109 protein-coding genes (1 of these 109 running past the window's edge) are annotated in these 111,821 nt (G+C 65.2%); 46 read left to right on the top strand and 63 right to left on the bottom strand.

Annotated elements, in window-relative coordinates:
- From GA0061099_RS25120 to GA0061099_RS25090, 7 genes are all read right to left on the bottom strand, one after another.
- Positions 1–626, bottom strand: partial view of a carbohydrate kinase family protein gene (locus tag GA0061099_RS25120; protein WP_036026683.1) — the 5' portion only. Its footprint begins 337 nt before the window's first position; 626 of the gene's 963 nt are visible here — the first part of the coding sequence; its start codon is at positions 624–626; its stop codon lies off the left edge, out of view.
- Positions 627–658: 32 nt separating this feature from the next.
- Entirely contained in the window at positions 659–1,351 is a 693-nt protein-coding gene (locus GA0061099_RS25115) for an L-fuculose-phosphate aldolase (protein ID WP_036026684.1), read from the bottom strand.
- A 19-nt stretch (positions 1,352–1,370) separates the two neighbouring features.
- Positions 1,371–2,030: a hypothetical protein gene (locus GA0061099_RS25110; RefSeq protein WP_311735354.1), complete on the bottom strand. Its 660-nt coding sequence runs from the start codon at positions 2,028–2,030 to the stop codon at positions 1,371–1,373.
- A 126-nt stretch (positions 2,031–2,156) separates the two neighbouring features.
- Positions 2,157–2,726, bottom strand: a complete 570-nt coding sequence (locus GA0061099_RS25105) for a peroxidase-related enzyme (protein WP_036026687.1) — start codon at positions 2,724–2,726, stop codon at positions 2,157–2,159.
- A 14-nt stretch (positions 2,727–2,740) separates the two neighbouring features.
- Positions 2,741–5,050 carry a molybdopterin-dependent oxidoreductase gene (locus tag GA0061099_RS25100; protein WP_036026689.1) on the bottom strand — a complete coding sequence of 770 codons (2,310 nt, stop codon included), beginning with the start codon at positions 5,048–5,050 and terminating at the stop codon, positions 2,741–2,743.
- A complete protein-coding gene (locus GA0061099_RS25095; RefSeq protein WP_036026691.1) occupies positions 5,047–5,805 on the bottom strand; it encodes a CoA transferase in 759 nt (252 codons plus the stop codon). Before GA0061099_RS25095 ends, GA0061099_RS25100 begins: the two co-directional genes overlap by 4 nt.
- Complete coding sequence (locus GA0061099_RS25090) at positions 5,805–6,590, bottom strand: CoA transferase subunit A (RefSeq protein WP_244429353.1); 786 nt, start codon at positions 6,588–6,590, stop codon at positions 5,805–5,807. The genes GA0061099_RS25095 and GA0061099_RS25090 overlap by 1 nt, the downstream gene beginning before the upstream one ends.
- Positions 6,591–6,855: 265 nt before the next feature.
- Between GA0061099_RS25090 and GA0061099_RS25085 the strand changes: the two genes are divergently transcribed.
- The 4 genes from GA0061099_RS25085 (at position 6,856) to GA0061099_RS25070 (ending at position 11,853) form a co-directional block, all read left to right on the top strand.
- Positions 6,856–8,010 carry an ABC transporter ATP-binding protein gene (locus tag GA0061099_RS25085; protein ID WP_036026694.1) on the top strand — a complete coding sequence of 385 codons (1,155 nt, stop codon included), beginning with the start codon at positions 6,856–6,858 and terminating at the stop codon, positions 8,008–8,010.
- On the top strand, positions 8,007–9,797 hold the full coding sequence (locus tag GA0061099_RS25080; RefSeq protein ID WP_050995987.1) for an ABC transporter permease subunit: 1,791 nt from the start codon (positions 8,007–8,009) through the stop codon (positions 9,795–9,797). The genes GA0061099_RS25085 and GA0061099_RS25080 overlap by 4 nt, the downstream gene beginning before the upstream one ends.
- Positions 9,798–9,829: 32 nt before the next feature.
- Positions 9,830–10,924 carry an extracellular solute-binding protein gene (locus GA0061099_RS25075; protein ID WP_036011588.1) on the top strand — a complete coding sequence of 365 codons (1,095 nt, stop codon included), beginning with the start codon at positions 9,830–9,832 and terminating at the stop codon, positions 10,922–10,924.
- Between the two features lie 113 nt (positions 10,925–11,037).
- Entirely contained in the window at positions 11,038–11,853 is an 816-nt protein-coding gene (locus GA0061099_RS25070) for an IclR family transcriptional regulator (protein WP_036026695.1), read from the top strand.
- A gap of 114 nt (positions 11,854–11,967) precedes the next feature.
- Here GA0061099_RS25070 and GA0061099_RS41365 read toward each other — a convergent pair whose 3' ends face one another.
- Complete coding sequence (locus GA0061099_RS41365; protein WP_162130850.1) at positions 11,968–12,348, bottom strand: hypothetical protein; 381 nt, start codon at positions 12,346–12,348, stop codon at positions 11,968–11,970.
- Positions 12,349–12,713: 365 nt separating this feature from the next.
- Between GA0061099_RS41365 and GA0061099_RS42150 the strand changes: the two genes are divergently transcribed.
- Positions 12,714–13,025, top strand: a complete 312-nt coding sequence (locus GA0061099_RS42150) for a hypothetical protein (RefSeq protein WP_225114043.1) — start codon at positions 12,714–12,716, stop codon at positions 13,023–13,025.
- Positions 13,026–13,091: 66 nt separating this feature from the next.
- On the opposite strand, the gene GA0061099_RS25060 is transcribed toward GA0061099_RS42150, so the two are convergent.
- The 5 genes from GA0061099_RS25060 to GA0061099_RS25040 all read right to left on the bottom strand — a co-directional run bounded on the left by GA0061099_RS25060 (position 13,092) and on the right by GA0061099_RS25040 (position 20,716).
- Positions 13,092–14,363, bottom strand: coding sequence for an efflux RND transporter periplasmic adaptor subunit (locus GA0061099_RS25060; protein ID WP_036026697.1), 1,272 nt, complete (start codon positions 14,361–14,363; stop codon positions 13,092–13,094).
- Complete coding sequence (locus GA0061099_RS25055; protein ID WP_074448099.1) at positions 14,360–17,542, bottom strand: efflux RND transporter permease subunit; 3,183 nt, start codon at positions 17,540–17,542, stop codon at positions 14,360–14,362. Before GA0061099_RS25055 ends, GA0061099_RS25060 begins: the two co-directional genes overlap by 4 nt.
- Positions 17,543–17,623: 81 nt before the next feature.
- Positions 17,624–18,541 (bottom strand): RNA polymerase sigma factor RpoH, encoded by a 918-nt coding sequence (gene rpoH, locus GA0061099_RS25050; protein WP_036026699.1) that lies wholly within the window; start codon positions 18,539–18,541, stop codon positions 17,624–17,626.
- A 60-nt stretch (positions 18,542–18,601) separates the two neighbouring features.
- A complete protein-coding gene (locus GA0061099_RS25045; RefSeq protein ID WP_036026701.1) occupies positions 18,602–20,026 on the bottom strand; it encodes an ATP-binding protein in 1,425 nt (474 codons plus the stop codon).
- 12 nt (positions 20,027–20,038) lie between these two features.
- Positions 20,039–20,716, bottom strand: coding sequence for a response regulator transcription factor (locus GA0061099_RS25040; protein ID WP_036026703.1), 678 nt, complete (start codon positions 20,714–20,716; stop codon positions 20,039–20,041).
- A gap of 489 nt (positions 20,717–21,205) precedes the next feature.
- Between GA0061099_RS25040 and GA0061099_RS25035 the strand changes: the two genes are divergently transcribed.
- Complete coding sequence (locus GA0061099_RS25035; RefSeq protein WP_036026704.1) at positions 21,206–21,451, top strand: hypothetical protein; 246 nt, start codon at positions 21,206–21,208, stop codon at positions 21,449–21,451.
- A 256-nt stretch (positions 21,452–21,707) separates the two neighbouring features.
- Positions 21,708–22,100, top strand: coding sequence for a hypothetical protein (locus GA0061099_RS25030; protein ID WP_036026706.1), 393 nt, complete (start codon positions 21,708–21,710; stop codon positions 22,098–22,100).
- 1,547 nt (positions 22,101–23,647) lie between these two features.
- Here GA0061099_RS25030 and GA0061099_RS41360 read toward each other — a convergent pair.
- Together GA0061099_RS41360 and GA0061099_RS25020 are read right to left on the bottom strand one after the other, a co-directional pair.
- Positions 23,648–24,070: a hypothetical protein gene (locus GA0061099_RS41360; protein ID WP_036026707.1), complete on the bottom strand. Its 423-nt coding sequence runs from the start codon at positions 24,068–24,070 to the stop codon at positions 23,648–23,650.
- A gap of 156 nt (positions 24,071–24,226) precedes the next feature.
- The gene (locus GA0061099_RS25020) at positions 24,227–24,703 is read right to left on the bottom strand and encodes a DUF3833 family protein (protein WP_036026708.1); all 477 of its coding nucleotides are present in this window, start codon (positions 24,701–24,703) and stop codon (positions 24,227–24,229) included.
- 244 nt (positions 24,704–24,947) lie between these two features.
- Between GA0061099_RS25020 and GA0061099_RS25015 the strand changes: the two genes are divergently transcribed.
- The gene (locus tag GA0061099_RS25015) at positions 24,948–25,229 is read left to right on the top strand and encodes a hypothetical protein (RefSeq protein WP_036026709.1); all 282 of its coding nucleotides are present in this window, start codon (positions 24,948–24,950) and stop codon (positions 25,227–25,229) included.
- A 63-nt stretch (positions 25,230–25,292) separates the two neighbouring features.
- Here GA0061099_RS25015 and ku read toward each other — a convergent pair whose 3' ends face one another.
- Positions 25,293–26,234 (bottom strand): non-homologous end joining protein Ku, encoded by a 942-nt coding sequence (ku, locus tag GA0061099_RS25010; RefSeq protein ID WP_036026710.1) that lies wholly within the window; start codon positions 26,232–26,234, stop codon positions 25,293–25,295.
- A 120-nt stretch (positions 26,235–26,354) separates the two neighbouring features.
- Complete coding sequence (locus tag GA0061099_RS25005) at positions 26,355–27,287, bottom strand: LysR family transcriptional regulator (protein ID WP_063822474.1); 933 nt, start codon at positions 27,285–27,287, stop codon at positions 26,355–26,357.
- 81 nt (positions 27,288–27,368) lie between these two features.
- Here GA0061099_RS25005 and GA0061099_RS25000 point away from each other — a divergent pair, with 81 nt between their 5' ends.
- Positions 27,369–28,355 carry an MBL fold metallo-hydrolase gene (locus tag GA0061099_RS25000; RefSeq protein ID WP_370129345.1) on the top strand — a complete coding sequence of 329 codons (987 nt, stop codon included), beginning with the start codon at positions 27,369–27,371 and terminating at the stop codon, positions 28,353–28,355.
- Between the two features lie 80 nt (positions 28,356–28,435).
- On the opposite strand, the gene GA0061099_RS24995 is transcribed toward GA0061099_RS25000, so the two are convergent.
- From GA0061099_RS24995 to GA0061099_RS24980, 5 genes are all read right to left on the bottom strand, one after another.
- Positions 28,436–29,200, bottom strand: a complete 765-nt coding sequence (locus tag GA0061099_RS24995; RefSeq protein WP_036026712.1) for an alpha/beta hydrolase — start codon at positions 29,198–29,200, stop codon at positions 28,436–28,438.
- A 63-nt stretch (positions 29,201–29,263) separates the two neighbouring features.
- A complete protein-coding gene (locus GA0061099_RS42800; RefSeq protein WP_260345905.1) occupies positions 29,264–29,386 on the bottom strand; it encodes a hypothetical protein in 123 nt (40 codons plus the stop codon).
- Between the two features lie 199 nt (positions 29,387–29,585).
- Positions 29,586–30,035 carry a lipocalin-like domain-containing protein gene (locus tag GA0061099_RS24990; protein WP_244429354.1) on the bottom strand — a complete coding sequence of 150 codons (450 nt, stop codon included), beginning with the start codon at positions 30,033–30,035 and terminating at the stop codon, positions 29,586–29,588.
- Positions 30,036–30,151: 116 nt separating this feature from the next.
- Complete coding sequence (locus tag GA0061099_RS24985; RefSeq protein WP_036026717.1) at positions 30,152–31,108, bottom strand: oxidoreductase; 957 nt, start codon at positions 31,106–31,108, stop codon at positions 30,152–30,154.
- A 61-nt stretch (positions 31,109–31,169) separates the two neighbouring features.
- The gene (locus GA0061099_RS24980) at positions 31,170–31,601 is read right to left on the bottom strand and encodes a hypothetical protein (protein ID WP_036026718.1); all 432 of its coding nucleotides are present in this window, start codon (positions 31,599–31,601) and stop codon (positions 31,170–31,172) included.
- Between the two features lie 570 nt (positions 31,602–32,171).
- Between GA0061099_RS24980 and GA0061099_RS24970 the strand changes: the two genes are divergently transcribed.
- A complete protein-coding gene (locus GA0061099_RS24970; protein ID WP_225114033.1) occupies positions 32,172–32,720 on the top strand; it encodes a TetR/AcrR family transcriptional regulator in 549 nt (182 codons plus the stop codon).
- Between the two features lie 56 nt (positions 32,721–32,776).
- On the opposite strand, the gene GA0061099_RS24965 is transcribed toward GA0061099_RS24970, so the two are convergent.
- Complete coding sequence (locus GA0061099_RS24965) at positions 32,777–33,574, bottom strand: adenylate/guanylate cyclase domain-containing protein (RefSeq protein WP_036026722.1); 798 nt, start codon at positions 33,572–33,574, stop codon at positions 32,777–32,779.
- A gap of 176 nt (positions 33,575–33,750) precedes the next feature.
- Here GA0061099_RS24965 and GA0061099_RS24960 point away from each other — a divergent pair, with 176 nt between their 5' ends.
- The 3 genes from GA0061099_RS24960 to GA0061099_RS24950 all read left to right on the top strand — a co-directional run bounded on the left by GA0061099_RS24960 (position 33,751) and on the right by GA0061099_RS24950 (position 34,686).
- Positions 33,751–34,119 (top strand): rhodanese-like domain-containing protein, encoded by a 369-nt coding sequence (locus GA0061099_RS24960; protein ID WP_074448098.1) that lies wholly within the window; start codon positions 33,751–33,753, stop codon positions 34,117–34,119.
- 94 nt (positions 34,120–34,213) lie between these two features.
- Positions 34,214–34,420 (top strand): hypothetical protein, encoded by a 207-nt coding sequence (locus GA0061099_RS24955; protein WP_050995990.1) that lies wholly within the window; start codon positions 34,214–34,216, stop codon positions 34,418–34,420.
- A gap of 86 nt (positions 34,421–34,506) precedes the next feature.
- Positions 34,507–34,686 carry a hypothetical protein gene (locus tag GA0061099_RS24950; protein ID WP_036011671.1) on the top strand — a complete coding sequence of 60 codons (180 nt, stop codon included), beginning with the start codon at positions 34,507–34,509 and terminating at the stop codon, positions 34,684–34,686.
- 181 nt (positions 34,687–34,867) lie between these two features.
- Here GA0061099_RS24950 and GA0061099_RS41855 read toward each other — a convergent pair whose 3' ends face one another.
- The 5 genes from GA0061099_RS41855 to GA0061099_RS24925 form a co-directional block, all read right to left on the bottom strand.
- Positions 34,868–35,191, bottom strand: coding sequence for a hypothetical protein (locus GA0061099_RS41855; protein WP_036011673.1), 324 nt, complete (start codon positions 35,189–35,191; stop codon positions 34,868–34,870).
- 56 nt (positions 35,192–35,247) lie between these two features.
- Positions 35,248–36,453, bottom strand: a complete 1,206-nt coding sequence (locus tag GA0061099_RS24940; RefSeq protein WP_036011675.1) for an adenylate/guanylate cyclase domain-containing protein — start codon at positions 36,451–36,453, stop codon at positions 35,248–35,250.
- A gap of 101 nt (positions 36,454–36,554) precedes the next feature.
- Entirely contained in the window at positions 36,555–37,139 is a 585-nt protein-coding gene (locus tag GA0061099_RS24935; RefSeq protein ID WP_036026727.1) for a HutD/Ves family protein, read from the bottom strand.
- 9 nt (positions 37,140–37,148) lie between these two features.
- Positions 37,149–38,066, bottom strand: a complete 918-nt coding sequence (locus tag GA0061099_RS24930; protein ID WP_050995988.1) for an alpha/beta fold hydrolase — start codon at positions 38,064–38,066, stop codon at positions 37,149–37,151.
- Positions 38,067–38,244: 178 nt separating this feature from the next.
- Positions 38,245–40,335, bottom strand: a complete 2,091-nt coding sequence (locus GA0061099_RS24925; protein WP_036026730.1) for an adenylate/guanylate cyclase domain-containing protein — start codon at positions 40,333–40,335, stop codon at positions 38,245–38,247.
- Positions 40,336–40,643: 308 nt separating this feature from the next.
- Here GA0061099_RS24925 and GA0061099_RS24920 point away from each other — a divergent pair, with 308 nt between their 5' ends.
- From GA0061099_RS24920 to GA0061099_RS24905, 4 genes are read left to right on the top strand one after another with little or no spacing between them, the layout of a single operon-like run.
- Entirely contained in the window at positions 40,644–40,949 is a 306-nt protein-coding gene (locus GA0061099_RS24920; RefSeq protein WP_036026732.1) for a BufA1 family periplasmic bufferin-type metallophore, read from the top strand.
- 37 nt (positions 40,950–40,986) lie between these two features.
- A complete protein-coding gene (gene bufB, locus GA0061099_RS24915; protein ID WP_036026735.1) occupies positions 40,987–41,901 on the top strand; it encodes an MNIO family bufferin maturase in 915 nt (304 codons plus the stop codon).
- Positions 41,891–42,673: an HvfC/BufC N-terminal domain-containing protein gene (locus tag GA0061099_RS24910; protein WP_036026737.1), complete on the top strand. Its 783-nt coding sequence runs from the start codon at positions 41,891–41,893 to the stop codon at positions 42,671–42,673. Before bufB ends, GA0061099_RS24910 begins: the two co-directional genes overlap by 11 nt.
- The gene (locus GA0061099_RS24905; protein WP_036026738.1) at positions 42,670–43,209 is read left to right on the top strand and encodes a DoxX family protein; all 540 of its coding nucleotides are present in this window, start codon (positions 42,670–42,672) and stop codon (positions 43,207–43,209) included. The genes GA0061099_RS24910 and GA0061099_RS24905 overlap by 4 nt, the downstream gene beginning before the upstream one ends.
- Before the next feature lie 51 nt (positions 43,210–43,260).
- On the opposite strand, the gene GA0061099_RS24900 is transcribed toward GA0061099_RS24905, so the two are convergent.
- The 3 genes from GA0061099_RS24900 to GA0061099_RS24890 are packed head-to-tail and all read right to left on the bottom strand — an operon-like array spanning position 43,261 to position 45,344.
- Positions 43,261–44,106: an SDR family NAD(P)-dependent oxidoreductase gene (locus tag GA0061099_RS24900; protein WP_036026758.1), complete on the bottom strand. Its 846-nt coding sequence runs from the start codon at positions 44,104–44,106 to the stop codon at positions 43,261–43,263.
- 1 nt (position 44,107) lies between these two features.
- A complete protein-coding gene (locus GA0061099_RS24895) occupies positions 44,108–44,668 on the bottom strand; it encodes a carboxymuconolactone decarboxylase family protein (protein WP_036011690.1) in 561 nt (186 codons plus the stop codon).
- Positions 44,646–45,344, bottom strand: coding sequence for a TetR/AcrR family transcriptional regulator (locus GA0061099_RS24890; RefSeq protein ID WP_036026741.1), 699 nt, complete (start codon positions 45,342–45,344; stop codon positions 44,646–44,648). The genes GA0061099_RS24895 and GA0061099_RS24890 overlap by 23 nt, the downstream gene beginning before the upstream one ends.
- A gap of 99 nt (positions 45,345–45,443) precedes the next feature.
- On the opposite strand from GA0061099_RS24890, the gene GA0061099_RS24885 reads away from it, so the two are divergent.
- From GA0061099_RS24885 to GA0061099_RS24875, 3 genes are all read left to right on the top strand, one after another.
- Positions 45,444–46,448, top strand: a complete 1,005-nt coding sequence (locus tag GA0061099_RS24885) for a Bug family tripartite tricarboxylate transporter substrate binding protein (RefSeq protein WP_050995989.1) — start codon at positions 45,444–45,446, stop codon at positions 46,446–46,448.
- A 25-nt stretch (positions 46,449–46,473) separates the two neighbouring features.
- Positions 46,474–47,013, top strand: a complete 540-nt coding sequence (locus GA0061099_RS24880) for a VOC family protein (RefSeq protein ID WP_036026743.1) — start codon at positions 46,474–46,476, stop codon at positions 47,011–47,013.
- A gap of 89 nt (positions 47,014–47,102) precedes the next feature.
- Positions 47,103–47,915: a class I SAM-dependent methyltransferase gene (locus GA0061099_RS24875; RefSeq protein WP_036026746.1), complete on the top strand. Its 813-nt coding sequence runs from the start codon at positions 47,103–47,105 to the stop codon at positions 47,913–47,915.
- A 29-nt stretch (positions 47,916–47,944) separates the two neighbouring features.
- On the opposite strand, the gene GA0061099_RS24870 is transcribed toward GA0061099_RS24875, so the two are convergent.
- Positions 47,945–49,486: a L,D-transpeptidase gene (locus tag GA0061099_RS24870; protein ID WP_036026748.1), complete on the bottom strand. Its 1,542-nt coding sequence runs from the start codon at positions 49,484–49,486 to the stop codon at positions 47,945–47,947.
- A 262-nt stretch (positions 49,487–49,748) separates the two neighbouring features.
- Entirely contained in the window at positions 49,749–51,185 is a 1,437-nt protein-coding gene (locus tag GA0061099_RS24865) for a lipopolysaccharide biosynthesis protein (protein WP_074448096.1), read from the bottom strand.
- Positions 51,186–51,464: 279 nt separating this feature from the next.
- On the opposite strand from GA0061099_RS24865, the gene GA0061099_RS24860 reads away from it, so the two are divergent.
- Together GA0061099_RS24860 and GA0061099_RS24855 are read left to right on the top strand one after the other, a co-directional pair.
- Entirely contained in the window at positions 51,465–52,553 is a 1,089-nt protein-coding gene (locus tag GA0061099_RS24860; protein ID WP_036026767.1) for a glycosyltransferase, read from the top strand.
- On the top strand, positions 52,550–53,617 hold the full coding sequence (locus GA0061099_RS24855) for an endo-1,4-beta-xylanase (RefSeq protein WP_036011740.1): 1,068 nt from the start codon (positions 52,550–52,552) through the stop codon (positions 53,615–53,617). The genes GA0061099_RS24860 and GA0061099_RS24855 overlap by 4 nt, the downstream gene beginning before the upstream one ends.
- A gap of 104 nt (positions 53,618–53,721) precedes the next feature.
- On the opposite strand, the gene GA0061099_RS24850 is transcribed toward GA0061099_RS24855, so the two are convergent.
- The 3 genes from GA0061099_RS24850 to GA0061099_RS24840 form a co-directional block, all read right to left on the bottom strand.
- Positions 53,722–54,669, bottom strand: coding sequence for a DUF6492 family protein (locus tag GA0061099_RS24850; RefSeq protein WP_036026769.1), 948 nt, complete (start codon positions 54,667–54,669; stop codon positions 53,722–53,724).
- Positions 54,670–54,765: 96 nt separating this feature from the next.
- Entirely contained in the window at positions 54,766–55,560 is a 795-nt protein-coding gene (locus GA0061099_RS24845) for a protein-L-isoaspartate O-methyltransferase family protein (RefSeq protein ID WP_036011751.1), read from the bottom strand.
- Position 55,561: 1 nt separating this feature from the next.
- Positions 55,562–59,026 (bottom strand): ATP-binding protein, encoded by a 3,465-nt coding sequence (locus GA0061099_RS24840; protein ID WP_036026770.1) that lies wholly within the window; start codon positions 59,024–59,026, stop codon positions 55,562–55,564.
- Positions 59,027–59,162: 136 nt separating this feature from the next.
- On the opposite strand from GA0061099_RS24840, the gene GA0061099_RS24835 reads away from it, so the two are divergent.
- The 3 genes from GA0061099_RS24835 to GA0061099_RS24830 all read left to right on the top strand — a co-directional run bounded on the left by GA0061099_RS24835 (position 59,163) and on the right by GA0061099_RS24830 (position 66,870).
- Positions 59,163–65,606 carry a non-ribosomal peptide synthetase gene (locus GA0061099_RS24835; protein WP_074448095.1) on the top strand — a complete coding sequence of 2,148 codons (6,444 nt, stop codon included), beginning with the start codon at positions 59,163–59,165 and terminating at the stop codon, positions 65,604–65,606.
- Between the two features lie 140 nt (positions 65,607–65,746).
- Positions 65,747–65,917: a hypothetical protein gene (locus tag GA0061099_RS41355; RefSeq protein WP_167361674.1), complete on the top strand. Its 171-nt coding sequence runs from the start codon at positions 65,747–65,749 to the stop codon at positions 65,915–65,917.
- Between the two features lie 221 nt (positions 65,918–66,138).
- Positions 66,139–66,870 carry a 4'-phosphopantetheinyl transferase family protein gene (locus GA0061099_RS24830; protein WP_036026777.1) on the top strand — a complete coding sequence of 244 codons (732 nt, stop codon included), beginning with the start codon at positions 66,139–66,141 and terminating at the stop codon, positions 66,868–66,870.
- A gap of 26 nt (positions 66,871–66,896) precedes the next feature.
- On the opposite strand, the gene GA0061099_RS24825 is transcribed toward GA0061099_RS24830, so the two are convergent.
- The 3 genes from GA0061099_RS24825 to GA0061099_RS24815 form a co-directional block, all read right to left on the bottom strand.
- Positions 66,897–67,922, bottom strand: coding sequence for a histone deacetylase family protein (locus GA0061099_RS24825; RefSeq protein ID WP_036026779.1), 1,026 nt, complete (start codon positions 67,920–67,922; stop codon positions 66,897–66,899).
- A gap of 131 nt (positions 67,923–68,053) precedes the next feature.
- The gene (locus GA0061099_RS24820; protein WP_074448094.1) at positions 68,054–68,989 is read right to left on the bottom strand and encodes an SMP-30/gluconolactonase/LRE family protein; all 936 of its coding nucleotides are present in this window, start codon (positions 68,987–68,989) and stop codon (positions 68,054–68,056) included.
- Entirely contained in the window at positions 68,946–71,033 is a 2,088-nt protein-coding gene (locus GA0061099_RS24815; RefSeq protein WP_036026808.1) for a PQQ-dependent sugar dehydrogenase, read from the bottom strand. Before GA0061099_RS24815 ends, GA0061099_RS24820 begins: the two co-directional genes overlap by 44 nt.
- A gap of 199 nt (positions 71,034–71,232) precedes the next feature.
- On the opposite strand from GA0061099_RS24815, the gene GA0061099_RS24810 reads away from it, so the two are divergent.
- The 4 genes from GA0061099_RS24810 to GA0061099_RS41345 all read left to right on the top strand — a co-directional run bounded on the left by GA0061099_RS24810 (position 71,233) and on the right by GA0061099_RS41345 (position 74,143).
- The gene (locus GA0061099_RS24810) at positions 71,233–71,466 is read left to right on the top strand and encodes a DUF6894 family protein (RefSeq protein ID WP_036011788.1); all 234 of its coding nucleotides are present in this window, start codon (positions 71,233–71,235) and stop codon (positions 71,464–71,466) included.
- A 9-nt stretch (positions 71,467–71,475) separates the two neighbouring features.
- Positions 71,476–71,652, top strand: a complete 177-nt coding sequence (locus GA0061099_RS41350; RefSeq protein ID WP_167361673.1) for a hypothetical protein — start codon at positions 71,476–71,478, stop codon at positions 71,650–71,652.
- A gap of 534 nt (positions 71,653–72,186) precedes the next feature.
- Positions 72,187–73,776 carry a gamma-glutamyltransferase family protein gene (locus GA0061099_RS24805; protein WP_036026809.1) on the top strand — a complete coding sequence of 530 codons (1,590 nt, stop codon included), beginning with the start codon at positions 72,187–72,189 and terminating at the stop codon, positions 73,774–73,776.
- 148 nt (positions 73,777–73,924) lie between these two features.
- Positions 73,925–74,143 (top strand): hypothetical protein, encoded by a 219-nt coding sequence (locus GA0061099_RS41345; protein WP_081494583.1) that lies wholly within the window; start codon positions 73,925–73,927, stop codon positions 74,141–74,143.
- 52 nt (positions 74,144–74,195) lie between these two features.
- On the opposite strand, the gene GA0061099_RS24800 is transcribed toward GA0061099_RS41345, so the two are convergent.
- The 5 genes from GA0061099_RS24800 to GA0061099_RS41340 are packed head-to-tail and all read right to left on the bottom strand — an operon-like array spanning position 74,196 to position 77,950.
- Complete coding sequence (locus GA0061099_RS24800) at positions 74,196–75,479, bottom strand: NAD(P)/FAD-dependent oxidoreductase (protein ID WP_074448093.1); 1,284 nt, start codon at positions 75,477–75,479, stop codon at positions 74,196–74,198.
- Positions 75,480–75,490: 11 nt separating this feature from the next.
- Positions 75,491–76,222: an amino acid ABC transporter ATP-binding protein gene (locus GA0061099_RS24795; protein ID WP_036011798.1), complete on the bottom strand. Its 732-nt coding sequence runs from the start codon at positions 76,220–76,222 to the stop codon at positions 75,491–75,493.
- Complete coding sequence (locus tag GA0061099_RS24790; protein WP_024341720.1) at positions 76,219–76,872, bottom strand: amino acid ABC transporter permease; 654 nt, start codon at positions 76,870–76,872, stop codon at positions 76,219–76,221. The genes GA0061099_RS24795 and GA0061099_RS24790 overlap by 4 nt, the downstream gene beginning before the upstream one ends.
- Positions 76,873–76,900: 28 nt before the next feature.
- Complete coding sequence (locus tag GA0061099_RS24785; protein WP_036011803.1) at positions 76,901–77,659, bottom strand: ABC transporter substrate-binding protein; 759 nt, start codon at positions 77,657–77,659, stop codon at positions 76,901–76,903.
- 48 nt (positions 77,660–77,707) lie between these two features.
- Positions 77,708–77,950 carry a hypothetical protein gene (locus GA0061099_RS41340; RefSeq protein WP_162130851.1) on the bottom strand — a complete coding sequence of 81 codons (243 nt, stop codon included), beginning with the start codon at positions 77,948–77,950 and terminating at the stop codon, positions 77,708–77,710.
- Here GA0061099_RS41340 and GA0061099_RS24780 point away from each other — a divergent pair.
- The gene (locus GA0061099_RS24780; protein ID WP_036026786.1) at positions 77,838–78,494 is read left to right on the top strand and encodes a helix-turn-helix domain-containing protein; all 657 of its coding nucleotides are present in this window, start codon (positions 77,838–77,840) and stop codon (positions 78,492–78,494) included. The genes GA0061099_RS41340 and GA0061099_RS24780 overlap by 113 nt on opposite strands.
- A 153-nt stretch (positions 78,495–78,647) precedes the next feature.
- Here GA0061099_RS24780 and GA0061099_RS24775 read toward each other — a convergent pair whose 3' ends face one another.
- Positions 78,648–79,913, bottom strand: coding sequence for a D-amino acid dehydrogenase (locus GA0061099_RS24775; protein WP_074448092.1), 1,266 nt, complete (start codon positions 79,911–79,913; stop codon positions 78,648–78,650).
- A 66-nt stretch (positions 79,914–79,979) separates the two neighbouring features.
- A complete protein-coding gene (gene aptA / locus GA0061099_RS24770; protein ID WP_036026788.1) occupies positions 79,980–81,308 on the bottom strand; it encodes an omega-aminotransferase AptA in 1,329 nt (442 codons plus the stop codon).
- Between the two features lie 148 nt (positions 81,309–81,456).
- Here aptA and GA0061099_RS24765 point away from each other — a divergent pair, with 148 nt between their 5' ends.
- Positions 81,457–82,005 carry a cupin domain-containing protein gene (locus GA0061099_RS24765; protein ID WP_018646206.1) on the top strand — a complete coding sequence of 183 codons (549 nt, stop codon included), beginning with the start codon at positions 81,457–81,459 and terminating at the stop codon, positions 82,003–82,005.
- Positions 82,006–82,183: 178 nt separating this feature from the next.
- Here the strand turns inward: GA0061099_RS24765 and GA0061099_RS24760 are convergent, their stop codons facing one another.
- From GA0061099_RS24760 to GA0061099_RS24750, 3 genes are read right to left on the bottom strand one after another with little or no spacing between them, the layout of a single operon-like run.
- Positions 82,184–84,439, bottom strand: coding sequence for a xanthine dehydrogenase family protein molybdopterin-binding subunit (locus tag GA0061099_RS24760; RefSeq protein WP_074448091.1), 2,256 nt, complete (start codon positions 84,437–84,439; stop codon positions 82,184–82,186).
- Complete coding sequence (locus GA0061099_RS24755) at positions 84,432–85,487, bottom strand: FAD binding domain-containing protein (RefSeq protein ID WP_036026792.1); 1,056 nt, start codon at positions 85,485–85,487, stop codon at positions 84,432–84,434. Before GA0061099_RS24755 ends, GA0061099_RS24760 begins: the two co-directional genes overlap by 8 nt.
- Complete coding sequence (locus tag GA0061099_RS24750) at positions 85,484–85,981, bottom strand: (2Fe-2S)-binding protein (protein WP_036026794.1); 498 nt, start codon at positions 85,979–85,981, stop codon at positions 85,484–85,486. The genes GA0061099_RS24755 and GA0061099_RS24750 overlap by 4 nt, the downstream gene beginning before the upstream one ends.
- 252 nt (positions 85,982–86,233) lie before the next feature.
- On the opposite strand from GA0061099_RS24750, the gene GA0061099_RS24745 reads away from it, so the two are divergent.
- Positions 86,234–86,866, top strand: a complete 633-nt coding sequence (locus GA0061099_RS24745) for a TetR/AcrR family transcriptional regulator (protein WP_036026796.1) — start codon at positions 86,234–86,236, stop codon at positions 86,864–86,866.
- Positions 86,867–87,620: 754 nt separating this feature from the next.
- The gene (locus GA0061099_RS24740) at positions 87,621–87,836 is read left to right on the top strand and encodes a hypothetical protein (protein ID WP_036011828.1); all 216 of its coding nucleotides are present in this window, start codon (positions 87,621–87,623) and stop codon (positions 87,834–87,836) included.
- A 194-nt stretch (positions 87,837–88,030) separates the two neighbouring features.
- Here GA0061099_RS24740 and GA0061099_RS24735 read toward each other — a convergent pair whose 3' ends face one another.
- A complete protein-coding gene (locus tag GA0061099_RS24735) occupies positions 88,031–88,408 on the bottom strand; it encodes a PRC-barrel domain-containing protein (protein ID WP_074448090.1) in 378 nt (125 codons plus the stop codon).
- Positions 88,409–88,630: 222 nt separating this feature from the next.
- On the opposite strand from GA0061099_RS24735, the gene GA0061099_RS24730 reads away from it, so the two are divergent.
- Positions 88,631–89,038, top strand: a complete 408-nt coding sequence (locus GA0061099_RS24730) for a DUF4864 domain-containing protein (RefSeq protein ID WP_036026798.1) — start codon at positions 88,631–88,633, stop codon at positions 89,036–89,038.
- On the opposite strand, the gene GA0061099_RS24725 is transcribed toward GA0061099_RS24730, so the two are convergent.
- Entirely contained in the window at positions 89,035–90,300 is a 1,266-nt protein-coding gene (locus tag GA0061099_RS24725) for an MFS transporter (RefSeq protein ID WP_036026810.1), read from the bottom strand. The two genes, GA0061099_RS24730 and GA0061099_RS24725, sit on opposite strands and share 4 nt — an antisense overlap.
- Positions 90,254–90,499: a hypothetical protein gene (locus GA0061099_RS41335; RefSeq protein WP_162130852.1), complete on the bottom strand. Its 246-nt coding sequence runs from the start codon at positions 90,497–90,499 to the stop codon at positions 90,254–90,256. Before GA0061099_RS41335 ends, GA0061099_RS24725 begins: the two co-directional genes overlap by 47 nt.
- Here GA0061099_RS41335 and GA0061099_RS24720 point away from each other — a divergent pair.
- The 8 genes from GA0061099_RS24720 to GA0061099_RS24685 all read left to right on the top strand — a co-directional run bounded on the left by GA0061099_RS24720 (position 90,474) and on the right by GA0061099_RS24685 (position 97,830).
- Positions 90,474–90,896, top strand: coding sequence for a hypothetical protein (locus GA0061099_RS24720; RefSeq protein WP_225156479.1), 423 nt, complete (start codon positions 90,474–90,476; stop codon positions 90,894–90,896). The genes GA0061099_RS41335 and GA0061099_RS24720 overlap by 26 nt on opposite strands.
- 75 nt (positions 90,897–90,971) lie before the next feature.
- Entirely contained in the window at positions 90,972–91,247 is a 276-nt protein-coding gene (locus GA0061099_RS24715; RefSeq protein WP_036026801.1) for a hypothetical protein, read from the top strand.
- Positions 91,248–91,256: 9 nt separating this feature from the next.
- Positions 91,257–92,684, top strand: coding sequence for a TolC family protein (locus tag GA0061099_RS24710; RefSeq protein WP_036026803.1), 1,428 nt, complete (start codon positions 91,257–91,259; stop codon positions 92,682–92,684).
- Between the two features lie 13 nt (positions 92,685–92,697).
- Positions 92,698–94,032, top strand: a complete 1,335-nt coding sequence (locus GA0061099_RS24705; protein WP_036026811.1) for a multicopper oxidase family protein — start codon at positions 92,698–92,700, stop codon at positions 94,030–94,032.
- Positions 94,033–94,064: 32 nt separating this feature from the next.
- Positions 94,065–94,520, top strand: a complete 456-nt coding sequence (locus tag GA0061099_RS24700; protein WP_036026804.1) for a cupredoxin domain-containing protein — start codon at positions 94,065–94,067, stop codon at positions 94,518–94,520.
- Positions 94,521–94,537: 17 nt separating this feature from the next.
- On the top strand, positions 94,538–94,840 hold the full coding sequence (locus GA0061099_RS24695; RefSeq protein ID WP_036026805.1) for a copper-binding protein: 303 nt from the start codon (positions 94,538–94,540) through the stop codon (positions 94,838–94,840).
- A gap of 353 nt (positions 94,841–95,193) precedes the next feature.
- Positions 95,194–97,335, top strand: coding sequence for a flagellar biosynthesis protein FlhA (gene flhA / locus GA0061099_RS24690; protein WP_036026806.1), 2,142 nt, complete (start codon positions 95,194–95,196; stop codon positions 97,333–97,335).
- A 294-nt stretch (positions 97,336–97,629) separates the two neighbouring features.
- Positions 97,630–97,830 (top strand): hypothetical protein, encoded by a 201-nt coding sequence (locus GA0061099_RS24685; protein WP_036011854.1) that lies wholly within the window; start codon positions 97,630–97,632, stop codon positions 97,828–97,830.
- Between the two features lie 250 nt (positions 97,831–98,080).
- Here GA0061099_RS24685 and GA0061099_RS24680 read toward each other — a convergent pair whose 3' ends face one another.
- The 6 genes from GA0061099_RS24680 to fliI all read right to left on the bottom strand — a co-directional run bounded on the left by GA0061099_RS24680 (position 98,081) and on the right by fliI (position 104,216).
- The gene (locus tag GA0061099_RS24680; RefSeq protein WP_074448089.1) at positions 98,081–99,301 is read right to left on the bottom strand and encodes an NAD(P)/FAD-dependent oxidoreductase; all 1,221 of its coding nucleotides are present in this window, start codon (positions 99,299–99,301) and stop codon (positions 98,081–98,083) included.
- A 116-nt stretch (positions 99,302–99,417) separates the two neighbouring features.
- The gene (locus GA0061099_RS24675) at positions 99,418–100,377 is read right to left on the bottom strand and encodes a helix-turn-helix transcriptional regulator (RefSeq protein WP_036026814.1); all 960 of its coding nucleotides are present in this window, start codon (positions 100,375–100,377) and stop codon (positions 99,418–99,420) included.
- A 151-nt stretch (positions 100,378–100,528) separates the two neighbouring features.
- On the bottom strand, positions 100,529–101,590 hold the full coding sequence (locus GA0061099_RS24670) for an anti-sigma factor (protein WP_036026816.1): 1,062 nt from the start codon (positions 101,588–101,590) through the stop codon (positions 100,529–100,531).
- A gap of 37 nt (positions 101,591–101,627) precedes the next feature.
- Positions 101,628–102,173: a sigma-70 family RNA polymerase sigma factor gene (locus tag GA0061099_RS24665; RefSeq protein WP_036026817.1), complete on the bottom strand. Its 546-nt coding sequence runs from the start codon at positions 102,171–102,173 to the stop codon at positions 101,628–101,630.
- A 176-nt stretch (positions 102,174–102,349) separates the two neighbouring features.
- The gene (gene fliJ, locus GA0061099_RS24660) at positions 102,350–102,769 is read right to left on the bottom strand and encodes a flagellar export protein FliJ (RefSeq protein ID WP_025032035.1); all 420 of its coding nucleotides are present in this window, start codon (positions 102,767–102,769) and stop codon (positions 102,350–102,352) included.
- A gap of 121 nt (positions 102,770–102,890) precedes the next feature.
- Positions 102,891–104,216 (bottom strand): flagellar protein export ATPase FliI, encoded by a 1,326-nt coding sequence (fliI, locus tag GA0061099_RS24655; protein WP_036011877.1) that lies wholly within the window; start codon positions 104,214–104,216, stop codon positions 102,891–102,893.
- Between the two features lie 448 nt (positions 104,217–104,664).
- Between fliI and ctrA the strand changes: the two genes are divergently transcribed.
- The 4 genes from ctrA (at position 104,665) to GA0061099_RS24635 (ending at position 107,480) form a co-directional block, all read left to right on the top strand.
- Positions 104,665–105,366, top strand: a complete 702-nt coding sequence (ctrA, locus tag GA0061099_RS24650; RefSeq protein ID WP_016848562.1) for a response regulator transcription factor CtrA — start codon at positions 104,665–104,667, stop codon at positions 105,364–105,366.
- A gap of 163 nt (positions 105,367–105,529) precedes the next feature.
- A complete protein-coding gene (locus GA0061099_RS24645; RefSeq protein ID WP_036011880.1) occupies positions 105,530–105,934 on the top strand; it encodes a DUF350 domain-containing protein in 405 nt (134 codons plus the stop codon).
- A gap of 1 nt (position 105,935) precedes the next feature.
- Positions 105,936–106,316 (top strand): hypothetical protein, encoded by a 381-nt coding sequence (locus GA0061099_RS24640; RefSeq protein ID WP_074448088.1) that lies wholly within the window; start codon positions 105,936–105,938, stop codon positions 106,314–106,316.
- Positions 106,317–106,319: 3 nt separating this feature from the next.
- Positions 106,320–107,480, top strand: coding sequence for a glutathionylspermidine synthase family protein (locus GA0061099_RS24635; RefSeq protein WP_036026820.1), 1,161 nt, complete (start codon positions 106,320–106,322; stop codon positions 107,478–107,480).
- Positions 107,481–107,637: 157 nt separating this feature from the next.
- Here the strand turns inward: GA0061099_RS24635 and GA0061099_RS24630 are convergent, their stop codons facing one another.
- From GA0061099_RS24630 to GA0061099_RS24610, 5 genes are all read right to left on the bottom strand, one after another.
- Positions 107,638–108,510 (bottom strand): CheR family methyltransferase, encoded by an 873-nt coding sequence (locus tag GA0061099_RS24630; RefSeq protein WP_036026821.1) that lies wholly within the window; start codon positions 108,508–108,510, stop codon positions 107,638–107,640.
- A complete protein-coding gene (locus GA0061099_RS24625) occupies positions 108,507–109,694 on the bottom strand; it encodes a protein-glutamate methylesterase/protein-glutamine glutaminase (RefSeq protein ID WP_036026822.1) in 1,188 nt (395 codons plus the stop codon). Before GA0061099_RS24625 ends, GA0061099_RS24630 begins: the two co-directional genes overlap by 4 nt.
- Positions 109,695–109,769: 75 nt before the next feature.
- Positions 109,770–110,135 (bottom strand): response regulator, encoded by a 366-nt coding sequence (locus tag GA0061099_RS24620; RefSeq protein ID WP_007600538.1) that lies wholly within the window; start codon positions 110,133–110,135, stop codon positions 109,770–109,772.
- A gap of 74 nt (positions 110,136–110,209) precedes the next feature.
- Positions 110,210–110,680 (bottom strand): chemotaxis protein CheW, encoded by a 471-nt coding sequence (locus GA0061099_RS24615; protein WP_074448087.1) that lies wholly within the window; start codon positions 110,678–110,680, stop codon positions 110,210–110,212.
- A gap of 32 nt (positions 110,681–110,712) precedes the next feature.
- The coding region (locus GA0061099_RS24610) for a response regulator (protein WP_141697666.1) at positions 110,713–111,821 on the bottom strand (1,109 nt) is incomplete at its 5' end.

Genomic DNA, 111,821 nt, shown 5'->3' with positions numbered 1-111,821 from the left:
GCGGGATCGTCGGTTCCCACCATGGCACTGGTCTCGTCGATGCTCGGCATGAAGAAGTCAACGTAAGGCAGCAGAGGCTCGACCAGCGCCAGCGTCTCACGCCGCGCCTGGATGAGATCGAGCGTCGTCGTGCAACCAGCGGCTTTCGCGTCCTGAAGCAATGCGACGGAAGGCGCTCCATCCATCGCAAGCAGAGAGCCGACCCCGCCGAGATGGAGAATTTTGCTCCGGCATGCGGCTACTTGCGTTTCGGGCGCGATCCGCCATCGGGCTGAGGCGCCCCTCGCATGCATGACCGGACGCGAGCCGTCGGGCCGGATCGGCAAAATCGTTGCAGAGGTTGGAGCGCCGGTCATTCGCTCCATCAGAGCGATATCGATGCCTTCGCGCTCCAGCGCGTTCAGCATCCAATCAGCCTTCTCGTCGGAGCCGACGGCACCAACCGCGAGCGCCTTCAGACCGAGCCGCGCGCAAGGGACGACCGTTCCGCCGGCGGTGCCTGCGACCGCCAGCCGAATTTCTTCGATCAGCAGGCGGCCGCCACCGGGCGGAATCTCGGTCACCGGGACCCCCAGAATGTCTAGAATATAAGTACCGCAGACGCTGACGTCGTGAGAATGAGCCATGATTTCTCGCAGGACAGTGGTTTGATCGTGATCTAGCTCGACAGCTGGGTAATCTTGGGAGCGCCTTCGTTATCGCGCAGGCCGTAATGCCCCCATCGCTTCAGGATGCTGTCGATCTCCTCGTCCGGTAGCAGCGGAGGAGAGCCAAGTTGAAGACAGCCGTGATACTGCTTGGCGAGCACCTCGACCTCCACCGCGAGCCACAAGGCTTTGCGCAGGTTGGGACCGATGGCGATCAGCCCGTGATGTGCGAGGAGGCAGGCGCGGCGATAGCGAAGCGCGTTCAGGGCCGCCTGCGACAGTTCGGCCGTACCATATTGCGCATAGGGCGCGCAGGGGATGTCGTTGCCGCCGGCCGCGGCAATCATGTAGTGAATCGCAGGGATCGAGCGATTCATGATCGCGATGATGGTGCAAAAGACCGGATGGGCGTGAACGACGGCGCCAACCTCCGGCTTCGACTTGAGGATGTCGAGGTGAAAACGCCATTCGGTCGACGGAACATTGCCGGCCGATGCAGTCCATGAGCCGTCCCACTTCATGGCCACGATGTCTTCGGGCTTCATGCGGTCGTAGGGAAGACCGGACGGCGTCAGCAGGATGCCGTCGTCGGCTCGAACGCTGATGTTTCCGGACGTTCCCTGGTTGATGCCTTGCGCCGCCATCTCGCGGCACGCGTCGACGATGGATTGACGAAGTTCGAGCTCTGCTTCGCGGCCGGTCATACCTTGCTTCCACCCTGGTTCATGCACTTGCTCCGAGCTGGACCTGACGGTCGACCAACAGCCAGGTGGCTCGCGCGGTCGCCAGCACCTCCTGCTCGGCATCGAGCAAAGCACTCTCGGCAAACAACTTGCGGCCTTCCCGCCCGGTCGGCCACGCCACCACCGCACATCGATCTCCGGGACGCGGCCGGCGTTCGATCCGAGCGGCCATGCGTCCGAGCAGCGCCGTTTCGTCGCCCTTCAATCCCAGGTGACGGGCGCCAACGCTGCAATAGCCGGTCGGGCAATCGAGAGCGGCCCAGACGAATTCGGGCGCGACATGGCCGTCCGCACCGGACAGGCTCCGATGAGGTACCCAGGAGGCCGCGAACACGACGGGCTTGCCCGGGACAGCGCCCGCCTGCAGCGGGCCTGCGAAGATGCGAAGACCATCGCCGTGACCACGCGCGGGGCCACAGACAAAACAAGTCGGAAGGTTATGGGTCTGCTCTTCGTAGGGTGTTCGGCCGGCCGCCTCTTCGGCCGCCTCGTAGCTTACCCTGGGAACGTCCGGCACATCGATGTCTGTTGCACGCACCGTCGCGAGCAGCTTGTCTTTCTCGCGCAACTCGATCCCGCCGTCGGCCCCCGTCAGCACGTCGAGCGACCGCTCCAGCGGCGGTGGGGCGCGCAACGTCACTTCGGCGTCTCCACTGACGTGCCTTGCGAGACATCCGCATACATAACCGCCGTTGCCGGAGTTGGGTGGGCCCCGGAAGCGCCTGTCGATGACCAGCGATACCATTGCAGCTCTCGTTCGCGGCGTTTAGCGTCCCATCGCGAAGAACTCGTCGTTCGGACGCATGCTGGTGACGTTGGCGAGGCGGTTCGACATGCCGAAGAATGCAGCGATGGCTGCGATGTCCCAGACGTCCTCCTCGGTGAATCCATGTCCCTTGAGATCCACGAGGTCGGAATCGTCCACCTCATAGGCGCGCACCGAGACTTTCATCGCGAAATCGAGCATCGCCCTTTGCCGCGCGGTGATATCGGCCTTGCGGTAGTTGACGGCGACCTGGTCAGCAATCAGCGGATTCTTCGCGCGCACGCGCAGGATGGCGCCGTGCGCCACGACGCAATACTGGCATTGATTGGCGCTGCTGGTCGCGACGACGATCATCTCGCGCTCGGCCTTGGTGATCGGCCCGGGCTTGTCCATGAGAGCGTCGTGATAGGCGAAGAACGCCCGGAACTCGTCCGGACGGTGCGCGAGTGTCAGGAAGACGTTCGGGACGAATCCAGACTTCTCCTGAACGGCCTCGATCCGTGCGCGGATATCCTCCGGCAGCGTCGCGATATCGGGAACGGGAAAGCGGCTGATCGCGGTTGCAGACATGTTCCAAGCTCCTGTTAGACTGCCGCAAGCGCGACGAGCGTTTCCTGATAGGCCTCGAACGCATCGCGCCGATCGGCGGCGTAGGGCTCGACCCGCACCAGGCAGGTATGGGCCGAGCAGCCCTGGCCGAATTGAGACGTGCCGATGTCGAGCGTGAGCACGTTCGGATTGCCGGCGACCTCGAGGCCGCTATTGCCGGTCGGTGTGAACCAGGCGCCGGTCGGGAGCACAAGCACCCACCGGCGGACCTCGTCGCTGACCTCAGCAGTCGCAAGGCATTCCCCGCGGTCGTTCCAGATGCGGATCGTCTGGCCGTCGACGATGCCGAGAGCAGCCGCGTCGTCAGGATGAAGACGGGCCTGTTCACGGCCATTGCGTTTCATGACGCGGCTCGATGGGCCGGTTTCAAGCTGGCTGTGAAGACGACCAGCCGGCTGATGCGAGATGAGGTGCATTTGGCCAGCTTCTGCAGTGCCGAGCCATTCGGCGGGCTCGATCCAGGCAGGATGCGAGCGGCAGTCGGGATAGTCGAGCCTGGCAAGCGTCTCGCTGCCGAGCACGATCTTTCCGCTTTCGGTGTTGAGCGGGTGTTCCTCGGGCTCGTTGCGGAAGTCGGCCAGGAACGTGTGGTCTGCCTTGACCGGGCAGTGGGCATAGCCGGCTTCCCAGAATGCGTCGAAATCCGGCATCTCAAAGCCGAAGCGCTTCGAGGCGTCGTCGCGGCAGGCTTCGTAGAGATGCCGGACCCAACCCATTTCGTCGCGGCCTTCGTTGAAGCGCTCGGCCACACCGAGCTTGCCTGCAATCGCGTTGAAGATATCGAAGTCGGAGCGGGCTTCGCCCAGCGGCTCGATGGCCTTCTTCATGGCCAGGATGAAGTCGGAGCGCCTGTTGCCGGCAAGATCGTTACGCTCGATCGACGTGGTTGCCGGCAGCACGATGTCGGCCCGTTGGGCTGTCGCGGTGAACATCGGGTCCTGCACGATGATCGTTTCGGGCCTCGTCCAGGCTTCCGACAAGCGGTTAAGATCCTGATGATGGTGGTAGGGATTGCCGCCCGCCCAATAGACCAGCCTCGTATCCGGATAGGAGCGGATCTCGCCTTCATAGCTGAATGGCCGACCGGGATTGAGCAGCATGTCGCTGATGCGCGCCACCGGAATGAAGCTGTCGATCGGCCTCTTCAGCTGTGAAATGGCTGGAGACTTGCCGAGATTGAGCGGGGCCCCGACACCTCCCAGCGAAGCATAGCCGTAACCGACACCGCCGCCCGGCAGCCCGATCTGGCCGATTATCGAGGCCAGTCCGAGCGCCGCCCAGAACGGCTGTTCGCCGTGATGGGCACGCTGCAGACTCCAGCTCACCGTCAACATGCTCCGCGTGTCGACCAGGCGCCTTGCGAGCTCGGCAATCTGGCCTGCACCGAGCCCGCAGATGCCGGCGGCCCACAAGGCGTCCTTTCGTCCGCCATCCGCCTTGCCTTCGAGATAGCGAAGAAGACGATCCGCGCCGCTGGTGCAGCGCGCAAGGAAATCCGTGTCGTGCCGGCCGGCCTTCACGATCTCGCCGGCGAGGCCGAGCATCAGCGCAGTGTCGGCGTTCGGCCGGATCGGCCACCATTCGGCATCGACCCAGTCCGGCAGATCGTCCTTCAGCGGCGAGACGTGGATGACCTTGACGCCACGCTCGACGATTTTCCTGAGATAAGTCTCGAGGCGGTGGCTGCCAATTCCTCCGGCCTCGTTTTGCGCGGTTCGTGGCGACAGAGCGCCGAACACCACCAGCGTCTCGGTGTGCTGCTCGATCGTGTCGAGCGTATTGGCGCGGCCGCCACACGCGTCGTCGTTGCCCAGCGTGTGGCGCAGGATCACCGGACCCGCCGCGATGGAATAGGTATCGACGTGCCGGGTGAAGCCGCCAACCAGATTGAGCATGCGCTTCAGAAGCGAAGAGGCATGATGCAGGCGCCCCGAATTAGTCCAACCATAGGAGCCCGCAAAGATCGATGCGTTCCCGAACGCGTCGGCGACGCGGCGCACTTCGTCGGCAACCAGCGTCGTCGCCTCGTCCCAGCTGACCGGAACGAACTTCTCTCGGCCACGCCCGCGGCGATCGCTCTTTTCGCGCTTGTCCAGCCAGCCGGAACGGACCATCGGCCGCAGCACGCGCCGCTCGGGATTTGCCCATTCGGCAATAGAATGGATGATCGGGGACGGCGCCGGATCGTGCTGGAACGGCTCGATGCCCACGATGCGATTATCCTCGACGAGGATCGTGTACGCACCCCAATGGCTGCAATGCGGGATCCGTTTGATCCTGCTCATGCGTCCACCGCTCCAAGTTCGCGCCGCATCTGCGCGGCGAATTCGGGATAGGTCTCGGCGAGTTCGTCGAACACGCGGCCGCGGAGCAGATCGAGTGTCGATCGATCGGGCAGCGCGGTCTGCCGCGGCTCGGCTTCATGCTCGAATCGAAAGCCGGTCGCTTGCTTGATCTCCGCAAGATCGTGCCCGGGGTGAACACTCTCCAGCTCGAACCCCGGCCGCGTCTTGTCGAATCGAAAGAGTCCCTTGCCGGTCAAGAGAGCCACGGGGCCGCCGCTCCGGAAGACTCCCTCGGGACTGACGCCGGGGGCACTGATGAAGTCGACCTTCTCGACGAAGACGCGCGGCGTATGCTCCTCGCGGAACAGGATGACCCGCGGCACGACGAAATAGAGATAGGCCGACCCGAACGAGCCGGGCCAGCGCACGCTGGAGCGCGGATAGTCACCGGTGCCGACGAGGTTCACGTTGCCAAGGCCGTCGATCTGGCCGCCGCCGAGGAAGAACGCGTCGATCCGGCCCTGACCTGCACAATCGAACAGCTCCGCCGAACCGTTGGTGAAGAAATTATGCTCGACAGAACCGAGGATGGAGATGCGTGGACCAACGGCGCCACGCGCCTCCTTCATTGCACGCAGCAGCATCGCGCCGGCGGCAGGAATCGGAGAGGAGGCGCCTACGGCAACATGCCTGACGCCATCGAGCAGCCGCGCGATCGTGCAAATCAGCACTTCGCGAGGGAGAACGTCCGACATCACGCGGGCTCCATCTGCGCCTGCGCCATATAGGCCGAGAAGCCGTCGGCCGTTCGCGCGGCCTTCGCATAACGCGCGATCTCCGCGCTATCGGCGGGATACTCGCCCCATAAACCGTATGGCCATGCGCCCTTCGGTGCGCGCGCGACTGCCGTGACGTAGAGTGCCGGCAGCACGCCGGCCGCGCTCATCTCGTCGGCGAGCAGATTTTCCTCGACGATGCGCTCTACCGTGACGAGAACTGTCTGCGAAGCGTAGGCCATTGCGGCAAGCTCGCGGCGTCGCCCGATCCAGACATTGCCGAAGCGATCAGCCATCGGCACATGGAAGATCGTGACGTCGGGCTTGATGGCGGGAATCAGCACGATCGGATCGCCTCCATCCGCCAGCGGATTGTCGACGACACGCCAATCGTCGCGGTGGCGCAGCAGATCCGTTCCGATCAGCCCGCGAAGGGGCATGAAGGGGCTGCCCTTCTGCGCCGCCATCAGGCCCGCATGGATGGCAGGACAGGTCGCGTCCTTCAGTCGAACCGCGCCTTCCTTGACCGCCGCGTTGAACCGGGGCGCTCCACCTGCTTCGCCCAGCGAGGCCGCACTGGTCTCCACCGTCCGGACCAGACCTGCGCCGACAAGCTGGTCGAGCTGCAATCCGCCGGTTGGCACGCAGACCAGATCGAGATCGCCCGCGCCATGCTCGATCATTGGACGCGTCATGGCCATGGAGACGCCGGCGTAATCGACGGGCAGTGCGACTCGCATGCCCGGCTCGATGTGCTTCGCCATGACGCGAGGCTCGCTCAACACCATCACCCTCCCGGCTTTGTTCTATATTGTAGAACGCAATTCCAAATTATGTTAGGCGGATTTGGACGATGCTGTCAATCTGGCTTCGCCGGCGGAGCCTTCATTTCCAGCACTTTCGCGCGCAGCCGGCCGCAGCAGCGCACTTTTGCGCCGCGATCAGGCGGCGCGACTTGACAAGACGACGCGCTGCTCCAACAATAATTGGAATAGCGTTCTACAATATAGAACACACTGGGAGGATAGAATGGGCGAGCCTTCGGCTCAGCGTGTGATGCGCTCTGGCAATGCGAACGTTCGGACATTGCCAACCGGCCGCCTCCGGGACCGCGACGCGATCGGATCGAGCATTGCCGTCCGCGAAGCGGTGAAAGCTTACGGCAACTTTCATGCGGTCGACCGGATCAGCATCGACATCGAGCCCGGCGAATTCATCACGCTTCTTGGCCCATCCGGCAGCGGAAAGACGACGCTGCTCAACCTTGTCGCCGGATTCCAGAGCCTCGACAGCGGCGAGATCCTCGTCGACGGCAAGCCGGTCCACAACGTACCCACGCACAAGCGCGGCTTCGGCATGGTGTTCCAGAGCTACGCGCTGTTTCCGAACATGACGGTCAGCCAGAACGTCGCGTTTCCGCTTCGGATGGCGGGGGTTGACCGGGCGACCGCGGAGCGCCGCGTCGCCGAAACGCTGGAGATCATGCGGCTGACGGAGCATGCGACGAAGTCTCCCTCGCAAATGTCGGGTGGACAGCAGCAGCGCGTCGCGATTGCCCGCGCCATCGTCAGGAAGCCCAAGGTCGTGCTGATGGACGAGCCCCTCAGCGCCCTCGACCGGCGGTTGCGCGAGCAGATCCAGATCGAGATCCGCGACCTTCACCAGACCATCGGCAGCACGATCCTGTTCGTCACCCATGACCAGGGCGAAGCCCTGACGATGAGCGACCGGATCGCGGTACTCAACGCCGGCAAGATCGTTCAGATCGGCCGCCCCCTGGACATCTACCGGCATCCGACAGATCGCTTCGTCGCCTCGTTCGTCGGCGAGAGCAATCTGATCGAGGCCGAGATCCTGCAGAAGCGCGGATCGACACTGACGATGAAGAACCGTGCAGGATACGTGTTCAGCGCCGAAAGCCGGGACACGATCGACGTCGGACGTGCAACTGTGCTCGTGCGTCCGGAACGCATCGCCGTGTCGAACGAGCCGGCTGCGAATTCCACGCCCGTCAGCGTCACGTCTGCGATCTTCCTCGGCGAGATCTTGCGGATCGAGGCGCAAATGGAGGGCGGAGATCCGCTCCTGATCCGCTGCACCGACATGGCCGACCGGCCGCTGCCGGCCGTCGGCGATCGTCTGCACGTGAGCTGGGGCGCCGCGGACTGCTGGGTGCTTGCATGACCGCGGCATCGATCGGCGCCCAGGCAGGCCGTCCTGCGGATCTCGTTCTCGTCAGGAGGTTGAAGGATCCGGCGCTGCTGCTCCTGCCCGCGCTCGCGTTTCTGGCCTTCATCTATCTGCTCCCGCTGATCGATCTCATCCGCATCAGCGTGAGCGGGCCGTCGTGGTCGACCTATTTCGAGCGGGTATTCGCCATACCGCTCTATTGGGATTCGCTCGTCCGCACGATGCAGATCTCGGTCACCGTCGCCGGACTGTGCCTGCTCTTCGGATATCCGACGGCGCTGCTCATTCACCGCAGCCGCGGCATGACCCAGGCCCTGATCGCGACCGCGATCGTGCTGCCCTATTTCATCGCCATCCTGATCCGAACCTACGCCTGGATGGTCCTGCTCGGCCGCAACGGCCCGGTCAACAAGCTGCTGGTTTCGGTCGGAATATTGAGCGAGCCGGTGCAGCTCCTCTTCAATCGCGGCACAGTGCTTCTCGGCATGACCGCGGTGCTTCTGCCGCTGATGGTGCTGACGATCTATTCCAGCGTGGCGCGCCTCGATCAAAGCCTGACGCGCGCGGCGCTGGCCAGCGGCGCCGGGCCCATTGCGGCGTTCTGGCGCGTGTTGCTGCCGCTGACCCTACCCGGGATGGGCGCCGGCTTCCTGCTGGTCTTCGTCGCAGCGATCGGGTTCTTCATTACGCCCACGCTGCTCGGGGGACCCGGCGACCAGATGTTTGCCATGCATATCACGCAGCAGGCGGACTCGGTCACATCGGAGGGATTCCTGCAGGCCTTGGGCGTGGTGCTGCTGACGATCACGCTGGCGGTGGTCGCGGTGGCCGGACGCTTCCTCGGCTTCGAGTTCATTTGGGGCGGCCGCAAGCTGACCGAGGCCGCACCGACGACGACTAACCGCTACGCCGCCGATGACGGCCGCCGTAGTTTCGGCGCCTCAGCTGCCGACTTGATAGGCTGGCCGCTTCTGAGACTTTTCGGGCGGCTGCCGGCGAGCTTCGGGACCTGGACGGTTCGCCTCATGGGCGGACTGGTCATTACCGTTCTCATCCTGCCGATCATCGTGGTGATGATCATTTCCTTCAGCAGCGCAAGCTATCTGACCTTCCCGCCGCCGGGCTTCTCATTTCGCTGGTATGAGCAGTTCTTCTCCGATTCGAACTGGATGCGGGCGTTCTGGACATCCCTGGTCGTCGCGGCGATGTCGGCCGGAATCGCGATCGTGCTGGGCGCGTCGGCCGCCCTCGGCATCGTCAGGAGCAGCATTCGCGGCAAGTCCACCATCATGCTGCTGCTCGTAAGTCCGATCATCGTGCCTCCGGTCGTGCTCGGCCTGTCGCTCTACAGCCTGTTCCTGCGTTTCGACCTGGTCGGCTCCGTCTTCGGCCTTGCCGCGGCGCATGCGATCGGCGGCCTTCCCCTCGTCGTGGTGATCCTGTCCGCATCGCTTCAAGGCGTCGATACAAGGCTCGAACAGGCGGCTGCCGTCCATGGCGCATCGTCCCTGACGGTGTTCCGCCTGGTGACGCTGCCGGCCATCATGCCGGGCCTCGCTGCAGCGACATTCTTCGCCTTCCTGCACTCGTTCGACGAGTTGGTGCTGACGCTGTTCCTGTCGAGCGCGGAGCTGAAGACGCTCCCGCTCATGCTGTGGGGCGACATCAATTACCGGCTCAATCCGGTGCTGGCCGTGGTCTCGACGCTGGAGGTGCTGCTGGTGGTCGCAGGGCTCGTCCTTGCACGGCCCGTTCTCGCCACGTCGCGGAAGGCAACGTGACACAGATCAATTTCAACTGGAGGAAAGAGAAAATGCTGGGAATGAAACGCTGGCGACTGTCGGTTTCCGTATTGGCCTCGGCCCTGTGCATCGCGATGGGGACGGGCCCGGCTCAGGCTCAGAGCAACGTCGTGATCATGCAGGACCCGGGCGGCGGATATGGCGATGCATTGCGCAAGGTCATGTACGATCCGTTCGAGAAGGCGACCGGCATCAAGGTGGTCACCGTCCAGGAGGCGCGTAGCGGCCCACGCATCAAGGCTCAGGCCGAGGCCGGCAAAGCTCAATGGGACCTGACGTTCATCTTCGACCAGGAGACCAAGCTGCTCGGCGACTGTTGTCTCGCCGACATCGACTATTCCAAGCTGTCCGACGCGGCCAAGCAGACGCTGGCGGCCATGCCGGACAATCTTAAGCGCAAGAAGGGCGTGGCGCTGCAGGTGATCGGCGTCGGCCTCGTCTACAACAAGGACAAGTACAAGGGCGAGAACGTGCCGACCAGCTGGGCCGACTTCTGGGACGTGAAGAAATTCCCTGGCCGGCGCTGCATGCCCGCCTGGCCGCGTTTCGTCTTCGAGGCGGCGCTGATGGCCGACGGCGTAGAGAAGAGCAAGCTCTACCCGATCGACATGGAGCGGGCGCTGAAGAAGGTCAAGGAGATCAAGCCACACATTGCCAAATGGTGGACGACATCCGCACAGCCGCCGCAGCTCCTGCTCGACGGCGAGGCCGACATGTGCATGGCCTACACCGGTTCGATGAGCAAGCTCGCGCTGGAGGGCGCCCCGATCGAGCTGACTTTCAATCAGGGCTTCATCTACTACGACTTCTTCTCGATTCCCAAGGGAGCGCCGAACTACGACAACGCGCTGAAACTGCTGTCCTGGCGGCTCGAGCCCAAGCGCGCGGCGCAGCTCACCTCGACCTTCCCGGTCGCCCTTCCCTCCCAGGTCGTGTTCGAGGCCGCAACCGACAAGAAGCTCGCGCGCTACTGGGCCAACAACCCGGACAACGTCTCGAAAGCGATCGAATGGAGCCCGGATTATTGGGGCGCGACTTCGCCGGCTGGAAATTCCACCAATGAAGAGTACGGGCAGGAGAAGCTCAACGCCTTGCTGGCCCAGTAAGCAGGCTGATCAGCCCCGATCCGAAAGGATCGGGGTTAATTCCACACCTGGGCTATTGCCGTTCGCGCGGCCATGCTAGATCGAGTGAAATATCATTCTATTTTGGCTGGTGGATGGATAAGGCTTTTACCAAGGGACTGCGTCTCCTGGAAGCACTTGCTCTGAGCGAGCAGCCCCGCGGCGTCACTGACCTCGCGAGCGAGCTGAAGCTCACCAAGAGCAACGTGCATCGGCTGCTGATGACTTTGCAGTCTCAAGGCTATGTGCGCCAGATCCCCCCGCACAGCACCTACGAGCTCACGACCAAGATCTGGGCGCTCGGCAGCCATGTCATCCACCGGATGGATCTCATCAACGTCGCGCGACCGGCAATGACGAAGCTTGCCGAGATCACCGGCGAAACCATTCACCTGTCGGTGCTCGAGGACACCGACGTGGTCTATGTCGACAAAATCGAAAGCGCTCACCATATCCGCGCCCATACAAGCGTGGGCATGCGCGCACCCGCTTTCACCATGGCGACAGGCAAAGCGATGCTCGCACATATGCCTGATGACTACCTGGAACGGTTTCGGCCGCATCTGAGGCGCTACACGGAAGCGACGCGAACGACGATCGAGGAGCTGCGGGAGGACATCGAGCTGGCACGCGCGCAGGGCTACTCCTCCGTCCTGCACGGCGAGTGGCGCGAGGGCATCGCCGCCTGCGCTTGTGCCATCCTCGGTCGTTCCGGCGAACTCGTGGGAGCGATTGGCATGTCCGGGCCCGACAGCCGCATCAAGCGCAAGCAGATAAAAGAATATTCGGTTCACGTGATGGAGGCAGCCCGAACCATCGGCGCTGCCCTCGGCTATTCCAGTAGGCCGGCGGCATATCCAGCAATGCGAGGCGGTCCTAGACAGTCACATCAATCACGACGAGCCACCTGATCTTTCCAGGACGGCGTTGGTGCCGGGCAGCGGAAGCAGCCGCTGCTCGTCCATCGCGGACTTCAGATCGAGGTCCGCACCCGTATACCCGGCCAGGAAGTGGGCATCCCCCGCTCACTCGCAAAAGCCGAGGGCGACAACGGCATCGGCTTCACGGACGCGCTTGATTCGCTCGACCGCGCCCGCGCCGCCGATCGCAGCGGCGACATCGACGCGTGCAGCCGGGAGATCGCACGCGCGCGGGCCGTCCTGAGATAGCAAATGCCGCTCAAGGGTCGAAGGCAAGGCGATGCGCGCAACGCGGTCGTGCAGCCGTGGGAGCAGGACGTGCGTTCTGGAAATGCCCGCCCGAGCGCAGGTTTCTAATGTCAATGCAATCAGGAGGAGCCTTCTCCATGCATAAACAGCACTCATCGAACAATAGGCCACACACGGGCCGAGATCGCGCCGAGCCTTCTTGATGAATTTCAGTGCGATGCTTGCTGCGTCTTGCACCTGCCACTAGGGGTTCGATCTGCGTCCGACTTCAGCATCCGGGCGGCAGCACCGGCGACACGCCGGGCGTTGGTGCTGCGCCTGAAGCGTTCGCCGGCAGCACAGTCGCAGGCGAGGCGAGATTCATCGAGACGCCTTCCATGCAAGCCGAGCTGTTCGGGCTGGGCACAACCGCAGCGTTCGGGTCTATGCCCGTCCCACCGGCACCACTGGCTTCCGCCTGAATCGTACCAGGTGCGGGGCTTGTAGCCACTTGCGGGATCGACAATGGCAGGGACGCAGCGCTCGTCACCTCTCCCCCCGGCGTCGAGCTGCATCCGACCGTCGTACCTGTTCCTGAGGGCGCAGCTGAGGAGATCGTACCGGTGGCGCTGCTGTTCTGCCTTATCACCGGCAGCAACGGCGCCGCGATGCCCGGTGGTGCAAGGCCTGTCGGCGATACGGTCGGCGTCGCCGGCACCGGCGTCGGCGATGACGACGGCGGAGCGCAGACGACCACCGTCCCCGGCGTCGTCGGATCCGACGCGAGCGGAACCGGCGCCAGCGTCGTGTCCGGAGCACCTGACACGGTCGTTGCGGAAAACGGCCCGGGACTGTTGAGCGGTGAGACCACGATCGCGCCCGGCACCGTCGGCAGATCCATTGCAGTAGTGCCGGTCGTTGCGACCTGTGCCTGACCAGCAGAGCTTCCGAGCAGCAACGCCGTCGCCGCTGCGAGTACAATTCGCATCATCTTTCGCATCCTAGCTCGCCTCGCTCTTGCGAACGGTGACCTTGCTTCCCTCCGCCAGATTGACCGCGGGATTGAGCACGACCTGGTCGCCGGGCTGCACGCCGTCGCGCACTTCCACCGTGGTGCCGAAATCCCGGGTGATCGAGACCTGCTGAAAATGGACCGTGTTGTTGCGCACGACCACGACATGGAGGCCGTTCTGGTCGAAGACGAGCGCATCGGATGGGATCGTCGTCGATGCTGTCCTGCGCGGGATCGATAGTTCGACCGTGCAATATATGCCCGGACTGAGCAGGCCATCCGGATTGGGCACGTCGATCTCGGTTAGCAGCGTCCGGCTTCCCGGCTGCAGCGCGGTTGCGATCCGCGTGACCTTGCCCGCAAACGTCCGCCCCGGAATCTCGGGGACGCGGATATCCGCATCGACGCCCGGGCCAACGCCGAACGCTTCGTCCTGTGGCACGAACACCTGGGTTCGGATCACGTCGGAATGCATCAGCGTGAACATGAAGGTGGACCCGGCTGATACCAGGCTGCCGTTGTCCACGTTACGCTGCGTGACCACGCCGTCGAATGGCGCCACCACACGCTGATAGGACTTCTCCTGCTGAAGAACTCGGATCTGCGCTTCCTGCGCCGTGATGTTCGACTGGGCGACACCCACCGCGCCTTGCTGCGCGCGCAGGGTGAGACGATCGTTGTCGCCCTGTTGTGCCGTCAACCAGCCCTGCTTGACGAGATTGCTGTCGCGCGAGTTGGTCACGTCGGCCAGCTCCCGGCTTGCCTCCGCCTGCTGAAGCGCGGCCTGGTCCTGCGCGAGCGTCGCTTGGGCCTGCGCGATTTGCTGGTCGAGCTCGGGCGCAGTGATTTCCACGAGCAGCTCGCCCTTCTTGACCCGATCGCCGATATCGACGTAGCGCTTCTCGATGTAGCCGCTGGTCCGCGCGAAGATGTTGGCCGCCTCGAACGCGGTCGTCGTCGCCGGCAGGCTCACCTTCATGATGTCGCCTCCGGGCTTCACCGTCGCGACCCGAACCTCGGGAAGGTTGGTTCGAGCCTGCTCTGCCACAGCGGCAACGCCACGCATGGCCTCATAGTGCCGCCAGCCGCCGATGCCGAGACCGCACGCAAGCATGAGGAGCACGCCTCCGCCGAGCAGCGCGCCGCCGTAACGGCGTCCGGATCGAGGGCCCTTTCCCGGCAGTTCCACAATCCGGAGGCTCTCCGCCCCCGGGCGGTGTGTCGCCCCGTCGTCATCGGTCCTTGCGCGAACGTCACTCATTCCGGTTGCTCCTCGAATACCCCATGATGAGGCTTGCCGTCGTTGCCTTTGCGCAGCATGGCGAAGAGATAAGGCACGATCAGCAGGGTGGTCGGTGTTGCAAACAGCAGACCGCCGATGACCGCCCGCGCGAGCGCTGCATTCTGCTCCTCGCCGGGCCCGCCGATCGCCATCGGGATCATGCCGACGATCATCGCCGCCGCGGTCATCAGCACGGGCCGGATTCGCGTCCGGCCTGCGCTCAGCGCCGCCTGGAATGCCGAATGCCCCTTCAATTGCTCGTCGCGTGCGAATGTCACGAGCAGGATAGAGTTCGCGGAGGCTACGCCGATCGCCATGATGGCTCCCATCAGCGAAGGCACGTTCAGCGTCGTCCCGGTGATAAACAGCATCGTCACGATGCCGCAGAATGTCGCCGGCAGTGCCAGGATGACGACAAAGGGATCGCCAAAATTCTGGTAGTTCACGACCATCAGCAGGTAGACGAGGATGGCCGCGAACAGCAGTCCAAGGGAGAGATCGCGGAACGATTGGTGCATGCTCTGGATCTGGCCGAGAACCTGGATCGAGTTGCCCGGCTGGAGTTGCTTCTGCAGCGTGGACGTCACCTTCTCGATGTCAGCCGCGACGCTGCCGAGATCACGGCCCTGCACGCTCGCATAGACATCGTAAACCGGCTGCACATTGGCTTGGTTCGAGTTGGTCGGAACGGTGCCCCGCTTGAAGGTCGCAACATTGCTGAGCAGGCCCGGCACCGTCTGCCCGCTTGCGGCAAGCGAGGCCGAAACCGGCGTATTGCCCAGCGCGTTCAGCGAATTGGTCCTGTACTCTGGTGTCTGCACAGCCAGGTAATAGGGAATGCCGGAAGTCGGATCCGTCCAGAAGTTCGGCGAGACCTGCGCGGACGATGAGAGGCTGACATTGATGTTGGTTGCCACCGTGCTCGCATTGAGACCGAGTTGCGCGGCGCGGGTGCGGTCGATGTCGGCGTAGAATGCGGGAGCATCGACCTCCTGCTGCAGATGTGCATCGACCACGCCGGGGATCGCGGCGAGATTCTTTTGCAGTTCCTTGGCGACGGCGAGATTGTTGTTGCCGTAACCGACCGTGCGGACATCGATCTGCGCCGGGAGACCGAAGTTCAGGATCTGCGTGACGATATCGGCCGCCTGGAAATAGAACGTGTCCTCCGGGAATGCCGTCGGCAGCACCTGCCGCAGCCTCCTGATGTAATCCGCCGTCGGCTGGTGCCCTTCCTTCAACGACACGAGAATGGTGCCGTCGTTCACCCCGATGGTGGAACCGTCCGTGAAAGCAAGGTTATAGGGCCGCGCCGGCAGGCCGATATTATCGACGATCAGCGCCCGGTCGTGCTCGGGAATGACCTCGCGGATCTTGTCCTCAACTGCCTGGAAGATCGCTTCCGTCCGCTCGATCCGCGTGCCCGCGGGGGCGCGAACATGGAGCTGGATCTGGCCGCCGTCGATCAGGGGATAGAAGTCCTGGCCGACATAGGCGAACATCGTGGCGCCGAGCGCCAGCACCAGCACGGCGACGACGGGTATCACTGCGCGGTGCCGCAGCAGTTTCAGCAGCAGATCGGAATAGCCGTCGCGCAGGCGTTCGAAACCGCGCTCGAATGCCGCGGAGGCGCGTGCGAGGATGTTTGACGGCCGATTGCCCTCGCCATGACGTTGCTCGCCCTTCAGGAGCAGGCCAATGGTGATCGGCGTCAGCGTCCGCGACAGGCCATAAGACGCCAGCATCGCGAACACCACGGCAAGGCCAAGTGGCGTGAACAGATATTTGGCCGGGCCCTCGAGGAATACGACCGAGATGAACACGCAACTGATCGCGAGCGTCGAGACCAGCGTCGGAATGGCGATTTCGGCGGCTCCGTGCAGAGTCGCGTCCGGCAGCAGCATGCCTTCCTCGGTCCAGAGCCGGTGCGTGTTCTCGATCGTCACCGTCGAATCGTCGACGAGAATACCGACGGCAAGAGCAAGGCCGCCGAGCGTCATGGTGTTGAGGGTCTCGCCGAGGAAACAGAGGACGATCAGCGAGGACAGCATCGCCAGCGGGATCGAGATCAGGACGACGAGCGTCGATCGCCACGATCCCAGGAACACCAGAATCATCAATGCCGTCAGGCCCGCCGCGATCGCGCCTTCGCGCAGCACACCATCGACCGAGTGTGTGACGAAGATTGACTGGTCGAACAGCTCGTTCACCTTCAGCCCCGCGGGCGCCGACGCGCGGATCGACGTCAGGGCCGCTTTCACGCCGTTGACGACGGCCAGCGTGGAGGCATTGCCGTTCTTGATGACGCTGAGCAGGACGGCGCGGTGGCCATCCTCGCGCACAATGTTCTGCTGAACCTGGGCGCCGTCGCGGACCTGGGCGACGTCCTTCAGGAAGATCGTCGCCCCGTTCGCGAACTTCACCGGGATCATGTTGAGATCCTGGATCGTCGCCGGCGTCGCGTTGGTACGAACGGTGTACTGGGTGTCGCCGATCTTGGTCGTGCCGGTCGGCAGCGTCAGGTTCTGCGTGTTCACTGCGTTGACGATGTCGAGCGGTGTCAATCCGCGCGCCAGCAGCTTGTTCGGATCGAGGTCAACCATGATCTGGCGGTATTTGCCGCCGGTAGGCGTGGGCAGGGTCACGCCTGGAACGGGAGCCAGTTGCTGGCGGACCCGGTAGATGCCGAAATCGTAGAGCTGCTGCTCATTCAGGTTGTTCGATTCGAGGCTGAGCTGGAGCACCGGCACGCTTGAGGCATTGAACTGCACGATGATCGGCGGCTGGATGCCGGGAGGCATCAGAGCGCGGATGGCGTTGGTCGCCGAGACGATCTGCGAGATCGCGAGATCGAGATTGACGTCCGGCTGAAAGTAGATCTTCTGAACCGACAAGCCGTTGAGGGTCTGCGCCTCGATATTCTTGATACCGCTGACATTGGCGCTGATCGAATACTGGCTGTAGGTGCTGACGCGCTGTTCCATCTCCGGCGTGGAAAGGCCGGTGTAGCTCCAGATGACAGTGACGACGGGAATCCGGATCTCCGGAAAGATGTCTGTCGGCATCGAGCGAATTGCGATGCCGCCGAGGAACAGGATCAACGCCGCAAGCACGTAGAAAGTATGCGGAAGCCGCAGCGCGAAGCGAACAATTCCCATGATTGGTCTGCCTGAAACAGGGTTACGCAGGATCGTCGGACAAGTGAGGGCGGCCGCGCCTCCGTTCAAATGAAAACGAATTCAGTCGCTGCACGCGGCGGCGTGTGACACATCATGCGCGGCGTTCATGACGGCCCGTTTGACTTTGGCGAAGGTACGGATCTCGATCTGCCGAACCCGCTCGCTGGATATGGACAGCTCTCGGGCGAGCTGATCGCGCGTAACAGGACATTCCTTCAGGCGCCGCGCCTCGAAGATATGACGCTCCCGCGGCGCGAGCCCGTCCAGTGCAGCGCGCAAAGCCCTGCTGCGCTGCTCCGTCTGGTCGTGATCGGCAAGCATCGTCTCGGCGTCGACCGCACCATCGACCAGCAGGGCCTCCAGCTCGGTTCCACCGTCACCGACGCGCGCGTTCAGCGACATGTCGCGGTGGAGTCGCGCGTCCATCTCGATCACCTCGCGCGCCGTCACCTCGAGCTTCCCGGCGATCAATTCGGCGACGTCGGGTGTGAGCCCGGCCATCGCACTGCTGGTGGCTTTCCTGATCTCGCCGCGGAGTTTGAAAAACAGCTTCTTCTGCGCAGCCGTCGTCCCGATCTTGACCAGGGACCACGATCGCAGGATGTAGTCGTGAATGGTGGCCTTGATCCACCAGATCGCATAGCTGGAGAATCGGGCGCCGTGCCCGGGCTCGAAGCGCGACGCCGCGATCACGAGGCCGAGGTTCGCTTCCGCGATCAGATCGACCAGCGGCAGACCGTATCCCTTGTAACCCCTCGCCAACTTGGCGGCGAGCCGAAGATGGCTGGTGACGAGCGCATCCGCGGCGCGCCGGTCCCGCGTTTCCTGCCAGCGACGCGCCAGCTGCTGCTCCTGACCTGATTCAAGTAGCTCGTAGCGCCGGATTGCGGCGGAATAGGCGGTGAGGAACGGCGTCGACACCGCTGCGATCGGCACGGCAACAGGATCGCGGCACACCACCTCATGGCTCGTCTGCATTTGTCACTCCTATAGTCCGGGCCGGCTGATTGATCTCGGAGGCACCGCACGTCATTTGGCTCATCCCATCTGGCCGGCCTCTGCGTGCAGCAATGCGCGTGACCGGCGCGCGATGGGCCTGCCCGCACTCCCGGTCCAGGCGAGGATCTCGATCCGCCCACCGGGAGCCGGGCCAATGATCAGCCGGAAGCCGTGCAGCTTGACGATCGCCGCCACCAGGCTCAGTCCAAGCCCGACGCCCGGCGTATTGCGCATCTTGTCGGAGCGGTAAAACCGCCGCAGCACTGCTTCGCGCTCCTGCTCGCTGATGCCGGGCCCGGTATCGCTAACGCGCACCAGCGCGGTCTCGTCCTCCGCCTGCAGGGCGAGGTCCACCCGCCCGCCGGACGGCGTGAACTTGATGGCGTTGTCGACGAGGTTGGCGACTGCCTCGAACAGCAGGTCGCGGTCACCCCACACCTGCACATTGCACTCGGTGACGACGCCGAGCCCGACATGCTTGTCCTCGGCGATCGGGTCGTAGACGTCGCACACCTCCCGCAGAATCTCGCCGAGCGCGACGTCGCCAAACCCGGCCATACGGCGGTTGTTCTCGATCTCTGTCAGGCGCAGCAAGGCCGTGACGATCGCGAGCGACTGATCGATGCCGGCGATGGCCTTGTCCGCAACGTCCTGCAGCTGTTCCAGCGTCGCCGCATGGGTCCGGCCGCGCTCCAGCGCCAGACGGACGCGGGTCAGCGGCGTCCTGAGATCATGAGCGATGTCGTTGCCGACGCCGGCGAGCGCATTGATCATCGTCTCCATCTCGTCGAGCATGCCGTTGACGATCCTGGCCAGCCGCGCAAACGGGTCGTCCGTCCCGCCCTCCGGAAGCCGCTCGCGCAGCTCGCCGGCCACGATGCGCTGGACCCGCTGGTTGACCTCCTCTACGCGTCGCTGGGCGCGCAAGCTCAGCCAGGCACCCGCAAGCAGGCAGAGGCTGAAGGCCGGCAGCAGACCCAGGGCCAGGGCCTGGCCCACCACGCTCGATATCTCGCGCGTCTCGTCGACGTTCCGTCCCATCACCAAGACATCGCCGTCCTCGAGACGGCTGCCGACCACCCTGACGACGGGACCATGCGCCGTCGGCTTCTCCAGCAGATCGAGTTGCACGCCCTGCGCCGCCCCATCGAGCCCGAGTTCGCGCGGCAGGCGGTCGATATTCCCGGCCAGCCTTTTGCCGGCAGCATCGAACAGTCCCGCGTACTGAACGCCCCTGGAATCCTGCGCGAGGTGATCCGCGATAGCGCTGACGCGGCGGGCCGGGGGCAATTCCGCGACGAAGTGGATCTGCGTGGTGATCATGCGATCGGACCGCGCGACCAGATAGGCATCGAGCTTCCAGTAGATGAAGGCGAACAAGGCGACCACGAACAGCGCAAAGGAGCCCGCCACGGCCAGAGCCCAGAGAAATGTGCTGGAGCGGATCAACTGTGTCTGCTGCATCGCCCGTCCCTCCTACCGCGAGCGAAGGACGAAGCCGGAGCCTCGGACATTGTGGATGAGCTGTGTCTCCCCGGAACCGTCCACCTTGTGACGAAGCCGGCCCATATGCACGTCGATCAAGTTGGTGGTCGCCGGAACGAACTTGTAGTTCCAGACCTCCTCGAGCAGCATCGCGCGCGTCAAGAGCTGATCGCTCCGGCGCATCATGTACTCGAGCAAGCGGAATTCGCGCGGCAACAGGTCGAGCCTGCGCTCGCCGCGCCGCGCGGTGCGCTCGATCAGATCGAGCTCGAGGGGCCCGACATGCAGGATGGTTTCGCGGCTGTCGCTCGGCCGGCGCAGCAGCGCCTCGATTCGCGCAACCAGTTCGATGAGCGCGAACGGCTTTGTGAGATAGTCGTCCCCGCCCATTCGCAATCCGCGCACCCGGTCATTCACGGCGCCAAGCGCACTCAACACCAGCACGGGCGTCCTCACCTGCTCCTTGCGCAGCACCTCGATGACGGTCAGCCCGTCAACTCCCGGGAGCATGCGATCGACGATCATGGCATCGGGGCTCGACGCACGCGCCCGCGCGAGACCCTCGACGCCGTTGCCGGCCCACTGCACCTCGAAGCCGCGATCGCCGAGTTCGGCGAGGATCGCCTCGGCGGTTTCAGTGTCGTCCTCAATCAGGAGAATCCGGGTCATGAGCCTCGTACCATAATTCCCACGGCGTCTCGATGCGCGGTTGGGCAGCACGGGTACGGCGTCGGGCCGTGTCATGCTCAGTGCCCGCGTACGTCGGACGCGCGTCGCTGATGCCGCCTGTTACCGGTCGCCCGCTGCGCTATGAGGTAGCTCTGCCGCGCGCACCGCGCCATTAAATTGCGGTTCATGTTGTCGGCTGTGCGTGCCGCCAACGGCACGAGGACCCGCACCACGCGTGTTACAAATGCAATGATCATCTTCCGCGCTCCGCTGCCAACCGACTGGATCGAACATATGCCGTCAACGCACGTGCCGTCGTCTCAGGGACCACGGATGTTATGCATTCACACGATCGTGGCTGCGACACCGCAGCGGCTCTCGGGCGGTTGAAATGCAGTGAGCAAAACGTGCGTTGGAAACGTGGCCGATCGTTCAGACATCGTCGCTGAGCCGGCTTGATCGGCCCGATGTCGTCAGAGGAGAGAGCGAATGACCACGTCCAAACTATTCTCGATAGGATTGATCGCGGCCGCAATGCTGGGTGGCCCAGTCATGGCGCGCGAGCACCAGCGCGCCGCGCAGCGGCCCGACGTGGGCGCCGATACAGTCGCGGCGACCACGCCGTTCCATTATCCGGGCGAGCGCGCCTGCGTTCCGGCGCCGCGCGTCGGCGCCTTTGCCACCGCGCCGTGGACCGGCAACAACGTACCGTGCGAGCCGGGCACAGGCAGCTAGTACTGATTGGGTGACGCGGCCTGCCCTATAGCTTCGCCGCGTTTTGCAATAACGAGAAGCGGACTGCGCTGGTCGGCCCGCTCCTACGCGTGCGTCGCGCCGATCCGCGAGACGCTCTTCGCGAGCGGCTTGCCTGATATCTGACATCGAATTCAGTTGGATCGCCTCGTACCGGACCTACCTCTCCCTCATCACTGACCCGGCCATCGGCAACCTCGCGGAACATGGCCGGACAGCGCAACAAGAGGAGTCATCCATGAAACGTGCAATCATGATTCTGGCGACAGCAGCACTCGCCTCGACGCTCGCCGTTGGCGCGGCCAATGCCCATGGCGGCGGTGGTGGCGGTGGCCACGGCGGTGGTTTTGGCGGTGGCGGCTTTGGCGGCGGACATGCAGGCTTCGGCGGTGGACATGCGGCCTTCGGCGGCGGCGCGCATTTCGGCGGCATGGGCCATGAGGGAGATTTTGCCGGCGGCGCCCGGTTCGGCGGCGAGCACCTTGGCTTCGGTGGTCATGACGTAGGCCTGCGCCAGCACGCGTTTCACCACTTCCGCCGAGGCGGCTATGGATTCTACGGCGCCTATCCAGATTGCTACGACTGGTACGAGTTGCATCCCGACCTGCCGTTACCGCTGAGCTGCAGCTAACCCCACACTCAGCAACCATTGGTCTGGAGCAGCGTGGACGCATTGCCGTTCGCGTCGAGGATAGAGTCGATGAAGTGCGTCGTTCTATTCGCGCCTGGCCACGTCAAGCACGTCCTGCGGCAAGCTCGTGAGCATCGCCTCCTTCTTCCGAGGTGCGCTGCCCGCGCTGTGCTTCCGTGCACTTCTGCAAGGCGGCCTAATCGCTGCCGTGTGGTCTGCGCGACCGCAGAATAGCTAAGGCGGAACCTCGGTCATCTCTCGCGATCGAGGAGGCTGTTGCGTGCTCCCGTGCGCCCGTTCCGACTATAAAGCCTCGACCGGCGCGGCGCTCGACGATCGCACATCGGTCTCTCGATAGCGTTCCACCGCTTCAGACGACTTGTGGACGCGAAACCAATGACTTAATCGACTCGCATTTGATTGGTCCCGACAGCACTCAGGAATCGCTGAAAACGGTCGCGTACCGAAGGTGCGCGGATTGATTTCTGATCATTCGACTTGGCGCGCTACGGTTTCTCCGCCGGAAACCGACCATCCGGATCCATTTTCAGATACTCACCGCGATCGGTGGTGAAAGCCGCGGTGCTGGGCAACGCCAGGCGTTGTCTGGTAGGCCCTGTTGGGCCCAAACAAGGGAGCCGCGCCGCCAGGGCGTTCCAGGCCCATTCTGCCTGCTGGCGTCAATTCGCAGTCGTTCAACACATCCCGATCGGGATATTGCGCCTGAAACAAATCTGGATGTTGAGTCGCCCACAATGGGCACTGGGCGCTTGCAGAGCTTATCGCGCCAATCGACATCATCGCTGCAATAACAAAGGTCCTGAATCCAGTCATGGTCGTGCTCCGAACGGCTGTTGTTTTCGTGCGGAGCATTCGCGCTGACTCGAACCGGCTGCTCTGTTGAAATGCGCTTCCTTCGAATTTCTTGGTTGAGCATTAGGTGGGTATGCGCTCGGGAAAAACACGTGGGTGAACAATCACGCCTGCGCGAATGGCAAATCGGTGTGCTCATCATCGCGTGACGTACCCCGGCGACGAAAGACTCCAAACCGTGACGCAACTGCCAGCATGAAGCCGAGTGCGGGGTTTACAGATTCGCACGAATTCGACCGCCAACCCGCGCGTGATGCCGAGGACGTTACCAGTCTTGCAGGCGTCACCGATTGCGAGGGCGTGGACCGAGGCTCATCTAACTCATCATCGTAGGTCTATCGGAGAAACTCCCATGCGATCGGGTCTCGTTTTGAGCCTTTTGATTATCCTGTGGGCCCCCGTCAGCGCCGCGGTGGCAGGCCAGGTCCATCGGCATCATGCAAAAGCGCATCCTCGTGTTCTGACGACTGGGAGTACTGCGGCCTGGGCTTATTCACCGGCACGGCCGGACCGCCGTCAACCGGCCCCGCACTATGATGATCAACCAGAGCCAGGTCATAATCCTTACGAGAGATGGGGTGGTTAGCACCCCGTCGCCTCCGCGTCGCCGCCGGCTTGGCGCCCCTTCGAGCGCGGCGATGGACCGCTAGTTCGTTGCCGACCTCAATCCCGGTTCAGGAGGCGTTCGCCCGCGCCCGTTCGCGGGCTTCGCGGCGGCGCTCTCGGCGCTCGCGCCGACGCTTGGCCCGGTCGGCTGGCTGCGGCAGCGGGGAAAGCGGAGCAATCTCCAATACCGGCTGGGACGTCTCATCGACCGGGGCCGCTAGGCTGGGCTCGCTTGGTGCCGGTCGGGCTTCCATGAACGCCAAGATGTCTCGCCCCTTCGACGTCAGTCTCCAGCCACCGCTGATGCGCTCGACCAGCCCCTGTGAAAAGATGTCGAGGTCCGGCACGCGGCTGGCAAGACGCCTCGTCCGGTCGGCCCAATCGCGGCCGCTGGTCGCCAGGATCACCATGTCGCGCTTGAGGTCTTCCATGACGGCAAAGCCATCCGGATAGCTCACCAGGATCTTCAAAACCGTAACCTGGAAATTCACGCCCCGGCCCCCGCTCTGGCTCTATCAGCGCCAGAAGATTCACTCCCACGAAAACGCCCACCGTACTTTGCTTCGGTGCCTTCGCGATTCAAAAATGTTAAGTTCGAGAAAGAAGTGCGCACCGGAGAGCGGGGCTGCAGCCCGCGTCGGGCGAACCTAAAGCTTCCGATACGTCACATGCGCCGTCGCGAACGGAATGCCCGCGCGCCCGGCGGATCCGCGCACGATGCAGGCGCGGTCATCGATCGCATAGAACCAATCGTCGAAGTTCAGCTTGAACGACTTTCCGTCGCCTTGGGGCGTGTCGCGCGTGTACTTCCAATGGAATGCACAACCGGTCTGCTCGCCCGTGGCTTCACCCTCCAGTCGATTTTCGTGGCCGATGTATTGACCTTCGCTCAGCTTGTGGATCGTCCAGCGCAACGTGTCGCTATGGCCGTCATCAAAGGTGTAGGTTTCAGTCAGAACGACAGTGTCGGTGTCCGCGTCCAATTCGCCATGCGCCGTGATCGTCGCCCGCTTCAACAGCCCGCCGACGAGACTCTCGACCACCGCCCATCCTTCCAAGCGACCAACGAAGAACTGCTCAGGGAGAAACACCGGCGTGGTGCCAGCGAACGCATCAATGACCATGGCTTTTCCTCCGAAACCGATGACGACATAAGCCGCCTCTCAGCACCAGGGTTCCTCAGGAGGAAACCTGCCTGGCTCTGCTGGGTGCTTGCAACGCATACAGACGCTGCGTCACAACGCGCGCTCCCCTTCATCCGGAACACGTGGACAAGCCCAGCCCTGCCGTTTGGGAATCTCTGACCCGTGTTAACAGCCCGGAACGATCTGGCGGCGGCACGGATTCGTCCCGCAGGAGCAATCTCGCATGCTGATGACCAGGGAAAGACGGCCGGCGATCCGGACCTTACGGGGATGGGCCACCCACGTGCTGCACGAGGCCGGCGCGATCTGCGAATGCGAGGAGCACGGCTGGGCCAGGGATCGCGCCGACCCGCACGCGCGCCATCGCGCGGTCGCGCTTGCGCGCCAGGATCCGCCGGACGGCGTCTCTGCCGATCAGGCCGTCGCGGAGATCAACGATGTCCTCGATTCGATCGGCGATACATGTCCGGAGTGCCTGACGAGGGCCTTTGAGGCCTGCGACTAGGACCTTCGCGTACCAAGCGGCATAGGGCGTGTTTTCGATTTAAGTCCGGCGTCACGGGATGCTTCATGCCGATTTCCGCCGCGCCCCTGCGGCCGGCTTTTTCGCGGACGTCTCCCTGGCGGCCGCCTTCTTGCCGGCGATCGGCATCAGCATCTCCTTCTGGCCGGCCGCCGCCTTCCTCGGCTTCTTCGCCGGCTTGTCCGCCTTCGCGGGCGCGGCCTGCTTCCCGACTTCCTTGCCGACGCTCCGCCGCAGCGCCTCCATGAGGTCGACGACGTTCTCGCCCTTCGGCCGCTCCTTCGGCCGGATCACCTTGCCGGCGCGCTTTTCGTTGATCAGGTCGATCAGCGCGGTCTCGTAATGGTCCTCGAACTTTTCGGGCGCGAAGCGTCCGGCCTTCTGGTTAACGATGTGCCGGGCGAGATCGAGCATGTCCTTGGTGACCTTCACGTCCTGGATGTCGTCGAAATATTCGGCCTCGCTGCGCACCTCGTAGGGGTAGCGCAAGAGGGTGCCGACGAGGCCCTTGTCCATCGGCTCCAGCGCGATGATGTGCTCGCGGTTGGTCAGCACCACGCGCCCGATCGCGACCTTGTTCATCTCGCGAACGGTCTCGCGGATCACCGCGAAGGCGTCGTGGCCGACCTTGCCGTCGGGCCGGATGTAATAGGGGCGGATCAGATAGCGCGCGTCGATGTCCGATTTGTCGACGAACTCGTCGATCTCGATGGTGCGCGTGGACTCCAGCGCGATCTCCTCGAGCTCTTCCTTGGAGACCTCGATGTATTGGCCCTTCTCGAGCTCATAGCCCTTGACGATGTCCTCGTTCGTCACCTCGTCGCCGGTCTCCGCGTCCACCTTCACGTATTTGATGCGGTGGCCGGTCTGCCGGTTGAGCTGGTTGAACGAGATCTTCTCGCTCTCGGAGGTGGCGGGATAGAGCGCCACGGGACAGGTGACGAGGGACAGTCTCAGGAAGCCTTTCCAATTGGCGCGCGGGGCCATTTACGCAGAACTCCGGTTCGAGGCGGCTTGGATTCAAGACGAACGGCCGGCCCGGGTTCCGACATCGGGAGCAACATTCATGACGAGCACGCTTTGCGGCGTCTTGCTCCATGTTTTGGTTTAGGCGGCGCCCGACTTGACAGAATCGACCACCAGCCGGCGCAACCAGACCGCGCCGGGATCGTCGTGACTTCGTTCGTGCCAGAGCAGGCGATAGCCGTAGGGCGTCACCTGCGCCGGCGGTTTCAGCATCACGAGACCGAGCCGCGGCGCAAGCTGCCGGGCCGCCCGCGAGGGCATGGTCACCAGGTAATCCGACGCAGCCGTGATCACCGCGGCCGTTGCGAAATATGGAACACGCAGCGCGACGTGCCGCTTGTAGCCGCGCTCGGCCAATGCGGTATCGATCGGCCCGCCCTGCCCGCCAAAAATGCTGACCACGATGTGCGGCCAGGCCGTGAACAGCTTGATCGGCAGCACGTCCTTTGCCCCGCGCATCTGCTTGAGCAAAGGATGCCCTTGCCGGACCAGCGTCACGAAATTTTCGCGGAACAGCTCGCGCGCCCGAAACGAGCCGGATACCGGATTATCGGCATACAGCACGAAATCGACCTGACCGTCAGCGAGCATGCGGAACACGTCACGCGAGAAGCTGACGACCTCGATCGCCGCCCCGGGTGCCTCGCTCGCAAAGTGGGCGGCGACATTGGGCAGGATGGCGAGCGCCCCATAATCGGTCGTCGCGATGCGAAAGACGCGGTCGGTGGCGGAAGGATCGAATTTCGGCTTGTGGAGAAATGTCTCGACGCCGCCGAGCAAGGTCGCCAGCGGCTCGCGCATCGCCTCGGCGCGCAGCGTCGGCGTCATGCCGCTTGCCGCCTTCACCATCAGCCGGTCACCGAACAGGCGCCGAAGCTTTGCCAGCGCACGGCTGATCGCGGGTTGGCTGCTGCCGAGACGCTCAGCGGCGCGCGTGACGCTGCCGGTCTCGAGCAGCGCATGCAACACCACCAGCAGGTTGAGGTCGACTTTCGCCAAATCCATCGAACGCATAATGTAAATTCTATCATGACATTTGTGGATGATGCCAGATCATCGTACACAGACCCCACCGCGATAGGCCGGAGAAGCCGTATGCCATCACATCTGAACATCAGCCGCCGCATAATGCTCGCAGGCGGCGCGGCCGGAGCGATGACGCCGCTGCTGGGCATGCCGGCCGCGATCGCGCAAACGCCTGCTGGCAGGGCCAATTCCGGCCACTACAGTTTTCGGATCGGCGATATCAAGACAACCGTCGTCAGCGACGGCACGCTGAGCGGCAATCCGCGCATCTATGCCCACACCGCCCAGGCGGAGGAACTCGGCAGGACGCTGAGCGATGCGTTCCTGCCGACCGACACCTTCAGGCTCAACCTGAACACGCTTCTGCTGGAAACCGGTGGCAGGAGAATCCTGATCGAGGCAGGTGCAGCGCAAACGCTCGGCCCCGATGGCGGACATCTATTCCGCAATCTTGCGGCGATCGGCGTGGAGCCCGAGCACATCGACGCCATCGTGATCACGCATACCCATCCCGATCACGTCGGCAATCTCAGCCGCGCCGACGGATCGAGCGCTTTTCCGAAGGCGACGGTCCATCTTCCCGAGGACGATTTTGCGTTCTTCATCCGTAACGAGCCTGACCTGTCGCGGCTGCCCATGCCGGAAGATTTCCGGCGCGCCTTCATCGCCAATATCAAGCGAAGCGTGGCGCCCGTCGCCAAGTCTGCCGTGCTGTACCGGCCGGGCAGCGAGTTGTTGCCGGGCATAACGACGATCGCCGCCGGCGGCCACACGCCGGGCATGTCGGCGATCCTGGTGCATTCCGGCGCGCAAGCATTGCTGATCACGTCCGATGCCGCCTATAGCCCCCTACTCAACATCGACAATGCCTGGCGGCCCGGGCCGGATCTCGATCCCGATACCGCGTTGCAGTCGCGCAGGCGCTTGTTCGACCGCGCTGCGACGGACCGCATCCCGGTGCTTGGATTCCATTTCCCGTTTCCGGGCATCGGCAACATCAGGAAGACGGACGACGGCTATCGCTGGGTGCCGGCGAACTGGCGGTTCGAAGGCTGAGCCAGCCCGAAGATGCGAAAGCGGCTATCGTAGGATCTCAAGCCCATCATTCTACGACCGCCGTATGCAGAAGCGCTGTTCTATCCAGGCGCCGCCCCGGCGATTTCCGAGATGAATCGTCCGCAGCGCTCTACGATCAGATCCTTGTCGTTATCGAGCGTGGCGACATGATAGGAATTGTCGAGCCAAAGCAGGCGCACGTCGTTGGAACTGACCTCCTGCGCGATTCGCTTGCCATTGGCCGCCGGCACGACGTGGTCCTCTCTGGAATGAATGGCGAGCGTGGGACAGCTGACCTTGCGCAGCAGGCTTTCGGTCGCAGCAATCAGGACGTGGACCTGCCGGAGGCAAGCGACTGGCACCTCCTGATAGGCCAGCTCCTTGACGCCGGCGGCCTTGATGTCCGATCCGATGCCGGGAACGCGCTTCGGCGCCGCGCCGTCCGATACGAGCTCGGCCATCGCGCCATCGAAGATTCCGGCGGCACCGTTGATCGGCACGGCGCCTGCGACGATGTTCGGAAAACGTGCGGCTAGGTTGAGCGTCAGCGTGCCTCCCATGGACAGGCCGGTGACGAAGACCTTGGTGCCCTGGCCAGCCAGCTCGTGAAGCGCCTGCTCCGCCGACGCGAGCCAATCGAGATAGCCGGTCGTTTCCATGTCGTCCGGTGAGGTGCCGTGGCCCCGCAGGCGAGGCCCGCTGACGGTGAAGCCGAAGCGCCGGTGAAGCTCTTCGCCGAGATACCGCATGCTTTGCGTCGTTCCCGTGAAGCCGTGGAGCACGAGGACCGCAGGCCCCTTGCCCTGCATGAAGAATGGTTCGGCTCCAGCCATCACATCGGTCATGTCATCTCTCCTGTTGTCATCGCGGCTGCGGCCGCATCCGTTCTCGTTCCGATATCGAGGCAATCATGACTGGCGCCTTGCCGAATATGCGGCCGCTGCAAGGCCGATGATCGCACCCTGCAGCATCAGCTTGGCGGATTCGCCAAGCCCCAGACTCGTCAGCAGGTTGAAGCTGAATGTCAACATCAAGGCGGCGACGGTCGGGCCGAGCCCCTCTCCCAGGACTATTGCATATGGTGCTTTGCGCGAGCTGAGCGCGCGCCTCGTCCTTCAACGCCCGCTAACGGGGGGCGTCTCGAAGAATGGCCACAGGCGAGATCGCTCCCATATGCGATCGCCCTGCCCCTTTCCGGAGCCGAAGGTAACGCCGTCGGCGTGAACGGCGCTAGCGGACCCGCTCGAACGTGATGCGGATCTTCGTGCCGTCAGGTCGTTCAAAATTCTCGGTCATGACGTCGCCGTCGACCACCAGACGCAATTCCTTCCGCGTCCGAACGCTGCCGATCCAGTTCGGAAAGGTGCAGCCCTCGACCTTGTTGCCGCTGAACTCGCCGTTCTCATCCACCGTGTAGGTGCCGAAAAAGCCGATGCTGCCGGCCATGGCCGCGCGGTTTTCCGCGTCCGTGCCCTCGCCCCGCACGCTGGAGGCAAAGCGCGGGACGTCCGAGTCGGTCAGCACCTCGATGAAGTGCATGTCCGGCGTGAAGGTCAGCAGCCCGCTCGGCCGCGCGCCATAGGCCGGCAGGTTCTTTCCTTCCGGATCGATCTGAGCGGAGACCATTCTCCAGGTGCCGAGCACCTTGTTCGGCGGCGTCGCGTGGACTGGAGCACTCATCAGGCAAACTCCCAAAGCGATCAGCACCAGATTTCGACGGGTCATGTTGGAGTCCTCTGCTTCGTCTTTCTACGCGGCCGCCGGGCCTCGGAATGGCGGACCTGCGCGAGGCCGCTTCAAGTGCACAGATCCGTCCTCGCCTGGGCGCGGGACGACTCCGTCGCTAAGCGAGCGCCGGTCAGTCTTGCCGAGACATCCCACAGATGAGACGCCACCGCATCGTCATCGGCCTGCGGCGGCACGCGGGCCACGGACGGCGAACCGCGGATTTCGCCGAACTTGTCCGGACCGTAATAGCCGCCGGGGACGATGTCCGGCGACGTCGCCGCGAACAGCGTCGGCAGCGCACCTTGCGCCGCCGGCTGAAACAGGAACCAGAGGGCGGTCCGCGCCAGGCCGGGAAGGCTCATCCGGCCGGCGCCATTCGGAATGAGGTCGGTCCGCGATACGCCGGGATGGGCCGCAACGCTGGTGATGCCCCAGCCGAACCTCCGGCTGCGTCGCTGCAGCTCGAACGCAAACATCAGGTTCGCAAGCTTGGACTGGCTGTAGATCGGCATCGGCTGGTAGCGACGCTCAGCCTGCAGATTGTCGAACTCGATCGCTCCGCTGCGCGCTGCCAGGCTGGACACGGTGACGACGCGCGGCTCGACGCCCTTGTGCAGCAGCGGCAGAAGCTCGGCCGTCAGCGCGAAATGGCCGAGGTGGTTCGTGCCGAACTGCATTTCGAACCCGTCGGCCGTTACTTGCCGGACAGGGGGCATCATGACCGCGGCATTGTTGACGAGCAGGTCGAGACTGTCCCGTTGGCCACGCAAACGGGAGCCGAAGGCCCGCACCGAATGAATATCCGCAAGGTCGAGCCGTTCGAACCGGACGTTCGCGTTGGGCTGACGGGATCGGATCCGCGCGACGGCGTCTGCTCCCTTCGAGGCATTGCGACCGGCAATGATCACTTCGCCGTCCGCACGCGCCAACGCCAGCGCATCTTGGTAACCCAGGCCACCCGTGCCCGTGACAACGGCGCAACGCCCCCGCTGGGACGGAATATCGCTCGCACTCCAACCAGGCATCGGGCCATCTCCCACGGCACAACATCACATCGGGCCAGTTAAATTACACCTAGTGTAATTTTCAAGCGTTGTGCCGCCCGAGCCTGTTGACCTTCTCGTGAACGACACCTGCGCCGCGGCCCTCCCGCGCTGCGCGATTCAGTGGCCGCAGCGAAGCTCTGAGGATCCCGCGCAGCCGGACAAGCAAGAGGGCGGCTAGCGCCCGCAGCTTGGCCAGCGTCCCGGCGCGGATGACGGTCAGCACGGGGAGCAGCGCGAGCAGAAGGCTGAGGCCAATCCAGCGCAGAAGGCGGCCGGCCAGAAAGGCCTGGATCGTCGGGGTCCAGTCGTCCACCACGAGATTGACGGTCGCGGCGAACGCCGCCTTCGCACCGAGACAGAGGAAGCTGTTCGAAACGACGTTCGCCAGATCGAAGCAGGGATGGAACGAGATGGCGCACAGCAGGATGAGAACGCCGAAATTGCCGAGATACGGCGAACGTATGGCCTTCACCGCGCGCGCGAGGGTCCGAGCGACAAATCGACGCTGGTCACGTTCCCTTGGCGAGCCTTGCACGGCGCCGTCGAGGCGCTGCTCGCCGGCATGACGGGCTCGCGCGTCATGTATCGTCCGGGGACGGATTGCAGGCTCCTGCGAGGTCTGCTGATTGCACGGCGAGGCCGGTGCGGCGCGCCCTGGCGATGGCTGGAGGCGACGTAACCGGCAGGATTGCGGCGTAGAAGCTCGATGTTGCCGGAGCTGCGCGTGCGCTGGTCCTTCCCGGCCGCCGCTTGCAGCAAACCGGCCTCGGCATCGTGGAAATCGCAACGCGAAGCATCGGCATCCCGGTCGTTCGCCGGGCCGTCCCTGTCTGCAGTCATCTTGATCCAGTTCGCTGGTCTTGGACGCCTCGAATCGGCCCGAGCCTTGCTGGCCGGCCTCACATGCAGTAATTTCGCACTTGATGCGGAATTTTATCGCACTGAGTGTAATTTTGAATGAGGCCGTTGTGTGTCGAAACAGGACGGAGACGACCCATCACCGAAAAGCGAGGGACTGAGGGAGCAAAAGCGCCGCGAAACGTTGCGACGGATCACCGACACCGGTCTGAGGCTCTTCCTTCGGAACGGCTATGAGGCGACGACGCTCGACGCCATCGCGGAGGCAGCGGGAATTTCGCGTCGGACCTTCTTCTATTATTTCAAGTCGAAGGAAGACATCATCCTGGCCTGGCAGGGCGGTCTCGCCGAAGCCATAGGGCGCGCCGTTCTGGAGCAATCGACCAAGCAGCCGCCGCTCGAAGCGGTGAAGAATGCACTGGTCAGACTCACGGCGTCCTACGAGGACGTCCAGGCCCGGAAACAAATGATGGAGATCGACCGGTTCATCCGCACCAACGAGACGCTTCGCGCCCGCGAGGCCACCAAATACGCCCAACAGGAACAGGCGGTCTTCGACGCGCTCTGCACGATGTGGCCGCAGCCCAAGCGGCGAACGGCACTCCGCATAGTCGCGATGGTCTCAATCGGAGCTTTTCGCCTTGCGATCGACAGTTGGAGCCAGGATGAGGGAAGGCGTCCCTTCGCCGCCTATTTGCGGGACCGTTTCGCAAACATGAAGGCGGAAGCTTGAATCCAGGGGCTGTGACTGAGGCGCAGCCTCGCAAGGCTTATTGCGCCGCGATGCCCTCAGCCCTCCACCCGGTACAGCCGCCACCTTTCGGGCACCCCCTTGAGCCGGTGCTGGCCATGATCCCTCAGGTTGATTACGGACTGCGCCGCCATCAGTTCCTTTACCGCGCTCGAAACCAGCACCTCGCCCGCGCGTGCTTTCGCTGCAACCCGGGTGCAGATGTGGAACGCGAGGCCGACCATTTCGCCGCCGCTGATGGTGTATTCGCCCGCGTGGAGACCCACCCTGATCTCGAGGCCGAGCGTGCGCACGGCTTTCTGAATCGCGGCCGCGCAGGCGATGCCGGCAGCGGGTTTCCTGAAGGTCGCCAGTACGCCGTCGCCCGTGGTCACGACCTCCTTGCCGCGGCACGTCTTCAGCTCCTTGCGGACCGCCGCGTAATAATGGCCTATCACCTTGGTCCAGCGCGCATCGCCGAGCTTGGCTGCCTTCGCCGTGGAGCCGACGATGTCCACGATGAGGATGGTGGCGAGCGCCTGCTTGAGCTCGGCGGCGCGGGCAGCCGACCGGCGCCGGTTCGCGATGGGTCCGGTCAGCGGCTCATAGCGGTGATTGCGGCGCCGCGCGATCGCGGCTTTCGTGTACTCCTGCGCGCGCTGCGCGGTGCCGCAACGGATCGTCTTCTCCTGCGGCGACCGCGACCAGTAGACCTTGCGCCCGGCGCCGGCGCCCTGCACCTCCACCGCGCCCCATTTCAGGAAGACCGCCGCGCCGACGCGTCTGACGCACCACGCCTTCGAAGTGTATCCGGAGACGTTGGACTGATGGACACCGATGCGGAGAAATTTGGGCATGAAGGTGCGGCCAGAGACCGTTTGGGCGTAGCTTCGGCAAGGCTAGTCGGACAATCCGGCCTTGGCAACCGGACCTCCGGCCTCTGACTCCGGCGGGACAAGCTTATCCAGGAGCGATGTCCAGATCGATGTGCTATCCTCCTATGGGGCGGCAGAAGAAAATCCGGAGAGAATTTATGGCAACGAGTGTCAAGCAAATGCTGGAAGCTGCGAACGCGGCGGTCCCGAAGATCACCTCGGAGCAGGCGGCCGAGATGATCAACAAGGGCAACACGCTGGTCGTGGACGTTCGCGATGCGCCGGAAGTCGCCGCCAGCGGCAAGATCGCCGGCGCCGTGAACGTCTCGCGCGGGATGCTGGAGTTTCGCGCCGACCCGGAGTCGCCCTATCACGACAAGGCGTTCGACAAGGGCAAGACCGTCATCCTCTATTGCGCAACCGGCGGCAGGTCGGCGCTGGCCGGCAAGCTCTTGAAGGATATGGGTTACGAGAACGTCTACAACGTCGGCGGCTTTAAGGACTGGACGGGCGCAGTCGAGAAGTAGCGAGAACAGCGGCGCGGTTCCGTTGACTGCGCTGCGAACTCCGATTGGCACTTTCTGCGGCAAGGCGCGTTGCGGTGTTGTCGAGGAGGCGCAGATGACCAAGACCAAGGCTGCCCACGCACAAGACGCCAAGATTCCCACGCAAGCAGCGCTCAATCCCGGTGACGAAGCTCCGCCCGGAACCAAGGGCACCGGCGACGACGTCTGTCCCGATTGTCACGGCAAGGGACGCATCGACGGCGCGCCTTGCGCCACCTGCGGCGGGAGCGGCACCGTCACGCGGGCGGTCGGCGGCGCCTGACGCCGCCTCGTCCAGCGGCTTCATCTTCGTAGCAACGATCGGCCCTTCACGTGTGTTTTCCCCAACTGGAGACAGTGAGGCGCACCATGAACAAGACGACCGGACTGACACCCGACGACTTTCCGATCGAAGCCGACAAGGACAAGCTGAAGACACACAAGGGCGAGCCGGTGGCCTCGGCCGAGACCGAGCAGATTGCGGACGAGATCGCCGACCGGCTGAACGAGCAAGCCCACCAGGAAGAGCAGGACCGCTGGTCAGCCTAGTTCAGCGGGTTTGCGGCGCCCCATCGAATTTGGAACGACCACGCGTTCCCGCGCATTGGCCCTTCGCCGGCGTCTCACCATTCCGGCAAATGGCGGCCCCGGCTCAAGCCCGCCCCCGGATGCCGGGCCGGGGCCGCCTAGAGCGCGATGCGATTAGGATGAACCGTCATCGCGCTCCAGGTTATTGTTTGAGCATGATCTTTTTGGAAAACCGCTGCGCACTTTGCGCTGCGCGGCCCTCCGGGTCCGGATCATGCACCAGGCCGAGCACAGGAGCGGACATGAAAGCACTCGTCATAGCAGGGCTCATCGCGGCGCTCGCCTCGTCTCCTTCCGCCTTCGCGCAAAGCGGCGCGGGGCCGTCGAGGACGGGCTCCGGCATCAATTCGACCGGCACCGGCGGCACGACCGGCGCGGGCGCCTCCAGCCTCAATACGTCGTCGGACGCCAACAACGGCGGCGCCAATGCACCGGCGAAGTCGTCAACGATGAGGCCGGGCGACAACGATCCGGCCAGGCAGACCCAGGGGGGCCAACAGGCCCTGCCGAACGCCCCCGGAACTAACCGGAAATAGCGCGAGCCGGATAGGCATAGAGCTCGATGGGGGCGTTGAAGCCGCGCACCTCGTGCCGGCCGACATGCTCCAATGCGAACTCCTTCTCGACAAGCTCGGCGAAATCGCGTGACAGCAGCACGTTCCTGCCGAGCGTCTTGGTCAGGGCCTCCAGGCGGGAGGCCATGTTGACGGCCGGGCCGATCACCGTGAAATCCAGCCGCTGGGCAGATCCGATATTGCCGTACATGACATCACCGACGTGGACGCCGATGCCGTAGTTCAGCGGCGCGCGGCCGGTCGCGCTGTTCCGATCGTTGAGCGCGGCCATGGCTCCCCTCGCCTCGGCCACCGCATGCAGAAGATTGGCGCAGGCGTTCGGCTGATGCAGCGGGAAGATGGCGAGCAGCCCGTCGCCGATGAACTTCAGGATCTCGCCGCCGTGCCGCGCGATCGGCTCCGACATCGCGTCGAAATAGTCGTTGAGAAGGTCGATGACATCGTCGCGCGGCCAGTTGTCGGAGATCTTGGTGAAGTCCCTGAGGTCGCAGATCATGATCGCGGCGCGCACCGTCGTGCCGGTGCCGCGCCTGGTGGCGCCGGCCAGGATCAGCTCGCCGGCATGGGAGCCGACATAAGTTTCCAGCAGCGTGCGCGCTAGGCGATTCTTGATGCGGATCTCGCTGACCAGCGCCAGCACCGGCAACAGCTTCTTCAGGCCGGCGATGTGGACATCCTCGAAACCGCCGGGACGATCAGTGGCGAAGGTCACGACGTGGCGCTTGCCGAGCGTGTGCAGCAGCGGCCAGGCCACATAGTCGGTCATGCCCAGCGACCGCATGTCGTCATAAAGAGCATGTTTGCGACCGAGCGAGGAATCCTGTTCGAGCTTTTCGCGGACCTCGTCGGCACCGTCATGGATCTCGTTGGCGGAGCTGCCGATATATTCGGACCGCTCGCGAACGTCATAGTCGGCCAACGTGATCTCCGCCTCGCGCTTGCCGTCGGACCACATCATGCGGGCACCCAGCCATTGCGGATGATGGATCATCACGTGAAGCGTCGATCGCTTGAGCGGAATGCCCGCCTGCTGCAGGCGGATGCACATCAGCGCGAAGATGTCGTCGATGAAGCGCTCGTCGCGCGTGCCGTTGGTCAGCCAGTCGATGACGCCGTCGGCCAGTGTGGGGGCGTATGTGTGTGGCGCATTCATATCCTGCCCCTCGAGCTGCGGTTTAGCCAGCAGATATCGTGCGCCGGCCCGGCGGCGTCAACCTAGCTAGTTGCATGGATTGTGCGCATCGGTCTGAGGTTCTAGACCAGAAGCCGGATCGACCCCAGCACCGCCAGACCCGCGACGAGCGCAAGCTGCGACGGCCCGGCCAGCTCGACCTTCAACGTGCCGGTGCGGGGAATCGCAAATTCCTCGTTGTCGAGGCGGATGCGGCATTCGCCGCGCGGGGCGTAGACCAGATGCGTGCCGGCGGCGAGGTGCCGGTCGCCGGGCTGCTTCAACGCGAGGAGATCGATCTCGGCCGCGCCGCGCCGCGCCATGAGGTTCACGACCTCGACGGGACCGGCCTCGAGCTCGGTCACGATCTCGAGCTCGCCGGTGAACCGCACCGTCGTAAAAGGTTCACGTTCGTCGAATTCCTGCGTCGGCGACTTCAGCACCAGCCCGCGGCCCTCGACGACCATTTGCAAGCGGTCGATGCCGGGCATGTGGGAGAACGGACCGGACGCAAGAATCGGCGTCGACGCAAAGCGCCAGAGCAGGCTGTCCCAGTCCTTCCGCGGCGCATCGGCCCGATGCGCATCCGCGATGTCGGTGAAGACGCCGGCGCCGTTCTTCCACGGCGAGCGGGTGTAGATTTCAGGATTGAGCAGCGTTGCCTTCATGGAGATCCCTTATGCGATGTAGGTGCGGAGCATCGCGCGCCCGTCCAGGAACGGCTCGGCCGCCTTGAGCACCGCATCCAGATGCGTGAACAGCGAGACGTGACCGCCATCGGGGAGCGCCAGCAGCTTCGCCTGCGGGATTGCCCGGCAGACGTTCTCGGCATGCGAGAACGCCAGCACATCGTCGGCGCGGCCGTGTACGACGAGAGCAGGCGCCGAGACCGTTCCTACGGGCAACTGCTCGAGCGCGGCAAATTGCGCGATGTCGTTGACGGTCCCGGGGATCCTGGCGGCTAGATGCTCGAACACGCTCGACTGCAAGGTGCGCAACAAGAGGCCTGCCTCGGGATGGCGCAGGGTTCGTTCGCGCATCGCGTCATCGGGAATCGCGCGGCGCGCACCAGCTTGCGGATTGCGTTCAGCCCGCCACTTCAGGACCCCCGGCAATCCGGGAAGACGCGCAAGATAGCGCATCATGCGCAGGCGCGCGGCGATGTCCGGCGGCGTTTGCAGTCGTCCCGTGCAGGCCGACACCAGCACCAGCGACCGGCAGCGCGAGGGATGCCGCGCGGCAAATTGCAGCGCCGAAGGGCCGCCGGCCGAGACCGCGACGACGGCCGCGCTTGAAATCCCGAGCGCGTCGAGCAGATCCCGATAGAGATCAGCCTGGTCATCGGGCGATGCGCCCAGCTCCAGGCGCGAGCCGAGATAGCCGGGGCGAGACACGGCCAGCACCCGCTTGTCGCTGAGCGTCGAAGTGAGCGCACGCGCCAGCAGCCACGATTGGTCGTGGCCGCCCATGCCGCCATGGATGGCGAGGATCGCAGGCCCCTCGCCTGCGATCGCGCATTGGACGACGCCGCGGGAGGTCCGCACCGAGACGGGAGCAGGCCCGGCGAGCGGCAATGCGTCCGGATTTGCGGTCATGTCGCGCCTTCCACGCCTTCGGGTGCGCCGGCCTTGAAATGGCGCAGAACCTTCGCGGGACGCTGACGCCCGGGTGAACTGCCGACCCGGGCGGTCCCATACTATAGGGACCCGGCGAGCTCAAGGGCTCGGCCTGCAGGTTGCGCGGGCACGCCATGACGTCGTGGAATCCGCGCCGCTATTTCGACGCCAATGCCGCCACAGGCCGCCAAGTGACGTCGGGCGCGGCTGCTGCCAGTTGCCGGCAGCGGTCCCGCATTAGCTCGGCTGGGCGATCGTCGCCGCGGCGCTTCAGCACCGCCTCGAAATCGGCGAGCGCATCGGCAAAGCGGCGGGCGCGATAGGCGGCGAGGCCGCGTTCGTAATCCGCGATCCAGCCGATGCTGCCGACCGCATTCTCGTTCACCATCCCGATCAGCTCGTGGACGGAGAGTCCCTCCTCGCGTCCGTAGACCGCGATGCTGTCGACCTCGCGCGTGACGACGGCGCCGCGCGCCAGACGTTCGGTTGCCGCGCCGATCAGGATCTGCGTGCCGTAGGATTTGTTGGCGCCTTCGAGCCGGCTCGCGACGTTCACGGCATCGCCGATCACGGTGTAGTTCAGCCGCAGCTCCGAGCCGATATTGCCGACCAGCATGCGGCCGGAATTGATGCCGATGCGGATCTGGAGCGGCTGACCGAGATCGTCGACGAGGCCCGACTCGTCGATCGCCCGGCGGCAGGCGAGCGCGGCGCGGCAGCATCGTGCGGCGTGATCGCCTTGCGGCTGCGGCGCGCCCCAGAACGCCATCACGGCATCGCCGATGAACTTGTCGATGGTCCCGCCATTGGCGACGATGATCTCCGAGGTGAGGTCGAGATAGCGCGACAGCAGCGGCACGACGCGATCGCCGAGCCGCTCCGACAGTCCGGTGAAGCCGGCGATGTCGATGAACATCACGCTGAGCTCCTGAACGCTGCCGCCGGGCTTCGCCTCGACGCCCTGGCGCAGCAGGCCACGGACGAGATCGGCCGGGATGAACTTGCGGAATGCGGACAGGCCGGCCGCCATCTCCGCGATCGCACCCGATAGGCTTGCGATCTCCTTCAGCCGCGACGGATGGCGGCGGACCTGCTCCAGCGCGAAGGCTTCGACATGGCGCAGTTCGCCGACGACGCGCGACAGCGGCGCGGCAATGACGGACCGCGCCAGCATCGCCGAGGCCAGCGCCGCGAGCACGGCGCCGACGGCGAGGCCGAGGATAAGGCGATGCAATGTCGTCTCGACCGGCCCGAGAAATTCGGCCTCGGGGATCACGGTCGCGAGCGACCAGCCGGGAAACGGCAGCGGCGTCAGCGCGACCTCATAGGCCGCGCCGCCCGAGGTGAGCCGGCTTTGCCAGGCCTCCTTGCGGCCGGCCTCCCCGGCCTGGTCGAGCGCTGCGCGCGCCAGCGGCAGCAGCGCCGTGTCGCCACGCGCCGGATGGAGCTCGTCGGCGTCCTTGTCCGGCGCTGCGACGAGCTCGCCGCTGCCGTCGACGATGAAGGCGGTGCCGGTGCGTCCGACCTCCAGCTGCGACAGGAAGCGCGCAAGCCTGGTATATTCGATGATGACGGCAAGCACGCCTTGGCGCTCCTGGTAGACGTCGATCGGGCCGGCGAAGGCGATCGACGGCCGCTCGCCGGTCGCGTGGTCCATCACCCTGAACCATTGCGGGTCTTCCGCGCCGAGGCCGGCCTTGAACCAGGCCTGATCGGCGACGCGGAAATCGGTCGGCTCGAAGCGGCGGTTGGCGAACTCGATGTCGCCGGGCACCACGTCGTATTCGTCGACGCGGCGCTCGCCCGGATGATCCGTCAGCGAGATCTCCATCATCTCCAGGCGCCGATCGCCGAGCTTGTGCGCGGCGAAGAAGGAGCCGTCAGGCCAGCCGAACGCGACCCAGGAAATCGTGGCCTGCGATTGCAATTGCGAGAGGAAGACGAATTCGCGCTTGTCGGCCTCGCGGGTGTCGAGCACGTTCTGGAGGAACAGGGTGCGGATCGCGGTATGCGCGGCGCGCGCCTCGTCGACGATGGCCGAGACCTCCTTGCGCACCGCCGCGACGATCTGCTCGTTGATGGTCGAGGCGAGCTGCCGGCTGGCCGCCTCCGCGGTGCGCCACCACAGCAGGCTGGAGAGCGCCGCGGTCAGCAGGATCGCGGCGAGGACCAGCGCGGAGACAGCAAGGCGGATACTGACCGTCATCCTTGCGATCGCGCGCAGCTGGCGTCCGGGATCGACGTTCATGGTTTTATCCGCCTTTGGGTGGGCGCGACTCCTGTCATCTTCCTACGCAGATTTCCTACCGTCCGTTACCTCTGCCAAGTTTGGTCGGACGCATCCAATGCTCTCGCTCTAACGTGTCGATAGCGCCAAGGCATTGGATTTGGGCACCCACTTGCCCGCTAATCCCGTCCAAGCGCACCGACCGTGCGCCCGATCCAATCGATCTCACGGTTTCGTGAGCAGCCCGCCGTAACACGGGCGGCGCGCGGAACGAAGGAGATCATGCGCGCTCGCCTGCCGGGCGGCACCATTCGAACAGGAGAACCTCGATGTCTGCCAAACATACCGTCACCTCCCTCGTCCTCGCCGGTGCGGTGTCGACCGCGCTCGCGACCCTTGCCTCCGCCGCCCCCCTGAGCAAGGCCGAAGCCGATGCCGCCGTCGCCGCCAAGAAAGAGAAGTGCTTCGGCGTCGCACTGAAAGGCCAGAACGATTGCGCGGCGGGACCGGGCACCACCTGCCAGGGCACCTCGACCGTGGACTACCAGGGTAATGCCTGGAAATTCGTCAAGGGCGGCACCTGCACCAGCATCGAGCTGCCGGGCGGCAAGAAGGGTTCGCTGAAGCCGATCTGACGGCCGGCGCAACGGCAAGCGCGAACGGAGCAGCACGATGAGCACGATCAAGCCGGCCCCGCCAGCAGCGCTGCCGCTCCGCTTCGCAACGCCGATCGGCGGCGTTGCCGGGACGAGCTTCAAGCCCGAGCACCTCCCGGCAATCCTCGAGGCAAAGAATCGGCGCGGCTTCTTCGAGGTCCACGCCGAGAACTACATGGGCGCGGGAGGGCCGCCGCATCGCGCGCTGGAGGCGATCCGCCGCGATCATCCGCTCTCGCTGCACGGCGTCTGCATGTCGATCGGCGGACCCCGGCCGCTCGACAAGGCGCATCTGGCGCGCTTCCGCGGCCTGGTCGCGCGCTATCAGCCGGCGCTGGTCTCCGAGCATCTCGCCTGGTCGACGCACGAGACCAGCTTCTTCAACGATCTGTTGCCTCTGCCCTACACGGCAGCGACGCTGACTTGCGTCTGCGATCACATCGATCAGGTGCAGGAGGCGATCCGGCGGCCGCTGCTGTTGGAAAACCCGTCGACCTATCTCGCCTTTCGCGAATCCTCGATGCGCGAGACCGAGTTCATCCGCGCCGTTGCGGAGCGCACCGGCTGCGGCCTGCTGCTCGACGTCAACAACGTGTTCGTCTCCGCGGCCAACCATGGATATTCTGCGCTCGACTACCTCGCTGATTTCCCGCTGTCGCGCGTCGAGGAAATTCATCTCGCCGGGCATGCCGAGCAGGCCGACAACGAAGGTGACCTGCTGTTGATCGACAGCCACGATGGCCCGGTGGCCGACGCCGTCTGGAAACTCTACGAGATCGTGATCCGCCGCCGCGGGCCGGTGCCGACGCTGATCGAATGGGACAGCAAGATTCCGGACTGGCCGGTGCTGCAAGCGGAAGCCGCTGCCGCCCAGGCGATCCTCGACCGCCATCAGTCCGCCGTGCCGGCAGGAGAGCGTCATGCCGCCTGAACCAGGTTTGTGCTTTGCCGCATCGTTCGCGCCGGCGCTGCTGGATCCGGCGCGCAGCACGCCTGAGCTCGTGACCGGCCCGAACGGCAAGGCCGCTGGCCGGCGCTACGACGTCTACCGCAACAACGTCACGGTCAGCCTGATCGACGCGCTCGCCGCAATCTATCCGGCGGTGCAGCGCATCACCGGCGTCGACTTCTTCCGCGCGATGGCGCGCTTGCATGTGCGCAGCAATCCGCCGACATCGCCGCTGCTGTTCGAATATGGCCGCGACTTTCCGGACTTCATCGAAGCCTACGAGCATGCGCAAGATCTGCCCTGGCTCGGCGACGTCGCGCGTCTCGAGCGGGCCTGGCTCGACGCCTATCACGCCGCCGACGCCATCCCGCTGTCGCCGGCCCGGCTCTCGGCGGTGACGCCCGACCGCCTGGCTGATCTGGTTTTCATTCCGCACCCGGCCGCGCGGTGCCTGCGTTCGAATTACGCTGCCGTGACGATCTTTGCGGCCAACCGCGACGACGCACCGATTATGCGGATCGATGCCTCGACGCCGGAGGATGCCCTGATCACGCGAGGCGAATTCGACGTCGCCGTGCGCCGCCTTCCGCCCGGCGGAGCGGTCTTCGCGCACCATCTCATGTCGGGCCGGCCGCTCGGCGAAGCCGCTGCGGCAGCGCTGGAAGCGGCGAGCGAATTCGACATTGCCGCGAATATTGCCGGGCTGATCGAAGCCGGCGCCTTCACCTCGCTCTGTTGCGGAGACCCATCATGATCACGGAGCAGCCCATGACGCCCGCCAGCGGCCTGCCGTCGCCCGGAGCACTCATCGACAGAGCCAATCATCTGGTGCAGGCGCTCGCGGTGCCATCGCTCGTCCAGCTGGTGCTGCGCCTCGCGCTGGCCGTGCCGTTCTGGCGCTCGGGCCTGCTCAAATGGAGCGGCTTCCTCGAGCTCAACGACACCGCGGTGACGCTGTTCAGCGACGAATTCATGCTGCATCTGCCCGGCGGGCCCTATCACTTTCCGGCCCCGACGGTGATGGCCTTTCTCTCGGGCTCCGGCGAGATCATGTTCCCGATCCTGCTGGTGCTGGGACTGGGCACGCGGTTCGCCGCGCTCGGGCTGCTGTTCATGACCGTGATCGTCGAGCTCACGGTGCCCGACGGCTGGCCGATTCACCTCACTTGGGCGGCGATGGCGCTTGCCCTCATGGCTTACGGGCCGGGGCACATCTCGCTCGATCATCTGATCTGTCGCATCCGTAGCCCGGATGGAGCGCAGCGCAATCCGGGGCAGGTTGCGCGGTGAGGCATCGGTCCCGGATTACGCTTGCGCTCCATCCGGGCTACAGAAGAGCACTTACATTGCGCTCAGGCCGCTATCGACTGCGAGGGTCTGTGCGGTGACGTAGACGCTTTCGTCGGAGAGGAAGAACAGCACGGCATAGGCAATCTCCCAGGCTGTCGCCTGGCGGCCGAACGGGATGTGGCTCTTGCCGCGGGAGGGACGGCCGGCGCCGGCTTCGCGGCCTTTGGGGGTGTCGACGAGTCCGGGATAGACGAGATTGGCGCGGATGCCGCGGCGGGCTCCGAGATGGGCGATGTTGCGCATCAGACCGCCGAGCGCGGCTTTCGAGGAATCGTACACCGCCATCTGCGAGCCCGCCTTCAGCGCGGCGATGGAGGAGATGAAGACGATGGCGCCGCCATCGTCGAATTTCGGCAAGCCGGCGCGGCAGCACAGCATGGGGCCGCGGACATTGACGTCGTAGATCTTGTTCCACTCCTCGGGGCTGACGGCATCGAGCCCGACCTTGCCGAATGTGCCGACGTTCAGCACCATGCCGTCGAGCCCGCCCATGGCGCGGCGCGCCTCGTCGATCATGCGGACGACGTCGGCCTCCGAGGTGACGTCGGCCGCGATGGCAAGACCGTCGCCGCCTTCATCCGTGATGCGCTTCACCGTCTGTTCGGCGGAGCTGCGGTTGAGATCGGCGACCGCGACCTTGGCGCCCTCGCGGGCGCACAGGATGCTCATGGCACGGCCGTTGCCGATTGGATCGCTCGCTGCGTCGAACACGCGTTGGCCGCCGCCGACGATCAGGATGCGGCGCCCTTTGAGGCGCCCCCTGCCCGGCGCTTCTCCGGATGATTCCACGCTCGGCGGACGAATGTAACGCTCCGGCTTGCTCTCGGTGTCCGCCATCTCAGCCGCCTGGCTTCTTGCCGCCGTCATAGACCTTCATGCCAGCGGCGGGATCGAGATCGGTTTCCGTTGCTTCGGTCAGGCGCGCCATCATCATGTAAAAGCCGAGCGCGACGATGGCTTCGACGATTTCCTGGTCGCTGAAATGTTTTCGCACGGCCGCGAAGATGGTCTCGGGGACACGGACGTTCTCGACCACTTCGCGGCCGAACTTCAGCAGCGCGCGCTCGGCCTCGCTCAGGCCGGCGGCGTCGTAGTCACTACGCTCGACGGCGTCGATCTGGTCCTGCGTGCAGCCGACGCCGAGCGCGATCGGCACGTGCTGGCGCCACTCGTAGGCGCCGCCTTCGAGCTGGGCGGACTGGAGGATCAGAAGCTCGCGGTTGACCGCGCTGAGCTTCTGCTTGTGCAGGATGGAATTGCCGAGCCGCATCGCCGGAATCATGTTGGCCTCGGCATGGGCCATCATGCGGAAGATGTTGAGCTTGACCGGCATGCGGTCGAACGAGGCGCGAATGTCGCCGCTCGTCGTCTCCGGATCAATCAGGGGCAGCCTTGCCACGCATTTCTCCCTTGGGCTTTCGCTTCTTGTTGTCGGCGTCTTGACCTGCCGCGATCAGCGACAGGAAGAAGGCGAGATAGCGGTCGATCGCCTCGATCACCTTCGGCCGCGGCGACGGCACCGCGCCCATCACGTAATGCTCGAGGCGGATGTAGATCAGACCGGCGGCGAACAGCCGCGCGGTCTCGCGCGGATCAGTGGTCGAGATCAGGCCGGCGAGCGCGAAGCCGCGGAAATAATCCGTCATCAGGCTCTGCTCGCGCGCGTAGAAATGATCGGCGAATTTGGCGCGAATGCCTGGCACGCGGTTGCGCTCGGCGGTGATGACCTTCTGGAACTGGTGCTCGCGCGGATCGGACCATTGCTCGACGAGGTCGAGCGCGAACTGCCGGCAGAACTCCGCCGGCTGCCGCGCCAGCTGCTTGTAGCGCGGCTCCTCCAGCCGGCTCGCCGAGCTGGCCGGGCCATGCTCGCTGACGATCGCCTCGAGGATCGCCGCCTTGCCGGGGAAATGGTTGTAGAGGCTGCTCTCGCGGATGCCGACGCGGCGCGCGAGCTCGCGCATCGAGGCGCCGCCATAACCGCTCTGCGCGAACAGGTTGAGCGCTTCGGCGAGGATGCGCTCGCGCGTCGTGGGCGCAGCCGCTTCAGCCGCGCTGGAGGTGTCGACAGCCATGCTGCTTGACTAACGAACGCTCGTTCGCTAGTCAACCGTACGAACGATCGTTCGTTTTAACTCCGCTCGATAAGCGGAGAGCAATTGGGGAAGAATGCCATGGCAAGCCACGCTCGCCTTTTGCCCGCGCAAACCATCGCAGCGCTTCGCATCGTCACATCATTGCTGCTGATCTTGTCAGCGGCGCCGTCCGCCCGCGCCGAGGATGCTGCCGCCTACCCCACCCGCAAGATCAGGATGCTGCTGCCTTACGCGGCCGGCGGCGGCGGCGACGTAGTCGGCCGGCTGCTTGCGGACAGGATGGGCAAGACGCTCGGGCAGAGCATCTATATCGAGAACCACACCGGCGCCGCCGGCACGATCGGCACGCAGATGGTCGCGACTTCCGCCAATGACGGCTACACCATCACCGTCGGCGGCATGACCACGCATGTGCTGGCGCCCGCGATCTATCCAAAACTGCCCTACGATCCGATCAAGGATTTCACGACGATCGGGCGCGTCGGCGTCTCCTCCATCATGCTGGTGGCAACCAAGGACTTTGCCGCCAATGACATCAAGGGTCTGGTCGCGCTGGCCAAGAAGGGCGAGCCGATCCAGTACGGCAGCTGGGGCGTCGGCTCGACCGGACAATTCTGCGCGGAGATCCTGATGCAGCAGACCGGCATCAGGATGGACCACGTGCCGTTCAACGGCATCGCAAAGCTGGCCGGCGATTTGCTCGGCCGCCACATTTCGCTCGCGACGCTCGACGTTGCCACCGCAACGCCGCTGGTGAAGGAGGGCTCGATCAAGGCGCTGGCCGCCTGCGGCGAGCGGTCGCCGAGCCTGCCCGAAATCGCCAGCTACAAGGAGCAGGGCGTGGCGTTCGACCGCAGCCTGTCCTGGGCGATGTATGCGCCGGCCGGTGTCGCACCGCCGATCACGCAGAAGCTGTCGGCGGCCCTGAAGGAGGCCCTTGGCGATGAGGTCGTGAAGCAGAAGCTGCTGGCGCTCGGCATCACGCCGCAATTCGTGCCCGGCGAGGAGCAGCGCGACATCAACGCCCGCGACATCACGGCCTGGAAGCAGGTTGCCAAGGACGCGGGCATCGAGGTCAAGTGAGCAAGCTGACGACAGGAGCGCGGGCATGAGCCGTATCTTCGGCGCGGTGCGCCAGAACGGATATGTGGTGCGGGACATCCACGCCGCGATGAAGCACTGGATCGAGGTGATGGGCGTCGGCCCCTGGTACTACATGGACCGGGTCAAGACCGACTGGTTCCGGCATCGCGGCCGGGATTCGGCCGTCGAGATGAGCATTGCGCTGGCGAATTCCGGCGATCTCCAGATCGAGCTGATCCAGCAGCGCAACGACGCGCCCTCGCTCTACAGGGAATTTCTCGATGCCGGGCGCGAAGGGCTCCAGCACATGTCGTATTGGAGCCACGACTATCAGGCGCTCTACGACAAGGCGCTCGGGCTCGGCTATCGGATCGGCCATGAGGGCCAGATCGGCGGCAACAAGGGACGCTTTGCCTATTTCGACACGCAGGCGCATCCGGGCACGGTGATCGAAATCTCCGACATCAGCGGCACCAAGGGCCCGTTCTTCGAGAAGGTGCGGCAGGCCGCACTGAACTGGGACGGCACGCGGCCGATCCGCGAGGTCGGCGGCGGGAGATCGTAGAACCGATTGCCCGCAATGTACGCCGTTGCTGGCTCTTGCGGGAAACCATGGTAACGTGGCCTCGTGTCCGAACCTTCAGCGAGGCTAGCATGCCCGACACTGACAAGGTTTTCGCCGGCTCGATTCCGAAAATCTACGACGAGTATCTGGTCCCGATGATCTTCGCCGTCTATGCGGAGGACATCGCAAGGCGCGTTGCCGCACGCTCTCCCGCTGTATTGCTCGAGATCGCAGCGGGCACCGGTGCGGTGACGCGTGCCGTGGCGGCGGCGCTGCCGCGCGGCGTTCGATACGTTGCAACGGACCTCAACGAACCGATGCTCGCGGTCGCAGCGCAGCGCCAGGCGAATGACGATCGCATCACCTGGCGCCAGGCGGACGCAATGGCCCTGCCCTTCGGCGACGCCGAGTTCGACGTGGTCTGCTGCCAGTTCGGCGCGATGTTCTTTCCGGACCGCATCAAGGCCTATGGCGAGGTCAGGCGCGTCCTGAAGCCGGACGGCACGTTCGTGTTCAACGTTTGGGATCGCATCGAGGAGAATGCGCTCACGCATGAAGCAACGGTCGCGCTCGAGAAGCTGTTTCCCAATGATCCGCCGCGTTTCATGGTCCGGACGCCGCACGGCTATCACGACAAGGCCGTCATCAGGAGCGATCTCGAACGAGCTGGCTTCCGCGACATCTCGATCGAAACCCGATCCGAAATCAGCCGCGCGCCTTTAGCCGAAGATGTCGCCATTGCGCTCTGCCAGGGCACGCCGCTGCGCAGCGAGATCGAGGCACGGGATGCCGGCAAGCTTCAGGCTGCGACCGATACGGTTGCGGAGGCAATCCGGGCCCGCCATGGATCCGGTCCGGTGGAGGGCAAGATCCAGGCGATCGTGATCGAGGCCCGCCCGTAGCAGGGGCGTTGGCCGAGGCGGCGCGTCCTTTACCAGAAGCCGCGCTGGAACGGCTGCGCCGGCTGATAGTACTGGTACTGGCTGCGCCGGCGCGGGTTGGCCGGCTGGACGTAGGGATCGCGGTAGAAGAAGCCGAAGCCGTTGTCCCAGCCGTCATCGCTGGCGATCATGGCAGGCGCGGTCGGCTTGCGCGTGATGAAGCCGCCTTGCGGCTCGTTGCTCAGCACCGCGACGAACTCGGTGCGGTAATTGGTCTCGCTGCTCAGCGGCTCGTCCGAGACGACGATCGAGGAGCGCGGCAACGCGGTCGGCCCGATGCGGTCCCATACGTCCTGCGGGATGGTGATGCGGTCGAGTGCGTTGCGGGCCTCATCGCCGTTCTCGATCGTGACAACGCTCCAGCGCAGGCCCGTCCCGGTCTTCGCCATCGCCGTAAAGATATGCGTGCCGATCGGCTGCTCGGGATTGCGGATCGTGACGGGGACCTCGATGCTGGTGTCGAACACCTCGCCGCCGCCGTCGGGCGCCGGCTTGTGCGTGTTCCGACGCACATAGAGCTTCTGCGTCGCCCGGCTGATGTAGACCGAGACCGGCTCGCCCGCGAGCTTCGCGTCGGTCGCCGCCTTCACGGCCTCGGTCTTTCTGGCCGCAGCGGTCTTCGCGGCTTCCTTGGTCGCAGCCACCGCATCGCGCTTCGGCTGCGCGGCGGCCCTGGCGGCCTCGAGCTGCGTCGCCGCGTCGGCAGCCTTGGTTGCTGCCTTCTGCTTCAGCTCCTCGGCCTTGGCGCGGGCCTGATCCGTCTTGGCATTTGCGAGCATTTTGTCGGCGAAGGCGAGCTCGGCATCGGCGCGGGTCTTCTGCTGTTCCAGCTTGCGCAACGCGGCCGGGAGCGAGGCGGCTTCCTTCGCGGCGGCGGACGCAGCCTTCTTGGCCTCGTCGGCCGCCCTTGTGGCCTCCTCCGCCTCGGCGGAGAGCTTGTCGGCCCGGCCGGGCACGGCCGCGATGGCCTCCGGCTTTGGCACGAACAGCGAGGGATGAGAGAATTCCGTCGGGACCGTGTCATGCGGCGAGACGATCACGCGCATCCCGATATAGGTCTTGTCGAACACATTCTCGGCGAAGCCGAACGGCATTCGCACGCAGCCGTGCGAGGCGGCATAGCCGGGCAGCGGTCCGCCATGCAGGGCGATGCCGTTCCAGGTAATGCGCTGCATGTGCGGCATCCAGGCATCGTCATAAAGGCTCGAGCGATGCTCCCGGTTCTTCTCGAGGATGGCAAAGACGCCAGCCGGCGTCTCGCGTCCGGTGGTGCCGGTCGATACCGGCGCGCGCACGATCCAGCCGTCGGCATCGTAGAAAGTGACCTGCTGGCTCTTGATCGACACGATCGCCATGACCGGATCGCCGGCCACCCGCGGCGCGACTGCCTCGGCCACCTGGCGCTGCTGCTTGGCCGCAATCGCCGGGGTGGCCGCCGCAAGGGTCGCCGCCGCCACGAGCGCCATGATTCCGGCAGGCCCCCGGCGCCCCACCGCCCTGATGGATTGCGCCGTCGTCGATCGGTTTTTCATGCCATCCTCGGTCGAGCTGCCAGTCGGCTGGTATCGCTCACGTGTCAGATTGGAATCGTTGCATTAAGAAATTGCAGTCGCCTTACGTTCCGTCTGTGGCGGGATTCGGTACGTTCGGACGACAAATCTCTCATATACGACGCCTCGCGGAGGCGGAAGGCGGCCGTCAGCCGAGGGCAGCCGGAGCTGGCCTCAATCGCTGCGGCAGAATGTCCGGATCACCTTTTGGTGCGACCGTACGGACGCGCGAATAGCCCTTCCGCTAGACGCCGAGAGCCTTGCGGTCCAACGTTCGCAGGAAACGCAGCGACAACGTTCGCACGTTCGCAACATTGAGCAGCCAGGCCGCGGCCGCATAGGCAAGGCCGCCGGCGAGGCTGACGATGACGAGCGAGGCGAGGCCGGTGCCGCCCGCTTGCGCGCGCGCAACAAGGATCGCGGCGGCCATCAATGCTGCGGAGGCGGCAACGCCGGCGAGGCGATTGAGCTCGAACGGGACCGGATGGGCCCGATGCATCAGGACGAGTGCGACCAGGAAGCCGATCGCCTCGGTTGCCAGCGTCGCCAGCGCCGCCCCGTAAAGGCCGTAGCCGCCGATCAGCGCGAACATCAGGATCACGCTGATCACCAGCGTGAGGAAGGATTGCGCCGCCAGCATGAACGGCCGCTCGGCGAGCTGGAAGCTGATCTGCACGTAGAACTGATTGGCGATGCCGAAAAGCCGCGCAAGCACCAGCGTCGGCAACAGGGCCGAGACGCCGGCGCGGAAGTCGATCCCGACGAGCGTTCCGGCCACCTGGTCCGCCGCAAGCGCAAGCCAGACCGCAACGGGCGCCACCACGACGAGCAGCAGCTCGAGGCTTTCAGTCAGCCGCTCCCGCGTCGTCTCGCCGTTGTTCTCGGACAACGACCGGAACACCAGCGGCACGGTCGCCGCGGCGACGCTGGAGGCGATCATCACCATGAACTGGCGCGGCAGATCGGCGGCAACGCCGAAGATGCCGGCAGCGTCCTTGCCGAGCAGATAAGCGACAATGAGGCGGTCGCAGGCCGAATAGACCGCCACGGACAATCCCGCCAGCGTCAGCGGCAGGCCGTAGCGCGCCAGCTGCATGAACTGGCTGCGCTGAAATCGCGCGATCCCGGTGCGGTCGCCGACGAGGTTCAGGATGATGCCGGCGAGCGACCCCAGGCCGAATGCGGCGAGCAGCCCCAATCCACCCCAGCCGAGCCAGATTCCGAGAAGACCGAAGCCGACGCTGGAGACGCTGCGCACGATCGAGATCGCCGCGAACCGGTAGGGGCGCAATTTAGCGCGCTCGAACTCCTGGCCGACATCGACCGCATTGGCCATGATCGCGACGAACATGCTGGCGAGCAGCAGCTCGACGCTGACATCGCTGCGGAACAGGACGACCAGCGGAGTGGTGGCGCAGAGCACCGCGGCCGTGAGCGCGAAGGCGACGATTGCCGTGCCACGAAAATCGACCTCCGCCGACATCGCCTGATAGCGCGACACCGACAGCTTGATCCAGGCGAAGAAGATCGCGCCCAGAATCCCGGCAAGGCTGATGCCGACGACATAGACGCCGTACTCCGCCGGGCTGAGGAGCCGCGTATAGGCCGTGACGGCGAAGAAGCCCACCGCCGCAGGCAGGATGTAGGCGACGAGATAGATCGAGAAATGGCGGTTCAGCATGCGAGCACGGGACCGTGGGCGGCCATCAGGATTAACGGATCGTTAAGACGATTGGGTGCGACAATCGGGGCTCGCCGCTGGCATTGCCAAGGATAGGTCAAGGACAAGTCAAGGATAGCCGGATAACCCTGCAAATCGGATCGCTAATGGAGCGAGCACGCGGTTATCGCGCGTTAGCGTTAAATTTGCCCTGTCCTTGAAGGAGCGGGCGCGATCACAGAAAAGAAGCAATGATAGCGAAACGTCGCCCGACTCCTCCGACGCACTGATGTAACTGATATGGACGTTGTCGAACGAACACGGGCGAGATCGACCTCCCTCCCGCGTCGAACCACCACTGCTCCCGCGGCTCCGGCGTATCCCGGCGCGAAGGGCCGCGACAGGATGGTCCTCAACCTCTTCTTCGAGGAACGAGACGACCGCTGGTTTCCCGGCGACCGTCACCTTCGGCCGCTGCTGCGCCGGTTGCTGCTGGGCAAGTCCTTCATCAGCGGACAGCGGCGCGTTCTGCTCAATCTGTGCGCAGGTCTCGATCGGCTTGGCATTCGCTACCGCGTCAACGATTATCGCTACATTCGGAAGCATCCGGAGGAACTGGCCTGCATCATCGGCCGGCCGTTCGTGCTCGACTGGTTCAAGTGGAAGAATCCACTGCTGCTTGGCGTCGCCATGTATGACCATCCAATCGACGCACCAGAAACTCTAGAGGATCTCGACGTGAGGCAGGTGCTGTTGCCGTGCGCCTGGTATGCCGACATGTTCCGTCCGCACTGGCCCCATGTCGGTGCCTGGCCCGTCGGCATCGAGACGGATCTGTGGGTCCCGGCGCCGGCCGCGCAGAAGAAGATCGACGTGCTGCTCTACGACAAGGTCCGCTGGGATTACGACCGGTATCAACCGGAGCTGATCGAGCCGATCCGAAAGTTTCTCGAAGCCAGCGGACGCACGGTCGAAACGATCCGCTACGGGCACTACAAGGAAGAGGATTACAAGACCGCGCTGGCGCGCTGCCGCAGCATGATCTTCCTCTGCGAGCACGAGAGCCAGGGCATCGCCTGCCAGCAAGCACTGTCGAGCGGCGTGCCCGTCTTCGCCTGGGATCGCGGCGGGCCCTGGCAGGATCCGAAATATTTCCCGGACAAGGTGCGATACGAGGGTAACGTGTCCTCGGTGCCCTATTTCGACGCGCGCTGCGGCATGACCTTCACTGATGCGGGCAGCTTCGCGGCGGGCTGGGGCCGTTTCTGGTCAGAGGTCGAGGCGGGAGGCTTCGCGCCGCGCGATTATGTGCTGGACCACCTGACGCTCGAGAAGGGCGCGCTTCACTATTACGAAATCGCGGAAGCCGCGATGCAGCGGCACGCGTGACCGGGCTCGACCGACGCGAATTCCTGCTCGGCAGTGTCGCAACGCTCGCGGCGGGCGCATCGGCGTCCGCGGTGCCGGCCTCGAAACGCGTCCAACGCCGCCCGGGCTACGGCGCAGCCGCCACGCTCTGGGACCTGCAAGCCGATCCGCGGCTCGGCGAGGCCATCAGCACCTATTGCACGCAGGTGGTGCCGGTGCTCGAGCTGAAATGGCCGATGCTGCGGCCGGACGCCCATACGTTCACCTTCGAGCGCGCCGACGCGATCCTGGATTTCGCGCGCGACAACGATCTGACCATGCGCGGCCACGCACTCGCCTGGTATCACGACATTCCGGACTGGACCAAGCAGATCAAGGGCAGCAAGGGCGTCGAACGCGCCTATCTCGACCACATCGGCACCGTCGTTTCCTACTACAAGGACAAGCTGACGTCGTGGGACGTCGTCAACGAGCCGATCCCGGACAATCCGCGCAGCCCGAAGGACCGGCGCGACACCTTCTGGACGCAACATCTCGGCGATCGCTGGATTCCGCTGGCGTTCCGCACGGCGGCCGCGGCCGACCCCTTCGTCAAGCTCGCGATCAACGAATATGACATCGAGTCGGCGAAGGACTCGTTCATCGCCAAGCGGGCGGCCTATCGCACCCTCATCATGGACCTGCTCGATCAGGGCGTTCCGCTCCACGCCGTCGGGCTGCAGGCGCATCTTCACGCCGAGCTTGAGATCGACACGCACGGGCTCGCCGAATTCGTCACCGAGCTGCGTTCCTGGGGGCTCGAGGTTCTCATCACCGAGCTCGACGTCGACGACCAGAAGCTGGCGGGAAGTCCTGCGGAGCGCGACGCCGTGGTCGCCAAGCGCGTCGACGACTTGCTGACGGCCGTTGCCGCGAGCGGCCCGGTGCGGTCGATCCTGACCTGGGGCATCTCGGACCGCTACAGCTGGATCAACGGCACCTTCGCCCGCAAGGACAAGCAGCCGAACCGTCCGCTGCCGCTCGACGGCGAGTTCAAGCCGAAGCCGTTCATGGACGTCATCAGCAAGTTCACGAAGGACGGCTAAAGCGCGATGCGATTAGGATGAATCGTCATCGCGCTTTAGATTATTGTTCGAGCATGATCTTTTCGGAAAACCGCTATGCACTTTTCCGGATCATGCTTTAGAAATCAGCGTGTCTTCGGCGTTTCGAACGCGGCCACATCGCCGATATGATCGGGGGCCAGGCTCGGCGCGCGCCGCTCGCGCGAGGACAGGCGGAACACGTCGCGGATGTCGGCGATCGACGTCGACGAATAGGACTGAATGCAAAGCGCGACCTGCTCGGGCGAGGCCGTGCGCATCATCGCTTCGATGGCCGGGCGGTCGAGCGGCGTGTCGTCCCAGTGCGAGACCGCGATGCTGTCTTCGGTGAGCCGATGTCGCGCCAGGTGTTCCGGCGCATTGGCGACGAAGTTTCCGTAAAGCAGATACTCCGAAAACTTCTTCTTCCGGCACAGCGCCAGCGCCCAGCTCAGGCCGGTCGCCGACTTGATCGCGTCCGTCATCGCACGCGCCGTGTCCCTGTCCCAGACCAGCGCGTTGCCGACATAATCGTCCGCCGGGAACGCGCGCTCCTTGATGCCGAGAAGCTGGTCGACGGTGCGCAGCCACAGGCCGTGCAACGGGTGGTCGGCGGCGATCGCTTTGCGCGTGACGAACAGCGGCGTCGTCTCAGCGCCGGCATATCGGCTGACGTCGAACTCGCGGAAGAACAGATTGTCCGAATCTAGGATGCAGACACGCTGCTCGGGCGCGTTGAGGACGCCGGCGATCTTCAGGATCTGCTGGATGTGCCAGCCGTGCACCGGCGAGGACAGCAGCGACAGCCAGACGCGCCGGCTGCCGAACTGGAGCGCCGGCGGCAGCGCGAACAGCCACTTCGGCAGATAGCGCGAGGCCGGAACGATGACCCGCTTGTCGGACGCGAAGCGCGCGAACAGCGGCACGTCCTCATCGTTAACGAGTACATAATGGCGCGTGTATCCCGACAGCCAGGTGTCGATGCTCTCGCTAAGCAGCGAAAAGCGTTCGATATCCTTGGCGTAGCTGGCAGTCAGCAGGGCAACGGAATGCATGGAGCACGCTCAAATGGCCATCAGACCCGCACTGATAGCGGCAATGCGAGATGCCGGAAACTCACGATCGAAATCAAGGTAAAGCGAAACGAAGTGTTAGCCATCCGACGGCAGCCCCTGCTCCAGCCCGCGAAAGCGGAGCGGCGCCAGGGCTGAGGCGCGCTGCCACCAGTCGGCGACGCGGTCGTCGAGGGCGGTCACGCCGCGGCCCCGGCCGGGAAAGATCCGGATCTGCTGGATCGCCTCTGCCTCGAAACCCCTGGCCCTCCGCGTGATCTTGAGGGCGGCGCCTTCGCGGTCGCGCTGCGTCAGCGGCACCAGAAGACGGCCGCGCGGACGGAGCGACCGCAGCCAGAGCGGGTGCGGATGCGGGAAGCCGGCATGCACGATGATCACGTCGGCGGGCTCGCCCACGTCCTTGCACCCATCGCCGTGGACGACCGTGACGTTGCCATAGCCGCGCAAGTAGTTCGCCGCTCGGGTCGCGAGCCGATCGTCGCATTCGATCGCATGGACGCGGCCCTTCTCGCCGACCATGATCGACAGCACCGCGGAGAAATAGCCGAGGCCGCAGCCGATCTGCACCACACGGTCCGCCCGCTTGACGTCGAGAGTGTCGATCAAATGCGCCCACAGGCTCGGCAGGCCGGTGTCGAGCTTGCGGCGTGCATCGATGGCGACCAGCACGTTGTCGTAGAGATGAACGGGATCGGCGTCGGGCGTCGGGCGGTAGCTGCGCGCTGCCTCGCCTTTGATGCGCCAAGGCCCCCTTGGCAGAAATTTCTCGCGCGGAACGGCGGCGAGCGCGGCGAGCAGACGCTTCGAGGCAATCCGCTCGCGCCTGGCGATCAACTCCACGTAGCGCGCCCGCGCGGCGGCAAGATCGCTCATGTCACAGACCGGCCTGCTCGCGCACCGGCGCGTCCATGCCGAGCTCGTCGACGAGCTGCAACGCCTGCTTCAGGTCCGGCGTGTAAAAGCCCTCGCTGAATTTGCCGACGATCGGCATGAGCAGGAGTCTTGCGTGCTCGCGCTTGCCGGCTTGATGCGACAGGCGCGCGAGGCAGACGGCGGTGCGAAGCTCCCAGGACAGCGCTCCCTGCTTGCGTGCGGTCTCCAGCGAAAGGCCGAACAGGTCCTCCGCCTCCTGTACCGACGCCGGGTCGCCACCCGCCAGCGTGATCTCGCCTTGCATGCGATAGACCTCGGCGAGATAGAAGTGATCGCCGGTCCGCCTTGCGGTCGCAAGCGCACCATCCAGCGCGCGCAAGGCGGCGTCGCGCATCCCGACCTTGGCGTACGTTTCCGCGAGCAGACAGCGGAACCAGCAGCCGGCGAGCCAGGAATCCATCGCCTCGTACTCGTCGAGGCCGAAGCGCATCTGGCCGAGGCCTTCGTCGGCTTCGCCGAGCTGAGCCAGCGCCCAGCCGCGCAGGATCGCCGCCTGCTGCTTCCAGTGCAGGAAATTGTGCTCGGTGGCAATGATCATGGCGCGATTGGCGTAGTCGCGCGTGCCTTCGACGTCGCGCAAATGCTGGCGGAGATAGGCGCCGAACACCAGCGCGAAGGCGAGCGTGAAAGGGTGGCGGATCTTCTCGGCGTTCGCGATCGCCTGCTCGCTGTGCTGGCGCGCCGCGTCGGGCCGACCGAGGAACCACAGGAGGTAACCGAGATAGGACAGCGAAACGACACCGGGATCGATGCCGTGCCGTTCCATCAGGTCGGAGTGCAGATCGGGGCTGAACAGGTTGATGCAGCGGTGCAAATGGTGCTGCGAGGCTGCGAAGCGGCCGCGATAGAGCATGGTCATCGCGATCGCGCGGTGCGCCTCGATCAGATAGCCGGTCTGCTGCGCCGGCTGCGTCCGCTCGTTCAGCCGCTCGCGCTTGGCAAACTTCAACAGCTCGACGCTGAGATCGTGCGCGCGGGTGAGATCGGCGCGGATGAAATGGCACACCCAGAGCCCGCGCGTCGCAGCGAAGACCTTTTCGTCGTCATCGAGCTGACGGCCGAGCTCCAGCGCGCGGATGTAGTTCTCCTCGACCTCCTGCACCGCGTAGCCCTTGGCGGCGATCAGCGCGTTGCCGAGCGCGATGCGCAGCTTGAGCTCCATCTCGTCGGCGCCCTGCATGCGCGCATTGGCCTGCACGACGTTAAGGCCGCGGCGCAGGTGGCCGATCGCCTCCAGATTGGCCCCGGTCTTGGCCGCCTGCTTGCCGGCCTTGAGCCAGAAGCTGGCGGCGCCCTCGCTCTGGCCGGATTCGGTCAAATGATGGGCGAGCAGCTCCGGTTCGCGCTCGGTCCTCTCCGGATACATCTCGGCGAGCACCTGGGCGATCCGCGCATGCAGCTTGCGCCGCTCGCTGTGCAACAGGCTCGCATGCGCGGCGTTCTGGATCATCACGTGCTTGAAGGAGTACAGCGCATCCGGCGGATGGCCGCGGCGCATGATCAGCCCGGCCTCCTGCAGATGACTGAGCGCCGCCTCGATCTGCTCGGCCGGCGTATTGGCGACGGCATGCAGCGTCTCGTAGGAGAACTCGCGGCCGATCGTGGCGCCGATCTGCGCGATGCGCTTGAAGGGTCCCATCCGATCGAGCCGCGCCATCAGCGAGTCGGTCAGGGTGGCCGGGATTGCGAGCTGCCGCCACGGCCCCGACAGCACGTAGCGCCCGTGCCGCTCGGTCAGCAGATTGGATTCCAGAACCGTCTTGGTCAGCTCTTCCAGGAACAGCGGCACGCCGTCGGTCTTGACGATGATCTCCTCGACAACCTCCTTGGGCAGCTCGCGTCCCGCGACGCGCTCGACCAGCGTCGTGCGCAACTGCCGGCTCAAGCGGTTCAGGACCAGGGTGGTGATGTGCGAATGCGCGTTCCAGCTCGCCTGGAATTCCGAGCGCGCGGTGATGATCGCCAGGATCGGCTGGTTCTGCACCCGATCGACCAGGAGGTCGACCACCTCGCGGGAGGTCGGGTCGATCCAATGCAAATCCTCGAACGCGATCACCAGCGGCATCTCGCGCGCAAGGCCGAGGAAATGGTTGACCAGCGCCACGACCGTCGCATCCTTCTGCTGCTGCGGCGACAGCTCGAGCGGCGGATAGCGGTCCCCGGTCGGTATCGACAGCAGCGCGGCAAACAGCGGGGTGACCTGCTCAATGTCGCCATCGGCGGCGGCGATCGCGTTCTCCAGGCTCGCCAGCGACAGCGCGGACGAATCCTCGCGATCGAGACCGAGGGAGAATTTGAGCTGCTCGACGAACGGATGGAACGCGGTGGAGGTGTAATAGGGCGAGCACTGCAGCGAGACCTGTCCATGGCGGTCGCCCGATATCCGCTCGAAGATCTCCTGGATGATGCGCGACTTGCCGATTCCGGGCTCGCCGAACTTGACCACGACCTGGCCGTCGCCGTCCTTGGCCTGCTGCCAGCGCCCCATCAACAGCGCGATCTCCTCCTCGCGGTTGACGAGCGGCGTCAGGCGCGTACCCATCGCCGCAGCGAAACGGGTCTCCAACCGCGAGGCGCGCACCACGTGCCAGGCCTGGGCCTTCTCGGAGATCCCCTTCAAGTCGTGGACTCCGAGATTGCGGTAGTCGAACTTCCCCTTCAGCAGCGCCTGCGTCGAGGCCGAGATCACCACGCCGTTGGGCGGCGCTAGGCCTTGCAGGCGCGCCGCGAGATTGACGGTTTCCCCGACCGCGGAGTCGCGTTCTTCGGTGCCCTGCCCGACGAGGTCGCCGACCACAACGAGGCCGGTCGCGATCCCGATGCGGACGGCGGGTGAATGGCTGAGCGCACCACGCGGCTCGACCGCGCGTGCCGTCGACAGCACCCGCACGATCTCGAGCCCGGCGCGCACCGCGCGCTCGGCATCGTCCTCATGTGCGGTCGGATAGCCGAAATAGACCAGGATACCGTCGCCGACGAAACGGGCGGCAAAGCCCTCGTATTGCTTGACCACCCGGACGCAGGTCTCGCGAAAATCCGCGATCATGTCGCGGACGTCCTCCGGATCGAACTGCGCGGACAGCGAGGTGGAATCCACCATGTCGCAGAACATCGTGGTGAGCTGGCGCCGTTCGGCTCCGACCTCCGCCCGGATTTGCGGACGCGGCGCCTCCGCCGGCGCCTCCGTGGTTTCCGCTTGAAACAGCGCCGCCATCGCCCGCTGCAGCCGCTTGCGATCGCCGAGCGGCAATCCGAGCTCGACCAGATCGGCTTCGGTGAGATCCGCGATGACGTCGAGATCGAGGCGGTGCTGCGCGAAAAGATCGGTGTAGTGCCCGAGGCCGATGCTTTCGAGCCAGTGATTCAGCCCACCTTCCAAACTCGTGCTCGGCTCGTTCTCCAGCATCGTGATTCTGCCCGACCCTTACTCCGTCGAAGGGCTCGAGGGCCCCTCAACCACAGATTTTGGGGTCCAAACTTCACCTCGGACTGGACGCATTCCCCAACTTCTTGGAAGAATAACTTAATCGGTCCAAAAGGGAATGGCGTTGTCGGACATTGCATCCGGAGCGGACGAAGCATCAGCCGGCACCACGGCCGAAACGAAGGTGTTCGCGCATATCAGCGGCCTTCTCGAATTCTACGCCCGCAGGACGCCGGCGGCGCCCGCACTCCTCGCTCCCGGCCGGCCGGCGCTCAGCTATGACGCGCTGGCCGAGTCGATCCGGCAACTGGTGCGTGCCTTGCGTGAACTCGGCATCCGTCCCGCAGACCGCATCGCGGTGGCGCTGCCGCGCGGCGCCGATACTGCCCTGGCGCTGCTAGCAGTCGCATCAGGCTGCGCCTGCGTCCCCGTCAACCCCGATCTGACGGCGGACGAGCTGCAACGCTATTTCAGCGAACTGAAGCTGACCGCGCTCGTGACCCGGGCCGACATGAACTCGGCGAGCCGTGACGCCGCCAGGATGCTCGACATCGCATTGATCGATTTCGTGGCGGGGCCTACCCACGATCTCGGCGGCTGCGCGTTCATTGCTCCGGCGATCGGGCCGGCCAATGCCGCCGGCGCTTCGCGCGGCGACGACGATGCGTTCATCCTGCTGACGTCAGGCACGGCGGCGCGACCGAAAATGGTGCCGCTGACCCATCGCAATGTCTGCCTGTCCGCTTACAATGCCGGCCATGTGCTGTCGCTCACGATGCATGATCGCCTGCTCAACGTCCTGCCGCTGTTTCATGCCCATGGCTTGATCTCCGGCCTGCTCACGGCGCTGGCCGCGGGCTCCAGCGTGATCTGCACCGACGGTTTCGACGCAGCGTCGTTCTTCGGCTGGATGCGGGAGCTGCAACCGACCTGGTACACGGCGGTGCCGACCATTCATCGCGCATTGCTGACGGCGGCGGAAGTAAACCCCGACCGCGCCCGACCATCGTCGCTGCGCGTGATCCGGTCGGCTTCGGCCTCGCTCGCGCCGACGATTCTCGCCGGGCTGGAGACAACGTTCGGCGTTCCCGTGCTCGAAACTTACGGCATGACCGAGGCGGCCTCGCAGATTGCGGCCAATCGGTTCGAGCTGCGCAAGGTCGCGTCGGTCGGTCGCGCCGCCGGCCCGGAGATCGCGATCATGGACGAGACCGGCCGCACGCTCGCAAGCGGGGCGCACGGCGAGATCGTGCTGCGCGGGCCGAACATGAGCCGCGGCTATTATAATGACGAGCCGGCGACGCGGGCCGCATTCCGCAACGGCTGGTTCAGGACCGGCGACCTCGGCTATCTCGATGACGACGGCTATCTCTTCATCGTCGGCCGCATCAAGGACGTCATCAACCGCGGCGGGCAGAAGATATCGCCGCTGGAGGTGGAAGACGTCCTGCTCAGCCATCCGGCGGTGCTGGAAGCCGGCGTGTTCGCGGTCCCGCACCAGAAGCTCGGCGAGAACGTCGCGGCCGTCGTGGTGCTGCGGCCGAATGCCGAGGCGACCCCGGACCAGTTGCGCCAATTCGCACGAAAACGGCTTGCGGCCTACAAGATACCGAGCGTGATCCGCAGCGTCGCGGCGCTGCCGAAGGGCGCCAGCGGCAAGGTCAAGCGCAACGCCCTCGCCGGGCTGATTGCAACGGTCGACGCGGACGACGAGACCCGGCTGCCGCGCAATGCGGTCGAGAGCCAGCTCGCCGAGATCTGGGCCGGCCTGTTGGAGCTGCCGCAGGTCGGCGCCGACCAGGACGTCTTCGCGCTCGGCGCGGATTCGCTCGCGGTGACACAGATGCGCTCGCGCCTGCGCGACCGCTTCAATGTCGACTTCTCGTTCGAGGATATCTTCGATTGCCCGACGGTCGCAGCGCTTGCGGCCCGGATCGAGACCGCCGCAAGCCGGCGCGAGACGGCGCTGCCGGGCTGGCGCCGGCTTGCAGGCACGGACGCACCGCTGTCGTTCCAGCAGCAGCGGATGTACGTGCTCTCGCGACTGGACCCGACGCGGTACAATTATAACGTCGTCGAGATCGCCGTCCTCAAGGGCCCGGTCGACGCCGCCGCGCTGTCTGCGAGCCTCGCTGCGATCTCAACGCGCCATGAGGCGCTGCGCTCGGTGTTCGTCGAGCGCCAGGGCGAGCCGATGCAACTCGTGCTGTCATCGACGCCGCGGCTGGAGCGCATCAAGCTCAAGCCATGCCCGGCGGGCAGGCGGCCTGCGGCAATCCGGCGCGAGGCGCTCAGGCTTGCGCAACGTCAGTTCGACCTGGCCCACGCGCCGCCCCTGAAGACGACACTGCTGTCGTTCGACAGGAACAACCATGCGCTGGTGGTCAACGTCCATCACCTCGCCACCGATGGCTGGTCGCAGCGGCTGTTCTGGCAGGAGCTCGCCGTCCATTATGCCGCGACACGCAAGAAGCATTCGGCCGCACTGCCGCCGCCCGCTTTCCAATATCGCGACTTCGCACTCTGGCAGCAAAGCTGGGCGCAGACGCCCGCGGCCAGGGAGCAGCTCGATTATTGGCGGACCCAGCTCGACGGGGTCACCATGCTGCCGCTGAGAACCGACAGGCCGAGACCTGAGATCTGGAGCGGACACGGCGCGCGTCACTACCTTGAATTCTCAAAGTCCCTCTCGTCCGAGCTGCGCGCGTTGAGCCAGAACCAGGGCGTCACGCCGTTCATGACGCTGCTCGCCGCTTTCCAGTGCCTGTTGTTCCGCCACACCTCGCATGAGGACGTCGCCACGGGATCGCTGATCGCCAACCGCAACCAGATCGAGAGCGAACGCCTGATCGGGCTGTTCGCCAATACCCTGGTCCTGCGCAACGATTTCAGCGGCGATCCGAGCTTCGGCGAGATGTTGCGGCGGGTGCGGCAGGTCACGCTGGACGCCTACCGCAACCAGGACCTTCCGATCGAGGAGGTGTTGCGCGCATTGCGGGTGGCGCGCCGCAGCGACGGCAATCCGCTGTTCCGGATCATGTTCATCCTCCAGAACGCCTCGATCGAGGCGGCGCGCTTTCCTGGCCTGTCGACCCGGCGGCTGGAAGTCGATCCCAGGGTGGCGCGGTTCGACATCACGCTCGAACTGGTCGAGGCCGATGGCCGCTTCACCGGCTTCTTCGAATACGCCACCGATCTGTTCGAGGCCGCGACGATCGAAGCCATGGCGGCCCAGTTCAAGGCGCTGCTCAAGGCCGTCATCGCCAATCCGGAACAGCGCATCTCGCGCCTGCCGCTCCTGACCGAGGCCGAACGTCGGCAAGCGCTGGCAAAAGGCCGGGGCATGCCGGCCAATTTCACCACACGCGGCAACTTGAGCGAACGCTTCGAGCGCCAGGCGAGGAAGACGCCGAACGCAGTCGCGGTCTCGGACGGTCGCACGTCCCTGACCTATCGCGAGCTGGCGCGTCGCACTGGGGCGGCCGCGCGCTGGCTTGCCCGTGAGGGCGTCGGCGCCGAGAGCGTGGTTGCCCTGCTCGCGGAGCGCGGGCCCGACCTGCTCGCCGCGATGATCGCGGTGCAGCGCGTCGGCGCGGCCTTCCTCAATCTCGATCCCGACCAGCCGACGGCAAGGCTCTCGACCATCCTCGGATCGAGCTGTGCCCGCGTGCTGCTGACCGGGCGGGCTCAGTCTGCCATGGTCGAGGCCCTGCTCGAACCGCTGGTCGAGCGCATCCCGGTGGCCGAGCTCGACGACGCTCTTGCATCCGGGTCGACAAAGCCGGCCCGCGCCGCACGCCGCGCCGCCTCGAGCCTTGCCTATCTCGTCTATACGTCCGGCTCCTCCGGCGCGCCGAAGGGCGTCATGATCGAGCAGCGCGGCCTGTCGAACCATCTGGCCTCGCTCATCTCCGAACTCGGCCTCTCGCCTAAGGACGTGATCGCGCAGATCGCGCCGCAGAGCTTCGTCATCTCGGTCTGGCAATTCCTCGCCGGTCCGATGGTCGGCGCGCGCGTCCATGTCTGCGGCAACGCGATCGTGCAGGACCCGATGCTGCTGGCGCGCGAGATCGAGCGCGAGGGCATCACGGTGCTCGAAATCGTGCCCTCGCTGCTGCGCCTCATTCTCGAATGTATGGACGAGGCGCCGATCCGGCGCGCCTTCGCGAAGCTGCGGCTGCTGATCTCGACCGGCGAGCCGTTGCCCGTCGAGCTCTGCCGGGCCTGGTTTGCCTGCTGCCCGAGGGTACCGCTGATCAATGCCTATGGCGCCTCGGAATGTTCGGACGACGCCTCCCTGCACCGCCTGACCAAAGCGCCGGCGATCGCGACGGCCAACGTTCCGGTCGGGGCGCCGCTGCCGAACACGCAGCTCTACGTACTCGACGCAAACCTCCAGCCGCAACCGATCGGCGTGACCGGCGAGCTCTGCATCGGCGGCGCCGGAATCGGCCGCGGCTATATCAACGATCCCGCGCAGAGCCGGCAGCGCTTTCTGCCCGATCCGTTCTCGCGCCAGGCCGGCAGCCGGCTCTACCGGACCGGCGATCTGGCCCGGCGCCGCGCCGACGGGACGCTCGAATGCCTCGGCCGCGCCGACCATCAGGTCAAGATCCGTGGCTATCGTATCGAGCTCAAGGAGATCGAGAACGCGCTGGCCGAGCATCCAAGCGTGCGCGCTGCCATCGTCGAACCGCGCCGCGAGGCGAGCGGCGACATCAGGCTGATCGCCCATGTCGTCGCCAAGCCCGGCAGCCGGAGCAGCGCCAGCGAGATGCGCGACTTCCTGAAGAGCCGCCTGCCCGTTCACGCCATCCCCGCCGCCTTCCTGTTCCTGGATCAGGTGCCGCTCAACGCCCATGGCAAGATCGACCGCTCGGCGCTGCTGGCGTCCGTCCCGCCGGAAACGTCCGGCGCGGATGCGGTCGTCCCGGCGCGGCACTTCACCGAAAAGGTGCTCTCCGACGTCTGGATCGACCTGCTGAACGTCGAACGCATCGGTGTTACCGACAATTTCTTCGACCTCGGCGGCCATTCGCTGCTGGCCGGCCAGGTGATGGCGCGCATCGCGCGGGCGCTCGGCGTGTCGCTGCCGATCAAGGCCCTCTTCGAGGCGCCGACGATCGAGGGGTTGGCGCGGCGGGTCGAACAGACCGTGGCCACGAAGCCGCACAAGCCTGCCGCAAGCCTGCCGCGATCGGCTGCGGGCGGGCCGCCGGCGCCTTCCATCGGACAGGACCAGATGCTGCACATCGAGCGGAATCTGCCGGGGCTGCCGCAGCTCAACCTGCCCTTCGCCTTCCGTCTGCAGGGCCCGCTCGATTCGGCCGCCCTGGCAAAGGCGATCGACGACGTGGTGCGCCGGCACGAATCGCTGCGCACCGCGTTCGCCTGGAACGGCGATGAGCCGGAAAGCCGCATCGCCGCGCCACGCACGCTCGGCCGAATCATGACGGTCGAGACGATCGGCGACGGTCATTCCCACAACAACAAGCGGCGCAAGGCGCTCGAGCTCAGGAAGATCGATCTCATGATCGAGCAGGAGGCCTATACCCCGATCGACACCACGCGCGCGCCGCTGTTGCGCGCCCGGCTGTTGCGGCTCCACGACGATGACCACGTGCTGCTGCTGACGTTGCATCACGCCGTCGTCGACGGCTGGTCGATCGGCGTGCTGTTCGAGGAATTGTCGAGCCGCTATGCCGCGCTGGCCGGATATCCGTCCGCGCCGCTGCCGAGCCCGCCGCCGGCCTTTTCGGACGTGGCACGCTGGCAGCGCTGGTGGTGCGGCACCGACGCGGCGCGCCGCCAGGCTTCCGACTGGATCCTGAATTTGCGCGGAGCGGGTCCCCTCTTCGACGGCGAATCGAGCCCGGGCGCCTCCACCGGGCATCATCCGGTCTGCCTCGAGCGCGAGCTGATCGCCCGGCTGACGGCGTTTGCCGGCCAGCACAATTGCACGCTGTTCATGTGCTTCCTCACCGGCCTGAAGGCCATGCTGCTGGCCCGGACGGGCCGCACCGACATCGCGGTCGCGACCGCGATGGCCAATCGTGCCCAGCCGGACACCGACCGGATCATCGGCCCGTTCGAGAACACGGTGATCGTCCGCACGACAATCACGCCGGACCTGTCTTTCGCGCAGGCTCTGCTGCGGGTGCGCCAGAGCGTGCTCGAGGCGCATGCGCGGCAGGAGCTGCCATTCAACGTCCTGGCCGATCGACTGGAGCAGGAGGGGATCGATCCGGCCTCGCTGCTCCAGGTCTATTTCACGCTGCAAAATCCGTTGCGCCGGCCGTTCGATCTCCCGGATCTCGCGACGGAATCGATCGGCAACGTCGCGCGCGAAGGCCAGCCGGTGCTGCCGATCGACCAGACCTGGCTGTCGCTGATGCTCAAGGAGCGACCGACCGGCATTACCGGCTCCTGCAATTACAAGCGCGATTTGCTCGAGGGCCGAGCGGTCGGCGAATGGATGGAGGACCTCGTCGCCCTGCTAACGGCGGCGATCGCCCAGCCCAACGCACCACTCGGCAGATTGCTCGCGCGCAGGGCCGCTTGATGCCGCGACATCGCGCCAGAATACGGGTTCACGCCCCAAAGCTGTGAATGATCAAGTTGCAGCTTGATTATTTGGCGTCGTCGCGCAAGATTATTCTCGGATTTTGATTTGGGATGATCATTTTCAACCGGGGGAGTGTTATGGGTTTCATCAAATTTACCAAGAAGACCTCGCTCAGCGCGGAGGACCGCAAGGCGCTGCAAGACCTGCTCAATTTCGAGAAGCAAAAACTCCAGCTCGCACTGAAGGATGTCGACGCCAGCCTTAAGGCTCTGCGCGGGTCCAAGAAGAAGAAGTCCAAGAAGAAGTAAACTCGTCGGTCGGGGACGACCGTACGAATCTTCGCAGAGCGGCCGCCTGCGTGTCGAGTTTGGGGGCTCGCACAAGCTTGCGCCTGTAAACCGGCCTGCAAATCGACAAGAATTCGCCCGGGTGGACCGCTAGGTACGGTCCTCTCGGCTGATTCTTGCGCAGTTGTTTCTTCCGTCGGGACCGAGGGATTTGCCCTCGCCCGACGCCATGGGCCCAATTGATGGCAGACGACAGAATCGAACTCTTTGTCGGACTGATCGAGAGCATTGACGTGCCGGGCGCGGCGGAGGCGTGCCGACGCCTGCTCTCGGTCGACGAGCGGGCCCGGGCCGATCGCTTCGTGTTCGAGCGGCATCGGCGGCAATACATCTTCGCGCATGCGATGTTGCGCCTGGCGCTGTCACAGGTCGCTTCCAACGTCGCGCCCACCGACTGGTCGTTTGGCGCGGGCCGCTATGGCCGGCCGTTCGTCGCAGCACCGGCCACCTCGACCGCGCTGCATTTCAGCCTGTCGCATGCCGACGGCTGCGTCGCCTGCGTGGTGTCGCGGCATGAGGCCGTCGGGGTCGACGTCGAAACCGTGTCGCGGCGCGTCGCGCCGCTGTCCACCGCGCTTCGCTTCTTTGCGCCGGAAGAGGTCGAAGCCTTGCGCGGACTGCCGGAGCCGGCGGCGATCGAGCGCTTCTTCGACTATTGGACGCTCAAGGAGGCCTATCTGAAAGCCAGGGGCTTCGGGCTGAATCTGCCGCTCGACGCCTTCGCCATGCAGGTGTCACGCGAGGCCATCGAGATCAGCTTCAAGCCCGACATCGTCGACGATCCGGACGCCTGGCGCTTCTCGCTGTGCTCGCCATCGCCCGCGCATCGCCTCGCGATCGCCGACGGCTCCCGCACCGACGGCGGCCTTCCCATCAGCCGCCATGCCTGGCCCCTCCGCGAAGCGGCGGAATGAGGCGGGCAAGCGGAGAGGCGAAGCGATCACCGCGCTTCTTCGAATCCTGCCAGCACAGAGGTCAGGTTGGCGCCGAGAATGTCCGAGAGATAGCCGCCTTCCTGCACGAGCACGGTCGGCAGGCCCAGCTTCGCGATGGCCTGGCCGATGCGGCGGAAGCCGGGTGTGGTGACGGCCAATCCCTTGAGCGGATCGTGCTCGGAGGCATCGAGGCCGAGTGCGATGACGAGGGCGCCGGGTGCAAAGGATTCGATCGCCTTGCGCGCGATGTCCAGCGCCTGGAGATAGCCGTCATCGCCGGTGCCGATGGGAAGCGGAATGTTGAGGTTGGTGCCGAGGCCGGGTCCTTCGCCGCGCTCATGGGCATAGCCCCATACGTACGGATAATACGCAACGGGGTCGGCATGGATCGAGATCGTGTAGACGTCGGGCCGGGCATAAAAGATGCCTTGCGTGCCATTGCCGTGATGGACATCGACGTCGAGGATCACGACGCGCTCATGCTTCTGCCGCAGATGCGCCGCCGCGATCGCGCTGTTGTTGAGGAAGCAGAAGCCGCCGGCCATGTCGCGATAGGCGTGATGGCCGGGCGGACGGCAGAGCGCGTAAGTTGCGTCCTCGCCATCCATCACCATCTGCGCTGCGGTCACCGCAACATCGGTGGCGGCGCAGGCCGCGGCCCACGTGCCCGGGCCGATCGGCGCTGCGGTGTCGGCGGTATGCCAGCCGAGCTTGCCGACGATGTGGGTCGGATAGGTCGCGGCATGGCGCACGGGATGGATATTGCCGATCATCTCCGGGCCGGAATCGCCGAGCGCCGTCCAGGCGTCCCAGGCTTCGCTGAGGAACGACAGGTATTCCGGACTGTGAACGCGTGCGCGCGGACCGGGCCCGAACTTGGTTGGCTCGACCAGTTGATGCCTCCCGTCCTTCAATCCCCTGAGCAGGCGATCGGCGCGCTCGGGCTGCTCTGTGGTGCGCTTGACGACACCACGCACCAAGAAGAATTGCGGGTCGTGGCTGCGGTGCAGCTCGGTATGGACGGCTTTCACTCAAACACTCCGTGGTCGCCTGCTACTGGACGTGCCGCAGAGTCTTGATCGCCACGGCCGCCGGATGCAAGCAAGAAGAATGCCGTCCATCGTCGCGCTGCCCTGCGCGGAAAGCAGAGCGCTTGCGAAGCTCAGCAACCCCCACGCTGGAGGCAGTGCTCGCGGCCCTGCTGGTCGGTGCGGAAGGACTCGATGAAGCCACCCTGGCGCTGGGTGACGAAGACGGTCTTGCCGTCGCTGCCGCCGAAGGCAATGTTGGTCGGCTCCTTGGCCTTCAGCGGGATCTCGCGCTCGACAGCGCCGGTCGGCTTCATCAGCGCGATCGTGCCCTTGAGAATGCGCGCGACGTAGAGGCGGCCGGCAACGTCGGTGCGCAGGCCGTCGATGGTGTCGGGCTGAAACGCCTTGACGAGTTTTGCAGCCGTCAGCTCGTTGCCGCTGATCGCATAGGACCAGATCTGGCCGCTGCTGGATTCGCCGACATAGAGCGTCTTGCCGTCAGGGCTGAGGTCGATGCCGTTGGTTGTGCCCATGGCGCGCGGCGTCGACATCACCTGCCCCCGCACCGTACCGTCCGCTCCCCTGGCGATGCGCCAGATGTGGCCTTCGCGCCCCTTCCAGTTCGGATCGCTCGCATAGATCGTGCCGTCCGGCGCGATCGTGATGTCGTTGGGCTGGCTCATCTCGCTGGAGTGAAACCACACCGCGGGCTTGGTCGCACCCTTGGGGATGGCGAAGATGTTGTGCTTCTTGTAGTCGGCGATGAACATGGTGCCGCTGCGATCGAAACGGATCGCGTTGCCGACGCTGCCTTCGGGGAGCGTCGTGAACAGCTCCGAGGCGGCGCCACCAGCGGGCAATTTGCCGATGGTGCCGGGCTTGCCGAGATTGACGACGAACAGATTGCCGTCGAGATCGGCGGCCGGCCCTTCGATGCCGAAGGTGTATTCGCTGGCGGGCGTCACCTGTGCGCTTTCGAACAGTTTTGTTTCGGCAGCGGCCGGCAGCGTCGTGAGCAGGATGCTACTGCACAGGCACCAGAAGTTCCTGCCGGATGTAGTAGCCATCGCCGTCGGTGCACTCGCCGTTCAGATAGGGATCGGCTGGCCGGAAGAATCGGCTGAAGCCGGATCTGTCTACAGCGTTCCTTTGTGTCACCACGACGACCTTTCCGGCCGGTATTTCGCCGCATTCCTTGTTGGTCTTGCTTAAAAACTTCCGCTGCGGCGGGCCCGGCTTGATCCGCATCCGCGTGCCCGGAACCATTTTGGCGACGAGCAGGTCCGCGATACCGAGCAGGCGCGTGTAACCGGGTTCTAGCTTCGGCAGGCTCTCGCCGCCCGGCGGCATCAGCTTCTCGGCGCCAAGGCCGCGCAGGCGTGTGCGCAGCCTGCCGGCGTCGGGATCGCCAGGATAGATCCAGCCGTCCTGCGCCAGCATGAAGTGCAGGACTGCCCTGTCCTTCTCCGCATCCGATTGCCCCGCGTTCAGGCCGAAATCCGAATGGCAGCCGACGCAATGTTTCTCGACGAGGCCCTTGCGCAAGGTGGTGAGGCGAACGCTGTTCTGCGCGTCTCTGGCGACGAAGGCTGCGAGCTGGTCGATCATCGCCTGGCTGCGCGTATCGCAGGGGAGCGGCTGAGGTCGCTCGCCGGCCGCGCGATCGATCCGGATCACGGTCTTGTTCTTGTCCTCGACCAGCCAGATCGCGCCGTCCTCCGTCACCGTCATGCCGACCGGCGCACCTTGCGGCCGCGCACCGTTGACGCGGTGCCAGCCGGCGATCAGCTCTTCGAACGGCGCGGCGGCGACCTCGCCAGCATCGGTCCGGAAACTGCGGGTCGGCTCGGCCGCGCAACTGACGTGATAGCGCACCGGTGCCGCGCTGGGCTTTGGAAAGCCGTGATCGTCGACGTCATAGACCAGCAGCCGGCTCCCGGTCGGCCGATAGCCGTGCAAGCCGACCAGCAGCTTGCCTTCCAGCTCCGGGAATTTGGCGCCGTGGTAGTAGAGCATCGCGAGCGGCGCGCCGTGCGGCGGCAGCAGCGAGAGCGGCGCCTTGTAAAGCACATTGGCCGAGCAGAACGACTTGTATGCGCCCGATTGCAGCACGAGCCGGAATTCGGGGCTCGGCGTCGACAAATCGTAGCAATAGGGCCAGCCGTAGTGCCTGCCCTGCTCGATCGCATTGATCTCCTCGTTCGGCTTGAAGATGTCGGGCAGGTCGCGGGCGTTCTCGCCTTGCAGGAAGGCGTAGCCAGCGTCCGGAAACTTCGGGTGCAGCACCAGCGCCATCGAGTTGCGCAGGCCGCGCGCATAGACAATGTGCGGCGGGTCGGGATCGCCGGGTTTCAATGCCGGGAAGACGCCGCTTGAGGGCGGCGTGAACAGCCAGATCGAGGCCAGCGCGGACACGCCCTCGGCCGCCGCACAGGGTTTTGTGATCGGCGCAGGCGTGATGCAATCGTCGCTGTGCGAGCCGACATTGACGAACAGCCGGCCGTTCCGGTCGAACACGAACTGCTTGAACGGGTGCGCGCTCTCATCGGTCCTCGCGCCATCCGGCAGCGCGATCCGGCGGCCGGGCAGGTGGCGGATGATGGTCTCGACCGTACTGCGTGGATTATCCGCGAGCGGGTCGAACCGGAAGATCGTCTCCGCGGTCGAGGCATAAAGCTTTTTGTCCGGGCCGATGACGAGAGCGAACGGATATTCTATCCCCGTCAGCAGCTCCTTGAAGCGTTGCCCCTGCGGGGCACGCGGATCGAGCAGCAGCAGCCGCCCGTCGGTGTGGCCCCAGCCGCCCATATCGGCGACCACCAAAAGGTCGCGGCCGGGCACCTGGACGATCGAGCGCGGAAATTTGAGGCGGTCATCTTCGCTGGCGACGAGGCCGGCGCAAAATCCCGCCTTCATGTCGATCTGGATCCTGGGAAAGGCGAGATCGCCGCTGCCGCAGGCTCCCGTGCCGATCACATAGCCGCTCCTCCTGACCGGCTCGGACCAAGCCGGGCCTAAGCCGAGCAGCGCGGCGGTCCAAACCGCTGCAAGAACGACCGCTGCAAGCAAGCGCAGATTTGGCCGTTCGCGCGCGAATGTGAACTGGTTCACGGTGCCCCCGCCCTCCCGCGGACGTTGTTCCATGCCGCCGCGGCGCCGTCCAGTCATCACCCGCCTGTGATTAAACCTGTAAAGACCTTGGGCCCGACCAATATCCGTAGATTTCCTTACCGGGCTCGACCCGAATGTTTCGCGAATGCTTGGGGTGGTATCGGTTTGCCGTCCCGATCGCTTTCTACAGGAGGCGCCTATGGTCCAGGTCTATTTTCACTGCTCCAACACCGAGGGCACGCTGATCGACCGCTACGGCGCCGCAGTCGCCAATCTGACCGAGGCGCGCGACCGCGCCGCTCAGATCATGAACTCGATGATCCAGACCCCCGGCGCCGAAGACTGGCGCGACTGGGTGATCCACGTCAGCGGCTCCGACGGCGAGGATCTGTTCGACCTCCCCTTCACCGCCATGCTCGGCAAGCCACATTGAGGTGATGCCATGTTGCTCGCTTCATTGAACCTGCTGCGCCAGCCCCTCAGCTTCGTCGCCACCAGATGGCAGACGCTGGTCCGCGTCGCAGCCAATCCCTACCGCCCCGAGCTGCACTACATGCGCGGACCCGGCCCGAAATGGCGCGCCAAGTACCAGGCCAGCCGGCTGGATCGCTCGCACTGAGGCGGCGCTTACCGCGCTTTTTCGGACATTTGTATCTTCCGTCATGGCCGGGCTTGTCCCGGCCATCCACGTTTTGGCGGCGCGGATACGAAGACGTGGATGCTCGGGCCCTTCGCCTCGCCGAAGCGGCTTCGGCCGCGCAGGCGGGACAAGCCCGGGCATGACGGGCTTGGGAGCAGCCCCGCACCTCACTGCCAAGAGTATCGCATGTGACTCGCGAGGGCGCCTGCGTGCACGCCTCGTCCTTCGAGACGGCGCTGACGCGCCTCCCCAGGATGAGGCTCCTTGGCATCAGTGTCCGTTGAAACTGCTGCCGCGCACTCCGCCCTCATCCTGAGGAGCCCGCCTCAAGCGGGCGTCTCGAAGGATGGCCGCAGCGAAAGCTCTCATCCCGCGCCTGTATCACACCAGCCATGCCGCGCCTGCCTTTGGATGTTCTCATTGGCGGCAATGTGCCATTGTCCGCGCGCTTCGCCAATTGCGGAGCCTCGCATTCAACGCAGCGAAGCCATCGACGAGCATCAAGACGACACCATGCCTCACCAGTTCAGCCTCAACCAGACCGTCCGCAAGCCCGCCGTCACCTCCAAGGGCGGCATCGTCGCCTCGCAATCGCGGCGGGCGGCCGAAGTCGGGGCGCAGGTGCTGGCCGCCGGCGGCGATTGCGTCGACGCGATCGTGGCGACCACGTTTGCCCTCAACGTCCTGGAACCCTGGAACAGCGGCATCGGCGGCGGCGGCGCGATGGTGCTCTACCGCGCCAAGGAAAATCGCTGTGAGGTGATCGACTACGGCATGTGCGCGCCGCAGAGCCTGCGCACTGCCGACTATCCGCTCAGCGGCGACGGCGCCGTCTCCGACCTGTTTCCTTGGCCGCGGGTGAAGGACGATCGCAACATCCATGGTCCCGGCGCGATTGCCGTCCCCGGCGTCGTCGCCGGAATGGAAGAGGCGCACCGCCGCTACGCCAAATTGCCGTGGAAGGATCTGGTCACGCCGGCAGCTCGGCTCGCCGGCGAAGGCCTGCTGGTCGATTGGTGGACGACGGTGACGATCGCGGGCTCGGCCGCCGATCTCAGACGCTACCACGCGAGCGCGGCCGCGTATCTGAAGGACGGCCTGCCGCCGACCGCGCCGTGGGGCATCAAGGCTGAGACGCGGCTGCCGCAGGATGCCCTGAAGGCGACGCTGTCACATCTTGCGGACGCGGGCGCGCGTGATTTCTATCAGGGCGATCTCGCCAGGAGCATTGCTTCCGACATCAAGGCCGACGGCGGCTCGCTGTCGGTGGAGGATCTCGCAGCCTTCCGCGCCCATCTGCGCGAGCCGCTGGCGATTCCCTATCGCGAAGGCGAGGTGTTCGCGACCCCTGAGCTCACCGCAGGGCCGACGATGGCGCATGCGCTACGGCTGTTGCAGCAGAGCTTGACGCCGGCAGACGCGCCGGATGCCGCCGCCTATGTCGAATATGCGCTCGCCCTGCAGGGCGCCTTCCGTGAGCGTCTCAAGGATATGGGCGATGCCGACGGCAAGCGCTCGCTCGGCGCCGAATATCTCGCGCCGGCCTGCACCACGCATTTCTCGGTGGTCGATCGTCACGGCAACATCGCGGCGGTGACGCAGACGCTGCTCTCGTCGTTCGGTTCGCGATACGTGACACCGCACACCGGCATCACCATGAACAACGGCATCATGTGGTTCGATCCGACGCCTGGTACCACGAACTCGCTCGCACCGGGCAAGCGCTGCCTCTGCAATTACACGCCCGTCATCGCCGAGACGAAGGATGGCAAGCGCCTCGCAATCGGCGCCTCCGGCGGACGCCGCATCCTGCCGTCGGTGATGCAGCTCGTATCCTTCGCGATGGATTACGGCATGGACCTCGACGCCGCCATTCACCAGCCGCGCATCGACGCCAGCGAAGGCGCGGTGGTGATCGGCGATGCGCGGCTGCCGGCGGAGGTGCGCAATGCCCTGGCCGCGCGCTTCGACTATGAAGAGAGCCGGGTGCAGGCGCTGCCGCAGAAATTCGCCTGTCCGAGCGTCGTGATGCGCGAGGGCGAGCTCAATTCCGGCGCGGTCGAGATTTTCCAACCCTGGGCCGATGCGGTGGCGGAGGCTTGACTTCGCTCGACATGCCAGCGCGCGTTGAGCGCCAGCGCAATTACGTATCCAGGCGAGCGTCACGACTCCTCCACATTCGCAGGGAACTTACTCTCCCACCGTTCGTTCACTGAACGGACAAATGCGCTCGCCCCCACCGGAGGACATCATGAAGAAACTTGCGCTCGCCGCCTCGCTGATCATTGCGGCCGGCTTCACATTTACGAGCCCCGCACTGGCGAAGGGTGGGCACGGACATGGACATGGTCATGGCCACAAGATGGGCCATCATCACCATGGCAAGTCGTTCGGCTGGTACCACGGTCGCAAGGTCGGCTGGCGCGGTCACGCGTGCCCGCCCGGACTTTGGAAGCAGGGTCGCTGCTAAAGCCGATCTAAGATTCGAGCAAGGCGTCGCTCCTCACCGAGCGGAGCCTTTTTCATATGCCGAGTCGATCGCGCACACGGCCCGCCATCACCGCAGTCGTCACGCCCACCGGCCAGAACGCGTGCATCGGGATCGGCTTGATGCCCGTGATGGGCATGTCGATCTCGGCCTTGGCGCCGCCGATGAGGCGGCGGGCGAGTTGCGCACCCATGGCGGTCGCAAGCGCAACGCCGCGGCCGTTGCAGCCGAGCGAGATCAGGATGTTCTCCGCGGGCTCGTGCACATGCGGATAATGGTCCGCAGTGATGGCGAGCCGGCTGTTCCAGCCGTGGGTCCAGGCAACGCCCTTGAGCTGCGGCCAGAGTCGCTCCGCATAACGCATGAGATAGGCGACGTCATGCGGCGACCCGATCCAGCGCATCGGGCCGCGCCCGCCCATCAACAGACGGTTCTGCTGATCGATGCGATAGTAGACCGTGATATGGCCGCTCTCGTAGAGCACCGGACGCGTCGGCATGATCGAACGGGCGACTGCGTCGGAAAGCGGCGCGGTGGCGGCGATCGAGGAAAACACCGGCACGATGGTGCGGCGGAGCGCCGGCCAGAGATCGTCGGTGAAGCCGTTGGTGGCGAGCAGGACTTTATCCGCATGAACCACTGCGCGCGGCGTCTCGATGCGCCAGCGCGTGCCGTCGCGGCGCAGCGACAATGCCGGCGTCTCGCCATGAACCTTCGCGCCCGCCGACATCGCGGCGCGGGCAAGACCACGGGCGTAGCTGAGAGGATGCAGATCGCCGCCGCGCGCATCCAACATCGCGCCGATGTAACGATCGGTGCCGGTCATGTCGCGGAGCTGCTCGCGGTTCAGATAAGTCACCGGCATGCCGCGGCGGATGCATTGCTGCGCGGTCTTCTCGATCGCAGCGGCGCTGCTCTCATTGTAAGCCGCGCGCAACGTGCCGTTCTGCCGCGCTTCGCACGGGATCTGGTAGCGGCGGATCAGATCGTGTGTGAAGTTGGTCGTGCCGTAGGCGAACGCGATCATGCGGCGGCCGAGCTCGGTGCCGAAATCGGCCTCGATCTTGTCAGGGTCGTGCTTCAGGCGGGGATTGGTGTGGCCGCCATTGTTACCCGACGCGCCCCAGCCCGGCTCCTGCGCCTCCAGCACCAGCGCCTCGACGCCCTGTTCGGCCAGATGCAGCGCGGTGGAAAGGCCGGTGTAGCCGCCGCCAACGATCGCGACCGAGACGCTCTTGTCGACATCGAGCAGCGGCGTGGCAACCGGCGCCACGGCGGTATCGGCATAGAGCGAGGGCGGCAGAGGCAGGCGCGTCATGTCGAAACCGGTCAGAGCGGATGCAGCACGCGGCGCAGGAAGTCCTGCGTCCGCGCGTGCTGCGGTTGATTGAGCACCGATTTCGCCGGGCCCTGCTCGACGATGACGCCGCCATCGATGAACAGAACACGATCGGCGACGTCGCGCGCAAAGCCCATCTCGTGGGTGACGACGACCATGGTCATGCCGTCGTCGGCGAGCTTGCGCATGACGCCGAGGACGTCGCCGACCAGCTCGGGGTCGAGCGCCGAGGTCGGCTCGTCGAACAGGATCGCCTTGGGCTGCATGGCGAGCGCCCGCGCGATGGCGACGCGCTGCTGCTGCCCGCCGGAGAGCTGCGGCGGATGCGCATCGGCCTTTTCCGCAAGCCCGACCTGAGCGAGCAGCGCGCGGCCGCGCTCGAGCACCTGGGCGCGCGGCTCCTTCTTCACGAAGAGCGGCCCCTCGATCACGTTCTCCAGCGCTGTCCGATGCGGGAACAGGTTGAAGCGCTGGAACACCATCGAGACCTGGGTGCGGATGTTCACGATCGAGGGCGCGTCGCGATCGACCCTCAAGCCCTCGACGCTGATCTCGCCGCGGTCGTAGCTTTCGAGGCCGTTGATACAGCGCAGGATGGTCGACTTGCCGGAGCCGGAGGGGCCGATGATGCAGACCACCTCACCCTTCTCGACGCTCGCCGTGATGCCCTTGAGCACCTCGACCTTGCCAAAGCTCTTGTGGACGTCGCTCAGCTCGATCATCGCTTGCCGGCCCGCTTCTCGAAGTGACGGACCAAGAGGATCAGCGGAATGCTCATGGTGAGGTACATCAGGGCGACCAGCGTGAACACGCTGGTGTTCTTGAACGTCGAGGACGCGATCAGCTTGCCCTGCAGCGCGAGCTCGGCGACCGTGATGGTCGAGGCTTGCGAGGAATCCTTCAGCATCATGATCATGACGTTGCCGTAGGGCGGCAGCACGATGCGCACGGCCTGCGGCAGCACCACGCGGCGCATGGTGAGCCACCAGCCCATGCCGATCGACTGCGCCGCCTCGATCTGCCCCTTGTCGATCGCCTCGATGCCGGCGCGGAAGTTTTCGGCCTGGTAGGCCGAATAGGCGATGCCGAGCCCGAGGATCGCGGCCTGCAACGCGCTGAGCGTAACGCCGAGATCGGGCATCACGAAATAGAGGTAGAACAACAGCACGATGATCGGGATGCCGCGGATCACGTTGATCAGGCTGGCGCTGAGCATCGACAGCGCTTTGATGCCGGAGACCCGCATCATCGCCCAGACCAGGCCGAGCACCGTCGACAGCAACAGCGAGCCGATCGTGACGATGATCGTCAGCGCGACGCCGTTCAGCAGGATCGGGAAGAACTCGACGGCGTCGCGCCAGAAGCCTTTCATCGGGCAGCCTTCGATCAGCTTCTATCGATCAACCTTGTGCTTTCAGGCCCCATTTATCGAGGATCTTGTCGATGGTGCCGTTGGCTTTCAGCTTCGCCAGCGAAGCGTTGATCTTGCCGAGCAGTGCGCTCTCGCCCTTGCGCACGCCGATGCCGACCGAGCCGACCGTGACCGGCTTGTAGCCGTCGACCAGGCGCACCTCGGGGAAGCCGCCCTGCTTCAGATTGTAGGCGAGGATCGGATAGTCGGCGTAGCCGGCCTTGAGTCGGCCGGTGTTCACGTCGCGCAGGATGTCCGGGATGGTGTCGTAGGCCTTCACGTCGGAGAACAGGCCGGTCTTCTTCAGCGCGTCGACGAAGGCGGTGCCGACCTGGGCGCCGACAGTCTCGCCCTTCAGGTCCTCCTGCGTGGCGTAAGCCTTGGTGTCGGTCTTCGGCACCACGAGGCCCTCGCCGTAGCTGTAGATCGGGTCGGAGAAGTCGATGACCTCCTTGCGCGGCGGCGTGATGAACATCGCTGCCGCAATGATGTCGATCTTGCTCGAAGTCAGCGAGGGGATCAGCGCCGAGAACGCCATCGGCTCGATCTGCACGTTGAAGCCGGCATCCTTGCCGACCTCGGTGATGAGATCGACCATGATGCCCTGGATGGTGTTGGTCTTGGTGTCGAGGAAGGTGAAGGGAATGCCCGTCGGAGTCGAGCCGACCTTCAGAGCCTGTTGCGCCGCTGCCGGCACCGCTGTGGCAATGGCGAGCGCCGCAACTGCGGCCTGAACAAAACGCTTCATCGCATCCCCCTTTTGGGCCTGGCCGGCGGCGGCGCGCTCATGTCGCGATCAAACGTTGCGGGCCGGCCCGTTTCGGCCTATTTTCACCAATATGAAAATTTGGTCACACTTTCGCGGGTGATGCAAGCGGTTTTCATGCACATGAAGAAAGCGGTTTGACGTGAGCGGTGGCAAAAGAATGCGCAAACCGGCCGCCGCAAAGCCGGCCAGGAACAGGCCGGCCAAGGTGAAAGCCAAAGCCGCTGCCAAGCCGGCCGAGCCGGCGATGGACGTCGCGGTCGGCCGCCGCATCCGGGATCTCAGGCGAGTCAGGCAGTTCTCGCTGGAGACGGTCGCCGCGCGCACGGAGCTGTCGATCGGCTTCCTCAGCCAGATCGAGCGCGGGCTGTCGTCGCCGTCGCTGCGGGTGCTGGCGACGCTCGCCGACGTGCTCGGCGTCGGCATCGCCGCGCTGTTCGGCGCGAGCCCGAGCGCCGACGGCGCATCGGATCAGGTGGTAACGCGCGGGCTGCAGCGGCCGGAATTGAAACTGTGGCGCACCGGCGTGTCGAAGCAATTGCTGAGCCCCGCGAGCAGCGACAACAAGCTCAATCTGTTTCTGGTGCATCTGGAGGCGGGCGGCTCCACCGGCGATGAGCTCTACACCCACGACGGCGAAGAGGCCGGGCTCGTGCTCGAAGGCGAGATGATGCTGACGGTGGACAGTAAGACGTGGTCGCTGAAGACGGGCGACAGTTTTCGCTTCGCGAGCCGCAGGCCGCACCGGTTTTCCAATCCGGCGCAGGATGCGAAGGCCGTGGTGCTGTGGGTGAATTGCGTCACGGGGGCGGGCTGACTGCTCTCCCTCTCCCCGTTCTTACGGGGAGAGGGTCGGGGTGAGGGGCTCTGTCCACACAAACGGTCACAACGGGACTCGCTGAGGCTCCCCCTCACCCGGAATTTGCTGCGCAAATTCCGGCCTCTCCCCGCACGCGGGGAGAGGAAGAACTCACCCAAACCGGTGCTTGTACCGCTCCACCGATAGCGCACTGACGTCGATGTCCGGCTTCTTCCCCGACAGCATGTCGGCGAGCACGCGGCCCGAGCCGCACGACATGGTCCAGCCGAGCGTGCCGTGGCCGGTGTTGAGGTGGAGGTTGGCGTAGTGGGTCCGGCCGATCACGGGCGGGCCGTCCGGCGTCATCGGGCGCAGGCCGCTCCAGAACGTCGCCTTGGACAGGTCGCCGCCGCGCGGGAACAGGTCGGTCAGCGAATGATCGAGCGTGGCGCGGCGTGCGTCGTAGAGCTTGTCCGAATAGCCGGAGATTTCGGCGGTGCCGCCGACGCGGATGCGATTGCCGAGGCGGGTGATCGCGACCTTGTAGCTCTCGTCCATCACGGTGGATTCCGGCGCGCCGGAGGCGTCCTTGATCGGCACCGTGATCGAATAGCCCTTCACCGGATAGACCGGCAGCGAAATACCGAGCGGCGCCAGGAGCCGCGACGACCAGCTGCCGAGCGCGAGCACGTAAGCGTCCGCCTGCAGCAGGCCGGCGCTGGTGGCGACACCGCTGACGCGCGCGCCATCGGTGACGATACGGTCGATCGAGGTGTTGAACAGGAAGCGCACGCCGAGCGCCTGGGCGTGCCTCGCCAGCGCCTGCGTGAACATGTGGCAGTCACCGGTCTCGTCCTGCGGCAGACGGCGCCCGCCGACGAACTTCTCCTTCACGCCGGCAAGTGCCGGCTCGACCGCAATGCAGCCCTCGCGGTTCAGCACTTCGAAGGGAACGCCATATTGCTTGAGCACGGCGATGTCTTCGGCCGTGCCGTCGAGCTGGGCCTGGTAGCGAAACAGCTGCAGCGTGCCCTGCGAGCGCTCGTCATACTGGATGCCGATGTCGCGGCGCAGATCACGCAAGGCATCGCGGCTGTATTCGGCGATCGGAATCATCCGGCTCTTGTTGACCGCGTAGCGCGCGCTGGTGCAGTTGCGCAGCATCTTGAGCAGCCAGACCCACATGACAGGATCGAGCTTCGGCCGGATCACCAGCGGGCCGTGCTTCATCAACAGCCACTTGATCGCCTTCACCGGCACGCCGGGGCCGGCCCAGGGCGAGGAATAGCCGGGCGACACCTCGCCGGCATTGGCGAAGGAGGTCTCCAGTGCCGGCTCCGGCTGGCGGTCGACGACCGTCACCTCATGGCCGGCACGCGCGAGGTAGTAGGCAGAGGTGACACCGATGACACCGCTGCCGAGGATCAGAACTTTCACGCTTCGTCAAACTCCCGCGGCGCTCGCCGCTGCAAGGACACAACTCGCTAGCGGCGAGAGCAATTATCAGGCCACCTTCTTGATGGCGTCGCCGAGGATCGAGATCATCTGGTCGATGTGGCTCTTCTCGACGATGAGCGGGGGCGACATCGCGACGGAATCGCCACCGGTGCGAAGATAGAGGCCGTTGTTGAAGCATTCGACCAGCATGTCGTAGCCGCGCGCGCCGACCGCGCCGCCACGCGGCGCAAGCTCGACCGCGCCCATCAGGCCGCAATTGCGGATGTCGACGACGTTCGGCAGGCCTTTGAGCGAATGCAGCGCATCGCGCCAGTATTCGGCGAGCGAGGCGCCGCGCGTGAGCAGGCCTTCGTCCTTGTAGATGTCGAGCGTCGCGATGCCCGCGGCGCAGGCGACCGGATGCGCCGAATAGGTGTAGCCGTGGAACAGCTCGATCTGGTTCTCCGGGCCGGTCATCATGCCGTCGTGCACCTTGCGGCTGGCGAACACGGCGCCGCAGGGCACGGTGCCGTTGGTGATGCCCTTGGCCGTGGTCATCAGGTCCGGCGTGACGCCAAAGAAGTTGGCGGCGAACGGCGTGCCGAGGCGGCCAAAGCCGGTGATGACCTCGTCGAAGATCAGGAGGATGCCGTGCTTGTCGCAGATCTCGCGCAGGCGCTGCAGATATCCCTTCGGCGGCGGCAACACCGCGGTCGAGCCCGGCACCGGCTCGACGATGACGGCGGCGATCGTTTCCGCGCCGTGCAGGGCGACCAGACGCTCGAGATCGTCGGCGAGCTCGGCGCCGTGCTCGGGCAGGTCCTTGGCGAAGGCGTTGCGGGTGAGATCATGGGTGTGGCGGATGTGGTCGACGCCTGGCAGCAGGGTGGTGAAGGCGCGGCGGTTGGCGACCATGCCGCCGACCGAGGTGCCGCCGAAGCCGACGCCGTGATAGCCGCGCTCGCGACCGATCAGGCGGGTGCGGCTGGCCTGGCCGTTGGCGCGGTGATAGGCCAGCGCGATCTTCAGCGCGGTGTCGACCGACTCGGAGCCGGAATTGGTGAAGAAGACGCGGTCGAGGCCCTTTGGGGCGATCTCGGCGAGACGCTCGGCGAAGTCGAATGCCAGCGGATGGCCCATCTGGAACGACGGCGCGAAGTCCAGCGTCATCAGCTGGCGCTCGACGGCGGCGGCGATCTGCTTGCGGCCGTGGCCGGCATTGACGCACCAGAGCCCGGCGGAGCCGTCGATCACCTGGCGGCCATCGACGCTGGTGTAGTACATGCCCTCGGCCGAGGAGAACAGGCGCGGCGACTTCTTGAACTGCCGGTTGGCCGTAAAGGGCATCCAGTACGAATCGGTCTTGATGGTGTTCGGAATCTGATGAAGGGTCACGGCCGCGCTCCTGTGCTGACCCCATAGCTGAGCCATGGCTTGGATGGCGCAACAAGTCCTTTTCTGGTGACCTGCAAGCCATTGATTTGACTGGGGCTGCCGGTCCATATTTGCGCGATCCGCAACACCTGCAACACGGGACTAGGGCATGAGCGTCGACATCGGTGGACGGCTGCGATTCATCCGGGCGCGCCACAAGCTGTCGCAGCGCGAGCTGGCCAAGCGCGCCGGCGTCACCAATTCGACGATCTCGCTGATCGAATCCAACCAGATGAACCCTTCGGTCGGCGCGCTCAAGCGCATCCTCGACGGCATCCCGATGGGGCTCGCCGAGTTCTTCGCGCTGGAGCCGGAGTCCAGGCGCAAGATCTTCTACCGCGCCGAGGAGCTCACCGAAGTCGGCAAGAAGCCGATCTCATACCGGCAGGTCGGCGACAATCTGTTCGGCCGCAGCCTGCAGATCCTGAAGGAGCGCTACGAGCCCGGCAGCGACACCGGGCGCGTGCATCTCGTCCATGACGGCGAGGAAGGCGGCATCGTGATTTCGGGCAAGCTCGAGGTCACCGTCGAGGACGAGCGCCGCATCCTCAATCCCGGCGATGCCTATTATTTCGAGAGCCGCCGCCCGCATCGCTTCCGCTGCGTCGGCGGCAAACCGTGCGAGGTGATCTCGGCCTGCACGCCGCCGACGTTCTGACGGTCCCTCCGCAATCGTACGGAGCCGAGGATCTAGCGGATATTGAGCCACCGCAATTTCCGCGAACCGCAGCTTGATATGTTGGGAGCCGTAGCCGAGCAGCCTCGCGCAAAGGTGCTGAGGTTATGGCCCCGGACTCCTAGGCACTCCGGGGCCGCCTGTTTCGGAAGAGCTAGAGCTACGTCAGCAGTTCCTCGATCCGGATCGGAAAGTCGCGGACGCGCACGCCGGTGGCGTGCCAGACCGCGTTGGCGACCGCGCCGGCGCTGCCGGTGATGCCGATCTCGCCGACACCCTTGATGCCGAGCGCATTCACGTGCGGATCGTGCTCCTCGACCGTGATGACGTCGAGCGGCGGCACGTCGGCGTTCACGGGGATGTGGTACTCGCCGAGATTGGCATTCATGATCCGTCCGCTGCGCCGGTCTGTGATTGCCGCCTCGTGCAGCGCGAAGGACATGCCCCAGATCATGCCGCCGAACAGCTGGCTCTGCACCATGCGCGGATTGACGATGCGCCCGGCGGCGAAGGCGCCGATCATGCGGGTGAGGCGAACCTGGCCGAGCTCGGGATCGACCTTCACCTCGGCGAACACCGCGCCATGGGCATGCATCGCATATTGCTCCATCGCCGCAGGGTTCGGCGCGCCGGTGCCGCGCGCCTCCACTTCGGCAACGCCCGCGCGCGCCAGAATCTCGGCATAGCTCTCGCTGCGGCTCTCATCGTCGCGGCGGATCAGCCTGCCGTCGCGCGCGATCACGCCGGCATTGCCGGCGCCGAACAGCGGCGAGCGCTCGTCGCTGGTGGCGAGATCGGCGAGCTTTCCGATCACGGCGGCACCGGCGCTGTGGATCGCAGCGCCTGCGGTTGCCGTGTGCGCCGAGCCGCCGGCGATGCCGGCATCGGGCAGGTCGGACGTGCCGGACCTGAAGTCTAGGCGGTCGATGTCGAGACCGACGGAATCGGCCGCGATCTGCGCCAGCGCCGTCCAGGCGCCCTGCCCCATGTCATGCGCGCCGATCTCCATCACGCCGGAGCCGTCGCGGCGGATCGCCGCGCGCGCCTCGGCCTGGAACATCAGCGCCGGGAAGGTCGCCGTACCCATGCCCCAGCCGACCAGAAGGCCGGCATCGTCGCGCATCTGCCGCGGCTGCAGCGGACGCTTGGCCCAGCCGAAGCGCGCGGCGCCCTGCTCGTAGCAGGCGCGCAGCGCCTTGGAGGAGAACGGCCGCCCCGTCATCGGCTCGACCTCGGCGTAGTTCTTCAGGCGGAAAGCGAGCGGATCCATGCCGCAGGCCCAGGCCATCTCGTCGATCGCGCTCTCGAGCGCGATCGAGCCGGTCGCCTCGCCCGGCGCGCGCATGAACAACGGCGTGCCGGTGTTGACGCGCACGGCATCGTGCGAGGTGCGGATCGCGGGCGCCGCGTAGAGCGTGTGCGAGGCATCGGCGGCGGGCTCGTAGAAATCGTCGAAGGTGCTCGACACGGTTCGCGCGTGATGATCGAGCGCAGTCAGGCGTCCCTCGCCGTCGGCGCCGAGGCGCAGGCGCTGGCGCGTCGGCGCACGGTGGCCGACCGGGCCATACATCTGCTCGCGGCGCAGCACCAGCTTGACCGGCCTGCCGACCAGCTTCGCGGCCATCACGCCGAGGATCTGCGGTCCGGTCAGGAAGCCCTTCGAGCCGAAGCCGCCGCCGAGGAACGGGCTGCGGATGTGAATCTTCTCCGGCGCGAGGCCAAACAGCTCGGCAACGCGGGCTCGAGCCATCACCATGGCCTGGCTCGGCGTGTCGAGGAAGAGCTTGTCACCCTCCCAGCGCGCCACGATCGCATGCGGCTCCATCGCGTTATGATATTGCGGCGGCGTCTCGTAGGTCGCGTCGATCTGCTTGTCGGCCGCGGCGAGGCCCGCTTCGACATCGCCGCGATGGCTTTCCGTGGGATTGCCGACGCCGACGACCGGCGGCACGAAGCTCTCGCCGGCATCGAGGCCGACGAGCGCAGGCTGCACCTCGTAACGCGGCGCCAGCTGCGCCGCGCCTTCCGTCGCGGCCTCCAGCGTTTCGGCGATCACGACCGCAATCGCCTGATTGGCGTAGCGGATATCGTTGCTCTGCAACACCTCCATCCGGAACACGAACGGATTGGTCTTGAGGTCGGGGTCGATCGCGAGCTCTGGCTTGTGATCGGGCGTCATGACATCGATGACGCCGGGATGGCGTTTTGCGGCAGCGACATCGAGCGAGACCACACGGCCCCGCGCAATGCTCGAGACGGCCATCACGGCAAACAGCATGCCGGGCGGATGATTGTCCGCGGCATAGCTTGCCTGCCCCGTCACCTTGAGGATGCCGTCACGGCGGGTCAGCGGCTGGCCGATATTCGAGCCGTGCCTGAGATGTGCGGGCGCACTGGTCAAATTGAGCTCAGACATGGACGGCTCCGGAGGTCGAGGCGAAGGGAGAGGCCGGCAGCGCGGGGATCCGCACAGGCGTGCCGGCAGCGGCCAAGGTCAGCGCGCGCACGACGATGCGGCGCGCGAGCTCGATCTTGAAGGCGTTGTCGCCGGACGGTTTTGCGCTCTCGAGCGCACGCCGGGCGGCCTCCTGGAACGCGTCCGCCGTCGGCGCGACGCCCTTGAGGACGTCTTCCGCTGCACGGGCGCGCCAGGGCTTTGCGGCGACGCCGCCGAGCGCGAGCCGCGCCTGTGCGATTCTGCCGTTCTCGATCCGCAGCGCAGCCGCGGCCGAGACGACGGCAAAGGCATAGGAGGTGCGCTCGCGCACCTTGAGGTAACGCGCATGCGCGGCAAAGCCGCGTGCGGCAGGCGGCAGGCGCACCGCGACGATGAGATCGCCGGGCTCGAGCACCGACTCGCGCTCGGGCGCATCGCCGGGCAGGCGGTGCAGCTCGTCGAGCGCGACCTCGCGCCGGCCGCCCCTGCCCTCGATCTCGACGATGGCATCGAGCGCGACCAGCGGCACGCAGAAATCCGAGGGGTGTGTGGCGATGCAGCTCTCGCTCCAGCCGAGCACGGCATGGCTGCGGTTGTCGCCGTCGCGCGCGTCGCAGCCGGAGCCCGGCGCCTGCTTGTTGCAGCGGCTGGCAGTGTCGTAGAAATACGCGCAACGCGTCCGTTGCAACAAATTGCCGCCGACGGTGGCGGCATTGCGCAATTGAGCCGACGCTCCCGAGAGCAGCGCTTCGGCCACTGCGGGATAGGACCGCGCGAACTCCGCATCATGCGCGAGGTCGGCATTGCGCACCAGCGCGCCGATGCGCAAAGACCCGTCCGCGAGAGTCTCGATCTGATCGAGCCCATCGAGACGCGTGACGTCGACCAGCCGGTCCGGACGGCTGATGCCACCCTTCATCAGGTCGAGCAGGTTGGTGCCGGCTGCGAGGTAGACCGCGCCGGGCTGGGCCGCCGCCGCAACGGCTTCAGTGACCGTGGCCGGCCTGACATAATCGAACGGTTTCATGCGGAACGCCTCTGATTGGTTTCGTCCATTTGTCCTTGCGCTTCCAGCACGGCATCGACGATGCCGACGTAAGCGCCGCAGCGGCACAGATTGCCGCTCATGCATTCGCGGACGCGCTCGGGATCGTTGCCGGCCTGGCCTTCTCTGATCATGCCGATCGCGCTCATGATCTGGCCCGGCGTGCAGAAGCCGCATTGAAAGCCGTCATGTGCGATGAAGGCGGCCTGCACGGGATGGAGCTGGTCGCCGCGCGCGAGGCCTTCGATGGTGAGGATGTCGGCCCCGTCATGGCTGATGGCGAGCGCGAGGCAGGAATTGATACGCTTGCCGTCGACCAGGATGGTGCAGGCGCCGCATTGGCCGCGGTCGCACCCCTTCTTGGTTCCGGTCAGATGAAGGCGCTCACGCAGGAGATCGAGCAGCGTGACGCGCGGATCGTCGAGGACGAAATCGCGCCGCGCACCGTTCACGGTGAGGCTGATGGAGTGGTTCATACAAGGCTCCGATCAGATTTGGACATGAGTCATCGCGCAGCGCGCCACCGCCGTGGCCGCTGTCGAATAGCGCCGTCCGAACACGATGCGTCGGACGCTTGATCGGAAGATACGGAGGCAGCCTCCGCTTAACAAGGGCGGCGCGGAAAAATCTGGAATTCGTCAAAAGCGCGTGCGTCACCAACGCGATGCAGCCCTGCGCGGGTCCGGCGAGGGTTCAATCTAACCAATTCGTGATCTACATTGCGCGCCATGGACGACCACACCGACCAGACCCGCAAACCCCGCGCCGATGCCGTGCGCAATCGCGAGCGCGTGCTCGAAGCGGCAAAGCTGGTGTTCAGCGCGGGCGGTTCGGAGGCGAGCCTGGAAGCGGTGGCCAAGCGCGCCGGGGTCGGCATCGGCACGCTGTATCGGCATTTCCCGACGCGCGAGGCCTTGTTCGAGGCGGTGTACCGCCGCGAGGTCGAGCAGCTCAGCGAGCTGGCCGAGCAATTGAAGAATGCCAAGGATCCGGTCGAGGCGCTGCGGCGCTGGCTGCGATCAGGGGTCGAGTTTGTTGCGACCAAGAAGGGGATGATGGCAGCGCTCGCGCTCGCGGTGCAGAGCGGGTCGGAGCTGCATGCTTTCTCCTTCGAGCGTCTGACCAAGGCGATCGGCTCGCTGCTGGACCGCGCCATCGCAGCCGGCGAGATGCGCGCCGACATCAACCCGGAGGATCTGCTGCGCGCCTTCTTCGGCATGTGCTACGTGCACGACCAGCCCGGTTGGCAGGCGACGGCGCTGCGTCTGCTCGACGTGTTCGTCGACGGCTTGCGCGTGCGGCCTCCCAGCAAGGCCCGCTCGTCGATGACGACAAAGCCTGCGACGAAGCGAAAGCGCTAGGCTGGAGCTTGCCGATGGGAGCCGCTGACCCCGAGCGGACTTCGCTAAACATGGAACTGTTGTCACCTAATCCGATTCAAAGGATCATTTGATACATCGCTTCGACTTGCGACATGGCAGGTTCAGGCATGGCGCCAGTTCTCAATTTGCCCCGGCTCACCAATTCGCTCAGACAGGATCGTCTGGCGCTTCAACGTGCCCGCGAGGTCGTGGCGGAGGCGACCGAGGTGCTTCAACGCTGTCCAAAGCCGGATACGTTTCTAGGCCGTAAGACTCAAGAGCCGTTTCCGAATGAGGACGAAACAAAGTTGACCAGGGTGGCGCAGCGTTCAAGCCGCGAGCCGTTTCCAAGAACGTAAAGGCTTCATTAACACACCTGAATGCACTTCCGGGCCGTGGCAGGCATATCGGCCTCATCGGAAAACCGGATTAGACAATGCTGGCCAGACCAGATGCTAGAGCGAGCCGATGGACGCGAAAAGCTTGCTGATCTAACGCGCGACAACGTGGTGGCCCATAGCCTGCGCGAAGCCGCCCGGCAATGGCGAGCCATGGCCGTGCAGCAGGACTTGCTGGAGCGCGAACCGACCTGTCGCAGATCCGTAACCGCTCTGATTAGAGCAACTTCAAAGGATTGCTGCGCCGAGTTTGCTGAGATAACTTGCCTGTCATCACCGGCCAAGGCCGTGCCGTAGGCGTCGGTGGCTGAGAGACCAATCGTGCTCCCGCCTGCATCTATGCATGGGAGCGACAAATGGATCGCGCCATGGCGCTTCGCCATCTGGCGGAAGCCGAAGAGCACATTTCACTGGCCGACCGACACCTTTCCGAGCAGGAGGTTCGAATTGCGGACCTTGAGCTTTCGGGGCACGACACGAGCTTGGCTCGCGCTATCGGCGAAACATTTCGGCTGACACTGGCGCGGCACCTCGCGCACCGCGATCACATTTTGAGAGAGCTGATACCGTAGCTCTCGGCCCGTGCTTTCGAACATCCCGTCGATCAAAACGCCAACTATGGCGCAGTATGATCTCGCCATCGGCACTAAACAGGGTAGCGCCATTTCAACGCGACGCAGGAATCAGCTTCTGGCCGATCGGCGACTTGCACGACCTCTGATGTTTGTGCCGCCGTCAGTTCAGCTGTCCTGACGCGCCGCTGGCGTTATAGGCCACCTCGCCCTTCCCAGTAGGTTGGCGTTCCATAATACCGGTGAGTTCGCGTTTCCCAGTCTCGATCTTCCCAGGAGTCATCGCTGAACTCAGGCGCATCCCTCAGTTGTTGCTCGGTGATATTGGTTCGGAAACCGTCAAGCGACGTGTCATATTTCAGAGCGCCCCAGGGAATCGGGTAGTGGCTGTGACCCAAGCCCACAAATCCACCAAAGCTCATGACCGCATAAGCCACGCGGCCTGACACCTTGTCGATGATGAGGTGATCAATCTCGCCGATATTCGTCCCATCTGCTCCATAAACCTCGGTTCCCTCAATGTCCTCGCTTGAGATGCAGTGATGATCCGGATGTGCTGTTGCACGGGCCATGACTTTGCTCCTTGGTAAGGTGGTTTTGCCGGCTTAACTCGGCCATCGCGGAGCCGTTCCTGCCTTAGGAGAACATGTCGCAGCTGCCTGCTGTTGCGCCGCTGTCCCGGATGAGTCGGCATCTGGAGCGTTCAAACCCAGCGCGTGATTTCTGAGTGCACGCCCTGGCGCCGCAGATGTGCTAGCATCGCCTCCGCCGGGATACTCAACGCGGAGCCTGTCATGCGCATCGCAGCCTTGCTGGTCGCTCTCATTGTTGCCTGTCATCACGTTTCGGCGTTTGCCGGCGATGTCGCGGCGGCCCAGAGCGTCATCCGCGCCCAGGAGCAGGCCTTCGTTCGCGACGATGCGACGGCGGCCTATTCCTATGCGGCGCCGGCGATCAAGGAGATCTTTCCCGCACCCGACATCTTCATGTCCATGGTGCAGAACGGCTACGCGCCGGTCTATCGCCACAAGAGTTTCGAATTTGGCGAGAGCAAGAGCGATGGCGGCTGGATCGCCCAGCGCGTTCATATCGTCGATGCCAATGGCGAGGCCTGGGAGGCGCTCTACACGCTCGAGCAGCAGGGCGACGGCAGCTACAAGATCACCGGCTGCTCGCTGCTGAAGGCGGGACAGGCCGTTTAGGTGGCAAAGCCCGGGCCGGTCTTGACCGAGCCCGTCCGCGCGCGGATCAAGAGCAGCACGACGATGCCGATGTTCAGCGCGTTCCATGCCACGCCGTTGGCAAATGCCGCCGCGTACGAGCCGGTGGCATCGAAGATGACGCCGGACACCCAGCCGCCGAAGGACATGCCGAACACGGACGCAAAGATCACGATACCGACGCGGGTCGCGGCCTCGCTCGCCGGCATCGCCTCGCGCACGATGATGGCGTAGCTCGGCACGATGCCGCCCTGGAACAGGCCGAACATCGCGGAGATCAGATAAAGCGAGGTCAGGCTGTCGAAAAACAGATAGAACACCAGCGCAAAGCCCTGCGCCAACGATCCCACCAGCAGCGTGTAGATGCCGCCGATCTTGTCGGCGAGGTAGCCCGAGCCGATCCGGCTGACGATGCCGCAGCCCATCATCAAGGACAGCATCTCGGCGCCGCGCGCGACGCCATAACCGAGATCGCCGCAATAGGCGACGATGTGCACCTGCGGCATCGCCATCGCCACGCAGCAGGAGATGCTGGCGATCGAGAGCAGCACGGTCAGCGTATTCGTCGACAGCCTGAGATCGACCCGCGGCGGCGGCGCGTTGGCATGATCGTGGACCGTGTCGCGCCCCATCTGCGCGCGCAGGATCAGCACCAGCACCGTCATCAGGCCGGCGCAGACGATGCCGATGCCGATATGGGTGTAGCGCCACCCGATCTCCTGCGTGCCCCAGCTCACGATCGGCGGCCACATCGCGCCGGCGACATAATTGCCGCTGGCGACGATGGTCACGGCAAGACCGCGATAGCGCTCGAACCAGTGCGAAGCTTCGGCCATCAGCGGCGCGAAGGTCGCGGAGGTGCCGAGCCCGATGAAGAAATAAGCCGCCACGAACTGCCACAGCTGGCCGGACAGGCCCGCGAGCACATTGGCGACGCCGAGAAAGGCGATGCTGATCGCCATCGCCGGAACGATGCCGAACCGGTCGGTGATCTTGCCGGCGATCACGCCGCCGAGCCCGAAGCCGAACATCATGAGGGTGAAAGCCAGCGACACCGCGCCGCGCGTGGCAGCGAACTCGGCCTGCACGATCGGAATCACGACCACGACTGCCCACATGCCGACGGCGCCGATCGAGCCGATCACGAGGGCAATGACGAGCCGCACCCAGGCCTGACGGGAGTCAGGGGTGAAGGCGTCAGGTGTTTGCCCTGGATGATTTGGCGCGTGCACGGGCAGGACCATGTTCGCGGACCGCCGCATGGTCAACCATCTTGCTGCGATATTGGGCATGCGCGGTGCGCTGCGGTAATAAGCTCTTGGCGAATGCGTCTTTTGCCATTAGTTTGCAACAAGCGTGTGCAACATTGCCGCGCGAGGAGCCTATCGGCGGAATGTTGATGCGATTGACGCGATCGATGCGGATCAGGGTGGGGCGGATCATCGCCCTCGCCTATCTGTTCTGCGTGCTCGCGCCGGCCGCAAGCCTCGCCTGGGGCAGTGCTGCGCCCTGCCTCGGCGACGATGCCCTGGCTGACCTCGTTCCGGCGCATCACCATATGGCTGCGAGCCATGATATGGCTGCGAACCCTGGCGATGTTCCGCACGAGCACGCGGGAACGCCTTCGCAGACCGCTGCGAAGGACGCACCTGCTCCGAATCATCACGACGGCAAGCGAACTGTGGGCCCCTGCTGTGCGATGATGTGCGTCAGCGCGCTGCCGGCCGATCTGCCCAGCCTCGCCACGCCGCTCCGGCCGATGTCGACCTGTGCGCCCGAGATCGTGCCCAGCCTGCACAGCGCGGCGCCGCCCCAGCACTACCGTCCCCCCATCGCCTGATCTGACATGACGGCGTCGGTTTCGATGCGCGCTTTGCGCGCGCGAACCTGTGGTCTCCAGATCAGGAATTAAGACATGGTTGCGCTTTCCGGGGCGAAATCTGCCGCATCTGCGGTGGGTGATCGACACTCACGTTTCATTTGGCTGCTGCTGGCCTTGGGTGCCCTGTCCGGCTGCATGCCGGCAACAACGCACATGGCCAGCGCGGATCCCGCCGATCCCGCGGCGAAGGTGGCCCCAATCGGCTATCGCTCGACCATCGCGCCCTATACCAGCCTGCGGCCTGCGACGCCGGCACCATGGCGTGGCCGCAACGAGGCGGTGACGCCGCAGCCGAAGCAAGAGCGGTAGGAGCGCGCCATGACACCCCACCTTGCGCGAGGCCTGCTCGTCATCGCCGCGCTCAGCATGTCCGGCTGCGCCGCGTTCTCGCCCGACGGCGGCATGACCGACGTCTCGGATCTGACGAGCCGGACCATCAACAAGGACGTCGCCTTCGTGCGCTCGGCCGAAGGCGCCGCCGCGGTCGACGCCCGTGTCCGCCAGCTGCTCTCGCGCACGCTCAGCGTCGACGCCGCCGTGCAGATCGCGCTGCTCAACAACAAGGGACTGCAGGCCGCCTACAACGAGCTGGCGCTGGCGGAGACCGAGCTGGTCGAGCAGAGCCTGCCGGCCAATCCGGTGTTCGCGGTCTCTCGCATCACGGGCAATGGCGCCAGCGAGATCGAGCGTCAGGTGGTCGGCGATATCCTCGCGCTCGCCACCCTGCCGTTCCGTTCCGAGATCGCCCGCGAACGCTTCCGCGGTGCGCAGCTGCGCGCCGCGCTGGCGACGCTGCGGCTCGCCTCGGACGTTCGCCGCGCCTATGTCCGTGCGGTTGCCGCCAACGAGATGGTGGGGCTGCTGACCGACGCAAAGGCGACGGCGGAATCGACCGCACAGCTCGCGCTCAAGCTCGGCGAGACCGGCTCGCTCAACAAGCTCGACCAAGCGCGCGAGCAGGTGTTCTATGCCGAGACCACCGCAGACCTCGCCACCGCGCGGCAGATGGCGGGAAGCGCGCGCGAAAGGCTGGCGCGCCTGATGGGGCTCTGGGACGACGGTCTCGACTTCCGCCTGCCCGATCAACTGCCGCCGCTGCCGCGCCGGCCGCTGGCGCTCCCCACGATCGAAGCCGACGCGGTGGCGCATCGGATCGACCTGCAGATCGCGCGGCTGGAGCTGGCCGCGCTGGCGAAGGCGCTGAACCTCACCGAGGCGACGCGCTTCGTGACGCTGCTCGATCTCGCCGGCATCTCCCGTCGCACCCAGGATCCGGAAGGGCCGCCGTTCCGCGAGCGCGGCTTCGACCTGCAGTTCCAGATTCCGATTTTCGACGGCGGCGAGGTGCGCGTGCGCCAAGCCGCCGAGACCTACAACCTCGCCTTCAACCGCCTGACCGAGCGGGCCGTCAATGTGCGGTCCGAGGCGCGCGACGCCTATCGCGTCTACCGCTCCACCTACGACATCGCCGGCCATTACCAGCGCGAGATCATCCCGTTGCGCAAGATCATCACCGAGGAGATGCAGCTGCGCTTCTCCAGCATGCAGGTCGACATCTTCGCGCTGCTCACCGAAGCGCGGCAGCGCCTCGCGGCGCTGCGCGGCGCGATCGACGCCAGGCAGAGATTCTTCCTCGCCCAGGCCGATCTGCAGACCGCTGTCAACGGCGGCGGTCTGCCCGCCGCCGTTGGCGACAATCCAACCACCGTTGCCGCGGCAGCTCCTGCCGAAGGCGGCGGCCACTGAGACGGAGGCCAAGATGTTTTCCCGCCGAGGATTTTTAGGCACCGCCGCGCTTGTCGGCGCATCCGCTATTCAAGGCCGCGTCCAGGCCGCGTCGATTCCGGAAGCACCCACCATGGACAAGGTGGTGATGCAGCCGCCGCTGCATCCGAGCAGCGGCCCGGATTATCGACCCGTGGTCACGCTGAACGGCTGGTCGCTGCCGTTCCGCATGAACGGCGACTGGAAGGAATTCCATCTCGTCGCCGAGCCGGTGGTGCGCGAGTTCGCGGAAGGAATGAAGGTGAATTTGTGGGGCTACAACGGGCAATCGCCGGGCCCGACCATCGAGGCCGTCGAGGGCGACAAGGTGCGCATCTTCGTCACCAACCGCTTACCCGAATACACCACGGTGCACTGGCACGGCATGATCATCCCGAGCGGCATGGACGGCGTCGGCGGATTGAACCAGCCGCACATCGAACCGGGCAAGACCTTCGTCTACGAATTCGAGATGAAGAAGAGCGGAACCTTCATGTACCACCCGCATTCCGACGAGATGGTGCAGATGGCGATGGGCATGATGGGCATGTTCATCGTGCACCCGCGCGACCCGAGTTTCCGCGCCGTCGACCGCGACTTCGTGTTCGTGATGAGCACCTATCGCGTCGACCCCGGCACCTATCTGCCGCACGTCAACGAGATGACGGACTTCAACATGTGGACCTGGAACGCGCGGGTCTTTCCCGGAATCGATCCGCTGCCGGTCAGGCTCGGCGACAAGGTGCGCGTGCGCATCGGCAATCTCAGCATGACCAACCATCCGATTCATTTGCATGGCCACAGCTTCGCGGTGACCTGCACCGATGGCGGCTGGATTCAGGAAAGCGCGCAGATCCCGGAGACGACCACCGACGTTCCGGTCGGCGCCATCAGGGTGTTTGACGTGCTCGCCGACAATCCCGGCGACTGGGCGTTCCATTGCCACAAGTCGCACCACACCATGAATTCGATGGGACACGACGTGCGCAACCTGATCGGCGTGTCGCGCAAGGATCTCGCCAAGGCCGTCGGCAAGCTGGCGCCGGACGGCATGGCCATGGGCTCGACCGGCATGGCGATGGGCAACATGGAGATGCCCGCGCCCGACAACACGCTGCCGATGATGACGGGCACCGGCCAGTTCGGGCCGATCGAAATGGGCGGCATGTTCACCGTGATGAAGATCCGCGAAGACCTCGCACGCGACGATTACCGCGATCCCGGTCCGTACAAATTCCCGCCAGGCACCGTCGCCTACGAAGTCGCCGCACCCGCCCCCGAGCCGGCGCGGCAGAAATCCGGCAGTCCGCCGATGAAGCACAAGATGTGAGCGTTTCGATGAACCACCAACCGGAGACTACGATGAAGATCACGCTCAAGCTCGCCCTCGCGCTGGCTGCACTTTCGGCCGCGCCGGCCTTCGCTCACGACAAGCACGGGCACGGAAACTATTCGGCCGGCGAGCCCGGCGATCCCAGGAAGCCCGCGCGCACTATCGAAATCCTGATGAACGAGATGGACTACACGCCCGCGAAAATCGAGGTCAAGCGCGGCGAGCAGATCCGCTTCGTGCTGCGCAATGTCGGCAAGGAGGACCACGAATTCCTGCTGGCCACGACCAAGGAGAACCTCGCGCATGCGGATCAGATGAAGAAGCATCCGCACATGGAGCACGACGAGCCGAATGCGGCGCGGCTTGCCCCAAAGAAGACGACCGAGATCCTCTGGAAGTTCAGCAAACGCGGCACCTTCGAATATTCGTGCCTCATTCCCGACCATCGCGAGTACGGCATGGTCGGCCAGGTCACCGTGAAGTAACGCGAAAGGAGATCCACATGAACCGCATTATCCGTATCGCTTCGGCGCTGGCGCTGACCGTCGGCCTTGCGACTGCAACCCTCGCCGCCGAAGGCGCGGCGATCAGCGGCGAGGTGAAGAAGATCGACGAAGGCGCCGGCAAGATCACGCTCAAGCACGGACCGGCGAAGAGCCTCGGCATGGAGGACCCCATGACCATGGTCTATCGGGTCAAGGATCCCGCCATGCTCAAGCAGGTGAAGGTCGGCGACAAGATCACCTTCGAGGCCGAGGAAGGGTCGTCGGGCTACACGGTGACCAAGATGCAGAAGGCGAAGTAGGGCAGCCTCGCCTGCCCGTCATTCCGGGGCGCCCTCTTGGCGCGAGCCCGGAATCCATTTCACCACCATACCTGCGGCCCGATGGATTCCGGGCTCGATGCTCCGCATCGCCCCGGAATGACAACCCGCCCCCGAAACATCCCGGTCTGAGCTCCTCCCACCCCTCCGTTAACCCTTTGCTAACCATACACCCGGCAAGAATTGCCGGGTGAAGTCGAGTGTCGTCGGCCGCGTTTAGAACGGGAGCTCCCGTGGACGCCAGTGCGGTGCCTCACTTTCGGAACGGCGGCCCGTCGGCTGCCGCGCAGACGTTTGGGGCGCGCGGACGGCAGTCGCGCGGGGAGGCAGCTACCATGGTCGACGTCACCGCAGGACAGGGCGTAGGCAGCGCAAGGCCCTCGATCCCTTCCCTCAACGACATCGTCACCGTCCTCAAGCGCGGCGACATCGCGCTGGCGCTCGGCGTTCTCACCATCCTGGTGGTGCTGATCCTGCCGCTGCCCGCGATCGTGCTGGACGTGTTCCTGGCGATCTCGATCACGCTCTCGATCCTGATCCTGATGACGTCGCTGTTCATCCAGGCGCCGCTGGAATTCTCGGCCTTCCCGACCGTCCTCCTGATCTCGACCATGCTGCGGCTCTCGCTCAACATGGCCTCGACCCGGCTGATCCTGTCGCACGGGCACGAGGGCACGGCCGCCGCCGGTCACGTCATCGAGGCCTTCGGCAACTTCGTGATGGGCGGCAATTTCGTCATCGGCATCATCGTCTTCGCCATCCTGATCGTCGTCAATTTCGTCGTCATCACCAAGGGCTCGGGCCGCATCGCCGAAGTCGCCGCCCGCTTCCACCTCGACGCCATGCCCGGCAAGCAGATGGCGATCGACGCCGACCTCGGCGCCGGCCTGATCGACGAGAAGGTCGCCAAGGAGCGGCGCAAGGAGCTCGAGGACGAGAGCGGCTTCTTCGGCGCCATGGACGGCGCCTCCAAGTTCGTCCGGGGCGACGCCATCGCCGGCCTCCTGGTCGTGTTCATCAACGTCGTCGGCGGCATCATCATCGGCGTCGCGCAGCAGGGCATGTCCTTCGCCGACGCGGGGCGCACCTACACGCTGCTGACCGTCGGTGACGGCCTTGTTACTCAGGTACCGGCGCTGATCGTCTCGACCGCGGCCGGCCTGCTCGTCTCCAAGGCCGGCGTCTCCGGCGCCGCCGACAAGGCGCTCATGAAGCAGTTCTCCGGCTATCCGCAGGCGCTGGCGATGTCCTCGGCGGTGATGCTGGTGCTGGCGGCGCTGCCGGGCATTCCGACCCTGCCCTTCCTCGCGCTCGGCGCCGGCGCCGGCGCGCTGGCCTGGAACGCCCGCAACCGCAACCGCGTGGCGGCCAAGGCCGAAGCCGCCGTTCACGCCGCGCCCGCTCCGGGAACGCCGGGTGCGCCGGGCGCTGCCGCGACGGAAGAGCCGATCTCGGCCGCGCTCAAGATCGACGACCTCAAGATCGAGCTCGGCTACGCCCTGCTGCCGCTGGTCAACGGCCCCGACGGCACCGACCGCCTCACCGAGCAGATCAAGGCGCTGCGCCGCTCGCTCGCGATCGAGATGGGCTTCGTGATGCCGGCGGTGCGCATCCTCGACAACGTCCAGCTCGAGGCCAACACCTACATCATCAAGATCAAGGAGGTCGACGCCGGCACCGGCAAGATCTGGCCGAACCAGTTCATGGTCATGGATCCCGGCGGCAGCCAGGTGCAGGTGCCCGGCATCCACACCACCGAGCCGACCTTCGGCCTGCCCGCAACCTGGGTCGATGCCAGCCTCAAGGAAGAGGCCTCGCTCAAGGGCTACACCGTCGTCGACGCCGCGACCGTGCTCTCGACCCATCTCACCGAGCTGCTCAAGGCCAACATGTCGGACCTGTTGTCCTACGGCGAGGTGCAGAAGCTGCTCAAGGAGCTGCCGAAGGAGCAGAGCGAGCTGGTCAAGGACATCGTCCCGGGCCAGGTCACGGTCTCCGGCATCCAGCGCGTGCTGCAGCTGCTGCTCGCCGAGCGCATCTCGATCCGCGACCTCTCCACCATCCTCGAAGGCATTGCGGATTCGCTCGCCTTCTCGCGCAACCCCGCGACCATGGTCGAGCACGTCCGCGCCCGCCTAGCGCGGCAGATTTGCGCGCAGAACACCTCCTACGCCGGCTATCTGCCGCTGATCGCACTGTCGGCGAAATGGGAGCAGGCTTTTGCCGAATCCATCATCGGCCAGGGCGAGGAGCGGAGCCTTGCCATGCAGCCCTCGAAACTCTCGGAATTCATGACTGCCGTGCGCGAGGCCTTCGAGCGCGCCGCCCGCGAAGGCGAGGCGCCGGTGCTGGTCACCTCCGCTTCCATTCGGCCCTTCGTGCGCTCCCTGGTGGAACGGTTCCGGGCCCAGACCACCGTGCTGTCGCAGGCCGAAATCCACCCCAGGGCGAGGCTGAAAACCGTCGGAAGCATCTGATTTGCCTTAAGAAGCCGTGTGTTTTTCAGCCACAGGCAAATGGTTTTTGAGTTCCTGGCGCCTTGTCGACCAAGGCCTCAAAAACCCGGCACTAGGCTCATTACATCTTTGAAATAATTATGTAAAAGAACGATCAAGGGCCGCCTTTGATCGCGATCTATCACGTCATATCACGCCCTTGTGATGGCCCCTTGGGAACGAATCCCCCCGATACTAGGTTGATGGGCACCGGAAGCATGAACCTGCCTCAAATGGCCGGCGACTACTTCGGGTAGATGGCGGCAGGAGGCTTCCATGAACCACTCGATCTACAGCGCAGATCGCGCGACCCATTTGAAAATCGTGGTCGTCGCCCTCGTCGCAGGGATCGCGGTGGCTGGCCTCGGCATTACGGCACGCTCGGGTTCGGATGAAGGCCTGACCCAGACCGCCCGCGTCATCAAGGCCGGCAAGCCGGTCGTTGTCACCAGTTCGAACGCGTCCCTCGTTCGCTAAGGAGATCTGACGAGTTTTGTGAATTCACGCGGCTCTTTACCAGCCCCCCAAAGTCGCCACGTGGATATGTAGACGACCCCAACCCCAAGTCGACTACAGAAAGCGCCCGCCCCCCACGGGCGCTTTCCCATTTCTGGTATCTCGTCATTGCGAGCGCAGCGAAGCAATCCAGACTGCCTCCGCGGAAAGACTCTGGATTGCTTCGCTGCGCTCGCAATGACGGAGCAAGCGGCACGGCCCTGCCTGCCAACTACCTTCCCCCATACGTCGGCGGCGGCGCCTGCACGGTCGGGGCGGCGGCAGCGAACAGCTCGTCCTTGCGTCCCGAGAGCGGCGGATAGATGCGCTTGCGGTTGATGGTCTGTTTGGTCGACTTCGCGGCCGCGCCGGTGGCACGGACCTCGCGATTCCATCCTTCGGTATAGAGCGCGCCCCAGCCGCCGAGGTCGAGCACGGTCACGTACCAGTCGATCCGCAGCGGCAGCATGGGCAGGCCGACGAGATCGGCGACCACGTTGTGGCCGGCGAAGCGGCCCATGGGACGGGCGAACTGGCAGGACATCACGGTCGGATGCAGCCCGTCGATCACGCTCGACGCAACATCGCCGGCCGCGAACACGCCGCCGACATCGGCCACACGCATGAAGGGATCGACGAGCAGGCGCCCGAGCGAATCGCGCCCGCCCGGAAAGGTCGCCGCCAAAGGGCTTGCCCGCATGCCCGCGCACCAGATCACCGTCCGTGCCGGAATGAATTCGCCCGAACTCAGGCGCATGCCCGCGGCCTCGATCGCGGCGACACGCACGCCGAGCCGCGTCTCGATGTCGAGCGAAGCCAGGGCCGTCTCGATCACCGGGCGCGCGTTCGCGCCGATGCTGGCGCCGACGCTCGGATTGGGATCGACCAGGATGATGCGGCGGCTGCCGGTGATCCCTGCGCGCGCCAACCGGTCCGGCATCTCAGCTGCGACTTCGATGCCGGTGAAGCCGGCGCCGACCACGACCACCGTTGAATGGCCCGGAGACGGCGCGCTGCGTCCGAGCGAAACTAGATGATCTTCAAGGCGGAGCGCCGCGGCATAGGTGTCGACGTCGAAGGCGTGTGCGGCCAGGCCGGGAATATCGGGGCGCATCACCGCGCTGCCGAGCGCCAGCACCAGGCGGTCGTAGTGCAGCGTCTCCGCGCCGGCGCTGGTGACGAGCGAGATTTCGCGCCGGGCCGGATCGACGGCCTCGACCTCGCCAAGGCCGTGGCTGACGCCGATCGGATCGAGCAATTGCGGAAGCGGAAGCGCGACCTCGGCGAGATCGGCCTCGTAATTGCGCACGCGGATATTGTGATAGGGATTGCGGTCGACGAGACGGATTTCGATGTCGCGATCGCTCGCGCCGATCTCCTCGCGCTTGCGCGCGGCGCCGATGGCCGCCCACAACCCCGCAAACCCGGCGCCGAGCACGACGATACGCGCCATCTCCGCCTACTGCACTTTCCCGAGGAAACCTGCGGCCTGCCCGCGGAGACAGACTAGCGCAACAACAGGCGGCGACCAAATGCGGCGGCGTCCGCGCCGCTGCACAAAATCGCGATTTATGCCTCGCGCAATTCCGACGGCGTCGCGCCAAAACGCTTGCGGAAGGCGCGGTTGAAATAGGACAGATCGGAGAAGCCGGAGGAATGCGCGATGTCACTGATCTTGCGCATCCTGGCGCGGGGATCGCCGAGCAGCTTGCGCGCATGGAGCAGGCGTTGCTCCAGCACGAATTCGGTGAAGGTCGTGCCGGCCTGCTCGAACAGGCGCTGGGCCTGGCGCGGGCTCAAGCCCGAGCGCGTCGCAACTTCGGCGAGGCAGAGATCGTTGCGGCCGAGTGCGGCCATCACGTCGGCGCGCATGAGATCGAGGCGCGCCGCCGCCTGCCCGCGGCCGCGGGCGCGGCTTGCGTGCTCGGCATCGGTGCCGAGCAGGAGACCGACGAGATCGACCATGTGCTGCGCGGTCAGGCGCTGGCCGACCGCATCGAGATGCGGCGCGTGATTGGCGGCGAGCGCGTGGTAGCGGAAGATGGTCTCGGCGACTGCGCCGTCGACGAGCACCTGCGAGAGCTTGTCCTCGGCGCGCGGATTGATGTCGAGCAGCGCGCGGCGCGGCATGCGAACGGTGGTGAAGCGGTCTGCCTCGGTGTGGCCGACGGTGCCGGTCACGCTCATGTCGACCAGCACCATCTGGGCGGGCGCGAGCTCGACGGTGTGGCCGTTCTGCCCGACGCGGACGAGCCCCGCATGGGCCGATATCAGCACGAGATCGTCGCTGCCGTCGGCAAGGTGGCTCTGTGTGCGGGAATATTGCGCCGAGGCACCTTCCGGAATGGCAAGGGTGATGTTGTCGACGACGCTGATCTGCAGCCGGCAATCGATGCTGTCGCCACGGCTCGGCCCGATATCGAGGCCGCAGCGACCGACGGCCCGCTCGCGCCAATGCTCGAAGGCCGGACCGTGCGGCAGGCCTGCATATTGGTGAAGGAAGATGCCCGGCGTTCTCGCTGCATCCATCTGATTTTCTCGCCCTTTCCGGCATCAATCGCGTTCAAATTCCGGGAATTTGACGCCGTGGACCGAGGCGAGGTTCAAATCGAGGGCGGATTCGGGGGCACTTGTCGGGCTGCGACAGCGGGATGGACCGTGGCGACAGTCGCCGTGGCACCTATTTTTGCGCGGGCGCCTGCGGTTGGGCCGGCGGCACGGTCTCGATCAGCTTGCCGGAAAAGACCGGGGCGGAGGTCGGCTGGCCGTTCGGCGAGCCGCCCGCCTGCTCGATGGTGACGGCGAAGGTCGCGCTATTGACGACCTCGGCATCGTAGGAGGCGAGCAGTGGACGCGCGGTGAAATCGCCGGCGCCGATCACGCCGAGCGAGCGCGGGCGCGGCAGCTTGTCCGAGATCAGCCAGAGCTCGAAGCTCTTGCCGGGCTCCGGCGTCGCGCCGACCTTCCGCACCGTGAAATTCCGCGTCGCGCCGTCGATGGTGAGGATGAAGGCGGGGCCACCGCCCTGGCCCTGCAGCAGCGCGACATATTGCGCGGAGGCGGCGAGCGGCGCGGCCGGCGTCTTCACCTCGACCGTCTGGATGCGCGGCGGGGGACGCAAAGCGCCCGGCAGCGCGTCGGGCAGCAAGATCTGCAGCGACAGCGTTACGAGCAGCGCGGCCGCGAGCGCGCCAATGGCGGAAGCGATGGTGCGCCAGCGCTTCACCCGGCTCTCGAGACGAATCACATTGCTGTCGTCGACCACCGGCGCTTGGGGCGCACGGACGACGTTGGCATCCGGCGCATGGACTTGCGGGATGAATTGCGGCGCGATCTCCGGAACAGCATCAAACTCGGGACGCGGCGCCTCAGGCGCCGCGGCTTCGGGCTGCTGCACCTCAGCCGACTGCGAGCTCTCGGGCGGAGATTCCGCAGCTGCCAGCGAGGGCGTCTCGGGCAAAGGCGGCTGTGGTGGCGGCGAAGCTTCGGCAGGCGCAGGCGGCTCCTGCGCGGCGGTCGTGCGCGCGATCTCCGCCCTGATGTTCTCCCACACGATCGGACGCGGCTCGACCGAGCCGACCATCTGGTTGAGCACGCCGAGCCGATAGGCCCAGGCCTGCACGATCTCGGCGAACGCCGGGTCCACCGCCATCATGGTCTCGACCTGCGCGCGCTCGTCGGCGCCGAGCGTCCCGAGCGCATATTCCGCGGCGAGCGCGATATGGTCCTCCGTGTAGGCCATCAATTGCAGTCCAGAACCACCCTCATCATCCAAGCGATCACAGTCCGAGGCACTCCCGGATATCCAGCATGCTGCGCCGCAGCCACGTCTTCACCGTGTTGACCGGCGCTGAAAACTTCTCCGCCAATTGCTCGCGGCTCCAGCCGTTGTAATAGGCGAGCAGCACGAGCCTCTGACGGTCCGGCTCGAGCCGGCCGATGCATTCCAGGAGCCGCTTCAGCTCCTCGGTCATCTCGCGGCGGGCCAGCGGATCGGGACTTTCGGCCGCGACTTCCATCGCCTGAGGCTCTTCCTCGATGGAGGCTTCCGACTTCTTGCGGACGATGTCGATGGCGCGGTTGCGGGCGATCGAGGCCATCCACGTGATCGGCGAGGACAGGGCCGGATTGAACTGGCCGGCGCTGTTCCAGATCTTGACGTAAGTCTCCTGAATGACCTCCTCCGCGAGATCCTGCCTGCGCAAGATACGGAGCACGACGCCGTAGAGTTTCGCGCGCGTGGCGGCGTAGAGGCGCTCGAACGCGGCCTGATCGCCCTTCGCCACCGCCTCAATCAACCCGACCAGCTCCGCTGGCGTCAGCATTCAGCCCCCCAACACGCGGCCGTCGCGTTCGGCGCAGACCCCGGCACCGCACCACCATAGCGCGCAGCCAAGCCGACCACCAAGGGGCGCGGCGCCACACTGTGGACAGCACATGCGAAAACCCGGACCTTGCGGGTCCGGGTTCTGGAATTCCTAGATGATCTGGTGCTAGCGGCTCAGGCGACGGCGCCGATACGGGCACGCATCAGGCCGATGCTGTCGAGGTCAGCCTGCTCGCGGGCGTTCTCCTCGGCACGCTCGCGGGCCTGGTCGCGCTCGTCGAGCAGCTCGACCTTTTTCAGTTCCTCGAAGGCCTCGGCCAGTGCGGCCTTGGCTTCCTCGAGCTGGCCCTTGAGCTCGTCGGCCGAACGGGTCAGGTTCTCGCGGCGCTGGATCGCGGCTTTGGCGTAGGTCGGGTAGGCGAAGTGCGAGGGATCGTTGATCCCGGCGCGCTCCTGCTCGGTCTGGATCTCGCGTTCGAGATCGACCGACATGCGCTGGAAGTCGGCGATCATGGTCTCGATCTGGGTGACCCGGCGGCGCTTCTCGTCGACCTGAAACTTCTTCAGGCGGATGAGGGTATCTCGTGACTTCATCGACTCGTACTCCCCAGAAGTCCCCCCGCTGCACGTGGGACGATACCGGTCACCCCACGGGCCCGAAGGGGGCCCAGACCGGCTCTGCTACTCTGTGGGATCGGATGATGACCGGACAAAGTTAGCGTTCCGTTTCCAAATTGCCGAGGATTTGCGCCAATTGGCGATAGCCCTCCGCGAGCGATGCCTTTTCGTCCTTGCGCTGGCGCAGGAAGGCTTCCAGCGGCTCGTTGAGGCGGATGGCCTCGTCGACCTCGGGACTGGAGCCGGCGCGGTAGGCGCCGAGACGGATCAATTCCTCCATGTCGGCATAGGTCGCCATCACCTGGCGCGCCCGCTGGATCACCGGCCAGAACTGCGGATCGGCCGATTTCGGCATCGTGCGCGAGACGGATTTGAGAATGTTGATCGCGGGATAGCGGCCGCGCTCGGCGATCGAGCGCTGCATCACGATGTGGCCGTCGAGGATGCCGCGGACGGCATCGGCGATCGGCTCGTTATGGTCGTCGCCGTCGACCAGCACCGTGAAGATCGCGGTGATGGCGCCCTCGCCCAATCCCGGCCCGGCACGCTCCAGCAGCTTCGGCAACTCGGTGAAGACGGTCGGCGTGTAACCCTTGGCCGTCGGCGGCTCGCCGGCAGACAGGCCGATCTCGCGCTGGGCCATCGCAAAGCGCGTCACCGAGTCCATCAGGCAGAGCACGTCCTTGTCCTCGTCGCGAAAATATTCGGCGACCGCGAGCGTGAGGTAGGCCGCCTGGCGGCGCATCAGGGCCGGCTCGTCGGAGGTCGCGACCACCACGACTGAGCGCGCAAGGCCCTCCTCGCCGAGATCGTCCTGCAGGAATTCCTGCACCTCGCGGCCGCGTTCGCCGATCAGCCCGATGACACTGACATCGGCATCGACGTTGCGCGCCAGCATCGACAGCAGCACCGACTTGCCGACGCCGGAGCCTGCGAAGATGCCCATGCGCTGACCGCGGCAGCAGGTGAGGAAGGTGTTCATGGCGCGCACGCCGAGGTCGAGCGGGCTGCCGACGCGCTTGCGCGAATGGGCGGGCGGCGGCGTATTGCGGAACGGCATCGGCGAAGAGCCCTGCGGCAGCGGCCCCTTGCCGTCGATCGGCTCGCCCAGCGCATTGACGACGCGTCCCAGCCAGGCCGCGGACGGCCTCACCTGGTTGGCGGCATTGGCGATGACCGCCTTGCAGCCGCGGCGCACGCCCTCGAGGCCGGCGAACGGCATCACCACGGCATTGTTGCCGGAGAAGCCGATCACCTCGCACGGAATGGTGCGGTTGGCGCCGGTCTCGATCACCAGCCGCGCGCCGACCGACATCGCGTGGATAGGGCCGGCCACCTCGACCATCAGACCGCGAACGCCGACCACGCGGCCATAGATGTTGATGCCGTCGATGTCGCCGATCTGTTCGGCCAGCGCCTTCATCGGGGGGCCTTCATCAGCAGCGCACCTTCATATGAGGGTCCTCATGAGATGGTCGCCTTCGGTGATCCCGGGACATCACGGTGAAAACCTTAAGTTTCGCCATATTTCTGAACGGCGCTTAACTTCGTGTTTACCCGCATCATTAATCATTGCGTCACTGTCTTTGAGACTGAGCGTGCCTCCCCTTCAGAAGAAGGCTGAGTCGCGGGAGTCGGTTAGGCCCGTCTCTTAAAGTGGAGCTTGAACGGAATCGGGTAACGAAAGCTGCTTCGTACGCAAGACCTTAGGGCGATTCGACAAAAATTGCACCGGGGGGACTTGCGTTCCAGAATCAGACTTTGTTAACCATCTGTTGTCAGGATCCGAATCAGTTGTTCAAAGGCGTTTTGTTGAGTGCCGCGAATGCGGCCGACCTGACGCCCAGGAGCGGCGACTATGGGGAACTGGCATGCGCGTTTTGCTGATTGAAGATGACAGCGCCGTCGCGCAGTCGATCGAGCTGATGCTGAAGTCGGAGAGCTTCAACGTCTACACGACCGATTTGGGGGAAGAAGGCGTCGATCTCGGTAAACTATACGATTACGACATTATTCTCCTCGACCTCAACCTGCCCGACATGTCCGGCTACGATGTGCTCAAGCAGCTCCGGGTCTCCAAGATCAAGACACCGATTCTGATCCTCTCCGGCCTCGCCGGCATCGAGGACAAGGTCAAGGGTCTCGGCGTCGGCGCCGACGACTACATGACCAAGCCCTTCCACAAGGACGAGCTGGTGGCCCGCATCCACGCCATCGTGCGCCGCTCCAAGGGCCATGCCCAGTCGGTCATCCAGACCGGCGACCTCGTCGTCAACCTCGACACCAAGACGGTGGAAGTCGGCGGTCAGCGCGTGCATCTGACCGGCAAGGAATATCAGATGCTGGAGCTGCTCTCGCTCCGCAAAGGCACGACCCTCACCAAGGAAATGTTCCTCAACCACCTCTATGGCGGCATGGACGAGCCCGAACTGAAGATCATCGACGTCTTCATTTGCAAGCTCCGCAAGAAGCTCGCCAACGCCTCCGAGGGCCGCAACTTCATCGAGACCGTCTGGGGCCGCGGCTACGTGCTGCGCGAGCCGCACGAGGCCGACGAGCGCATCCCCGCCTGATCCCTGGGTTACGTCGCGAGCCCAGTCAGGCTCGCTCCTCCCAGCCTGGACCCCGCCGCAAATGGCGGGGTTTTCGTTTTGGGGGGACGCTTCATTGGAAGCTTAACGTTTGAACCCCTAGCCTTCCCCTGCCGACGAATGGTCGCTGCACGATGGGGAAACGATGATCCTGCAATCACTCGCCGGCCTGCCCGCCTTCCTGGTCTATTTCTGCACCGGGCTGATCGTGATCGTGGCCTATCTGTTCGTCTACACCCGCATCACGGCGCATAACGAATTCCAGCTCATTCGCGACAACCAGCCGGCCGCGGCGATCGCGCTTGGGCTCAGCCTGCTCGGCTTCGTGGCGCCGCTGGTCAGCGCCATCGCGCATTCGGCCAACGTGCTGGACTGCCTGATCTGGGCGACGATCGCGCTGATCGTGCAGGTCATCGTGTTCTATCTCGTCAAGGTTCCGGTGCCGGACTTGTCGAGGCGCATCGATGACGGCGAGCTTGCCCCGGCGATCTGGCTCGGCCTGTCCTCGCTCGCCGCGGGCCTGCTGAACGCCGCCAGCATGATCTACTGACATGGCCGACAAACCCGCCAAGAAGGAGTTCGGCAAGCGCCGGCCAGTCGCCGAGCCGCCGCGACCGCCGGTGAAGCGCTCCGGCCACGTCGCGCTGCTGGTGATGGGCACGATCGCCGTCGGCACCACGGCCTATACCTTGATGCCGCGGCAGAACTGCGAGCCCACGCCCGGCGCCGTGCCGGGGCAGACGACCACGACCTGCACGAGCAGCAGCAGTTCGTCGGGCGGCAGCAGTTCGCGCTGGTCGTCGCGATCGAGCTTGTTCAGCGGCGATTCCTCCAGCCATTCCTCGTCGGGAACGTCGTCCAATGTCAGCCATAGCAGCGTGAGCCGCGGCGGCTTCGGCTCGTTCGGCCACGGCTTCTCGGGCGGCGGCTGATCCATGCAGCGCATCACCTGCCTCGAGCGCGACGACTGGCGGGAGACCGCCGCACGATGCGGCTTCGTCTTCCACACCATCGACGGCGAGCGCTATTGGGACGAGCGCGCCTATTATGGCTTTACGCTGGAGGAGATCGAGCGAGGCATCGAGGCGCCGACCGGCGAGATCGACGCGATGTGCCTGGAACTCGCCGGCCGCGTCATCGGCGACGAGCGTTCCTTGCGACGGCTGAAGATTCCGGAAGCGTTCTGGGGCCTGATCGTCGAGAGCTGGAAGCGCGACGACCGCAGCCTCTACGGCCGGCTCGATCTGAGGTTCGACGGCAAGTCGCCGGCAAAGCTGCTCGAATACAACGCGGACACGCCGACCTCGATCTTCGAGGCCGCGGTGTTCCAATGGACCTGGCTCGAACAGGCGATCGAACGCCGCGTCATCCCCTCGCGTGCCGACCAATTCAACTCCATCCACGAGCGGCTGATCGCGGCATGGAAGGAGATCGCTGGGAGCCGTCACGTCCATCTCACAGGGATCACCGGCAACGAAGAGGACGCCGGCACGCTCGCTTATCTCGAAGACACCGCGCGCCAGGCCGGACTCTCGACGACGCTGCTCGACATCGAGCAGGTCGGCTGGCGCGACGAGGCCGGCGGCTTCGTCGATCTCGGCGAGAACGACATCGCGCTCGCCTTCAAGCTCTATCCCTGGGAATGGATGTTCCAGGACGCCTTCGGCGCAAAGCTGAAGGATGCGCCAACGCGCTGGATCGAGCCGCCGTGGAAGGCGGTGCTCTCCAACAAGGGCATCTTGCCGCTGCTCTGGGAGATGTTTCCGAACCATCCCAATCTGCTGCCGGCCTTCTTCGAGGACGATCCGCGCGCCGCCGAGCTCGGCACGTCCTATGTGCGCAAGCCGCTGCTGTCGCGCGAAGGCGCCAATGTCACGCTGGTCTCCGGCGGCATGCCGCTCGACGAGCAGACGGGGCCGTACGGCGCCGAAGGTTTCGTACGTCAGGCCTTGTCACCGCTGCCGAACTTTTCGGGCTGCTATCCGGTGATCGGAAGCTGGCTGGTGAACCACGAGCCCTGCGGGATATCGATCCGCGAGGACGAGAGCCCGATCACGGGCAACCGCTCGCGGTTCTTACCGCATGCGATTTTGTGATTTTGTCATTCCGGGGCGCGACAAAGTCGCGAGCCCGGAATCCATAACCACAGTCGGATGAAATGGCCCTGGTCTAACCGCCTGCCTATTTCGATGGCCTGTGGTTATGGATTCCGGGCTCCGCGCTTATGCGCGGCCCCGGAATGACAAAGAGAACTCATCTCGCCGCGGCGACCTTCAGCGGCTGCGGCATCAATCCGCCCATCGGACGGCCGGAGCGCGCGGGGTTGAGCTGATAGAGCCCGCGGCGATCGGCGATGGGGCGGAACGCGTCCGTGATGCCGACGACGGATTCGGCCGCCCCGAGCAGCAACGTGCCGTCGGCCTCCATCGCCTTCGCCAGACGCTCGAAAATCACCGCCTTGGTGTCCTGGTCGAAATAGATCAGCACGTTGCGGCAGAAGATCACGTCGAACGTGCCGAGATGGGAGAAGTCCTGCAGCAGATTGAGCTGGCGGAACTGCACCATGGCGCGAATGTCGGCGTTGAGCTGCCAGAGCTCGCCGGTTTGCGTGAAGTATTTCACCAGATGCTGGATCGGCAGGCCGCGCTGCACCTCGAACTGGCTGTAGAGGCCCGCCTTGGATTTCTCCAGCACCTCCTGCGACAGATCGGTGGCGACGATCTCGATGCGCCACCCCGCGAGCGCCGCGCCCATCTCCTTCACGCACATCGCGATCGAATAGGGCTCCTGCCCGGTCGAGGCGGCCGCCGACCAGATGCGAAGCGACTTGCGCGCCGCGCGCGCCTGGATCAGGCCCGGCAGGATGGTGTCGCGCAGGTGATCGAACGGAATCTTGTCGCGGTAGAAGAACGTCTCGTTGGTGGTCATCGCTTCGACCACGTCGGTCGCAAGCCGGCCGTCGCCGTTCCTGATCTTCAGGACGAGGTCGGGGATGCCGGGAACGCTTGCCTTGCGGGCGAGCGGCAGCAGCCGGCTCTCGACCAGATATTGCTTGTCGGCGGAGAGATCGAGACCGGAGCGCTCTTTCAGGAACTTGCGCAGATAGTCGTAATCTGCGGGCGTCACGAGCGGTCTCCAGCGAACAGGCGGTTGACCTTGGCGCCGATCTGGTTGAGCGGCAGGATCGCCGCGCAGATGCCGGCATTGGCCGCCGCGCCGGGCATGCCCCAGACCACGCTGGAGGCTTCGTCCTGCGCAATCACGCTGCCGCCGGCCGCGACGATGTCCTTGCCGCCGCGCATGCCGTCCGAGCCCATGCCGGTCAGGATCACCGAGAGGATGTTGCCGTGCCAGACGTCGATGGCGGAGGTGAAGAGCGGATCGACCGCAGGCTTGCAGAAATTGACGGCGGGGCCGTCGTCGAGCGCGATCACAGGATCGGCGCCGCTGCGCGTGACGCGCATGTGCTTGCCGCCCGGTGCGAGGTAGATCCGTCCCGGCTTGACCGGCTCGCCGTCGACCGCCTCGGCCGCCGGCCGGCGGCTCGAGCGCGCCAGATGCTCGGCCAGGATGGTGGTGAAGGTCGGCGGCATGTGCTGGGTGATCAGCACCGGGAAGCGATCGATCACGGCGCCGAGCTCGGTGACGAGCGACATCAGCGCCTGAGGACCGCCGGTCGAGGAGCCGATCAACAGCACCTTGGGCGCCTGGGTCGAGAACGGACGCGTTGACACCGAGCCTGACGAGGAGGCCGGAGCGGGCGCAGGCGCGGCAGGCCGCGCGACAGGACTGCGCGCGACGGGAGCCGGGCTCGCCGGCGCCAGCGGCGGACTCGCAACCGCAGACTTGCGACGCAGCCGCGCGCCGAGATGGCGGATCTTCTGGATCAGGTCGTGATGGAAAATGTCCGCGGCCGACGCCTCACGCGTCGATTCCGGCTTGGGAATGTAGTCGGCTGCGCCGAGCGACAACGCCTTGAAGCTGATCTCCGCGTTGCGGCGGGTCAGGGTGGAAGCCATGATGATGACGAGATCGCGCTTCTTGGCGAGCAGTTGCGGCAGCGCCGAGAGGCCATCGAGCTCGGGCATTTCGATGTCGAGCACGGCAACATCGGGATTGATGCGGTCGAGCTGGTTGACCGCCTCGAGCCCGGTGCGCAGCGAGGCCGCGACCTCCATGTCGTGCTCGGCACCAATCCAGCGCGAGATCAGACCGCGGATGACGACCGAGTCGTCGACGATCATCACCCGCAGCGGCCCGGTTTCGCGCGACGTGCCCGTGGTCGAATTACCTGCGAACGCAACACTCATTACACACCAACTCAGACTGAAACGGTTCAGTTGAAAACAAGCGCCGAAGGATCCGTTCAGCCTCCGGGCGATCGCTCAGATCAGGCCGACTTCCTGAAATTTCGCCGTCACGATGTCCTTGTCGAACGGCTTCATGATGTATTCGTTGGCGCCGGCGTGCAGAGCGCGCGCGATATGCGCGACGTCGTTCTCGGTGGTGCAGAACACCACCTTGGGCTGGTCGCCGCCGGGCATGCGCCTGAGATGGCCGAGGAACTCGTAGCCATCCATGACCGGCATGTTCCAGTCGAGCAGCACCGCGTCCGGCAGGCCGCGCTTGCAGGCCTCCAGCGCCTTCTCACCGTCCTCGGCTTCGAGGATTTGGAAGTCGAGCCCCTCCAGGATCCGGCGCGCAACCTTTCGGATGACGCTGGAATCATCAACGACGAGACAAGTTCGCATGTGAACCTCTGCTTCCTTCCCCCCTTTGCGGGGGCACTTCCAATCGCAAGTCCCTCGGCGGCAATGCCGCCGTATCAGGCCGCCATCATCTCGGGCGCGAGCTCGAGGACGCGGTCGACGTCGAGGACGACCATGAGCTGGCCGTCGAGGCGGTGGACGCCGCCGGCGAGCTTGGCCATGCGGGGGTCGAGGTTGACGGGGTTTTCTTCCTTGCCGTCCTCGGGCAGGCGCAGCACCTCGCCGATCTGGTCGATCAGGAGGCCATAGGATTCGCCGCGTAGGTCGACGCCGACCGCCATCGCGGTCTTGCCGTCCTCGTCCTTGGGCAGGCCGAGGCGCGAGCGCATGTCGACCACGGTGACGATGCGGCCGCGCAGGTTCAACACGCCCGCGATCTCACGCGAGGCCAGCGGCACGCGGGTGACGCGCTCGGGCATGAACACGTCCTGGACGCGGGAGATCGGCAGGCCGAACAGCTGGCCGCCGATCATCGCGGTGACGTATTCGACCATGGCGCCTTCGCTGGACTGGGTCTTCTTGCTCATTTCAGTGTCTCCTGGTCCATGCCGCTCAAGGTTTAAGCCGCGGCCGCCCGGCTCAGCTCGGAGGCGCCGGCGGCGCCCGCGGTCTGCTCCTTCAGCGCCGCGATCAGGCCGGGACGGTCGAACTTGGCGACGTAATCGTGGAAGCCGGCCTGACGGCCGCGCTCGATCGCCGCCGGCGACACCAGCGCCGACAGGCCGATGATCGGCGTCGCAGCGAGGTTGTTGTCGGAGCGGACGACTTCCGCGAACTCGAACCCGTTCATGTCGGGCATCTCGATGTCGGTCAGGATCACGTCGAAGCTTTGGGCGCGCAGTGCCGCGAGGCCCTCCTGCGCGGTCGGCGCGGTGCGGACGCGGTAGCCGGCGGCCTTCAGCACCGGCGCCAGCATGTTGCGGAAGAAGGCCGAGTCGTCGACCAGCAGCACCGACTGCGAATGCAGCGACGGCTTCATCTCCTTGCGGGTGAACCAGTCGGCGAACGCCATCGGCAGGAAGTGGCCGACGTCGATCACCTCGGTGGCCTGGCCCTTGATCACGGCCGAGCCGAGAATGCCGGAGGAGGAGCCGCCGACCTCGATGTTGAGCCGTTCCTCGACGATGTCGATGATCTCGTCGACGACGAGGCCCATGGAGCGGCCGTCGTCGGCGAACACCAGGATCGGCTGGGCGCCCTGGCTCGCAATGGTGACGCCTTCCATGGCCACCAGCGGCATCAGCTGCTCGCGGTACTGCACCATGTAGCGGCCGTTCGAGAACTCGATCTTGTCGGCGGGCAGCTCTTCCAGGCGCGTGACGAGGCCGAGCGGAACCGCCTTGGGCTGCGACGAGCCGGCGCGGAACACCAAGAGCGAGGTGGTCTGCTCGCCACTTCCGATGTGATGGCCGGCCGCTTCGTCACCCATGTCATGGGCCGAGGAGCCGGCGGCGCCGAGCGCCTTGGCGATGCCGTTGGGATCGATGATCATGATGACCGCGCCATCGCCCAGAATGGTGTTGCCGGAGAACATGTCGATGTGACGCAGTTTTGTCGACATCGGCTTGACCACGATTTCTTCGGTGTGGAACACGCCATCGACGACGATGCCAAAGGTCTGGCTGCCGACTTGCGTCACCACGATGAAGCCGTTCTCGGGATCGGAGG

The sequence above is a fragment of the Bradyrhizobium yuanmingense genome, assembly GCF_900094575.1.
Classification (GTDB): Bacteria; Pseudomonadota; Alphaproteobacteria; order Rhizobiales; family Xanthobacteraceae; genus Bradyrhizobium; species Bradyrhizobium yuanmingense.
This window is presented reverse-complemented; position numbering and strand designations above follow the sequence as displayed.

What these genes read in the sequence shown, in the direction of transcription:
- GA0061099_RS25115 (WP_036026684.1), bottom strand. Translation starts at nt 1,351, where the DNA reads ATGACCGGCCGCGAAGCAGAGCTCGAACTTCGTCAATCCATCGTCGAC.
- GA0061099_RS25105 (WP_036026687.1), bottom strand. Translation starts at nt 2,726, where the DNA reads ATGTCTGCAACCGCGATCAGCCGCTTTCCCGTTCCCGATATCGCGACG.
- GA0061099_RS25100 (WP_036026689.1), bottom strand. Translation starts at nt 5,050, where the DNA reads ATGAGCAGGATCAAACGGATCCCGCATTGCAGCCATTGGGGTGCGTAC.
- GA0061099_RS25095 (WP_036026691.1), bottom strand. Translation starts at nt 5,805, where the DNA reads ATGTCGGACGTTCTCCCTCGCGAAGTGCTGATTTGCACGATCGCGCGG.
- GA0061099_RS25090 (WP_244429353.1), bottom strand. Translation starts at nt 6,590, where the DNA reads ATGGCGAAGCACATCGAGCCGGGCATGCGAGTCGCACTGCCCGTCGAT.
- GA0061099_RS25085 (WP_036026694.1), top strand. Translation starts at nt 6,856, where the DNA reads ATGGGCGAGCCTTCGGCTCAGCGTGTGATGCGCTCTGGCAATGCGAAC.
- GA0061099_RS25080 (WP_050995987.1), top strand. Translation starts at nt 8,007, where the DNA reads ATGACCGCGGCATCGATCGGCGCCCAGGCAGGCCGTCCTGCGGATCTC.
- GA0061099_RS25075 (WP_036011588.1), top strand. Translation starts at nt 9,830, where the DNA reads ATGCTGGGAATGAAACGCTGGCGACTGTCGGTTTCCGTATTGGCCTCG.
- GA0061099_RS25070 (WP_036026695.1), top strand. Translation starts at nt 11,038, where the DNA reads ATGGATAAGGCTTTTACCAAGGGACTGCGTCTCCTGGAAGCACTTGCT.
- GA0061099_RS25060 (WP_036026697.1), bottom strand. Translation starts at nt 14,363, where the DNA reads ATGAGTGACGTTCGCGCAAGGACCGATGACGACGGGGCGACACACCGC.
- GA0061099_RS25055 (WP_074448099.1), bottom strand. Translation starts at nt 17,542, where the DNA reads ATGGGAATTGTTCGCTTCGCGCTGCGGCTTCCGCATACTTTCTACGTG.
- rpoH (WP_036026699.1), bottom strand. Translation starts at nt 18,541, where the DNA reads ATGCAGACGAGCCATGAGGTGGTGTGCCGCGATCCTGTTGCCGTGCCG.
- GA0061099_RS25045 (WP_036026701.1), bottom strand. Translation starts at nt 20,026, where the DNA reads ATGCAGCAGACACAGTTGATCCGCTCCAGCACATTTCTCTGGGCTCTG.
- GA0061099_RS25040 (WP_036026703.1), bottom strand. Translation starts at nt 20,716, where the DNA reads ATGACCCGGATTCTCCTGATTGAGGACGACACTGAAACCGCCGAGGCG.
- GA0061099_RS25035 (WP_036026704.1), top strand. Translation starts at nt 21,206, where the DNA reads ATGACCACGTCCAAACTATTCTCGATAGGATTGATCGCGGCCGCAATG.
- GA0061099_RS25030 (WP_036026706.1), top strand. Translation starts at nt 21,708, where the DNA reads ATGAAACGTGCAATCATGATTCTGGCGACAGCAGCACTCGCCTCGACG.
- GA0061099_RS25020 (WP_036026708.1), bottom strand. Translation starts at nt 24,703, where the DNA reads ATGGTCATTGATGCGTTCGCTGGCACCACGCCGGTGTTTCTCCCTGAG.
- GA0061099_RS25015 (WP_036026709.1), top strand. Translation starts at nt 24,948, where the DNA reads ATGCTGATGACCAGGGAAAGACGGCCGGCGATCCGGACCTTACGGGGA.
- ku (WP_036026710.1), bottom strand. Translation starts at nt 26,234, where the DNA reads ATGGCCCCGCGCGCCAATTGGAAAGGCTTCCTGAGACTGTCCCTCGTC.
- GA0061099_RS25005 (WP_063822474.1), bottom strand. Translation starts at nt 27,287, where the DNA reads ATGCGTTCGATGGATTTGGCGAAAGTCGACCTCAACCTGCTGGTGGTG.
- GA0061099_RS25000 (WP_370129345.1), top strand. Translation starts at nt 27,369, where the DNA reads ATGCCATCACATCTGAACATCAGCCGCCGCATAATGCTCGCAGGCGGC.
- GA0061099_RS24995 (WP_036026712.1), bottom strand. Translation starts at nt 29,200, where the DNA reads ATGACCGATGTGATGGCTGGAGCCGAACCATTCTTCATGCAGGGCAAG.
- GA0061099_RS42800 (WP_260345905.1), bottom strand. Translation starts at nt 29,386, where the DNA reads ATGTTGACATTCAGCTTCAACCTGCTGACGAGTCTGGGGCTTGGCGAA.
- GA0061099_RS24990 (WP_244429354.1), bottom strand. Translation starts at nt 30,035, where the DNA reads ATGAGTGCTCCAGTCCACGCGACGCCGCCGAACAAGGTGCTCGGCACC.
- GA0061099_RS24985 (WP_036026717.1), bottom strand. Translation starts at nt 31,108, where the DNA reads ATGCCTGGTTGGAGTGCGAGCGATATTCCGTCCCAGCGGGGGCGTTGC.
- GA0061099_RS24965 (WP_036026722.1), bottom strand. Translation starts at nt 33,574, where the DNA reads ATGCCCAAATTTCTCCGCATCGGTGTCCATCAGTCCAACGTCTCCGGA.
- GA0061099_RS24960 (WP_074448098.1), top strand. Translation starts at nt 33,751, where the DNA reads ATGGCAACGAGTGTCAAGCAAATGCTGGAAGCTGCGAACGCGGCGGTC.
- GA0061099_RS24955 (WP_050995990.1), top strand. Translation starts at nt 34,214, where the DNA reads ATGACCAAGACCAAGGCTGCCCACGCACAAGACGCCAAGATTCCCACG.
- GA0061099_RS24950 (WP_036011671.1), top strand. Translation starts at nt 34,507, where the DNA reads ATGAACAAGACGACCGGACTGACACCCGACGACTTTCCGATCGAAGCC.
- GA0061099_RS24940 (WP_036011675.1), bottom strand. Translation starts at nt 36,453, where the DNA reads ATGAATGCGCCACACACATACGCCCCCACACTGGCCGACGGCGTCATC.
- GA0061099_RS24935 (WP_036026727.1), bottom strand. Translation starts at nt 37,139, where the DNA reads ATGAAGGCAACGCTGCTCAATCCTGAAATCTACACCCGCTCGCCGTGG.
- GA0061099_RS24930 (WP_050995988.1), bottom strand. Translation starts at nt 38,066, where the DNA reads ATGACCGCAAATCCGGACGCATTGCCGCTCGCCGGGCCTGCTCCCGTC.
- GA0061099_RS24925 (WP_036026730.1), bottom strand. Translation starts at nt 40,335, where the DNA reads ATGAACGTCGATCCCGGACGCCAGCTGCGCGCGATCGCAAGGATGACG.
- GA0061099_RS24920 (WP_036026732.1), top strand. Translation starts at nt 40,644, where the DNA reads ATGTCTGCCAAACATACCGTCACCTCCCTCGTCCTCGCCGGTGCGGTG.
- bufB (WP_036026735.1), top strand. Translation starts at nt 40,987, where the DNA reads ATGAGCACGATCAAGCCGGCCCCGCCAGCAGCGCTGCCGCTCCGCTTC.
- GA0061099_RS24910 (WP_036026737.1), top strand. Translation starts at nt 41,891, where the DNA reads ATGCCGCCTGAACCAGGTTTGTGCTTTGCCGCATCGTTCGCGCCGGCG.
- GA0061099_RS24905 (WP_036026738.1), top strand. Translation starts at nt 42,670, where the DNA reads ATGATCACGGAGCAGCCCATGACGCCCGCCAGCGGCCTGCCGTCGCCC.
- GA0061099_RS24900 (WP_036026758.1), bottom strand. Translation starts at nt 44,106, where the DNA reads ATGGCGGACACCGAGAGCAAGCCGGAGCGTTACATTCGTCCGCCGAGC.
- GA0061099_RS24890 (WP_036026741.1), bottom strand. Translation starts at nt 45,344, where the DNA reads ATGGCTGTCGACACCTCCAGCGCGGCTGAAGCGGCTGCGCCCACGACG.
- GA0061099_RS24885 (WP_050995989.1), top strand. Translation starts at nt 45,444, where the DNA reads ATGGCAAGCCACGCTCGCCTTTTGCCCGCGCAAACCATCGCAGCGCTT.
- GA0061099_RS24880 (WP_036026743.1), top strand. Translation starts at nt 46,474, where the DNA reads ATGAGCCGTATCTTCGGCGCGGTGCGCCAGAACGGATATGTGGTGCGG.
- GA0061099_RS24875 (WP_036026746.1), top strand. Translation starts at nt 47,103, where the DNA reads ATGCCCGACACTGACAAGGTTTTCGCCGGCTCGATTCCGAAAATCTAC.
- GA0061099_RS24870 (WP_036026748.1), bottom strand. Translation starts at nt 49,486, where the DNA reads ATGAAAAACCGATCGACGACGGCGCAATCCATCAGGGCGGTGGGGCGC.
- GA0061099_RS24865 (WP_074448096.1), bottom strand. Translation starts at nt 51,185, where the DNA reads ATGCTGAACCGCCATTTCTCGATCTATCTCGTCGCCTACATCCTGCCT.
- GA0061099_RS24860 (WP_036026767.1), top strand. Translation starts at nt 51,465, where the DNA reads ATGGACGTTGTCGAACGAACACGGGCGAGATCGACCTCCCTCCCGCGT.
- GA0061099_RS24850 (WP_036026769.1), bottom strand. Translation starts at nt 54,669, where the DNA reads ATGCATTCCGTTGCCCTGCTGACTGCCAGCTACGCCAAGGATATCGAA.
- GA0061099_RS24845 (WP_036011751.1), bottom strand. Translation starts at nt 55,560, where the DNA reads ATGAGCGATCTTGCCGCCGCGCGGGCGCGCTACGTGGAGTTGATCGCC.
- GA0061099_RS24840 (WP_036026770.1), bottom strand. Translation starts at nt 59,026, where the DNA reads ATGCTGGAGAACGAGCCGAGCACGAGTTTGGAAGGTGGGCTGAATCAC.
- GA0061099_RS24835 (WP_074448095.1), top strand. Translation starts at nt 59,163, where the DNA reads ATGGCGTTGTCGGACATTGCATCCGGAGCGGACGAAGCATCAGCCGGC.
- GA0061099_RS41355 (WP_167361674.1), top strand. Translation starts at nt 65,747, where the DNA reads ATGGGTTTCATCAAATTTACCAAGAAGACCTCGCTCAGCGCGGAGGAC.
- GA0061099_RS24830 (WP_036026777.1), top strand. Translation starts at nt 66,139, where the DNA reads ATGGCAGACGACAGAATCGAACTCTTTGTCGGACTGATCGAGAGCATT.
- GA0061099_RS24820 (WP_074448094.1), bottom strand. Translation starts at nt 68,989, where the DNA reads ATGGCTACTACATCCGGCAGGAACTTCTGGTGCCTGTGCAGTAGCATC.
- GA0061099_RS24810 (WP_036011788.1), top strand. Translation starts at nt 71,233, where the DNA reads ATGGTCCAGGTCTATTTTCACTGCTCCAACACCGAGGGCACGCTGATC.
- GA0061099_RS41350 (WP_167361673.1), top strand. Translation starts at nt 71,476, where the DNA reads ATGTTGCTCGCTTCATTGAACCTGCTGCGCCAGCCCCTCAGCTTCGTC.
- GA0061099_RS24805 (WP_036026809.1), top strand. Translation starts at nt 72,187, where the DNA reads ATGCCTCACCAGTTCAGCCTCAACCAGACCGTCCGCAAGCCCGCCGTC.
- GA0061099_RS41345 (WP_081494583.1), top strand. Translation starts at nt 73,925, where the DNA reads ATGAAGAAACTTGCGCTCGCCGCCTCGCTGATCATTGCGGCCGGCTTC.
- GA0061099_RS24800 (WP_074448093.1), bottom strand. Translation starts at nt 75,479, where the DNA reads ATGACGCGCCTGCCTCTGCCGCCCTCGCTCTATGCCGATACCGCCGTG.
- GA0061099_RS24795 (WP_036011798.1), bottom strand. Translation starts at nt 76,222, where the DNA reads ATGATCGAGCTGAGCGACGTCCACAAGAGCTTTGGCAAGGTCGAGGTG.
- GA0061099_RS24790 (WP_024341720.1), bottom strand. Translation starts at nt 76,872, where the DNA reads ATGAAAGGCTTCTGGCGCGACGCCGTCGAGTTCTTCCCGATCCTGCTG.
- GA0061099_RS24785 (WP_036011803.1), bottom strand. Translation starts at nt 77,659, where the DNA reads ATGAAGCGTTTTGTTCAGGCCGCAGTTGCGGCGCTCGCCATTGCCACA.
- GA0061099_RS24780 (WP_036026786.1), top strand. Translation starts at nt 77,838, where the DNA reads ATGCGCAAACCGGCCGCCGCAAAGCCGGCCAGGAACAGGCCGGCCAAG.
- GA0061099_RS41340 (WP_162130851.1), bottom strand. Translation starts at nt 77,950, where the DNA reads ATGCGGCGGCCGACCGCGACGTCCATCGCCGGCTCGGCCGGCTTGGCA.
- GA0061099_RS24765 (WP_018646206.1), top strand. Translation starts at nt 81,457, where the DNA reads ATGAGCGTCGACATCGGTGGACGGCTGCGATTCATCCGGGCGCGCCAC.
- GA0061099_RS24760 (WP_074448091.1), bottom strand. Translation starts at nt 84,439, where the DNA reads ATGTCTGAGCTCAATTTGACCAGTGCGCCCGCACATCTCAGGCACGGC.
- GA0061099_RS24755 (WP_036026792.1), bottom strand. Translation starts at nt 85,487, where the DNA reads ATGAAACCGTTCGATTATGTCAGGCCGGCCACGGTCACTGAAGCCGTT.
- GA0061099_RS24750 (WP_036026794.1), bottom strand. Translation starts at nt 85,981, where the DNA reads ATGAACCACTCCATCAGCCTCACCGTGAACGGTGCGCGGCGCGATTTC.
- GA0061099_RS24745 (WP_036026796.1), top strand. Translation starts at nt 86,234, where the DNA reads ATGGACGACCACACCGACCAGACCCGCAAACCCCGCGCCGATGCCGTG.
- GA0061099_RS24740 (WP_036011828.1), top strand. Translation starts at nt 87,621, where the DNA reads ATGGATCGCGCCATGGCGCTTCGCCATCTGGCGGAAGCCGAAGAGCAC.
- GA0061099_RS24735 (WP_074448090.1), bottom strand. Translation starts at nt 88,408, where the DNA reads ATGGCCCGTGCAACAGCACATCCGGATCATCACTGCATCTCAAGCGAG.
- GA0061099_RS24730 (WP_036026798.1), top strand. Translation starts at nt 88,631, where the DNA reads ATGCGCATCGCAGCCTTGCTGGTCGCTCTCATTGTTGCCTGTCATCAC.
- GA0061099_RS24725 (WP_036026810.1), bottom strand. Translation starts at nt 90,300, where the DNA reads ATGGTCCTGCCCGTGCACGCGCCAAATCATCCAGGGCAAACACCTGAC.
- GA0061099_RS24720 (WP_225156479.1), top strand. Translation starts at nt 90,474, where the DNA reads ATGCGGATCAGGGTGGGGCGGATCATCGCCCTCGCCTATCTGTTCTGC.
- GA0061099_RS41335 (WP_162130852.1), bottom strand. Translation starts at nt 90,499, where the DNA reads ATGATCCGCCCCACCCTGATCCGCATCGATCGCGTCAATCGCATCAAC.
- GA0061099_RS24715 (WP_036026801.1), top strand. Translation starts at nt 90,972, where the DNA reads ATGGTTGCGCTTTCCGGGGCGAAATCTGCCGCATCTGCGGTGGGTGAT.
- GA0061099_RS24710 (WP_036026803.1), top strand. Translation starts at nt 91,257, where the DNA reads ATGACACCCCACCTTGCGCGAGGCCTGCTCGTCATCGCCGCGCTCAGC.
- GA0061099_RS24705 (WP_036026811.1), top strand. Translation starts at nt 92,698, where the DNA reads ATGTTTTCCCGCCGAGGATTTTTAGGCACCGCCGCGCTTGTCGGCGCA.
- GA0061099_RS24700 (WP_036026804.1), top strand. Translation starts at nt 94,065, where the DNA reads ATGAAGATCACGCTCAAGCTCGCCCTCGCGCTGGCTGCACTTTCGGCC.
- GA0061099_RS24695 (WP_036026805.1), top strand. Translation starts at nt 94,538, where the DNA reads ATGAACCGCATTATCCGTATCGCTTCGGCGCTGGCGCTGACCGTCGGC.
- flhA (WP_036026806.1), top strand. Translation starts at nt 95,194, where the DNA reads ATGGTCGACGTCACCGCAGGACAGGGCGTAGGCAGCGCAAGGCCCTCG.
- GA0061099_RS24685 (WP_036011854.1), top strand. Translation starts at nt 97,630, where the DNA reads ATGAACCACTCGATCTACAGCGCAGATCGCGCGACCCATTTGAAAATC.
- GA0061099_RS24680 (WP_074448089.1), bottom strand. Translation starts at nt 99,301, where the DNA reads ATGGCGCGTATCGTCGTGCTCGGCGCCGGGTTTGCGGGGTTGTGGGCG.
- GA0061099_RS24675 (WP_036026814.1), bottom strand. Translation starts at nt 100,377, where the DNA reads ATGGATGCAGCGAGAACGCCGGGCATCTTCCTTCACCAATATGCAGGC.
- GA0061099_RS24670 (WP_036026816.1), bottom strand. Translation starts at nt 101,590, where the DNA reads ATGGCCTACACGGAGGACCATATCGCGCTCGCCGCGGAATATGCGCTC.
- GA0061099_RS24665 (WP_036026817.1), bottom strand. Translation starts at nt 102,173, where the DNA reads ATGCTGACGCCAGCGGAGCTGGTCGGGTTGATTGAGGCGGTGGCGAAG.
- fliJ (WP_025032035.1), bottom strand. Translation starts at nt 102,769, where the DNA reads ATGAAGTCACGAGATACCCTCATCCGCCTGAAGAAGTTTCAGGTCGAC.
- fliI (WP_036011877.1), bottom strand. Translation starts at nt 104,216, where the DNA reads ATGAAGGCGCTGGCCGAACAGATCGGCGACATCGACGGCATCAACATC.
- ctrA (WP_016848562.1), top strand. Translation starts at nt 104,665, where the DNA reads ATGCGCGTTTTGCTGATTGAAGATGACAGCGCCGTCGCGCAGTCGATC.
- GA0061099_RS24645 (WP_036011880.1), top strand. Translation starts at nt 105,530, where the DNA reads ATGATCCTGCAATCACTCGCCGGCCTGCCCGCCTTCCTGGTCTATTTC.
- GA0061099_RS24640 (WP_074448088.1), top strand. Translation starts at nt 105,936, where the DNA reads ATGGCCGACAAACCCGCCAAGAAGGAGTTCGGCAAGCGCCGGCCAGTC.
- GA0061099_RS24635 (WP_036026820.1), top strand. Translation starts at nt 106,320, where the DNA reads ATGCAGCGCATCACCTGCCTCGAGCGCGACGACTGGCGGGAGACCGCC.
- GA0061099_RS24625 (WP_036026822.1), bottom strand. Translation starts at nt 109,694, where the DNA reads ATGAGTGTTGCGTTCGCAGGTAATTCGACCACGGGCACGTCGCGCGAA.
- GA0061099_RS24620 (WP_007600538.1), bottom strand. Translation starts at nt 110,135, where the DNA reads ATGCGAACTTGTCTCGTCGTTGATGATTCCAGCGTCATCCGAAAGGTT.
- GA0061099_RS24615 (WP_074448087.1), bottom strand. Translation starts at nt 110,680, where the DNA reads ATGAGCAAGAAGACCCAGTCCAGCGAAGGCGCCATGGTCGAATACGTC.